Below are 115,343 nucleotides of genomic sequence, written 5' to 3' on the forward strand. Positions count from 1 at the left end.
CGCGACCGTGACCCAGTGCCACACCGGCACCCGTGACCTCTCCGCCCACCTCAAGCGCGCGGACATCATCGTCGCGGCCGCCGGCTCCGCCCATCTGATCCGGCCCGAGGACGTCAAGCCGGGCGCGGCCGTCCTCGACGTCGGCGTCTCGCGCAGCGCCGAGGGCAAGATCGTGGGCGACGTCCACCCGGACGTGGCCGAGGTGGCCGGGTGGATCTCCCCGAACCCGGGCGGCGTGGGTCCGATGACCCGTGCGCAGCTGCTCGTCAACGTGGTCGAGGCGGCGGAGCGCAGTGCCGGCTGAGGACGATCTCCATACCCCCAGGACGCCCCGAGACGCGGAGCCGACGGTCCGTGACGCGATCAGCGCGCCGGACGCCGAGGGCCGCCCGAGGCGGACCACGCGCCGCTTCCCGCTGTTCACCCGGGACACCGCACGCCCCGAGGGCGGCGGCCGGGCCGCTCCCGGCGACGCCCCGGCGCCCGCCCGGCAGTGGCCGATGCTCGTCGTGCTGTCGGCGGTCGGCATCGGCCTGCTGCTGACCGCGCTCGACGTGTTCCGCTACGGGACCCTGCTGATCGGCGCCGCCCTGCTGGCCGGTGCGGTGATGCGCTGGGTCCTGCCGAGTGTCGGCATGCTCGCCGTGCGCTCCCGCTTCACGGACATCGTCACCTACGGCGTCCTGGGCCTGGCGATCGTCCTGCTGGCGATGATGGCCCAGCCCAGGCCCTGGCTGGAGATCCCGTTCCTGAAGGACACCCTGCACTTCACGATGAAGAACTAGGTTCCCCGTTACGACGCGACCGTGGCCCGTACGACGCGACCGTGGCCCGCACCTCCCCCGAGGGGCGCGGGCCACGGTCGTTCTCAGGGCGGGCGGACGCCCGGAAGCGGAGCTCCGCAACGGTGGCCCGTCCCCTCCCCCGAGCAGGGACGGACCACCGCCACGACCCACACTCCTGCACCGGGATCGGCCTGTTCAACGCCTGTCAGTGCGCTGTGGCACGGAGGTGACCGTTCCGCTACGTGACCGGATCCAGGTCACTGCCACGGGAACCGACCGGCCGCCCGGCATCGTCACCCGATCAGAGCGGGCGAACCGAAGAGCCGAAGCATGCCGGGAGGTGCACGATGGGCGGCTGGCAGCCGCTGCCGGACGAGCTCCCGCCGGAAGTACGGCACTTCGTCGAACACCTGCGGCTCCTCAAGGACAGCACCGGCCTCAGCCTGGTCGCGCTGGGCGCGCGCACCGCGTACAGCAAGTCCTCCTGGCAGCGCTACCTCAACGCGGTCCAGCCGCCGCCCCGGCAGGCCGTCGAGGCGCTGTGCCGGGTCGCGGACGTGGCCGGCCCGGACGCCGAACGGCACGCCGTGCGCTGGGAACTCGCGGTCAAGGCCTGGCCCCGCCCGGCGACGGCACCCGAACGCTCCGGGGGACCCGGCGGTGCCGAGGACTACGAGGACGACCCCACGCTTCCCTGGTGGGACCGGCCGGAGGAGGAACGGCCGCCCCGACCGGCCGGAGGCGTGCTGCTGTCCGCGGTCTTACTCCTGCTCGCCCTGCTCCTCGTCGCGGTCGTCGGAGCCCTCGTCTTCGGCTGACCTGAGTGCCCCAAGCCCGCATAATCGGGCTAACGTGTCCAATCGGGACGGTCCGGTGGACCGCGAAGAGGCCGGCGTGCAACGGTGCATGCCCAACGGGCCCTTTGCTCCCGTGCGCCCCCTTCCCGGGAACTGCGATCCTTAGGGGACGCATCCCTGTGGGTAGCCAGAACGGGGACTGGCGGAGGGCGCCACGCGCACGCGGCACAGGGGAAGGCGCGGGGAACAGAACAGCACCAACAGGGGGGAAAGAGGGGGAATCGATGCCTCGTTGGAAAGCCTTGCCGGATGAACTCGATCCGCAGGTCAGGGAGTTCGCAAGCCAACTGCGGCGGCTCGTGGACCGCAGCGGGCTGAGCATCGCGGCGCTGGCCGACCGCACGGGCTACAGCAAGACGTCCTGGGAGCGTTATCTCAACGGCCGACTGCTCGCGCCCAAGGGTGCGATCGTGGCGCTGGCCGAGGTCACCGGCACCAATCCCATTCACCTGACGACCATGTGGGAACTCGCCGAACGTGCCTGGAGCCGTTCGGAGATGCGCCACGACATGACCATGGAGGCGATCAGGATCTCCCAGGCGCGCGCCGCGCTGGGGGAGTTCGGCGGGCCTCCCGCGGGCGCCGGTGGAAGCAAGACGGCCCGCAAGGGCGGCAGTGCGACCGTCAGCCCCGGGATCGCGGGACCGGCGGGTGTGTCCCCGACGATCCCGCCCCAGCCGACGGCACCCGACGCCGACGCCCGGGAGGAGGCCGGGAAGGCTTCCGAGCCGAGTGGCACCAACTCCTGGGGGCTCGCCGGGTACGAGGGCCCGTCGCCGACGAGCCGACGGCCCTCCGGCCAGGCGGCGAAGCCCGAGGCCACGGGGCCGGCTCCGGCGCAGTCCTCCCCGGAGGGCCCCGGCCGGACCACGGCGACTCCGGGCCCGTACGGCGAACCTCCCCGGGCTCCGCGTCCGGGCGGCCCCTCCGGCGCGACGGGCGCGGGCAGGCGGCGGCTGACGATGTTCCTCGCGGGCGTCGTCGGCGCGGCCGTCGTCGTGGCCGCCGTCTTCTTCTTCAACCAGGGCGGTGGCAAGAAGCACGGGAATTCCGCCAAGTCGCCCTCCCCGTCCGCCAGCACCAACGCCAGCCTGCCCGCCGGGGTCAAGTGCAGCGGTGCGGGCTGCACCGGCAAGGACGCCGAGAGCATGGGGTGCAGCGGCGACCTGGTGACCACCGCCAAGTCCGCCGCCGTCGGCGGGGCCGTCCTCGAGGTCCGCTACAGCAAGACCTGTGGCGCGGCCTGGGGGAGGATCACCGGGGCCGCGCAGGGCGACCAGGTCCGCGTCACCGTGGGCAAGGTCAAGGAGAGCGGCGACATCACGACCCCCGGTGACACCATCGCGTACACCCCGATGGTGGCCGTGAAGGACGCGGGTGAGGCGAAGGCGTGCGCCACGCTGGCTTCGGGGCAGACGGGGTGCACCAAGTAGAACGGGGTGCACCGAGTAGAAACGTTCACCTTCGATGGGCGACGGCCGGCACGGCTCCTCGTGCCGGCCGGCGAACCGGCCCGGTGGGACGGTGGGAGAACGATCTTCCGGGACGGCCGGAAAACGATCCCGTGAGACATGCATGGGCGGCCGGATCCTGGGCACGCGAACGGTACCCCCACGGGAGTCCGGAAACCGGTACCCCCAAACGGCGGCCGCCTTCGTCTCACCTCTCCCGGACGGGCGGCCGCCTCCTTTTGTCACTCTGTGGGACGGGCCACACCGACCCGGCCGTGCGGGATGCCGGAGGCGCGATAGCCTGACCGCTGGATCTCTCTTGACGCCAAGAGATCGATCATTCACCCGTGATCGATCATCGCGGCGGGCACCGGCCACAAGCCGGGGCGGGGATCCCGTACCCCAGGGGCAGGGACGCCCCACCGTCAGCTGTCATACGGAGAACGCCATGACCCGCACTCCCGTGAACGTCACCGTCACCGGCGCGGCCGGCCAGATCGGTTACGCCCTGCTCTTCCGCATCGCCTCCGGCCAGCTGCTCGGCGCGGACGTGCCGGTCAAGCTGCGCCTCCTGGAGATCACCCCGGCCCTGAAGGCCGCCGAGGGCACGGCCATGGAGCTGGACGACTGCGCGTTCCCGCTCCTGCAGGGCATCGACATCAGCGACGACCCGAACGTCGCCTTCGACGGCGCCAACGTCGCCCTCCTCGTGGGCGCCCGCCCGCGCACCAAGGGCATGGAGCGCGGTGACCTGCTCTCCGCCAACGGCGGCATCTTCAAGCCGCAGGGCAAGGCCATCAACGACCACGCCGCGGACGACATCAAGGTCCTGGTCGTCGGCAACCCGGCCAACACCAACGCCCTGATCGCCCAGGCCGCCGCCCCGGACGTACCGGCCGAGCGCTTCACCGCGATGACCCGCCTCGACCACAACCGCGCGCTGACCCAGCTCGCGAAGAAGACGGGCTCCACGGTCGCCGACATCAAGCGCCTGACCATCTGGGGCAACCACTCCGCCACCCAGTACCCCGACATCTTCCACGCCTCGGTCGCCGGCAAGAACGCCGCCGAGGTCGTGAACGACGAGAAGTGGCTGGCCGAGGAGTTCATCCCGACCGTCGCCAAGCGCGGTGCCGCGATCATCGAGGCCCGTGGCGCCTCGTCGGCCGCCTCCGCCGCCAACGCCGCCATCGACCACGTGCACACCTGGGTCAACGGCACCGCCGAGGGCGACTGGACCTCCATGGGCATCCCGTCGGACGGCTCCTACGGCGTCCCGGAGGGTCTGATCTCCTCCTTCCCGGTCACCACCAAGGACGGCAAGTACGAGATCGTCCAGGGCCTGGACATCAACGAGTTCTCCCGCGCCCGCATCGACGCCTCCGTCAAGGAGCTCGAGGAGGAGCGCGAGGCGGTCCGCTCCCTCGGCCTCATCTGAGCCGTCCGGCAGTCCGCTTCTGTCACGAGCCCGCACGGGCCCTGTTCCGGTTTTCTTCCGGAACGGGGCCCGCGCCCGTTTTCGCCGCTACCGTCAAGAGCGGTACACAGCAGGGTGATTCGGGGGGTTCGCGATGAGCGAATGGGACGGCAGCGGTCAGGACAGCCACAGCTCGGGTTCGGGGCCGGAGCACGAGCCGAGCGAGGAGAGAGGCCAGGCCGCCTGGTCCGCGCACGGGCCGGACTCTCCGCCCCCGTGGGCGTCGGCCCAGACCCGTACGGACCCGGCACCGCCGCCATGGGCGGGCCCGCGCCCGGACGACGAGGCGGCCCGTGCGGCGGCCGACCCGCCGCCTCCGGCCACCGCACACGGCGCGGGCGAGGGGCCGCCGCCGTGGCCGGCCGGAGGGGTCACCCAGGGGCCCCCGGGGCTCTCGGCCGACCGCCGCCCCGCCGCCACCCCACCCCCGCCGCCACCCCCATGGGCGTCCGCCGAGACCCAGGTCGGCGCGCCGGCACCCCCGTTCCATACGCCGCCCCACATGGCACCGCAGATGCCGCCGCAGGCACAGCCCCACGCACAGCCCTATGTACAGCCCCAGGCACAGCTCCAGCCGCAGCAGCCCCAGGCCTGGGTCCCGGCTGCGTCCTTCCCGGCCCATCCGTACACCCCGCCCGGCGCCCCGCGGCGCGGCCCCGGCCGGGTGCTCCTCGTGGTCACGGTCATCGTCGTCGCCGCAGGCTCCGGTCTCGGCGTCTGGTTCCTCAACCGCGACGACGGCACCGGAACCGGGGCGAGCCCCTCCACGAGCGTCTCCGCCGGAGCCTCGACGCCGGGAACCTCGCTCCCGTCACAGACCCCCGAGAGCCCGCAGGAGACCCCGCAGGAAACCCCGCCGGCCTCGACGCCCGCCTCTTTGCCGGCCGCCGGCTACCGCACCGCTCAGGACCCGGTCGGCTACACGCTCAACGTGCCCGACGGCTGGACCCGTCGGCAGAAGCGGGGCGAGAAGGCCGTGGTGGTCTTCTACGACTCCCCGTCCGACGGCCGCCAGCTGCAGATCTTCGAGCTGTCGGAGTCCACCCCGGCCGAGTCCCTGGACCTGGCCGAGAACGACTCCACCTACGGCTACTCCAACCAGCCCGGCTACCAGGCGGGCAACCGCACCTCGGGCGACACCTGGGTCGAGCTGTCGTACCGCTACGACGACAAGGACAAGGGCGCCCGCCAGGTCATCGACCACCGCTTCCAGGCGGCCGACGGCACGCTCTACGCGATCCGCTCCAGCGGCCCCGGGGAACTGTCCGCCGACCAGGTCCGCGAGCCGCTCGACGCAGCCGTGGCCTCCTTCTGCCCGGCGGACTCCCAGTGCGGACAGTGATCATTCCAGCCCGCGCTTGCCCGGCGCCCAGAACGGCTTGGTGAGCACCGCGCGCCGGTCCCAGCCCGCCTCCCGGACGAGCACCTGCCGTACCGCCTGCACGGTCCGCGCCTCCCCGGCGACGTACGCCACGCCGCCGGGCGCGGGGCCGAGCCGCCGTACCGCCTCCGGCAGTGAACTTCCCCCGCGGACCAGCCAGTCGAGCCGTCCGGCATGGGCGAGAGGCAGCCGGTCCGCCGCCGTCTCCGTCTCGACGCACCCCGAGATCCGCGCCCCGTCCGGCAGCGCAGCAAGCATGGCCCCGAAGGCGACCGAGGCCGTCTCGTCCCCGACGAACACATGGTGCGCGGCCTCGGGACGCAGTACGAACGACCCCTCCGGCCGGCCCAGCCGCACCTCGTCGCCGACCCCGGCGGCCCGTCCCCACCGCGCCCCCGGTCCGTCGCCCGGATGGTCGAGCACGCACAACTCGACGGCGCCGGCGGGATCGTGGCGCCACACAGAGTACGTACGCCGGGTCAGCGCGCCGCCGACCAGGACCCGTACCTGCTGTCCGGGCCGCACGGTCAGCCCGGCGAGCGCGCCGCCCTCGATGCGCAGGCGCCGCATACGGGCGGCGACGGGTTCGGCCTCGGTGACGGTGCCGCGGAGCATCAGCAGGTCGAGGACGGGGTTCAGCAGGGCCGGCACGGACAGTCTCCTTGCGGGGAAATGACGTCAACTCATGGGAATGCGGCGGCGGTTGTGCGTCAGGAGGGCGCCGAGCGCGACAGTACGCGTTCCCCGCCGGACGCGACAGTGCGCGCGTCCGGACGGCCGCCGTACCCCGCGACGACGACGGCCGTCGCGGCCGGCACCACCAGGGCGACCGTGCGCAGGGCCGGGCCCATGCCGTCGATGAGGCCGGTGTGGGAGGCCAGGACCGTTCCGGTGACCGCGACGCCCAGGGCCGCGCCCGTCTCGCGGGCCGTGGTGCCGAGACCGGAACCGAGGCCCGCCTGGTGGGGCGGGAGCGAGGTGATGACGCCGAGGGTCAGGGCGGGCATGGACAGTCCGGTGCCGGCCGAGATGACGAGGAGCCAGCCGGCATAGGCCCGTCGGCACGCGCACCGCCGCTGTTGTCCGTCAGTCTCAGATGGACGGAGTGGGCCGCGAGGAAGGTGCGCGTCGCCTCGTCGGCCGGCTCCCTGGCGCTCGGGCCGCCGTCGTCCGCCGTGGCCGCCGTGACCAGGGCGGGAGACAGGAGCAGGACGGCGCTCAGGGTCGCACAGGCCGGCGTTCTCAGGGCCATCGCGTCGCCTCCGTGATCACACGCCTCTCGGTCAGCCTACTTTTGGACCGTTTTGTCCGCACGTTCCGTGAGGTGGCGCACTTTCCGGCATCGATTGCGCATGCAATCCGGCGGTCGGGGCAGGCGGCCTCCGTCCCCGAGAGTGACACAGATGTGACACAGGGGAACGGAACAGGAACGGAAGGCATCACCGAACATGGCGGACAGAACGGCACGACGGGCGACGGCGACCATCCATGCGGGAGGGGAGTGGCTGGACGCGGTCTCCGGCGCGACGCGCGAGATCATCGACCCCGCGGACGCCCTGCCCTGCGCGGTGGTCGCCGAGGGCGACGAGAAGGACACGGAGTTCGCGGTGGCCGCCGCCCGCCGTGCCTTCGACACCGGGCACTGGCCCCGCACGCCCGTCGCCGAGCGGACCGCGCTGCTGCGCCGGGTGGCCGACCTCCTCGTGCGCGACCGCGAAGAGCTCGGTCTGCTGGAGAGCCGGGACGCGGGCAAGACCCTTGAAGAGGGCCGCGTCGACATCGACTGCGTCGCCGACGCCTTCCGCTACTACGCCGACCTCGTCGCCGCCGAGGCCCCCGGCCGTGTGGTCGACGCGGGCTCGGCCGACGTGCACAGCGTCGTCGTCCACGAACCCGTCGGCGTCTGCGCGCTGATAACGCCCTGGAACTACCCGCTTCTGCAGGCCAGCTGGAAGATCGCCCCGGCGCTCGCCGCCGGGAACACCTTCGTGATCAAGCCGAGCGAGATCACCCCGCTGACGACGATCGCCCTGATCGAACTGCTCGTCGAGGCCGGGCTGCCCGCCGGAGCCGCCAACCTCGTCACCGGGCCCGGCCATTCGGTCGGCGCCCGGCTCGCCGAGCACCCCGACGTCGATCTGGTCTCCTTCACGGGCGGCCTGGTCAGCGGCACCAAGGTCGCCCAGGCCGCCGCCCCGACCGTCAAGAAGGTCGCCCTCGAACTCGGCGGCAAGAACCCCAACGTCGTCTTCGCCGACGCCTGCGCCACCGACGAGGGCTTCGACACCGCCGTCGACCAGGCCCTCAACGCCGCCTTCATCCACAGCGGCCAGGTCTGCTCGGCCGGCGCCCGGCTGATCGTCGAGGAGCCGCTGCGCGAACGCTTCGTCGCCGAACTCGCCCGCAGGGCGGGCCGGATCCGCCTCGGCCGGGGCACCGAGCCGGGCGTGGAGTGCGGCCCGCTGGTCTCCGAGCAGCAGCGCGCCAAGGTGGAGACGTATGTCGCCGCGGCGCTCGCCGAGGGCGCGGTCCTGCGCTCCGGCGGCAAGCGGCCCGAACCCGCCGCGACCAGGCCCGAGGCGGGCTACTTCTACGAGCCGACCGTCCTCGACCGGTGCCACCGCGAGATGAAGGTCGTCCGCGAGGAGGTCTTCGGACCGGTCCTCACCGTCGAGACCTTCCGCACCGAGGACGAGGCCGTGGCCCTCGCCAACGACACCGAGTACGGCCTCGCCGGAGCCGTCTGGACCACCGACGCGGGCCGCGCCCGGCGCGTCGCCGGGCGGCTGCGCCACGGCACCGTCTGGATCAACGACTTCCACCCCTACCTCCCGCAGGCGGAGTGGGGCGGCTTCGGCAAGAGCGGTGTGGGTCGCGAGCTGGGACCCGCCGGTCTCGCCGAGTACCGCGAGACCAAGCACGTCTACCACAACCTCGCGCCGAAGCCCGTGCGCTGGTTCGCCGGCTGAGCCCCCGCCCCCGGCCCCTCTCCCCGATCCCTCCGGAGCAAGAACCCCCATGCCTGAAACGCCCGAAACCCCCCACGTCTACGACTATGTCGTCATCGGCGGCGGCACCGCGGGCTCCGTCATCGCCTCCCGTCTCACCGAGAACCCCGACGTCACCGTCGCCGTCATCGAGGGCGGCCCCAGCGACGTCGGCCGTGACGACGTCCTCACCCTGCGCCGCTGGACGGGTCTGCTCGGCGGCGAGCTCGACTACGACTACCCGACCACCGAGCAGCCGCGCGGCAACTCCCACATCCGGCACAGCCGCGCCCGTGTCCTCGGCGGCTGTTCCTCCCACAACACACTCATCGCCTTCAAGCCGTTGCCGTCCGACTGGGACGAGTGGGAGACGGCCGGCGCCAAGGGCTGGGGCGCGGTGCCGATGGAGGCGTACTACGCCCGTCTGCTCAACAACATCGTCCCGGTCGGCGAGAAGGACCGGAACGCCATCGCCCGCGACTTCGTCGACTCCGCGCAGAAGGCGCTGGGCGTCCCCCGCATCGAGGGCTTCAACCGCAAGCCGTTCACCGAGGGCACCGGCTTCTTCGACCTCGCCTACCACCCCGAGAACAACAAGCGCTCCTCCGCCTCGGTCGCGTATCTGCACCCGGTGATGGACAAGCGCCCCAACCTGACGATCCTGCTGGAGACCTGGGCGTACAAGCTGGAGCTGGACGGCACCCGCGCACGGGGCGTGCATGTGCGCACCGAGGACGGCGCGGAACTCCTGGTCCGGGCCCGCAGCGAGGTCCTGCTGTGCGCCGGCGCGGTCGACTCGCCGCGTCTGCTGCTGCACTCCGGCATCGGCCCGAAGGCGGATCTGGAGAAGCTCGGCATGCCCGTCGCGCTCGATCTGCCCGGCGTCGGCGAGAATCTGCTCGACCACCCCGAGTCGGTGATCGTCTGGGAGACCCACGGCCCCCTTCCGGAGAACTCCGCGATGGACTCCGACGCGGGCCTGTTCGTGCGCCGTGACCCCGAACACGCGGGCCCGGACCTGATGTTCCACTTCTACCAGGTCCCGTTCACCGACAACCCGGAGCGCCTCGGCTACCGGCGGCCGGAGTTCGGCGTCTCGATGACCCCCAACATCCCCAAGCCGAAGAGCCGCGGCCGGCTCTACCTGACCAGCGCGGACCCGGCCGACAAGCCCGCACTGGACTTCCGCTACTTCACCGACGAGGACGACTACGACGGCCGCACCCTCGTCGACGGCATCCGTATCGCCCGCGAGATCGCGAAGACCGAGCCGCTGGCCGGCTGGCTGAAGCGCGAGGTGTGCCCCGGCCCGGAGATCACCGGCGACGAGGAGCTGAGCGAGTACGCCCGCAGGGCCGCGCACACCGTCTACCACCCGGCGGGCACCTGCCGCATGGGCGCGGCCGACGACGAACTGGCCGTGGTGGACCCCGAGTTGCGTATCCGGGGCCTCGACGGCATCCGCATAGCCGACGCGTCCGTCTTCCCGACCATGACCGCCGTGAACCCGATGATCGCGGTGCTCATGGTCGGGGAGAAGGCAGCCGACCTGATCGGAGGTGAGGCCTGATGGCTCTCACGATCCCCACCCGCAAGCCGCCCACCGGCGACTCCACCGAGACCCCCGTCTTCTGCGTCGAGGGCCTGTGGAAGGTCTTCGGCCCCAAGCCGGAGCGCGTCCCCGCCGACGCCGAGCTGGCCGCCCTGCCGCCCGCCGAACTGCGCTCCCGCACCGGCTGCACGGCCGCCGTCCGGGACGTCTCCTTCGACGTGCGCAAGGGCGAGGTCTTCGTCGTCATGGGCCTGTCCGGCTCCGGCAAGTCCACGCTGGTGCGCTGTCTGACCCGGCTCATCGAGCCGACCGCGGGCTCGATCGCCATCGACGGCGAGAGCGTCCGCGCCATGGACCGCGCCCGGCTGCGCGAACTGCGCCGTCACCGCACCGCGATGGTCTTCCAGCACTTCGGTCTGCTCCCGCACCGCACGGTCCTCGACAACGTGGCGTACGGTCTGGAGATCCAGGGCGTCGGCAGGTCCGAGCGCCGGGCGCGGGCCCAGAAGGTCGTCGCCAAGGTCGGCCTGGAAGGCCTGGAGAAGCGCCGGCCCGGCCAGCTGTCGGGCGGTCAGCGCCAGCGCGTCGGGCTGGCCCGCGCACTGGCCGTCGACCCCGAAGTGCTGCTCTTCGACGAGCCGTTCAGCGCCCTCGACCCGCTGATCCGGCGCGACATGCAGGACGAGGTGGTCCGGCTGCACCGGGAGGAGGGCCGCACGATGGTCTTCATCACCCACGACCTGGCCGAGGCCCTCAAACTCGGCGACCGCATCGCCCTCATGCGCGACGGCCGCGTCGTCCAGCTCGGCACCCCGGAGGAGATCGTCGGCTCCCCGGCCGACGACTACGTCCGCGAGTTCGTCCGCGACGTCCCGCGCGAGCAGGTCATGACGGTCCGCACGGCGATGCGGCCCGGCGACTGCGGCGGCCCGGAGCACCCCGGCGCGCTCGCCCCCGACGCCGTCGTCGCCGACGCGATCAAGGCCGTGGCCCGCAGTGGGAAGGCCGCCTGCGTCATGGACGACGGACGGTGCCTGGGGGTGGTGGACCACGAGCGGCTGCTCGATGTGGTCGCCGGAACGGAGCTGCCCAGGGAGGTGGCCTGATGGCCACGGTTACCGCCGCCGCTCCCCGGATCGCGCTGCCCGGATTCCTCCGGCGCCCCGCGGCCCGCAAGCTTGTGCTGCTCGCCCTCGCCGCGGCCGTGCTCGTTCCCCTCGCGGCCGCCCGCTGGGCGAGCGGAACCTGGCCGCACGCCCTCACCGTCGACCTCTCCCGGCCCCTCACCGATGTCGGCGACTGGGTCATCGACCACCGGGACAGCCACCCCCTCTTCCTCTACTTCTTCGGCTACATCAGCAACGCGGTCGTGCTGTCCGTGCGCGCGGTGTACCTAACGCTGCTGGCCGCGGGCTGGGTCGGCGTCACGGCCTTCGGCGCGCTGGTCGCCTGGCGGGTCGCCGGCGTCCGCCTCGCGCTGGGCACGGCCGCCGCGTTCCTGGTCTGCGGTCTGCTCGGCATGTGGGTGCCGACCATGCAGACGCTGGCGCTGATGGTGGTCGCCGTGCTGGCGTCCGTGGCCGTGGGCGTCCTGCTCGGCCTCGCCGCCGGGCTCTCCGACCGCCTCGACCGCGCACTGCGCCCGGTCCTGGACACCATGCAGGTGCTCCCGGCGTTCGCCTACCTGCTCCCCGTCGTCCTGGTCTTCGGCATCGGCGTCCCCGCGGCCGTCCTCGCCACCGTCGTCTACGCCGCCCCGCCGATGGCCCGCCTCACCGCGCTCGGCCTGCGCGGCGCCGACCCCGAGGTCCTGGAGGCCGTGGAGTCGCTGGGCGCCACGGGCCGCCAGCGCCTGCTGACCGCCCGCATCCCGCTGGCCCGCAAGGAACTCCTCCTCGGCCTCAACCAGACGATCATGATGGCGCTGTCGATGGCCGTGATCGCCTCGGTGATCGGCGCCGGCGGCCTCGGCGACCGCGTCTACCAGGCGCTCGCCTCCGTCGACGTGGGCGCGGCACTCGCCGCCGGAATCCCGATCGTGCTGCTCGCCGTCGTCCTGGACCGGGTGACCGGCGCGGCAGGCGAGAAGCTCGGCGAGGGCGTGGGCGAGCGCGACCTGCGCCCCTGGGCCTACGGCGCGCTCGGCATCGTCGCCGCCGCGCCGGCCGCACGTTTCGCGGGCCGCCTCGACTGGCCGTCCGGCTGGGTCTTCAACCTCGCCGAACCGGTCAACCACGTCGTGGACTGGATGACCGCGCACCTCTACTCCGGCGTGCCCTACATCGGTGGCACCGCCGACTGGGCCGGCCACTTCACCACCTGGGTCCTTGACCCGATCCGCGACGGCCTGCAGTGGCTGCCCTGGTGGTCGGTACTGCTGATCGTCGCCGCCCTCGCCTGGGTGATCGGCACCTGGCGCACCGCCCTGACCGCGGTCCTCGCCATGGCCGCGATCGGCGTGCTCGGCGTGTGGAAGCCGTCCCTGGACACCCTGTCCCAGGTGCTCGCGGCCGTCGCCGTCACCCTCGTCCTGGGCTTCGCGGCCGGCATCGCCGGCGCCCGCAGCGACCGCTTCGAGCGGGCCCTGCGCCCCGTCCTGGACGTCTTCCAGACGATGCCGCAGTTCGTGTACCTGATCCCGGTCGTCGCACTGTTCGGCGTCGGCCGCGCCCCGGCCGTCGCCGCGGCCGTGGTCTACGCGCTCCCCGCCGTCGTACGGATCACCGCGCAGGGCCTGCGCCAGGTCGACCCGGCCGCGTTGGAGTCGGCCCGCTCGCTCGGCGCGACCGGCCGCCAGCAGCTCTGGCAGGTCCAGCTCCCGCTGGCCCGCCCGGCGCTGCTCCTCGCCGTCAACCAGGGCGTGGTCCTGGTCCTCGCCGTCGTGGTCATCGGCGGCCTGGTCGGCGGTGGCGCCCTCGGCTACGACGTCACCTTCGGCCTCGCCCAGGGCGACCTGGCCACCGGACTCGTCGCCGGCGCGGCGATCGTCTGCCTCGGCCTGGTGCTCGACCGGGTGACGCAGCCGACGGAACGCCGCGCGAGGAAGGGAGCCTGACATGCGCCGTACGAAGATGACGACGATCGCCGCCGTAGGCGCCCTGACCCTGGCCACCGGCTGCGGCGCGGCCGACATGACCAAGCAGGCGTCGCCCTTCGCCAACGCCCAGGGTGCGAAGACGGTCACCCTGTCCGTGCAGTCCTGGGTGGGCGCGCAGTCCAACGTGGCCGTGGCCCAGTACCTCCTGGAGCACAAGCTCGGCTACCGCGTCGACACCGTGCAGGTGGACGAGATCCCCGCGTGGGACGCGCTCAGCCAGGGCCGGGTGGACGCGATCCTGGAGGACTGGGGCCACCCCGACCAGGAGAAGCGGTACGTCACCGACAAGAAGACGATCGCCAAGGGCGGCGACCTCGGAGTGACCGGCCACATCGGCTGGTTCGTCCCGGCGTACCTGGTGAAACAGCACCCGGACATCACGAACTGGAAGAACCTCAACAGGTATTCGTCCCTCTTCCGCACCCCGGAGAGCGGCGGAAAGGGCCAGCTGCTGGACGGCTCCCCGTCCTACGTCACCAACGACAAGGCGCTGGTGGAGAACCTGAAGCTGGACTACCAGGTGGTCTTCGCCGGCTCCGAGGCGGCCCAGATCACCCAGATCCGCCAGTTCGCCAAGGAGAAGAAGCCCTTCCTGACCTACTGGTACTCACCCCAGTGGCTGTTCAAGAAGGTCCCGATGACCGAGGTGAAGCTGCCCCCGTACAAGGACGGCTGCGACGCGGACCCGAAGAAGATCACCTGCGCCTACCCGCACACCCCGCTTCAGAAGTACCTGAACACGGACTTCGCGAAGTCGGGCGGCAAGGCGGCGTCCTTCCTGAAGAAGTTCAAGTGGACGACGGAGGACCAGAACCAGGTCTCCTTGATGATCGCCGACCAGAAGCTGACTCCGGAGAAGGCGGCGGAGAAGTGGGTGGAGGGCCACGAGTCGGAGTGGAAGGCGTGGATTTCCTGACCTGAGCGGTGAGCCGAAGACGCTCCGCACAAAAGGGGCCCGAAGCCGCCCTGTGCCCCCACGTGGCCAGGCGCGAAGAAACCCCGCCAGGGACTGCCTGGCGGGGTTCGACCTCATCGATCTGTCGAGATCACTCTTCGTTCAAGGCAGCTCGCAGGTAGGCGATCAGATCACCGGTCGGTACCTCGACCCAGTCGGCCCCGGGCACCCCTACGCGCATGACCTCATAGAGTTCCTCGTTCACCTCGTCCACCAGAACCTGACGGCTCCTTGCGTCCATCGCATCCACACGCAGGCGCACGGCACCGTGCGTGATGGTCGGGAACATGTCCCGCAGCACGTCGTCCGCGCGGAGGCGGCGCAGGAGGTTCCATTGGTTCCGGTAGAAGTCGGACGACAGGAGTTCGGTCCACTGCGAGGAGGTGGGCTCTCCGCGTTCGAGCGCCCCGACGAATTCGTCGAGCTCCAAGAACCCGAATCTCTCCGCCAGCTCGTCGAACGGTATGCCCTCCCGCCATGCGGCGAGCGCTTCCACAAGCAGTCCGAGGTCCCCCGTCGAGCCGATCTCCCAGTCGAACCCGGGAATACGGACACTCAACCGGAAAAGACGTTCCTCGGTCGCAGGATCGACCGACAGGAAACCCCTCGCCGTTTGGATGCTGACGACGTCGACGGCCCACGGCGCCAGCCCGGTGTCGCATCCGCGCAGCTGTGCCGCCTCTCGCATGGCCGGCCCAAGGCCACCCGACGCAGTCACGTCCGGGTACAGGGCTTGCCGATTGGTTTCCATGTTCGTCGGATTCCTCAGCAGTGGTGGCAGTAGTTGAATTTGCCCCCGTCTACGGGCTTAAGTTTCCCCAACTTTGACAGATCCGGCATATCTATCGGTTTGAGCTCCACGGCGCCATCGGTACCCTTCGGATAATAGAACTTCACCGAACTCCACGTGCGTTGACCATTGGCGACGGCTCTCGCGATCAAGGACATCTCGTAGTCCGTGGCAGCTGCTCCGGCTTCACCACCCAGCAGGCCGCGCTCGGCAGCGTCCATGAAGCTTCCGTGTAGTTCCAGTCCCGTCATGTTGACGTGCAACTCCACGTTCGGGTCGGCGATGGCCTTCCTCACCAGCGCACCGAAATCTTGCGCGCTCGCGATGGAGAAGGTGGTGAACTTGTTCCCGGGAAGCCGAGCCCACTCGTCGAGCGCCCCCTTTCTCTGCCACCCCAACGCGACCTTGCAGTTGTGGACAAGGATCGGGGTGGCGCCCGCGAGCACGAAGAACGTGTGCAGGTCGTCGACGGTGAGGTCGTAGACCGTTCGGGGAGTCAGGCCCGAGCGGTCGAGGAGGGCGGTCACCGGGTGGACGGAGCCGTCCGGTGTGCGCAGCCGGTCGCCGACGCGCAGGTCGGAAACCAGCGTCCACCCGCGGTCCACCACATAGAACCTGTGGCCGGCGGTGCTGGCCAGCTCCCCTGCGTCGGCAACAGTGATGTCCACCAGCCGCTGGGTGTCGTGCTTGAAGGTGTCGGTCACCTGCCGCGTCTGCAGCCGGCCGGTGGCCGGATCCATGGCCGCGAGACGGTCCCCCACACCCACCTGGCTGATGGGCCGGCGTGAGCCGTCCGCCATGAGCACCTCGGTGGCGGCGGGGAAGCTGTTGGTCTCGCAGGCGACGCGGTACTCCTCGGAGATGCGCGCCGACCGCTCGATACCCGCCAACGCGTCTGCGTCGATGCGCAGCGTGCGCAGCGCCTTCAGCGCGTCGGCGACTCCGATGCCGGTGCGCATGGCGGCATCCACGGCGCGCACCGCGTCCGCGATCGGCCGGACGGCCTTGCCCGCGAACAGGCTGGCGACGTCGAGAGCGGCCCAGCCGCATCCGCCCCAGTTGCCCCCGCCGCCCGAGATCTTGAGCATCGAGCCGATCTTCTTGCCGCAGTCGATCCAGCTGCCGAAGAGGATGTCGATCGGGTCGATGTTCGCGTTGAATTCCGCGATCGTGATGGTGTGTGTGACCTCTTTGGTCATCTCCTCGGACGGCTGCTGGCCGAGGTACACCGCATCAGCGGTGGCGCAGATGTTGTACGCCGGGTTGAGATCTTTCGTGGTGCACAGGTAGAGGTTGAGGATCGCCTTGTAGGTGATCTTCGCGGTGACGGTGCAGTCGCCCGTGTAGACGATCCTGCTCTTCCAGTCGTCGCAGGCCGACGTCTTGGACAGGGTCTTCGGCTCGCCGACGTTCTCGTAGTGGTCGACGACGTAGAACACGTTGCCGATGTGGCCGGCCGAGTCGAGGATGGTGCCCGTCTGGACCTGCTTCCCGTTCTCCTTGTTCTGGGTCTCGGTGGCGGCTTGCTGGGCTTCCTTGGCGTACTTGTCGGCGTCCTTGGCTGCTTGTTCGGCTTCGGTGGCTGCGGCGTCGGCGCGGGTTGCGGCGGCGCGGGCGTCCTTGGCGTCCTGTTCGGCCTGGGAGGCGGCGGCGCGGGCGGCCGATGCGTCGAGTTCGGCCTGGTCGGCGGAGGCGCGGGCGTCCTTGGCGTAGCCTTCGGCGTTTCCGGCTGCCTTGTCGGCTGCTGCGGCGTCTTCGGCGGCCTGTTTGTCGTAGTCGATGGTGCGGGCCAGCGAGGCGGCTGCCTTGGATGCCGCGGCGGCGGCGTCGGCGGCGTAGCCGAGGGCCTCCTTCGAGTAGGTGCGGGCGTCCGCGGCGTACTGGGCGGCGTTGGCCGCGTGCTGGTAGGCCTCCTTGGCGTCGCCCTGTGCCTGGTCGGCGAGGTTCTTGGCGGCCTGGGCCTCGGCGGCGGCGTTCTTGGCGTGGGCGTCGGCGACGGCCTGCTGCTGGTCGGCGATGGACTTGGACGCCTGTCCGGTCAGCACGACCAGGCCGGCGGCGGAGTCGGTGTCGACGTAGGGGGAGCCGAGCTGGATCGCGTCGTTGGCGGGGGCGGCGACCTGTTCGGCTGCCTTGCCGGCGTCGACGGCGGCCTGGGCGGTGACGTGGGCGTAGCCGGCGGCCTTGGCGGCGGCGGCAACGGCCTTGACGGCTTCGGCGTTGGCGGCGTCGGCCTGGGTCTTGGCGTCCTTGGCGTGCTGTTCGGCCTCGTCGGCGAGTTTGACCGCGGTCTTGGCCTCTGCGGCGGCGTCCTGGGACGCCTTGATGGCGTCGGCGACCGCGGCCGTCGCGGTCTTCACCGCGGCATCCGCCTTCAGCTTGTCGGCCTGCGCCGCATCCGATGCGGCGCGGGCACGCTTCGCGGCCGCTTCCGCACGCGTGGCTGCGGCGTCGGCTTCGGCTGCGGCCTGGGTGGCGGCGTCAGCCTCGGCGCGGGCATTGCCCGCCGCGGTCTCCGCGTCATCGGCGGCCTTGTCCGCGTCATTCGCGGCGGCGCGGGCGGCGTCGGCGCCCTCGTGCGAGTCCAGGGAGTCGGCGTAGGCGGTCTTGGCGTCAGCCTTGGCGCGTAGGGCGTCGGACTTCTGCTTGGCGTCCCAGGCGTCGTCGCGCATGTCCCGGGCGTGGTCGCTGGCCTTGACCGCGTCGTCGCGCCGGTCCTCGGCGGTCTTCTCGGCGGTCTCTGCCTTGCCCTTGGCCTCGCTGGCCTTGGTGGCCTCGGACTGCGCGTTGGTCTTGTGCTGAGCGGCCTCGGCCTGCTTGGCCGCCGCGTTCTCCTTCTCGGCCTTGGCCGTCTTCTCCTCGGCCTCCGCGGCGAGTCGCTTGGCGTGCGCGTCGGCGGCGGCCGCCTTCGCGTCACCCTCGGCCGTGAGCGCGACGGTGAGCTTGGCCTCCGCGGTCTCCTTGTCCTTCTTGGCGTTGTCGCGGTGCACCTTGGCCGCGTCCGCCGCCGACTTCGCCTGCCACTCGGCGGTCTTCGCGGCCTCCTTGCGGAACTCGGCCTTGGCCTGCGCGGCCTGTGCGAGAGCGCGCTGCGCGATGGTCGCGCTGTCCCCGGCGGAGGCACGGGTGGCGGCGTCAGCCGTCTCACCGGCCTTCACCAACGCGGTCAGCGCCGCGACCGCACCCTTGGTCACCTGTGCCTTCTGCTGACCCACCAGCAGACCCCGGCCCCTCGGCGCACCGTTGGCGTCCGCGGTGGTGTAGGCGGCCTGCAGCGCGGTGTCGGAGCTGGTCGCGGCCTTCTGCGCGGCGGCCAACTGCGCCTTGATCACGGCCAGCTGGCTCTTCGACCCGGCCTGCGCCGAGCTCACCGCGCTCTTCGCCTTGGTGAACTGCGCCGTGGTCGGGTAGCCGAGCTTGTCATCACCGGTGTGCCCCTTGGGCACGATGCGCAGCTTCTGCGAGGCCGAGCTGTTGCAGCCCAGCAGCGAGGAGTTCTTGCTGTTGTCGAACGAGGGCAGGTTCAGGCACTTGTCCGTCGCGGCGTTACGGAACACGCCTGCCGCCCGTACATCGAAGTCCCACTGCTGCGCCTTGCTGCCGTTGCAGCTCGAGACCTGGATCTTCGTACCGTCGGCGTTCTTGCCGCCGGCCACGTCCAGGCACTTCAGCGACTTGGTGTTCGCCAGGGCGTAGCCGCCGTCGTAGGACCCCCACAACTGCCACTCCTGCGCCGAGCCGCCGTTGCAGGTGTAGACCTGGACCGCGGTGCCGTTGGCCGTGCCGCCGCCCTCCACGTCCAGGCATTTGCCCTTGGCGCCGGGGATCTCGATGGTCAGCGGGGCGTCGCCGATGTAACCGATACCGCCCGCGGACCAGTAGTCCTGCCAGCGGGTGGCGTGGTCGGCGATCCAGGAGTGCCCCAGCATCTCGCCCAGGGCCTTGGTGCCCTTGGTCAGCGCGTCGACCGCGGCCTTGTTGGCGTCGAGGATCTGGTTGCGCTGAGTGGCCTGGGAGGCAATCTCCTGCTGCCACTCGCCGGCCGCGGTGGAGGTGATGTCGCCCAGCACACCGTTCGGATCCAGCGGATCACGCCAACCACAAGCGGCGAAACGGGACTTCACGTCCTCCACCGCGATCCGGTACTCGGGCGTGCCCGGCTGCGGTGCGGTGCGCGGGAAGCCGCCCGAGGCCAGGAAGATCCGCGCGTCGTCCGCACCCGGGTTCGCACTGGGACGGCCGTGCATCCACTCGAACGCGGCATGCTCGGCCAGCGCCCGGTTCCACTCCTGCTGCGTCGTACCCGCCGGGTTCGGGTCCTGCCCGTACAACGGGCCGCCCACCTGGTCGACGGCCTTGAGGGTCTTCTCGTCGGCCGCCGGGGTCTCGTCGTCGTAGAAGTCGGAGTCGGTCTTCCAGTACCGGTCGGAGATCCACGACGTCAGACCGGTCTGCCCGTAGAACGACTGCTGACCGTCGTTACTGGTACCCGGCGGCCAGTGGAACCCGGTCTCCGTGAACCCGCCCGGCGTCGCCAGACCGTCCAGCGGCTTCTTCCAGGAGTCCTGGAGCGCGGACAGCGCCGCGCCCTCCTTGCTCGCCGCGTCCTTGTCCGCCTTGTAGGCGACGGCCAGCGGTGTCTTCTCCCAGTTCTTCCGGTCGGCTGCGACATGCAGCTTCTCCGGAGTCTGGTTCAGGCCGTTCTGCGCGGTCGCGGCCATCGACGTGCCGCCCAGCCGCAGCACGTCGGTCATCAGGCACTGGTCCTGGCGCAACTGCTCGGCAGCCGTGTCCTCGTACCAGGGATAGGAATCACTCGCCGGCTCGGCCCGCAACGGCGACGCACCGGGCTGGACCGCCAGCCCGGCCAGCACCGCCAACGCCACGGCGGAGGTGGTCACAAACCCTGAACTGCGTGATCTGGCCAGGCCGGACCATGGTTTGGAACGCAAAGAAGCATCCTTGTCTTCGTCAAGGGGGATGCGTGCCGGGAGAGCAGCCGAAGAACAGCCGAAGTGCAGCCCAGAAGCCGTACGAACGGGTACGGCGGCATGACGAAGCGAACCATCCCCGTGAGCGACAGTGTTCCCCCGGTCGCTGATAGATGTGCACGGACGCGGGCTGGTCAGGCCCGGTCATACGCGGACACCTTATGCACACGCCATGCACACGTAAAGTCCCACCTGGATGTCAAGTTGGCTCGCCGGGGGCATCCGTGCTGGTCAAGGCTGGGGGCGATGAGCAGAGCCGGTGAGCAGCCGGGTTTTTGTGATTGTCCTGTGCTCTTGCCAAGAGGTACGGGGGAGGCGGATGCAGAGTGCGTTCGTACTGGTCCATGGAGCTTTCGCGAACTCCTTCTGCTTCGCGCCGCTCCAGGCCGAACTGGGCCTGCTGGGGCACCGGTCGGTCGCCGTCGACCTCCCCGGGCACGGCTTCGCGGCCGACTGACCGCGCGCCTACCAGGCGCCGCAGGATCCCGACGGGTTGGCTGCCGCACCCGGTTCGATCAAGGGCGTCACGCCGGCCGGCAACGCGGCGCACCTGATCGGGACCCTGGAACGGGCCAAGGAGAACGGCCCGGTCATCCTCGTCGCGCACAGCCGCGGCGGGATCCCGGCGACCGCCGCGGCCAGCGCGAGGCCGGACCCGATCGACCGCAGCGTGTACGTCTCAGCCCGGTGCCCGGTTGATCTGGACCTCAGCGACTACTGCGCGGAACCGTAGATGGCGACAGTCGACGCGGCCTCTCCGACGGCGGCGCTCACCGGAAATCCCGCCGAACTCGGCCCGCTGCGCGTCGACTTCCGCACCGCGGACCCGGCGGCTCTCGCCGCGTTCAGGCGGCTTTTCTGGCCGACGGCACCGAGGAGCAACTGCTGGTCCTCCTCAAGGGCACCGCCAGCAAGTCCCTCGCCCCCGGCCTGCGGCTGGCCTGGATGGTGCTGCCGCCGTCCCTCGTGGAGGAGTGCGCGGCGGCCAAGGGCCGGGTCGACAGCTGCGGGGTGCTGGACCAGCTGACCCTGGCGGAGTTCATCACCTCAGGGGCGTACGACCGCCATGTGCGCTCCGCCCGCCTGCTCTACCGGCGCCGCCGGGACGCCCTCGTGGCGGCCGTCGGCGCCCGCGCGCCCGACGTCCGGGTCACCGGCATCGCGGCCGGCCTGCACGCCGTCCTGCGGCTGCCGCCCGGCACCGAGCCGTCGGTCGTCCAGGCAGCCGCCTGGCAGCGCCTCGCCCTGCACGGCCTCGCCTTCTACCGCCACCCCCGGGCCACGACCGAGCCGCTGGACGCCCTGGTCGTCGGCTACGGGACACCGCCGGACCATGCGTGGGCTGGGACGCTGGAGGCGTTGTGCCAGGTGCTGCCGTGACGGGCCGGGCGCGGTACGGCAGCCATTGCCGCCGGTCCGCGCCCTGGGCCAGACCCAGGGGCGTCAGGAGCGCGGCCGGGTCGGTTCGGCGACCGGGGCGGGGTTCGCCGTCGGGGCCTCGCCGAAGCGCGCCAGCAGCAGCGCGCCCGCCACCGCCACCACGAAGCCCAGCACCGCCAGCCAGGTCAGCCCCTCCCGCGTGCGGTCCCCGAGCCACACCACGCCCACCGCCGCCGGGCCGATCGTCTCCCCGATCACTATCCCCGCGGTGGCTGTCGTCACCGAACCGCGCTGCAGGGCCGACGTCAGCAGCAGGAACGCGGCGCCGCCGCCGAGGAGCAGGGCGTAGGTGGCGGGGTTGGTGAGCAGATCGGACGGCTTCAGCGAGTCGATCAACCGCACCGCCACCTCCACCACCCCGAATCCGAACCCGGCCCCCAGCCCGAGCAGCAGCGCCCGCCCGCGGCCCGGCAGCCGCCCGCCGACCGTCCCGAGCAGCAGCACGCCCACCGCCGTCCCCAGCATCGCGTACTTCAGCGCCGCCGAACCGCCCCGGTCCCCCTCCGTCCCGGACGCCAGACCGAGCATCGCCAGCCCGGCGCACACCACCGCGACCGCACCCCACTCCACCCCGCTCAGGCGCACCCGCAGCAGCTTCGCCGCGACCACCGCCGTCACGGCGAGACTGGACGCGAGGGCCGCGCCGACCGCATAGATGGGGATCGACCGCAGCGCCGCGATCTGCAGCAGGAAGCCGAGCCCGTCCAGCGCCAGCCCGGCCAGATACCGCCACTGCCGCAGGGCGCGGAGCAGCAGCGCGGCGTCCCCGCCCCCACCCGTGTCAGCGGCCTCCCGCGTGGCCATCGCCTGCAACACCGTCGCCGTACCGAAGCAGACCGCCGCGCCGAGGGCGCACAGCATTCCAAAGAGCACAAAGCGACTGTAGGGGAGCGGGAAAACCCGGGGGGTCCCCGGGGTGCCGCCCGCACCGATCTCTAGGCTGACCGGACAGCAACAAGGAAGCAGCCAACGGGGGACACACGAACATGGCCAGCACGCGCCGGCAACTGCGCTCCGGAACCGTCGTCCTCGGCGGCATGGGCCTCCTCGCGGCGGCCCTCACCGCCTGCTCGTCCGAACCGGACAAGCGCTGTGTGGACCGCGACAGCTACAACCTCGCCAAGGGCTACAAGGTCGTCTCCGACAAGAACTGCAAGTCCACCGGGTCCACCAAGGTCGGCAGGTCCACCAGGGTCACCAAGGTCTCCGTCAACGGCGGCTGGTACTACGGCGGCAAGAAGAAGGACGGCTGGGTGGACGGCGGCTCCTTCACCAGGCCCGGCAAGGGCTCGGGCGGCGGCTCCTCGGACGACGACAGCCACCACAGCGGCGTCCATCGCGGCGGCTTCGGCGGCGGCAAGGGCAGCTCCGGCGGCTGAACGAGGCACGTGACATGGAACGCCGCACGATCGAACCCCGCCCCGGCTGGCAGCGGACCGTCGAGGAACAGGGACTGATCTACCCGCTCACCCGCCAGGCCGACGGCTCGCTGCGCCCGTACTGGGACGAGAGCGCGTACTACGCCTTCACGCTCGACGAGGTCGAGGCGCTGGAGGAGACCGTCGAGGAACTGCACCGCATGTGCCTGGCGGCCGCGGACCACATCGTCACCACCGGCCGCCTCGCCGACCTCGGGATCACCGACCCGCGGGTCGCGCAGGCGGTCGCCGAGGCCTGGCGGCGGCGCGCCGAACTGCCCTCCGTCTACGGCCGCTTCGACCTCCGCTACGACGGCGCGGGCCCGGCGAAGCTCCTGGAGTACAACGCCGACACCCCCACCTCCCTGGTCGAGGCCGCCTCACCCCAGTGGTTCTGGATGGAGGACCGCTTCCCCGGCGCCGACCAGTGGAACTCGCTCCACGAGCGCCTCGTCGCAGCCTGGAAGAAGCAGGCCGCCCTCCTCCCGCCCGGCAGTCCCCTGTACTTCGCGCACTCCTGCGAGGACGAGCTGGGCGAGGACCTGATGACCGTCGCCTATCTGAAGGAGACCGCGGAGCAGGCCGGAGTGGACACCGACTGGATCTCCATGGAGGAGATCGGCTGGGACCCGCTCTCGGGCCGCTTCGTCGACAACCGGCTGCACTTCATCCGCAGTTGCTTCAAGCTCTATCCCTGGGAGTGGCTCACCACCGACGCCTTCGCCGGCCATGTCCTCGACACCCTCGACAACGGCGGCGGCACCGGCAGCACCCTGTGGATCGAGCCCGCCTGGAAGATGCTGCTGAGCAACAAGGCGCTCCTGGCGATCCTCTGGGAGCTGTACCCCGGCCACCCCAACCTCCTGCCCTCCTACCTCGACGGCCCGCGCGAGCTCGCCGCCACCACCGGCTACGTCGCCAAGCCCCTCCTGGGACGGGAGGGCGCCGGCGTGACCGTCCACGAGCCCGGCACGGAGCCCGTCGTACGCGAGGAGGCCTGCTGCTACCAGCAGCTGGCCCCGCTCCCCGCCTTCGACGGCAACCACGTCGTCCTCGGCGCCTGGGTCGTCGAGGACGAGTCCGCCGGACTGGGCATCCGCGAGTCCTCGGGCCTGATCACGGACGAGTACGCCCGCTTCCTGCCCCATGTGATCCTTCAGACGCCCGGCACGTGATCCTCCACACGCCCGGCACGTGATCCCTCAAGCACCCAGCACGCCACGCAACTGGTCGAGGCCCCAGTCCAGGTCCTCCTTGCCGATCACCAGCGGCGGGGCGATCCGGATCGTGGCGCCGTGGGTGTCCTTCACCAGGACACCCCGGTCCATGAGCTGCTCCGACACCTGCCGCCCCGTCCCGGCCCGCCGGGCGATGTCGACCCCGGCCCACAGCCCGCGCCCCCGCACCTGAGTGACCTTTCCGGTGCCGAGCAGCGCGCCGAGCTCGCGGTGCAGATGCGCGCCGAGCTCCGCGGACCGCGCCTGGTACTCGCCCGTCCGCAGCATCGCGATCACCTCCAGCGCCACCGCACAGGCCAGCGGATTCCCGCCGAACGTCGACCCGTGCTCGCCCGGCTGGAACACCCCCAGCACCTCCGCGCTCGACACCACCGCCGACACCGGCAGGATCCCGCCGCCCAGCGCCTTCCCGAGCACATACATGTCCGGTACGACGCCCTCGTGCTCGCAGGCGAAGGTCCGCCCGGTCCGGCCCAGCCCCGACTGGATCTCGTCCGCGATGAACAGGACGTTCCGTTCCCGCGTCAGTTCCCGCACCGCCGGCAGATAGCCCTCCGGCGGCACGATCACCCCCGTCTCGCCCTGGATCGGTTCCAGCAGCACGGCGGCCGTGTTCTCGGTGAGCGCGTCCCGCATCGCGGTCAGGTCCCCGTAGGGCACGATCTCGAAGCCCGGGGTGTACGGCCCGAAGTCCGCCCGTGCCTCCGGGTCCGTGGAGAAGCTGATCACGGTCGTCGTACGGCCGTGGAAGTTGCCGCCGGCGACCACGATCTTCGCCATCTCCGCGGGCACCCCCTTGACCCGGTAGCCCCACTTCCGGGCCGTCTTCACCGCGGTCTCCACGGCCTCCACGCCCGTGTTCATCGGGAGCACCATGTCCATGCCGCACAGCTGCGCCAGCTCGGTGCAGAACGCGGCGAACCGGTCGTGATGGAAGGCCCGGGACGTCAGCGTCACCCGCTCCAGCTGCGCCTTGGCCGCCGCCACCAGCCGCGGGTGCCCGTGCCCGAAGTTCAGCGCCGAATACCCGGCCAGCAGATCGAGATACCGCCTCCCCTCGACATCCGTCATCCAGGCGCCGTCCGCGGTGGCCACGACCACCGGCAGCGGGTGGTAGTTGTGCGCACTGTGGGCGTCGGCGGCGGCGATGAGCGTCTCCGTAGCGTTCACGGGATCTCCAGAGGGCCAGAGAGTCGGTTTCGCCCCCTTCTTATCCTCGCTCGCATGGTGGACGTGGGACCTGCCGAATCCGACGCGCCCGGTAGGCTGACCAGCGGGCCGTAACTGGCGCGCTGGGATGGGACCGACCATCGGGGAGCGGCCCGAGCGGGAAACAGTGCCGTGCGCCTGGGCCGAGCCGAGTACGCCGAATGTCACGTCCGGAGGTCCCCGATGCCCGAGAATTCTGTCAATCCTGCGCCTCTCTCCACCGAGTCGACGGCCTTCCGAGCCGCCCTCGACGTGATCCGCGCCGTCGAGCCGCGCGTCGCCGACGCCATCGGGCAGGAGGTCGCCGACCAGCGCGAGATGCTCAAGCTGATCGCCTCCGAGAACTACGCCTCCCCGGCCACCCTGCTGGCCATGGGCAACTGGTTCAGCGACAAGTACGCCGAGGGCACCGTCGGCCGCCGCTTCTACGCCGGCTGCCGCAATGTCGACACCGTCGAGTCCCTCGCCGCCGAGCACGCCAAGGAGCTCTTCGGCGCCCGCCACGCCTACGTCCAGCCGCACTCCGGCATCGACGCCAACCTCGTCGCCTTCTGGGCCGTCCTCGCCCAGCGTGTCGAGGCCCCCGCCCTGGAGAAGGCCGGCGTCCGCCAGGTCAACGACCTCTCCGAGGCCGACTGGGCCGAGCTCCGCCAGGCCTTCGGCAACCAGCGCATGCTCGGCATGTCCCTGGACGCCGGCGGCCACCTCACCCACGGCTTCCGCCCGAACATCTCCGGCAAGATGTTCGACCAGCGTTCCTACGGCACCGACCCGGCCACGGGCCTGATCGACTACGAGGCGCTGCGCGCGTCGGCCCGCGAGTTCAAGCCCCTGATCATCGTGGCGGGCTATTCGGCCTACCCCCGCCTGGTGAACTTCCGGATCATGCGTGAGATCGCCGACGAGGTCGGCGCGACGCTCATGGTCGACATGGCCCACTTCGCGGGCCTGGTCGCGGGCAAGGTCCTGACCGGCGACTTCGACCCGGTCCCGCACGCCCAGATCGTGACCACGACCACCCACAAGTCGCTGCGCGGCCCGCGCGGCGGCATGGTCCTGTGCGACGACTCCCTCAAGGACCAGGTCGACCGCGGCTGCCCGATGGTCCTCGGCGGCCCGCTCCCGCACGTCATGGCCGCCAAGGCCGTCGCCTTCGCCGAGGCCCGTCAGCCCTCCTTCCAGGACTACGCCCAGCGGATCGTGGACAACTCCCGGGCGCTGGCCGAGGGCCTGATGCGCCGCGGCGCCACCCTGGTCACCGGCGGCACGGACAACCACCTCAACCTGATCGACGTGGCCACGTCCTACGGCCTCACCGGCCGCCAGGCCGAGGCCGCCCTCCTCGAGTCCGGCATCGTCACCAACCGCAACGCGATCCCGGCCGACCCCAACGGTGCCTGGTACACCTCGGGCATCCGCATCGGCACCCCGGCGCTGACCACGCGCGGCCTCGGCACGGCCGAGATGGACGAGGTCGCGGGCCTGATCGACCGCGTCCTGACCACGGCGGAGGCGGGCACCACCAAGTCGGGCGCTCCGTCCAAGGCGGCCCACGTCCTGGACCCGAAGATCGCGGAGGAGATCGCCCAGCGGGCGACGGACCTGGTGGCGGGCTTCCCGCTGTACCCGGAGATCGACCTCGGCTGACACCGGTACCCCGGGCAGCCCCCGCGGCTGCCCGGGACCCGTTCCGGGTGGCGGCCGCGCTCTGAGAGAATGATGAGCATGGCCTCTGATCGTCCCCGCGTGCTCTCCGGAATCCAGCCCACCGCAGGCTCGTTCCACCTCGGCAACTACCTCGGCGCCGTCCGTCAGTGGGTGGCCCTGCAGGAGTCCCACGACGCGTTCTACATGGTCGTCGACCTGCACGCGATCACGATCCCGCAGGACCCCGCGGAGCTGCGCGCGAACACCCGGCTGGCCGCCGCCCAGCTCCTGGCCGCCGGCCTCGACCCGGATCGCTGCACGCTCTTCGTCCAGAGCCACGTGCCCGAGCACGCCCAGCTCGCCTGGATCATGAACTGCCTCACCGGCTTCGGCGAGGCCTCCCGCATGACCCAGTTCAAGGACAAGGCCGCCAGGCAGGGTGCCGACCGCGCCTCCGTCGGCCTGTTCACGTACCCGATCCTGCAGGTCGCGGACATCCTGCTGTACCAGGCCAACGAGGTTCCGGTCGGCGAGGACCAGCGCCAGCACGTCGAGCTCACCCGTGACCTCGCCGAGCGCTTCAACGGCCGCTTCGGCCAGACCTTCACCGTCCCGAAGCCGTACATCCTCAAGGAGACGGCGAAGATCTTCGACCTCCAGGACCCGTCGATCAAGATGAGCAAGTCGGCGTCCACGCCGAAGGGCCTCATCAATCTCCTCGACGAGCCGAAGACCACCGCGAAGAAGGTCAAGAGCGCCGTCACCGACACGGACACCGTGGTCCGCTTCGACGCCGAGAACAAGCCGGGCGTGAGCAATCTGCTCACGATCTATTCGACGCTCACCGGTGCGGGTATCACCGATCTGGAAGAGAAGTACGAGGGCAAGGGCTACGGTGCGCTCAAGACCGACCTCGCCGAGGTGATGGTCGAGTTCGTGACCCCGTTCCGGGAGCGCACCCAGCAGTATCTGGACGACCCCGAGACGCTCGACTCGATCCTGGCCAAGGGCGCGGAGAAGGCGCGGGCCGTCGCCGCGGAGACCCTCTCCCAGGCGTACGACCGCGTGGGCTTCCTGCCGGCCAAGCACTGAGGCGTACGACCGCACATACGTACCACTGGGCAGAGCGCTGCACATCACTCCGGCTGCGCCTGCCCACAGCACAGCCGTGGCCTTACAGTCGATAGCCGGACGGCTGAGTACGAACCAGACACCTCACTCGACAGCGCATCCGGCAGCGCACCGGACACGACGACAGGAGACGACGTGGGGACCGTAACGATCGGCGTGTCGATCGCGGTCCCGGAGCCTCACGGCAGCCTGCTCCAGGAGCGGCGCGCGGGCTTCGGCGACCCCGCGGCTCACGGCATCCCCACTCACGTCACGCTGCTGCCGCCGACGGAGGTCGACGCCACCGAGCTGCCGGTCATCGAGGCGTATCTGACCGAGGTCGCCGCGGCAGGCCGCCCCTTCCCGATGCGGCTGTCCGGCACCGGCACCTTCCGGCCCCTGTCGCCGGTGGTGTACATGAAGGTCGTCCAGGGCGCCGAGGCCTGCGCGCTGCTGCAGAAGCGGGTCCGGGACGCCTCCGGTCCCGTGGCGCGCGAGCTGCAGTTCCCGTACCACCCGCACGTCACGGTGGCGCACGGCATCGACGACGCCGCGATGGACCGCGCCTTCGAGGAACTCGCCGACTACGACGCCGAGTGGCCCTGCACGGGCTTCGCGCTCTACGAACAGGGCCCCGACGGTGTGTGGCGCAAGCTCCGCGAGTTCACCTTCGGCGGCTCCGTGGTGCCGCCGCAGGCCGGACACGCGGACGTGGAACGCGGGACGATCGCCAGCCGCTGAGCGCTCCGCTCGGCGCTCCGCTGTAAGTGCCGACATGTGCCGTCGGTTGTCTGCGGCGCTGTCCTGGCTGGTCGCGCAGTTCCCCGCGCCCCTTTGGGGCGCGTGTCGCAGGGCCGGGATGACAGGGCATGGCGTTGGCGGTGCCCGTATTTGGCCGCTGAGTGGTTTGTTGGGGGTGCCGCGATGGTCGTCGGTTGTCTGCGGCGCTGTGCCGGCTGGTCGCGCAGTTCCCCGCGCTCCTTTGGGGCGCTGCCGGGCTAGATCGGCAGCCGGCGGAACACCGCCCGGGGCGCGTGCCGCAGGGCCGACATGACCAGGCGCAGCATCCCCGGCACCCACACCGTCTCCGTGCGCCGCCGCAGCCCGAGCTCGATGGCCGTGGCGACCTCCTCCGGCGTGGTGGACATCGGCGCCTCCTCGAGACCGGCCGTCATCCTGGAGCGTACGAAGCCGGGGCGTACGACCATGACGTGGACCCCGGTGCCGTGCAGCGCGTCGCCGAGGCCCTGGGTGAAGGCGTCGAGGCCGGCCTTGCTGGAGCCGTAGATGAAGTTCGAGCGGCGGGCGCGCTCACCGGCGACCGAGGACAGCACCACCAGGGAGCCGTGCCCTTGGGACTGGAGGGCCCGCGCGCACACCAGACCCGCCGACACCGCGCCCGTGTAGTTGGTCTGGGCGACGCGCACGGCGCTCATCGGTTCCCGCTCGTCGCGCGCCTGGTCGCCGAGGATCCCGAAGGCGAGCAGCACCATGTCGATGTCGCCCTCGGCGAAGACCTTGCCGAGCACGGTCTCGTGGGACTCGGGGTCGAGCGCGTCGAAGGCGACGGCGCGGACGTTCGCCCCCTGGGAGCGCAGGCCCTCGGCGGCCTCCTCCAGGGCGGTCGAGGGGCGGCCCGCGAGCCACACCGTGCGGGTGCGGCGGGCGACGAGCCGGCGCACGGTGGCCAGGGCGATCTCGGACGTGCCGCCGAGGACGAGCACGGACTGGGGGATGCCGAAGGCGTCCTTCACGACAGCTCCTTGGGGGATCGGAACGGCTGGAGTGGGGCTCAGAGGCCGAGACGCCGGGCGAGGTCCGAGACGAAGAGACCGCCCGGGTCCAGTTCCGCGCGCAGGGCCCGGAAGTCGGCGAGCCGGGGATACATCGCGGCGAGCAGGTCCGGGCGCAGCCGGGAGTCCTTGGCGAGGTAGACGCGTCCGCCGGCCGCGGCGACCTCCTCGTCGAGCTCGTCGAGGAACGCGCCGAGGCCGGGCAGGGCGGCCGGGATGTCCAGGGCGAGAGTCCAACCGGGCACCGGAAAGGAGAGCCAGCCGGGGTCGGCGTCCCCGAAGCGCTTGAGGACGGCCAGGAAGGAGGGGCAGCGGCGCCCGGAGATACGGCGGACGATCCGGCGCAGGGCCTCCTCCTGGCCGTGTCCGACGACGAACTGGTACTGGACGAGGCCGCCGCGGCCGTAGATCCGGTTCCAGTGCGGCACTCCGTCCAGGGGGTGGAAGAAGGCGGAGATCCGCTGGAGTTCACCGCTGCGCGCGCGGGGCGCCTTCCGGTACCAGAGCTCGTTGAACAGTCCCACGGAGGTACGGCCGAGCAGCCCGTCCGGGACGAGGGCGGGGGCGGCCGGGAGCTGCCGGGGGCGGAAGGACAGCGGGCGGCGCCACGCGCGTGTGCCCTTGCGCAGGGCCTGCCGGGGCGCGTGGTCGCCGCGGGTGAGCACCGCGCGCCCGGTCGCCGCGCCGCGGGCCAGCAGGTCGATCCAGGCGACCGAGTAGCGGTAGCGGTGGTCGGTGGCCGTCAGACGGGTCATCAGGTCGTCGAGGTCGGTGGTGCGTTCGGTGTCGACCGCCATGTACGACGTCTCGACCGGCAGCAGCCGCATGGTGGCCGTGAGGATCACCCCGGTCAGGCCCATGCCGCCCGCGGTCGCGTCGAACAGAGGTGTGCCGCGGCCGACCGCGTGGATCTCGCCGTCGGCCGTGAGGAGTTCGAACGACAGCACGTGGCGGGAGAAGGAGCCGGAGACATGGTGGTTCTTGCCGTGGATGTCGGCGCCGATCGCCCCGCCGACCGTGACCTGACGGGTGCCCGGCGTCACCGGCACGAACCAGCCGAGCGGCAGCAGCACCTCCATCAGCCGGTGCAGGGAGACGCCCGCGTCGCACAGCACGGTGCCGCCGTCGGCGTCGATGGCGTGGATGCGGTCGAGACCCGTCATGTCGATGACGGACCCGCCGGCGTTCTGCGCGGCGTCCCCGTACGCCCGCCCCAGTCCCCGCGCGATGCCTCCCCGGGCCCCGCACTCCCGGACGGCGGCCACGGCCTCCTCGTAGCTCCGCGGGCGGATCAGCCGGGCGGCGGTGGGGGCGGTACGGCCCCAACCGGTGACGGACACCGTGTCTTCGGACATGGCGGTGACCGTATCGCCCTTATATGGGCGATTGGTTATGGAACATTACCCCCATCCCCGAAATGGGTGATTAATGGTATGTCGCACAATATGATCGTAGTGATGACGACGGTCGACGTGAACAGTGAGTCCACATGGACGACTTCGACGACCTGGACCACAGAATCCTTTCCGCACTGCATGCCTGCGGCACCCATCCGCGCGTCGCGTCCGCCGCACGCGGCCTGTCCCTCGCCGGCGAGCACGGCGCGCTGTGGCTCGGGACGGGACTCGTCGGAGCCGCCGTGGACGGCAACCGGCGCGGCTCCTGGTTGCGCGGCACGGCGCTCGTCGCGGGCGCGCACCTTGCCAGCATGGGCCTGAAGCGGCTCGTGCGCCGTGCGCGCCCCTCGCACGTCGAGCCCCTGGTGCGCACCGCGGGCCGGCACTCCTTCCCGAGCTCCCACGCCTCCTCCTCCGCTGCCGCCGCCGTCGCCTTCGGGGCGCTGGGGACCTACGGGATCGCGCCGCTCGCCGCCGCCATGTGTCTCTCCCGTCTGGTCGTCGGCGTCCACTACCCGACGGACGTGGCCGCCGGCGCGGCGCTGGGCACGCTCACGGCCCGGCTCGGAGCGCGCTGGATGAGGGGGCGCGCCCATGACTGAGACGGCGCCCCTCACGAACGGTGTGCCCGCCTCCCAGCCCGGGCCCGCCCCGGGTCCCGCGCACACCGGGCAATCCGCGCTCCTGGAGGAGCGCGCCCACCACGAGCCACCCGCACGCGTGCGCACGGTCACCCTCCTCACCGGCCTGCTGAAGACCACCCGCCCCAAGCAGTGGGTGAAGAACACCCTCGTGGTCGCCGCCCCGGCCGCCGCCGGGCAGCTCTTCTCCCGGCATGCCCTCGTCCAGGTCGGCCTGGTCTTCGTCCTGTTCACCGGCTGCGCCGCCGCCGTCTATCTGATCAACGACGCCCGCGACGCCGCGGCCGACCGCGCCCACCCCTCCAAGTGCCGCCGCCCGGTCGCCGCCGGACAGGTCCCGGTGCCCGTCGCGTACGCCGCCGGAGGCGCCCTGGCCGTCCTCGCGCCGGCCGCCGCGGCCTGGCTGACCTCACCCGTCGTCGCGGCCCTCCTGACGGCCTACATCGGCGTACAACTGGCGTACTGCGTCAGCCTCAAGCACGTCCTGGTGGTCGACCTCGTCGTCGTCACCACCGGCTTCCTGATGCGGGCGATGATCGGCGGGGTCGCGCTCGGCATCCCGCTGTCCCGCTGGTTCCTGATCACCACGGGCTTCGGGGCGCTGTTCATGGTGTCGGCCAAGCGCTACTCCGAAGCCCTGCAGATGGCCGGAAAAGCGGGCGCCACGCGTGCGTTGCTCACCGAGTACACCACCGGCTACCTCCGCTTCGTCTGGCAGCTCGCGGCCGGTGTCGCGGTCCTCGCCTACTGCATGTGGGCCCTGGAAGAGGGCGGTGTGCCGCACGCGAGCGTGCTGCCCTGGCGGCAGCTGTCGATGGTCGCCTTCATCCTCGCGATCCTCAGGTACGCCGTCTTCGCCGACCGCGGCACCGCGGGCGAGCCCGAGGACGTGGTCCTGCACGACCGGGCCCTGGCTCTGATCGGGTTGGCCTGGCTGGCGATGTACGGCCTGGCGGTGGCGAATTGGTGACCCGGGCGCAGCGGGCCGAGATGCTGGGTTTCGCCACCGTGGGGCTCCTCGCCTACGTCACCGACCTCGCCCTCTTCACCGGTCTGCGCGGCCCGGTCGCCCTGGACCCGCTCACCGCCAAGTCCCTGTCCTTCGTCGCGGGCTGCACGGTCGCGTACACCGGCAACGCGCTCGGCACGTACCGGCACACACAGCCGCAGGGCGTGCGCCCGTACGCCGTCTTCGTCGCCGTGAACATCGCGGGCGCCCTGGTCCAGCTCCTGTGCCTCGCCATCAGCCACTACGGCCTCGGCCTCACCTCGCAGCGCGCCGACACCGTCTCCGGGGCGGGAATCGGCATGGCGCTCGCCACTGTCCTGCGGTTCTGGGGTACTCGGACATTGGTGTTCCGCAACGAGGGCAGAGTCGGATCATGGACTGGCTGAAGAAACTTCCCGTAATCGGGCCGCTCGTCACGCGCCTGACGGCCACGCACGCGTGGCGGTCGTACGAGCGCCTGGACCGGGTGAAGTGGACCCGGCTGGCCGCCGCGATGACCTTCATCAGCTTCATCGCGCTGTTCCCGCTGCTGACCGTGGCCGCCACGATCGCCGCCGCCACCCTGAGCGAGTCGCAGCAGCGGGATCTCCAGAACAAGATCGCCGATCAGGTGCCGGGCATCTCCGACCAGCTCGACATCCACGCCCTGGTCCAGAACGCCGGCACGGTCGGACTCATCGCCGGCGCCTTTCTGCTGCTGACCGGCATCGGCTGGGTCGGCCAGATGCGCGACTGCCTGCGCGCGGTGTGGGAACTGCCGGACAGCGAGGAGAACCCCTTGCTGCGCAAGGCCAAGGACGCGGGGGTCCTGGTCGGCTTCGGCGGCGCGGTGCTGACCACCCTCGCCGTCTCCACCGTCGCCTCCGCCATGGTGGGCTGGATCAGCGACCAGCTCGGCATCGACCGCGCGAGCTGGGGCAGCGTCCTGCTGCGGACCGCCGCGTTCGCCGTCGCCGTCCTCGCCGACTTCCTGCTGCTGCTCTACGTCCTGACCCTGCTGCCCGGCGTCGAGCCGCCGCGCCGCCGCCTGCTCGTCGCGGCGCTGATCGGCGCGGTCGGCTTCGAGCTCCTGAAACTGCTGCTCAGCGGCTATATCCAGGGCGTCGCCACGAAGAGCATGTACGGCGCTTTCGGTGTCCCCGTGGCCCTGCTGCTGTGGATCAACTTCACCTCGAAGCTGGTCCTGTTCTCCGCCGCCTGGACGGCGACGGAGAGCGAGGAGACGGAGCTCACGGACGAGACGACCGGCGGCGCACCAGATCCGGCAGCGGCCACCGGCGGTTGACCAGGAACACCCCGCCCGCCAGCAGCGCCAGCAGGCCGGCGGTGATCGCCAGCGCGACGCCGACGCCGCTCCCGGAGGAGGCGCTCGCCACCGACTTCGAGGACGAACCGCCGCTCCCGGCACCGCCCGTCTCACCGGAGGAGGCCGTGGCGCCCGGCTTGGCGCTGGACTGCACGGCGCTCTTCGGGGCCACCAGCGCGCCCACCGGCGTGACCTTGCCGGCCGCTTTGAAGCCCCAGTCGAAGAGCTTGGCGGTCTCCTTGTAGACCTCGTTGTGCTCGTTCTTCTCCGGCTTCATGACGGTGACCAGCAGCACCCGGCCGTTGCGCTCGGCGACTCCGGTGAAGGTCGCGCCCGCGTTGGTGGTGTTGCCGTTCTTCACACCGGCGATGCCCTGGTAGACCGGGATGTCACTGTCTCCGCTGAGCAGCCGGTTGGTGTTCTGGATCTCGAAGGACTCGCGGACGGACTTGCCCTTCTTCTTGGTCGTCCCGCCCGGGAACGCCGCCCGCACGGTCGAGCAGTACTCGCGGAAGTCCTTCTTCTGCAGCCCCGAACGGGCGAACAGCGTCAGGTCGTACGCCGACGAGACCTGTCCCTTCGCGTCGTAGCCGTCGGGGCTGATCACGTGCGTGTCGAGCGCCTGCAGTTCCTCGGCGTGCGCCTGCATGTCCTGCACGGTCTGCTCGACGCCGCCGTTCATCGCGGACAGCACGTGCACGGCGTCGTTGCCGGAGCGCAGGAAGACGCCGAGCCACAGGTCGTGGACCGTGTAGGTCTCGTTCTCCTTTATCCCGACCATGCTGGAACCGGCGCCGATGCCCGCCATGTCGGACGGCACCACCTTGTGCTTCGTCGACTTGGGGAACCTCGGCAGGACCGTGTCGGCGAACAGCATCTTCAGGGTGCTCGCCGGGGGCAGTTGCCAGTGCGCGTTGTGCGCGGCGAGCACCTCGCCGGACTCGGCGTCGGCGACGATCCAGGAGCGCGCGGTGAGGTCCTTGGGCAGCACGGGGACGCCGTCGGCCAGGTTGACCTGGGTACCGGCCCGGCCGAGGCGGGCACCGCCGACCGACGACATGTGCGCCGGGGGAGTGGCGGACGGGCTCGTCGACGGGCTCGGGGCCGCGAGGGCGGCGGGCACGGTGAGCGAAAGGGACAGCAAGGTGGCGGAAGCGACCAGCAAGGATCGCTTGCCGGTCTTCTTGGGTGCGGGCACGGTCGAGAACGTACCTGCAGCGAGTCGCGAAGTCCCGCGCGCCCTCCCACCCCGGGCGCGGATCCGGACGGCCGGCGGCGATACTGGTGGCATGAAGCTCAGCCGCCCGGTCTCCTGGTTCCTGCTCGCCTTCGGGGTGTGGAGCTGGGTCATCTGGGTCACTTTCGTCAAGAATCTGATCAAGGACAGCAGCGGACTCGCGTTCGACGACGGCCACCCGACGGCCTACTTCTGGGTGCACCTGCTGCTGGCTGTCGTTTCCTTTGTATTGGGGACGGTCATCGGGGTCATCGGGTTGCGCGGACTGCGCGCACTGCGCCGGACGTCATAGCGGGGGATACGGCAGCTTGGTCATCGTCTTCGTCCTGGTCGCCCTGGCCGTCCTGGCCGTCGTGGCCGGGCTGCACCGGTACCTCTGGCGCCGTCTGGTCCGCGACACGACCCGCGGCGCGGGGCCGGCCCGCCGCGTGGGCACGGGTGTCTTCGTCGCCGGTCCGACGCTGATGATCACAGCGCTGGTGGCCGAGCGCTCCGGCGCCCCCTTCTGGCTCCAGCGCACCCTGGCCTGGCCCGGCTTCCTGTGGATGGCGCTGTGGCTCTACCTGATGCTGGCGGTGGTGGCCGGAGAGGCCGTACGGCCACTGCTGCGACGGCTCATGGAGAAGCGAGCACCCGCACGGGCACCCGCGGCCGAAGCACCGGAGCCCGAGACCGCGAGCGTCGCCGCGTCGGCCGAGGGCACGGCCCTCGGCGAGACGAACGCCCCTTCGGCGACCCCGCCCCAGGCCGCCGGGCCCGCCGCCGGGACCACTCCCGGGAGCTCCGCCCCCGAACCCTCCGACTTCACCCGCCGCCTCTTCGTCTCGCGCGTCGTGGGCGGAGCCGCCGCGACCGCCGCCGTCGCGACCGTCGGATACGGGACGTACGGCGTGCTGCGCGGCCCGAGCGTGAAGCACGTCACGGTCCCGCTGGCCAAACTCCCGCGGTCCGCGCACGGATTCAGGATCGCCGTCGTCAGCGACATCCACCTGGGCCCCGTCCTCGGCCGGGGCTTCGCGCAGAAGGTCGTCGACACGATCAACGCGACCCAGCCCGACCTGATCGCGGTCGTCGGCGATCTCGTCGACGGAAGCGTGAAGGACCTCGGCCCGGCGGCCGCCGAGCTGGCCCGGCTGAGCGCGCGGCACGGGGCGTACTTCGTCACCGGGAACCACGAGTACTTCTCCGGCGCCGAGCAGTGGGTCGAGGAGGTGCGGCGGCTCGGGCTGCACCCGCTGGAGAACGCCCGCACCGAACTGCCCGCCTTCGACCTGGCCGGCGTCAACGACCTGGCGGGGGAGAGCGAGGGCCGGGGCCCCGACTTCGCCAGGGCGCTCGGAGACCGCGACACCTCACGCGCCGTCGTCCTGCTGGCCCATCAGCCGGTCCAGATCCACGAGGCCGTGAAGCACCACGTGGACCTCCAGCTCTCCGGCCACACCCACGGCGGGCAGCTCTGGCCCGGCAACTTCGTCGCGGCCGCCGCCAACCCGACCGTCGCGGGCCTGGACCGCTACGGCGACACGCAGTTGTACGTGTCCCGGGGAGCGGGCGCCTGGGGGCCACCGACCCGGGTCGGCGCGCCGTCGGACATCACTGTGATCGAACTGGCGTCGAGGCAGGCATGACCCGCATGCGCGCGACGTGACTGTGAAGACGCTGTGAAATTCGCAGGAAACAAGCGCCCGGTAAGTTCTTTCTCATCTCGTCAGATTGTTCTTCCCCCGGTTGAAACACGTGTGATTAGGTGAGCCGCGCCACTAAGGGGAGTGGCATTTTGTGCTGGCCTTGGGTAGGGCCGGGCTGGGTCCTGGGGAGGGCACCACCATGCGATCTGTTCGCATGCGGATTCTCGCGACGCTTCTCGTGCTTGCGGCCGTGGGACTGGGCGGCTGGCAGCTGTTGCCGTCGCAGGGGAACGCCGGCAGAACCATCACGGTAGGCACCACGGACGCCGTCACATCGCTCGACCCGGCCGGTGCCTACGACGCCGGTTCCTGGGCCTTGTTCAGCAACGTCTTCCAGTCGTTGCTGACCTTCGAACCGGGCGGCGTCGAGCCGGTGCCCGACGCGGCGCAGAGCTGCGCATTCGTGGGGACCGGACTCCAGACGTATCAGTGCAGGCTGCGCGAGGGGCTCACGTTCCCGAGCGGGCGCGCGGTGACCGGCGAGGACGTGAAGTACTCCTTCGACCGGGTGAAGAAGATCAATTCCGATGTCGGCCCGGCGTCCCTGCTGTCCACGCTCGACTCGGTGAGCGCCGAAGGCAACACGGTCACCTTCCATCTGTCGTCGGCGGACGCCACCTTCCCGTTCAAGGTGGCCACCGGCGCCGGCTCGATCGTCGACCGGACCAGATACCCGGCCGACGCCCTGCGCAGGGGCGCCGAGGCGGACGGCACCGGCCCCTACACGCTGACCGGGTACACCAAGGACCGGCAGGCCGACCTCACGCCGAACACCCACTACAAGGGCGACATCGGCGGCACCGGCCGCCCCGTCCGGCTGCGCTACTACGCCGACTCGGCCAAGCTGAACAGCGCCTGGAAGGCCAAGGAGGTCAATGTCGCCACGCGGACGCTGCCGCCGGAGGTCCTGTCCCGGCTCTCGGCGAGCGACCCCGACCAGCGTGTCACGGAGTCCGACAGCTCCGAGACCCGCAACCTCTACCTCAACACCCGCGCGGGCTCCCCGCTGCACGAGGTGGCCGTCCGCCGGGCCATGGCCTGGCTGATCGACCGCGAGCAGCTGGCCGCCAAGGTGTACGACGGCACGGTAGACCCCCTGTACTCGCTGATCCCGACCGGCATCACCGGCCACACCACCTCGTTCTTCGACGACTACCCGAAGCAGAGCACCGCGAAGGCCAAGGCCCTGCTCATCGAGGCCGGCGTCAAGCTCCCGGTCCGTTTCACCTTCGGCTACGGCAAGGGACGCGGCGCGGGCGCGGAGGAGGCCGCGGAGCTGAAGCAGCAGCTGGAGGCCGGCGGCCTGTTCAAAGTGGACGTCCAGGGTTACGAGTGGACCGGCTTCCAGAAGCGCTGGGCGGCCGGCAAGCTCGACGCGTACGCGGTCGGCTGGGTCGCCGACTACCCGGACCCGGACACCTTCGCAGCCCCGCTGGTCGGCACCGGCTCCACCATGCACACCGGCTACAGCAACAAGCTGGTCGACAACCTCATCGTGAACAGCCAGACGTACGCCGATCGCAGCCTCGTCTCGCAGGACTTCCGCAACCTGCAGGCGGACGTGGCCGCCGACGTGCCGCTGATACCGCTGTGGCAGCGCAAGGAGTACGTCGTCAGCAGCGAGGACGTCGGCGGCGGCCAGTACCTCTCCGACGGCACCGGTGTGTTCCGGCTGTGGCGGCTGACCTGGATCTGACGCGATCCGGTCGCGTGCGCAGCAACATACGGCCGAACGGCGCGGAGCAGACACCTGAGGCGGCACCCTGTGACGGAGGTGCGCATGGGGTGAGGAGCAGATGTGCTGAGACGCAACTCCTTCCGGCTGCCCCGGCATCCGGCTTCCGTCGGACTCGCCCGGCACCGGGTCCGGGACCATCTGGCCGACTGGGGTCACGGTCCCGGTGACCCGGCGGTGCAGGACGCGGTGCTGCTGGTGTCCGAGCTGGCCACCAACGTCGTACGCCACGGCCCTCCCCCAAGCTCTTCGAGCCGGGGGGACCCCCACCTCGAGCGGGAGTTCGAGGTCGCGGTGACGGCGCTCGCGGACGGCTCCTGCCTGATAGAGGTCTCCGACGAGGGCCGCCTCGAGCCCCGGCTGCGGGTGGTGGGCGACCGGGCCGAGACGGGCCGCGGACTGCACCTCGTGGAGAGCATCGCGGCAGCCTGGGGGGTGTGGAGCCGGGGCAGACACGGCAAGACGGTGTGGGCGCTGGTGGTGGCCGACACCTGAAGCCGTGGACCCGGGCCGGGACCTACGGCCTCACGGTTCCCCGGTCACCCGGGTCGGCAGGGTCACCGTCACCGCCAGACCCTGCCCGGGAGCCGTCAGCACCGCGACCTCGCCACCGTGCGCCTGTACGACGCCCTGCACGATCGCCAGGCCCAGCCCGCTGCCCGCGCCGCCGCCCGCACGGAAGAAGCGGTCGAAGACCCGCGCCGCGTCCTCCTCGGCCAGCCCCGGACCCTCGTCCGCGACGCACACCCGGACGACCCCGTCCTCCCGCTCCACGCCCAGCCGCACCGGCACGTCGGCGGGCGTGTGGATGCGCACGTTGGCCACCAGATTGCCCAGCACCTGCCGCAGCCCCGACTCGTCCGCCCGCACCAGCAGGGAACCGTCGGCGGCCACGGTGACCGGACGGTCCGGCTGCTGCACCCGCAGGTCCTCGGCCGCGTCCCGCACCAGGCGGCTCAGGTCCACGTTCCGCAGGCGCAGTTCGGGCCGCTGGTCGAGGCGGGCGAGGGTGAGCAGCTCGTCGACCAGCCGCCCCATGCGGTCCGCCTCGGCGTTCACCCGGTCCCAGGCACGTCTGCGCTCGTCCGGCTCGGTCAGCATGCCCTTGTCGTAGAGCTGGAGGTAGCCGCGTATCGCCGACAGCGGGGTGCGCAGCTCGTGCGAGGCGTCGGCGACGAACCGGCGCAGCTGGGCCGCACTGCGCTCGCGCGTCCGGTACGCCGACTCCACCTGGTGCAGCATGGAGTTGAGCGCGACCCGCAGCTGCTCGACCTCCTGGGTCGGATGGTGGCTGGAGGGCACCCGCCGGGTGAGGTCGCCCTCGGCTATGGCCGACGAAGTTTCCACCATGTCCTCCAGGGGCCGCAGCCGCCGCCGGACGCTGAACATCGTCAGACAGCCCAGCAGCGCGAGCAGCAGGGTGCCGACGGCGAAGTCGAGCTTCAGGGCCTTGGCTATGCCCTTGTGCAGGGCGTCGGTGGAGGTGGCGAGCAGGATGTAGTGACCGTCCGCGAGCCGGATCGCCGTCACACGGTACGCGGCGCCGTGCACCGTGACATCGTGCGGGTCGGGGTCCGCTGCGAGGGCCCGCGGATCGTCCACCGCCTCCGCGAGGCCGCGCTGGGCGAGGGTGGGTTTGATGTCGAAGAGCGTCATGGCCTCGCCCCGGCCGTCGACCGCGGTGAAGATCGAGTCCGGGGCCGGCTGCTCGTCCGACCCGGTGGGCGCGATCCGGTCGCGGACCACGCCGAGCACGCTCAGCGAGTCGATCTGGCGCAGGGTGAGCCGCGAACCGCCCAGCGAGTCACGCATCTTGACCATCTCGGAGTCCACCTGGCCGACCAGATAGTGGCGCATCCCCATCAGGCTGACCGCGGTCGCCGCGATGATGCCGACGGCGAGCAGCGCGACGTTCGCCAGGGTCATCTTGCCGCGCAGGGAGTGGACCCCGTGGGGCCGTTGGAACCGGGGGAGCCTCATGCCAGCCCGTATCCGACACCCCGCCGGGTGGTGATCACCGGGGGCCCCAGGGTGTCCAGCTTGCGCCGCAGATAGCTGATGTAGGTCTCGACGACGGTCGACTCGGCCGGGGTGTGCTCGTACTGCCAGACGTGGCGCAGGAGTTGCTCCTTGGGCACGATCCGGCCGCCGTTGCGCACCAGGAACCGCAGCAGCGCGTACTCGGTGGGGGTCAGCTCGACCGTGCGGCCCGCGCGGTGCACCGAGTACGTCGTCTCGTCCAGCTCCAGGTCGCCGTAGCGCAGCGGCGGCTGCTGCGGGATGACGTCGGCCATGGGGGTGCCCCCTGCCCGGGCGGGGTCGAGAGCTCGGGGGAGGGTGCGGCGCAGCACGGCGGCGATCCGGGCGACGACCACGTCGATGTCGAACGGCTTGGTGATGTAGTCGTCGCCGAAGGCGAGGGCGCCGACTATCTCGGCGGGCGAGTCGCGCGCGGTGAGGAAGACGAGAGCCAGCTCGGGCTGCCGGGCGCGCAGCTCGCGCCCCAGGGCGCGGCCGTCCCCGTCCGGCAGCATGACGTCGAGCAGCGCGGCGTCGGGCCGGGTGCGCTCGGCGAGCGCGAGGGCCTCGCGGACGGTGCCCGCCGTCATCACCTCGAAGCGGTGGTAGCGCAGGGCGATGGCGAGGACGTCCGAGATGCTCGGCTCGTCCTCCACGACCAGCACGGTTCCTGGAGCCGTCATGCCCCAAGTATCCGTACGCCCACCGACAACGGGGGCCGGTCACAGCTTTGGAGTTCCTTGAGAGTCGAGCCGGTCCCATGTCCACACGCGAGTGGCGCCCCCGATCCTGTTGCCCAGGACCTGGGGGACCGACCGAACGAACCGGACGATCAAGGAGCTTTGAACGTGGAGGCATGGGCACGGTGGTGCTATCGGCACCGGCTGGCGGTCCTGTTGGTGTGGGTGGGGGCGCTGTTCGGCCTGGGATACTCGGCGTCGACGGCGGGGACGGACTACGCGAACGTCTTCTCTCTTCCCGACACGGACTCCAAGCGCGCGTACGACCTGATGGAGAAGGCGTTCCCGGACAGCTCGGGCGACACCGACACGGTGGTGTGGAAGGTCGACTCGGGCTCGGTGAAGGACCAGGACGTACGGTCCCGGATCCAGCCGGCGCTGGAGAAGATCGCGGGGATGAAGGGCGTCGGCGACGTCACCGGCCCCTACTCCGGCCCCCGCGGCGCGGCGCAGGTCAGCCGTGACGGACGGATCGCGTACGCACAGATCACGTTCACGGACCGGGCGAACGCCGTACCCAAGGACCTGGTCCAGGACGTCGTCGACACCGCACAGGCCGCCGAACGCGGCGGTCTCCAGGTGGAGCTCGGCGGCCAGGCGATCCAGCGGGTGCAGGAGCCGCCGACGGGCCTGGCGGAGATGGTCGGCATCGTGGCCGCCGCCGTAGTGCTGTTCCTGGCCTTCGGCTCGCTCTTCGCGATGCTGCTGCCGATCGGCGTGGCCGTCTTCGGCGTGGGCACGGGCCTTTTCTCCACCCAACTGCTCAGCCACGCCACCGACATCCCCGATCTGGCCCCGCTGCTCGCCACCCTGATCGGCCTCGGCGTCGGCATCGACTACGCGCTGTTCATCGTCACCCGGCACCGGCGCGGCATCCTGCGCGGCGTGGACCCCGAGCAGTCGGCGGTCACCGCCCTCAACACCTCCGGCCGCGCGGTGCTGTTCGCGGGCGGCACGGTGTGCATAGCGCTCGCCGGAATGCTGGTGACGAATCTGCGCTTCCTGGACGGCGTGGTGATAGGCACCTCCCTCACGGTGGTGCTGAGCGTCCTGGCGGCGACCACGCTCCTGCCGGCCCTGCTCGGCTTCCTCGGGCCCCGGGTGCTCAGCCGCCGTCAGCGCCGCCGGCTCGCCGCACAGGGCCCCGAGCAGGAGCGGGCGAGCGGACTCGCGGCGCGCTGGTCGGCGGGCGTCCAGAAGCGCCCGCGTACGATCGCCGCGCTCGCCGTGGTCCTCATGGCCGCGCTCGCCCTCCCGGTGCTGGCGCTGCGGCTCGGCGCGACGGACCAGGGCAACGACGACGCGTCGACGACCACGAGGAAGGCGTACGACCTGCTCGCGGAGGGCTTCGGCCCCGGCTTCAACGGCCCGCTGCAGGTGGTGACGTCCGGCGGCGACACGACGACCCTGGTGAAGGACCTCGAGGCGACGTCCGGGGTGGCCCGGGTGGCGCCGCTGCCGCCCGCGAAGGGCGTCACGGTCATCCAGGTGGTCCCGACGACCTCGCCCCAGTCGAAGCAGACGGACGAGCTGATCGACGTCCTGCGCGACCAGGTGATCCCGAAGGCGGGCGTGCAGGCGCACGTGGGCGGTGTGACGGCGGTGTCGAAGGACTTCGCGACGGTCACCGGCGACCGCCTCCCGCTCTTCATCGCGACCATCGTCGGCCTGGGCTTCCTGCTCCTCCTGATCGCCTTCCGCTCCCTGGTGGTGCCGCTGACCGCCGCGGTGATGAACCTGATCGCGGCGGCGGCCTCCTTCGGCGTCCTCGTCGCGATCTTCCAGTGGGGCTGGGGCCTGGATCTGCTCGGCCTCGGCAAGGAGGGCCCGATCAACGCCTTCCTGCCGGTCATCATGCTGTCCCTGCTCTTCGGCCTGTCGATGGACTACCAGGTGTTCCTGGTGAGCCGGATGCACGAGGAGTGGGTCCACACGAAGGACAACGCGCGCGCGGTGCGTGTCGGTCTGGCCGAGACCAGCCGCGTCATCAACTCCGCGGCACTGATCATGGTCTGCGTCTTCCTGGCGTTCGTCCTCAGCGGAGACTCGGGCGCGGCGACGGCGGGCGTGGGCCTTGCGGTCGCGGTGGCCCTGGACGCGTTCATCCTGCGTACGGCGCTGGTGCCGGCGGCGATGCATCTGCTGGGCGGCGCGAACTGGTGGCTGCCCGGGTGGCTGGAGAAGCGGCTGCCGCATCTGGCGGTGGAGCCGAAGGAGGAGGTCGGGGAACCGGCTGAACAGGAGAGCGGCCCCGCCTCGGTGGTCCACGGCTTCGTCCGCACGGCGGACGGCGGCCCCGTCGAGAACGCCGTGGTGACCCTGCTCTCGAAGGGCGGCCGCCAACTGGACCGGGTGACGTCCCTGGCCGACGGCTCGTACATCGTGTCGGTACCGGCGCCGGGATCCTATGTGCTGGCGGTGACGGCGGGCTCGCACGGCTCCCGGGCCAGGCATGTGGCGGTGGCGGACGGGCCGGTGGTGTTCGACGTGGAATTGGCGGAGGGGGAGGTGGACGCGGTCAATTAGCCTTCAGCTGACCGGCCTTGAGGATCCGGTCCACGTCGAGGGTGACCTTGGCGCCGACGGAGTCCGGAAGGGTGACGAGCTCGCCGGGGGCGTGTACGCGATGATGGGCGTACTCGTCCCCGGAAGGGCCGGTGCGGACGTGGAAGCACTGATGCTCGCGGTCGACGATGACGTAGGCGGGGATCTTTGCCTCCGCGTATACAGAGTCCTTGATGTGGAGGTCGGTCATCCAGTAGGCGGATGTGACTTCGAGGACGAGTGGCAGTAAGCGGCGTGGCATCGGCGGGCACGAGAAGAACCTTGCAGGTTGGGCCAGTGCCAGGGGTTCCAAACGAGCCGCTTCACCCGAAAGCGATCACTCCGCCCCGCCCCGCCGCCCCTTGCCCGCAGGGTCCGGCAGCGCCCGCGTCATCCCCGGCAGGAAGTCCGTGAACAGCTCGTGCACCTCGTGCACCAGCGGCCGCAGCACCCGGAACCGGGCCAGTGACACCCCTCGCGCGGTGAGCCGTGCCCCCCGCGCCGCCAGGCGGTAGCTGCGCTCGCGGCCCTCCGTGCGGTCGAAGATCCAGTACAGGACGAGCCCCATCTGGGAGAGCCACATCAGCTCGGGCAGGACCTCCCGCAGTTCCTCCGGCACCTTGGTCTTCGCCCCGCGCAGCACCTCCTTGTGGACGCTGATCGCCTCCACGCGCGCGTGCTCGCTCTCCGTGGAGAAGGGGCTGAGCGGGCTGTCCGGATCGGCGGCGTTCTTGAAGAACTGCACCGCGAACTCGTGGTACGGCCGCGCGACGTCCAGCCACGCCTTCAGCACGCCCGCGAGCCGCGCCTCCAGGTCGGTCTCCCGGGCCAGGACCTCCCGGACCGCCACCCGGTGCTCGGCGGCGATCCGGTCGTAGAAGCCCTGGATCAGGTGCTCCTTGCCCTCGAAGTAGTAGTACGCGTTGCCGACGGAGACCCCGGCCTCCTTGGCGATGGCCCGCATCGTCGTCTTGTCGTAGCCGCGCTCCTGGAACAGCCGCATCGCGGTCTCCAGGATCAGCGCGCGGGTCTGCTCGGACTTGCTGGGGGCGTCGGCCTCACCGGGCCGGCCGGACTCGTTCATCGCGGGCACACTCAGAGCCTAACGACTGGCGCAGGCACCGCCGTCGCACCCGGGAGGAGCGTACGTCCACCCCTGGCGGGGGTCGTACGACCAGCCGTCCTCCCGCCGGTAGACCTTCCCGCCCCACTGCGCGCTCCGCCACTTGGCCGCGGCCAGCACCGCGCCCTTGGCGAGACCGGTGCCGACCGTGGTGCTGAGCCGGTGGGCGAGCGGGCGGTACTCGCGCAGGGCCCACAGGACGACGATCCAGGCGGCGGCGCCCCGGTAGACCTGCCCGGCGTCCCCGACGACGGTGACCTCGTCGAGGGTGGCGCGGTGGTCGAGCCCGGGAAAGCGGCGCCGGGCCTCCTGCGACCCCGCGGGGACCAGCTCCAGCGGCACCAACTGCCGCTGCTTCACGAGCCAGTCGCGCACATGGGCGCACAGGGAGCAGTCGGCGTCGTACAGCACGGTGAGCCCGTGGACCGGGACGCGCGCGGCGCCCCGGTCTGCGGTGGCCGTCACGGCGCTCACACCCCGGTGCCCGGGGCGGCCCAGCCCTGCGGCGCGACGGGCGGCACCTGCTCCCGGTCCAGTACTCCGCGCCGCCGGATCCGGCTCAGCACGTACACATTGCCCAGGTGCATCACACCGAGCACGAGCAGCACCACGCCGAGCTTGGTCGACAGGGCCTCGAAGATGCCGCGGGTGTCCTCGATCGTCTCGTCACCGCTCAGGTACAGCGCCACGAACCCGAGGTTGACCAGGTAGAAGCCGACCACCAGGAGGTGGTTGACCGCGTCGGCGAGCTGCTCGTTCCCGTGCAGTACATCGGAGAGGAAGATCCGTCCGTTGCGGCTGAGCGTGCGGGCCACCCAGACGGTCAGCGCGATGCTGACGGCCAGGTAGATGACGTAGGCGATGACGGTGCGGTCCATGCCCCACCCCTTCTTGAACGCGTTCAAAACGCTGACAGGGATGACTGTAGACCTGTTTTTGAACGTGTTCAACTCAATGGCGGCGAGCCCCGCTTCAGGGGCGTCTGCCGAGCTCCGGGCGCTTGGAGTAGTCCGCGAACCCGAGGACGTTGCCCCAGGGGTCGGCGATCTCGACCGTCCATCCGGTCGCCACGGGGAAGGGTTCGTCGAGCAGGGCGACGCCGCGCTCGGTGAGCTTGCGTGCCGCGACACGCGCGTCCGGCACCTCCAGCCAGACACGCGGCGAGGGCCATGTGGGCTGCCGGTACCCCAGCTCCTCCTCGGCCCGCAGCAGAATCCCGGGTGTCTCGCCCCCGACCTTCAGCAGTGCGATCCCGCCCTCGTCGAACCGGAACGCGACACCGAACCCGGCGCGCTCGTAGAAGCCGACGGCCTCCCCGAGGTCCCCGACGGGGAGCAGTACGTTGTCGAACCCGAGCAGCTCGTACGACTCGTCATCTGACATGCCATCAGATTAGGTACGGCGCACCGGGCCCCCACGCGGACAGACCGCGGAGGTCACCCGCCCGGCGGTGTCGGAGAGGGGCGAGCTCGGTCCGGCCGGTGAAGCGACCGCCCACCTGCGCGGCGAGCCGACGCACCCGGTCCAGGGTGCGTTCTCCGCGCAGATGCGCGAGGACGCTGTGGTCGGGGGAGCGCTCGCACTGGTACCGGTCCCGGGAGCTCACCGACAGCGTGAGATACGCGTGCTTCTGGTAGATCTCCCCGAGACCCGCTTCCGGGCCCTCGGGCCAGGCGTTCAGGTCCCACCCACGGCCGCCGCGTCCTCGGCGCGCAGGGCTCGGACGTGTACGCCGTCCAACTGAGGCATCCGTCCCCTTGAAGTCCGAACCCGGGCTCGGCCCGGGAACGCGAGCGGGCCCCGTCCCGGTGTGAAACCGGAGACGGGGCCCACCTCGCCGTAGGGGAGCGGAGCTCAGAAGCGGCGCGTGATGAGCGCCTTCTTCACCTCGGCGATCGCCTTCGTGACCTCGATGCCGCGCGGGCAGGCGTCCGTGCAGTTGAAGGTCGTGCGGCAGCGCCACACGCCGTCACGGTCGTTGAGGATCTCCAGGCGCTGCTCGCCGGCCTCGTCACGCGAGTCGAAGATGAAGCGGTGCGCGTTGACGATGGCCGCCGGGCCGAAGTACTGGCCGTCGTTCCAGAAGACCGGGCAGGAGGACGTGCAGGCGGCGCAGAGGATGCACTTCGTCGTGTCGTCGAAGCGCTCGCGGTCCTCCGCCGACTGCAGCCGCTCGCGCGTCGGCTCGTTCGTGTCCTTCGTGATGAGGAAGGGCATCACGTCCCGGTACGCCTGGAAGAACGGCTCCATGTCCACGACCAGGTCCTTGAGGACCGTGAGGCCCTTGATGGGCTCGATCGTGATCGGCTTCTCGGGGTTGATGTCCTTGATCAGCGTCTTGCAGGCAAGACGGTTCTTGCCATTGATCCGCATCGCGTCCGAGCCGCAGATGCCGTGGGCGCAGGAACGACGGAAGGTCAGGGTGCCGTCGACGTCCCACTTGATCTTGTGCAGACCGTCGAGGACACGCTCCTTCGGGTCGATTTCCAGCTGGAAGTCTTCCCAGGCCGCCTCGGCCGAGACCTCCGGGTTGAACCGGCGGACCCGGAACGTGACCGTGATGTAGGGAGAGACCGGGGCCTCCGCCTCCACCTTGTCCAGAACAGGAGTTGCCATCAGTACTTACGCTCCATCGGCTGGTAGCGGGTCTGGACGACCGGCTTGTAGTCGAGACGGACGGACTCGGTGCCGTCGTCGCCCACCTCGCGGTACGCCATGGTGTGGCGCATGAAGTTGACGTCGTCGCGGTTCGGGTAGTCCTCGCGGTAGTGACCGCCGCGGGACTCCTTGCGGGCCAGGGCCGACACCGCCATGACCTCGGCCAGCTCGAGCAGGTTGCCCAGCTCGATCGCCTCCAGGAGGTCCGTGTTGAACCGCTTGCCCTTGTCCTGGATCGCCACGTTCTTGTAGCGCTCACGCAGCTCGGCGATCTTCTCGACCGCGGTCTTGATCGTCTGCTCGGTGCGGAACACCATGACGTTGGCGTCCATGGTCTCCTGCAGCTCGCGACGGATCTGGGCGACCCGCTCGTTGCCGGTGGAGTTGCGCAGCTGCTCGATCTGCTCGACGACGAAGGCCTCCGGGTTCTCCGGCAGCTCGACGTAGTCCGCCTTCTGGGAGTACTCGGCGGCGGCGATGCCCGCGCGGCGGCCGAACACGTTGATGTCCAGCAGGGAGTTCGTGCCGAGACGGTTGGCGCCGTGCACCGACACACAGGCGACCTCGCCGGCCGCGTACAGGCCCGGGACGACCGTGGTGTTGTCCGACAGGACCTCACCCTCGACGTTCGTCGGGATGCCGCCCATCGCGTAGTGCGCGGTCGGCTGGATCGGGATCGGGTCCGTGTACGGCTCGATGCCGAGGTAGGTGCGCGCGAACTCGGTGATGTCCGGGAGCTTGGCGTCCAGCTGCTCCGGCGGGAGGTGGGTGAGGTCGAGGTAGACGTGGTCGCCCTCGGGACCGCAGCCGCGGCCCTCGCGGATCTCCGTGTAGATGGAGCGGGACACGACGTCACGCGACGCCAGGTCCTTCATCACCGGCGCGTACTTCTCCATGAAGCGCTCACCGTCCTTGTTGCGGAGGATGCCGCCCTCACCACGGGCGCCCTCCGTCAGCAGGATGCCCATGCGCCAGATGCCGGTCGGGTGGAACTGGAAGAACTCCATGTCCTCCAGCGGCAGACCGCGGCGGTAGACGGCGGCCTGGCCGTCACCGGTCAGCGTGTGGGCGTTCGACGTCACCTTGAAGAACTTGCCCGTGCCGCCGGAGGCGTAGATGACCGCCTTCGCCTGGAAGACGTGGATCTCACCGGTGGCGAGCTCGTAGGCCACCACGCCGGCCGACTTCTTGACGCCGTCGACCTCGGTGATCAGCTGGTCCAGGACGTAGAACTCGTTGAAGAACTCCACGCCCTCCTTGACGCAGTTCTGGTACAGCGTCTGGAGGATCATGTGGCCGGTGCGGTCCGCGGCGTAGCAGGACCGGCGGACCGGCGCCTCGCCGTGGTTGCGGGAGTGTCCGCCGAAGCGGCGCTGGTCGATGGTGCCGTTCGGGGTGCGGTTGAACGGCAGGCCCATCTTCTCCAGGTCGAGGACGGCGTCGATGGCCTCCTTCGCCAGGATCTCGGCGGCGTCCTGGTCGACCAGGTAGTCACCGCCCTTGACCGTGTCGAAGGTGTGCCACTCCCAGTTGTCCTCCTCCACGTTGGCCAGCGCGGCGGCCATACCGCCCTGCGCGGCGCCCGTGTGGGAGCGGGTGGGGTAGAGCTTGGTCAGGACCGCGGTGCGGCTGCGCTTCGTCGACTCGATGGCCGCGCGCATGCCGGCGCCGCCGGCGCCGACGATGACGGTGTCGTACTTGTGGATCTTCATGATTCTCGCAGCCCCGTGCCTAGCGGATGTTCGGGTCGAAGGTGAAGATCACCAGCGTGCCCAGCAGGATGGTGAACACCGTGGCGGTGTAGAGCAGGCCCTTGAGCCACAGCCGGGTGTTCGCGCGCTCCGCGTAGTCGTTGATGACCGTGCGCAGGCCGTTGGCACCGTGCAGCATCGCGAGCCAGAGCATCAGGAGGTCCCAGACCTGCCAGAACGGGGACGCCCAGCGGCCGGCCACGAAGGCGAAGCCGATCTTGGAGACACCGCCGTCCAGTACGAGCTGGATCAGCAGGTGGCCGAGGACGAGGACGACCAGCACGATGCCGGACAGACGCATGAACAGCCAGGCGGCCATCTCGAAGTTGCCGCGGGTGGACCGCGGGGTCTTCTTGGTGCGCTTGCGCGGAGCCTCGATGAGCGGGGCCGGGTTGTCGACGTCGTACAGGGCGTCGCCCTCGACGGGGCCGATCCCGGACGCGGTGGTTTCAGTGGTGGACATCGGCGTCAGCTCCCGAACAGAACACGAGCGGCGTGGCCGAGGACCGGGTAGATCGCGCCGGCCATCAGGACGACCCAGACGACGACCACGGACCACAGCATCTGCTTCTGGTAGCGCGGACCCTTCGACCAGAAGTCGACGGCGATGACGCGCAGGCCGTTGAGCGCGTGGAAGAGAATGGCGGCCACCAGGCCGTACTCCAGCAGCGCGACGATCGGCGTCTTGTACGTGGCTACGACCTTGTCGTAGTCCTCGGGGGAGACACGGACGAGAGCGGTGTCCAGCACATGAACGAACAGGAAGAAGAAGATGAGGACGCCGGTGACTCGGTGAGCCACCCAGGACCACATTCCTTCCCGGCCGCGGTACAGCGTTCCAGCCGGCACGGAAGAACCCTCCGGGAGCGGGGACTAGGGCCGCGCCGGCTTCGGTTGTCGGTCGGGCCCGGCCGGGTACGGTCCACCGGCCCCCAGCATCGTAGCCACGTGCCGCCGCTCGTCTGACAGGGGGCCTACCTCGTGTGATCAAACTGGCACCGGACGGGCTATTGGCGGGGCGGCATCTGGGGTGGGGTGTCCTGTTATCTGCCGTGTGCCGAGCCGTCGTGGCTGGTCGTTCCCCCACGTTCTCGGCTTCGCTCGAACAAGGGGGACCCCCATCGTGGCGGAGCCGCAGGTCGATTCGGCGCCGCGCCCCTGAGGTGATGGACCAGACGTCCCCTTCCCAGGCGCCGGAGTTCGTCCGCCGCCACGACCCGCTCCTCCTCCCGATCGTTTGTCAATCGTGATCGGATTCCTTCGAGGATGCGGTCGAGGGTTTCCTCGGGCGGAGTGTCACCCAGATAGATGACGAACGCATGTCCGAATCGCGCCTCGTATGCGGCATGTGCGGCACTCAGTGCCGTATGTGCGGCGGAGTACGTGTCCTCGGGAAGGTCCGGCAACGACTCCCCGGCCAGCGCTTCCGAGAGGTCCGCGGGAGCGAGGTCGTACGCCGCCTCGTCCGCCGCGGCCAGGAGGGAGTCCAGGTCGGGGTAGGGGCGGTGGTCGGCGACCCGCCGTGCCCAGCGCAGGCTGTGCAGGCAGGCGAGGAGGACGGCGTGGGCCTCTTCGACGGGCGCGGTGTTGAAGCCCTCCAGGAGGTCGGCGCAGGTGGGGGTGCGGGTCTGCTCCGGGAGGTACGGGAGACGGTGCGCAGGCAGCGTGGGTCCTCGCGTCACATGTGTTTTGGCAGGGGATGCTGGGAAAGATGTGTCGCCACGTTACCGAGAGCGGTCAGGGTGTGTCCGAAGGATGCCCGAATTTCACTCGGACGGGAGAGTTTCGGAACATGCGGTGGACGCATCGCCATCCGGGGAGTCGTAGGTTGGCAAGGTGAGCCAGCACAGGCGCCGGGCGTCGGCGCAGCAGGTGAGACGGAGGCGGGCGTTGGCCGCCGCCGCCTTCGTCGGCACGGTGGCCCTCGGTACGGGGCTCGGGGTCTGGGCCTCCACGGGCGGGGGCGACGGCGGCGAACCCGCGGGGGCGGCGCGGAAGTCCTCGGGCACCACGGCGACGACCTCGGGCAAGGCCCCGGCCCCGGCCAGCCCGACGCCCACCCGCTCCTATCCCCTGTCCCAGCCGCCCCGCACGATCCCCGCCGTCCGCTCCCACACCCCCGCACACGGCCCCGGCTGGCGACCGGCGCGCGGTGAGCGTGTGGTGGTGGGTGATCCGGCGCTCGCCGACGAGGGGCGGCTCATAGCGGGCGAGCTGGGCCTCTCGTACGCGGGCGAGAAGAACGACGTACGCCCGGGGGACGTACGGCTGGCGCTCGGCGGCGACAAGGGCGGGAACCCGGAGTCGTACACCATGACCGTGCGCGGCGGGGGCGTGAACATAACCGGCCCCGCCGACGCGGGCGTCTTTTACGGCACCCGCACCCTCAAGCAGGAGGTCCACGGCGGCGGTACGGCCCCGGAGGGCGTCGTGCGCGACCAGCCGGCCAAGCCGCAGCGCGGGTTCATGCTGGACATCGCCCGCAAGCCGTACAGCGCGTCCTGGATCGAGGACCGGGTGCGTGAGCTCGGTGACCTGAAGTACAACCAGCTGGGACTGCACTTCTCCGACGACCAGGGGTTCCGGATCGAGTCCACGACCCACCCCGAGATCGTCTCCGCGGACCATCTGACCAAGGCCCAGGTCAAGCGGATAGTCGACCTCGCCGCCGGCCGGCACATCACCGTCGTGCCCGAGATCGACTCGCCGGGGCACCTCGGCGCCGTTCTCGCCGCCCATCCCGATCTGCAACTGCGCAACGCGCAGGGCGTCCCGACGCGCGGGGCGATCGACATATCCAAGGACGCGTCCGCGGCGATCGTCGACGACCTCCTCAAGGAGTACGCCGACGTGTTCCCCGGCGCCTACTGGCACCTCGGCGGCGACGAGTACCAGGCGCTCGTGGTCGCCGACCCGCAGGCCTCCTACCCGCAACTGGCCGCGGCCGCGCGCAAGGCGTACGGCTCCGGCGGGACCGTCGCCGACCTCACCACCGGCTGGCTGGGCGACCGCGCCGACACGGTCCGCGCCCACCGGCGGACGATCCGGGTCTGGAACGACGGCTTCTTCCGGGGCACGTCCGTCCAGCCCGCCAAGGACCTCCAGGTCGCCTACTGGACCGGCAAGGAGATCGGCGCCCGGCAGCCGGTCGAGTACCTGAGCGCGGGACGGCAGGTCCTCAACTACAACGACGAGTTCCTGTACTACGTCCTCGGGGAGCCGCAGACCTTCGTCTATCCCACGGGACAGCGGATCTACGAGCAGTGGAACCCGCGCGTGCTGCGCGGCACCACCGCCGTGCCCGCCCGGTACGACGGGCAGATACTCGGCGGGTCCTTCGCCGTGTGGAGCGACCGCGCGTACGCCCAGACGCAGGACCAGGTGGCCGCCGGCATCCGGATGCCGCTGCGGGCCACCGCCCAGAAGCTGTGGGACCCGGGCACACCCGCCCTGTCCTGGCCGGAGTTCAAGAAGCTGGCGGACCGGCTGGGCTGACGCCCAATCGAGTGGACGTACGAGTCTTTCGAACCGTATCTTCCGCATACCGCGCATGTGCCTCACGGGGAGAGCCGTGCCCGGATTCGCGACCACACCTCGGGGGACCAATGATCTGTTCGCGCTGCCGTCATTTCGCCGCCGTGCCCGGCGGAACCCTCTGCGCCCGGTGCGCGGGCGAGCCGCCCGCGCCGATGCCGCCGTACGCCGGAGCGCCCGGTGCCTGGCTGCGCTCGCCGGTGGTGCTCGGCCGGGCCGCCGCCGTGGCGCTGGGGCTCGTCATCGCCGCCGATCTGTTCGCGATCTGGGCGGACTTCCTGCAGCTCGACGTCGCGAGTGACCTCGTGGGCGGCGCGAGCGGCTCCGACGTGGTCCGGCGGGCCGACCGCGCCGACTCCCTCTACGGCGCGTCGGGCATCGTCCAGGGGGCCGCGCTGATCGGCAGCATCGTCGTCTTCCTGTGCTGGTTCTACCGGGTGCGGGTCAACGCCGAGGTGTTCGACGCGTCCGGGCACACCAAGTCGCGCGGCTGGGCCATCGGCGGCTGGTTCACCCCCGTGGTGAACCTGTGGTACCCGCGCCGGATCACCCTCGACATCTGGGATGCCAGCAGCCCGTGGGGCAAGCCCGCCTCGCATGCGCTGGTCAATGCCTGGTGGACGCTGTGGATCATCTCGCTCTTCGCCGACCGGGCCGCGTTGACCGGGTACCGCAGGGCCGAGGGCGCGGCGGAGCTGCGCGACGCCACCCGCACGATGCTGTTCTCCGACGCGATCGACATGACGGCGGCCGTGCTCGCCATCCTGGTCGTGCTGCGGCTGACCCGGATGCAGCACCACAAGGGGCTCGCGGGACCGGTGCCCGCCGCGGTCTGACATCCCCCGGCGCGCATTACCGCATACGGCTGCGAACCCTTGTACGGCTGTGGTGTATTCGGCGCGAGCCGAACCGTGCAGCGGTGGGGGGACGAGCAATGGGTCACTGGGGTTACTTCGTCGTCGGCCGCGCCGAGCGGCCGCTCGGCGAACTGGACGCGCTGTCCGGAGCCGAGGGCATGACCCGGCGGGCGTCCGCGCCCGGCGGCTGGCAGGTGTGGGAGTACGCGGGGGACGGCGGCGACATCGGGAACATGAACGCGCTGGCCGAAGAGACCTGCGCGCCCGCGCTCTTCGGGTACGTCATGGACAGCGCCTGTGCGGTCGTCGAGGCGGCCGCGCCGGAGAGCGGCGGCTGGACGACCTGTCTGGCACGGGCGGCGATGGCCGGGTACCTGGGCGCCGAGCGCGAGGGCCTCACCCTGGACGACTACTTCCTCGAACCCGCCGACGCCGCCGGACGCGCGGTCGCCTGGGCCGCCGAGGCCGGGCACACGGTCACCCCCGAGGCGCTGATCGAGGTGCTGACGGCCGACCCCGACCCCTTGGCCGAAAACCTTTTCTTCCGCCTTCTAGACCTGCTCGGCGTGGTGCCCCTGTGACACTACCGGCCCGTCGCACGCAGTAAGGGGAAGTGCGGGCTCCGTAAAGGTCGGCGCCCTGGCGAGGGAGGCGTGGATGAGCCTGGTGGAACTGATCGCACAGGCCGACGAACGCGGACTGGCTGCCAGCGGGTTGGCTTGTTTGGATCGGTGCGTCCCCCTGCTGGGCGGCGACGACGAGGTCCTTCGGCCGGTGTGGGCAAGCCTGACGGACGGCGGCGGCGACTGGGGCGAGTGCCTGGACAAGGCACGCGCCGCACTCGACTCGGCCGGCCCGGACGAGCCCGGCGAGGACGAGGCCGCGCTCCTCGCCCGCCGGATGCTGGCCGCCGCCCCGGCCGTGCGCGACGCCGCAGAGATACGGGTCTGGGCCGACGCCTGCTCGGTCGCCTCGCTCCAGATCCACCGCCTCCTCGACCCTGCCGAGGACGGTGCAGGCTCCGTCGACCAGCGCCGCGAGGGCCGTACGGACGGCATGTCGCCGCTGGTCGCCGCCGAACTGCGGCGCCAGGTCACCGTCCTGGAGCTGCTCGCCGAGCACGGCGCGGGCGGGCTGCGCCGGGCGCTGGAGGTGTCGGTCGAGGGACGGCGGGTGCTGCGCGCGGTCGTGTCACGGCGGGCGCGCGGCCGGGCCTGAGGCTCACCGCACCGCCCGCCTCACCGCACCACTCGCCTCACCGGACGAGCCACTTCACCACCGCTTCGCCGTAGTGCGCCGTCTGGGCGTAGAACGCCGTCAGATCCCGGTGCGCCGACTCGAAGGCGGCCCGGATCTGTGACTCCGTGTCGGCATCGGCATCGCGCGGCACGAGATCGTGCCGGGCCAGACGCCACAGCGACTCGAAGTCGATCGAGTCGAGGAATGCGGCGACCCGGTCCGCCTCCGCCGCGGTGAGCAGCAGGAACGGCGGCTGGGCGGGGTCGGGGTGACAGACGCGGTGGCCGCCGAGCACCACGTCGGTCTCCGGACCCTCCATGTCATGGCGCAGTGACGCGCCGACGTAGAGGAGGTCGTGGTCGAGATAGCGCTTGTCCAGCATCTCTTCACGGTGCCGGTCGAGCCGCACCCGCACCGTGTTCCAGTCGTCCTCGAACAGCCTGCGCAGCCAGTTGGCGCTGTTGCGCAGCGCCGGGGCCGGTATCGCGCGGAGATGGAAGTACGTGCTCATCACTGAATGGAGCGCACGGGAGGCCGCAAGCATCACTCCCAGGCAAACCCGAATTCTGAGCGAATCCTGTAGGCGTTGTGCGGGCGTGCTGCGCCGGTCCTGCACCGGTTGCGGAAACGGCCCGGATCCGGGTGACGAAAACACCGCTGACCTCGCTCTACCGAATGTGACTGTCGAGGATGTGAGAACACAGCAGGAGACCAGGCCGCATGCGGCGGCGAAGCCGGCGCGGTGGGCGGCCGACGCGGTGGCGACCATGCGTGAGGGCGCGCGGGTGCGGCTCGACTACTCGGCGCAGAGCCTGTGGCGCGTCGACCGGCTGATCGAGGACATCCGGCGCGAGGACGTGCCCTACGCCGCCGTGGAGAACGTGCTGCGCGGTCTGGGCGCGTACGCCGGTGAGGTGATCGTCCGGCAGACCGGCGCCGAGTGGTGGGCGACCGGCGGCGACCACTGGGTCCGTACGCCCGACGGCCGGCTCTGGGACCCCATCGCCGAGGCCCGCCGCTGCTTCGACGGGCACGGGTCGCTGCGACTGCTGTGCCGGGACGCGACGGCCGCGTCCGCACGGCTTTGAAGAACCGCATCCGCACGGCTCTCGTAAACAGACGGCCGGGGCCCCGCTGAGCGCGGGACCCCGGCCGATCGGTGAACAGCCTTACGGCGTCAGCGTCTGGCCCAGCCGGGCCCCCGCCGGGGTGCCCAGCACCGACCTGCTGAGGACGAGCGTCTGGGTGTAGCCGAGGCCCGTGCTGTTGCTCGGCAGGTACATCAGGATGCCGTCACCGGCGTCCTCGCCCTCCACACCGAACGTCAGATCGGCGCGGCCGTACCCGGACAGGTCCGTCAGGGACACCGACGAGCCGAACCGGTCGTCGGTCTCGGTGCTGCCGGGGACCCCCGAAGTGTCCTGCGAGACGAGGACCGCGCCGGAGCCGGTGAGACCGGAGGCGCTGCCCTTGACCAGGAACGCGGCTCCCGCGTTGGAGCGCTGCACGCCCGCGCGGGTGAGGTCCTCGCCGGGGGCGCCCGCGAGGACGTCCTGGTAGCCGTCGCCGTCGATGTCGCCGACCGAGACGGCGGTACCGAAGGCGTCACCGGACTCGTCCGTCTCCGGGACGCCCGTCGTGTCCTGGTGGACCACGGTCATGCCGGTGGTCGTGAAGCCCGTCGACGTGCCCGGGACCATCGTGACCTGGCCGCCCGCCTTGCCGCCGGACTCGCCCGCGACCGGCTGGCCGATGACGATGTCGTCGTAGCCGTTGCCGTTGACGTCTCCGGCCGCGATCGACCGGCCGCCCTTGACGGAGATGACCCCCGCCTTGGTCAGACCCGTCGCCGAGCCGGCGAACCGGACCACGCGCCCGATGCCGCCCGCGTCACGGTAGTTGAGGGCCACGTCGGCATAGCCGTCCCGGTTGAAGTCACCGGTCGCGGCGTCCAGGTAGGCCACCGAACCCGTGGCGGTGGTCACGGAGCCGGAGGTGGTGGCGCCACCGGTCAGCCGGACGTTCCAGTTGCCGCCCTTGCCGGTGCCGGCCGAGAACACGTCCGCCTTGCCGTCGCCGTTGAAGTCGCCGACCGTGACCGTGGAGCCGAGCTTGGCGCCCGCCGCCGTGACACCCGACGTGGTGTATGTGAAACCGGAGTTGAGACCGGGCCCGTACAGCACCGTCACCGCGCCCCGGTCCGCGTTGCCGCTGGTGTCGTCCTCGCCGGGCGCGCCGATCGCGAGGTCGGCGTAGCCGTCGCCGTTGACGTCGCCCCAGGAGGTCGAGGTGCCGAAGGCGTCGCCGGTCTCGGAGGAGCCGGGGACACCCGGGCTGTTCTGGGTGAGCGTCACCTTCGACGCCTTGACCGGCCCGTCCACGCCGCCCGGTACTACGGTCACCGAGTTCGCCTTGGGAGTGCCGGCGACCAGGTCGGTGATGCCGTCCCGGTTGTAGTCCGAGGTGCGCAGGGCGTGCGAGACACCCGGCGTCTTGGCCAGTGCGGCGATCAGGGGGAGCTTCTTGTAGAGGTTGTCGCCGGGGCAGGCCGTGGAGTTGGTGTCCCGGTGGCCGAAGACGCGGGGCAGGGTGATGGACGTGCCCTTCGCGACCTTGTTGCCGTCGACGCCCGCGGCGCTGCCGGAGGTCAGCGTCACCTTGCCGGTCGGGTCGACCCCGTACATCCCGAACTTCCAGGCCACGATGCGTGCGATCGAGTCGAGCGCGGCTCGGGACGGCTGCGCGCTCATGTAGTTGCCGATGTACGAGATGCCGACCGTGTTCGTGTTGAACCCGATGTCGTGCGCGCCGATCACCGGCAGATCGGCGCCGCCGCTGCGGCCCTCGAAGATCTGGCCGCAGCGGTCCACGACGAAGTTGTAGCCGACGTCGAAGTAGCCGCGGGCGAAGTGCTCCTGCTGGATGGTCCGCATACGGGCGCGGGACTCGGCGCAGGACAGCTTGTTGTCGCTGTCGACGCCCGTGTGGTGGATCACGGCGGCCTTGATCTCGGTGCCGTACTCGGGTGTGCCGTTGTAGTCGGTGGAGGCGCCCCACTCCTCCTGCGTGATGATCGGCGGCTTCGCGACCGTGGAGGGGCGCGGGGCCGGGACCGTGCTGGACGGGGACGGCGAGGCGGACGAAGAGCCGGACGCGGAGGCGGAGTCGGACACGGAGGCCGACGGCGAGTCGGAAGGCGAGCCGGACGGAGAGTCCGTCGGGACCGGCGGGTCGCTCGGCGTGACCGTCTCGGCCGGGGAGTCCGTCGGCAGCGGAGAGTCCGTCGGCGCCGGGGTGTCAGTCGGTGCCGCGGAGTCCGTCGCCGGTGCGGTGGTCTCCTCCGCGAACGCCGCGGGCTCCGTGGCGCCCTTCGGGTCGGTGCCCGGGTCGAGCAGCCTGACGTCCATGCCGGCCGGCTGGCCGCCCGCCTCGGTGCCGTCGGCGTTCACCAGGCGCACCTGGACGCCGTCGGAGTCACCGGTCCACAGCGAGGCCGTACCGCCGCGCACTGCACCGGCGGCCCGCTGTGCCTCCACTCCGTCGGCCTGGAACGGATCGTCCGCCAGCCGCTGCCAGCTGGACCACTTGCCGGTCTCCACGTCCCGGGTGCGCACCTCGGGCCTGCCCTTGGCGTTCGCGTGGGCGTCGTCCCAGGTCAGCAGCAGCGCGCTGAACCGGTCGGTGCCCTGTCGGCCCAGGCCCTTGCGGCCCGCGCCGCGGCTCTCCAGCTTGACCGTGTGCACGGACGCCCTGCGGCCCGCGCCCTTGCCGTCGCTCTGCGCGCCGGGATCCGCGATCGCATAGGTCACGGCTCCCGCGCCGCCCAGGGCCACGGCTCCGAGTGTCAGCCACGCCCTCCGCTTGAGACTGAGCGGTCTGTACGCACGCGTCCTGCGAGGACTCAACTACCCCACCCCTAGAAATGACCACGATGACACCACCTGTCACACAGGCGGTACTTGTAAAGCGCAAAGAAAGGTCCGGACGTCACCCGAGGGGCCGGCCCACGGCGGCGGCCGCCTGTTGCGGCCTCGGTGAGCCGACCTCGGCCTGGCAGGTGGCGCGCCCGAACTTCCCGTAGGCGGAGGCGGTCTGGACGTGCTTGCCGCGTACGGCGAGCGAGCAGCTGGCCCGCCCGCCCTTCTCGCCGAGCGTGATCGAGACCAGCGGCGACCGCCCGAGCGGCACCTCCACGGTCTTCTTCCACGGCAGCGCGACGGCACGGTCGACGGTGGCCGACCCGGCCTCGCTGCGGCCCTGGTAGGCGATGTCGGCAGTGCCGTCGCCGGTCACCTCGTACGTCACGGCGGCGGTCGGGACATGCGGCTCGGCCGGCTTGTCCGCCGTGTCGAGCACGCCGTACAGCACGAGCCCGCCGCAGGCGGCGATCAGGATCCCGGCGACGGTGAGAGAGCGCCAGTCCCTGGTCGATTCCGTATCGGTTGATGCCATGGGCGCGGTTTATAGCTCATGCGGCGAACCGCTTTCCAGTGGGCGGAAGAATCGGGCGAATCGCCGGAGGGAAATCCCGGGATCCGCCCCAACGTGGGGTCAAGTATCCGTTTTGCCTTGGCAATTGACAGCTCGTCATCCGAGTGATTAAAACTCCGCTCGCCACACAGGAAGAGCACAGAGAGGAGTGGTCGAGGGCGCCTGACCGGCGCACTTCCGCGTGGCACGGCTCGACACAGTCTCCGGCCGGAATTCTCCGGACCGGAAGTTCGGCGTGCCCGCATTCGCCCCGCGCATGCGCGCACAAGGGCGTCGGTGAAAACGCGGGTGCGCCACCAAAGAAAGGGCACTGGACGTGAAAGTCCGATATGGGAGATTGCTCTCCTGCCTTGTCGTGTCGGCGGTGGCGACTACCGCGCTGCCGCAGATCGCCTATGCCGTAACCGAGTCCGATTCCGGATCGGGCGGCCACGACAAGGGCATCGTCGACACCGTCAAGGGCTGGTTCGCAGACGACGACCACCACCTCGACAAGCCGCCGTCACACGACGAGCTGGGCATAGCCGACCGGCAGAAGCTGCCGAAGGGCAAGAGGGCCCCGAAGGCCAGGCGGGTCAAGGAGCTGAAGGGCAAGCGGACTTCGACGGCGCGGTTCTGGCAGCTCTCCGACGGCCGCGTCCAGGCGGAACTGTCGGCCGTGCCGACGTCGTACCGCTCCGGCGACGGCAAGAAGGCGGCCTGGAAGCCGATCGACACGGCGGTCCACGCGACGGACGCCAAGGGTTTCGCGTTCGCCAACACGACCAACGAGGGCCGCAGCTGGTTCGGTTCGGACACGGACAAGCTGGTGCGCTTCCGGTCGCCGGACGGCCGTACGGTCACCCTGGGCCTCGAGGGCGCGGGCGGCAGGCTGAAGCCCGTGGCCAAGGGCTCGACGGTCACGTACAAGGACACCGCGCACGGCGCGGACCTGGAGTACGGCGTCGGTCCCGGCCGGGTGAAGGAAAACATCACCCTGGCCGAACGCCCCGCCGGTCCGGTGAAGTTCACGTTCACGCTGAACACCGACGGGCTTGTCCCGCGCGCCCGCAAGGACGGCTCGATCGCGCTGTACGGCGCACTGCCGAACACCCCGGCGATGGTCATCCCGGCGCCGTACATGACGGACGCCAGGAAGGCGGACAAGTCCGTCTTCGGCAAGACGTACAGCACGAGGGTCACGCAGAAGCTCACGAAGGACGGCAAGTCCTGGAAGCTGACCGTGACACCGGACGCGAAGTGGCTGGCGGCGAAGGACCGCCAGTACCCGGTGGTGATCGACCCGACGATCACGATCGCGCCGTCGCCGACCGACTCGCAGGACACGATGGTCCTGCAGGAGGCGCCGACGACGAACTACAACACCTCGTGGAAGCTGTCCGTCGGCCGCACGGCCACCGGCACGGCCCGCTCCCTGATCAAGTTCCCGTTGAGCGAGATCCCCTCGGGCACGAAGCTCGACTCGGCGCGTCTGGAGATGTACTTCGACAACGCGCACGACGGCGGCGGCACGAAGGTGCCGGTCGAGGTGCACCGGGCGACCGGAGCCTGGGACGAGACGACGGCGAACTGGAACAACACCAGTTCGTACGTCGGTGAGCTGTCCGGCACCAGCTACACGGTGGACGACGGCGACCCGGGCACCACGGCGGCCACCGGCTCCTGGCCCACGTCCGGGTCGACGCTGACGCAGTACGCGATCGGCAACGACTACCGGTACAACAAGGACACGGTGGCCGGGGACACCTACACCTGGCAGCCGAACATCAAGGACGCGGGCACCTACCAGGTCGACGTGCACTACGTCGCGGCCGCCGACCGGGCCACCAACGCCCCGTATTCGGTGACGTCCAAGACCGGTACCACCACCTACACGGTGAACCAGCAGTCCGGCACCAACGGTGTCTGGGCCCCGCTGGCGGGTGGCGCGCAGATCGACTTCGCGTCCGGTACGGCGGGCAAGGTCGTCCTGGGCGACGGCCCGGCCTCCGCGACCACGGCCGTGCTCGCGGACGCGGTCCGCTTCACCAACCCGGCGGTGATCAACAAGGACATCGGCGAGTACAGCCAGTGGCACAAGTTCCCGGTGACCGACACGGTCCAGCAGTGGCTGGACGGCACCTCGGTCAACAACGGGTTCATCCTCAAGGCCGCCGACGAGTCGGCGACCGGCCCGATGGGCGGCCCGCGCTACGAGGCCGGCGACGGCGACTACGGCGGCGAGACCTCCACGATCCCGCGGCTGACGGTGACCTACGGAAAGGTCGGCACCACCCTCAACTCGCCGACGGTCGTCCACTCCACGGGCCCCGAGCTGAGCTGGAAGGCCTACTCGAACACCACCGGCGACCCGAACCTGGACATCGCCGAGTACCAGCTGCACCGCTCCACGCAGCAGGCGTTCACCCCGTCCGCGGCCACGCTCGTCGCCCCGATCGACAAGTCGGCGACGGCATACACGGACACCACCGCGACTCCGACCCCGGACTCCTCCTCGGTGGAGATCGGAAGGTCGTACTACTACCAGCTCGCGGTGAAGACGAAGGACGGCCAGCTCCTCGGCTCACCCACGCGCATCGTCGGTGTCCCCAAGGCGGGCCGCACGATGCGGCTGGTCCAGGGCACCGCGGGTGGCGTCACGGACACCACCCTGTCCTCCGCGACGCCGACCACCAACCTGGACACCATCAGCCGGGACGGCGTGGGCCAGAAGTGGCTGAGCGTGGGCAACAACACGCCCACGAACACCACCGAGAAGACCCGCGCGGTCATGAAGTTCCCGACCAGCGCGATCCCCACCACCGCCACGGTGCTGGAGTCCCGCATGTTCCTGTGGGGCGCGGAGACCACCACCAAGACCAACGGTGCGATCTACGAACTCCACGGCCTGAACAAGGACTTCACCGAAACGCAGGCCACCTGGAACAACGCGAACTCGACCACGGCGTGGACGACGGCGGGCGGCGACTACTCGGGGACCGTCTCCGACACGGTCGGCACCGTCTCGGACGTCGGCCGCCACTGGTGGGACGCGACCTCCCTCACCCAGGGCTGGACCCGCACCCCGTCCTCCAACCACGGTGCCCTGATCAAGCTGAAGGACGAGACCTCCACGGGCCCGCAGGAACAGACGATGTTCCTGGCCTCGGAGGCCGCCGACCCGCAGATCGGCCCGCTGCTGCGCGTCATCTACGTCGACTCCACCACGGACGACACGTACTACGCGCCGCAGACCCCGGCCCGCATGACCCCCAACTCCACCTACACGGTGGCCTTCACGGTCACCAACACCACGTCGAGCGCGTGGGCGAGCGGCGAGCGGGTGCTGTCGTACACCTGGCAGCTCCCCGACGGCACGGACGCGACGACGGGCGGCAACCAGCTGTCCACCGCGATCCCGCCGCTGTCCCCGGGTCAGTCGACGACGATCCAGGCGCAGGTCAAGACGCCGATCAACTCGGACTCGGGCAGCAAGCGGACCAAGTACGTACTCGGCTGGGACGTCAAGAAGGTCTCCGACGGCAGCTGGCTGTCGGCCGGCACGGGCGGCATTCCGCCGCTGAAGCAGAACGTGGCGGTGGAGGACCCCACCTCCGACGCGCTGGGCCTGGAGAAGTTCTACAGCTACACCGGCAAGAACACGGGCGCCGGTTCCACGGTGATGAACAACCTCGCCTCCGGCAACACCGTGTGGTCGTACAACGCGTTCAGCAACCCGGGCCGTGGCCTGACCACGTTCGCGCGGTTCGCGTACAACTCGCTGGACACCGACAACACGACAGGTGGCGCGGGCGCGGGCTGGTCGGCCCAGGTCGGCGGGCCCATCCGGCTCGGCGCGGCACTGGACTTCCACCCGAACCCGGTGCAGAACGCGACGGAGATCCGCCTCCCCGACGGTGACGGCACCACACACGTCTTCACCAAGCAGGCCGACGGCAGCTGGAAGGCCCCCGCGGGCGTCCACTACCGCATCACGGCCAAGGCGGGCCTGGACTGCACCCCGGACAAGGACCCGGTGCCGGACGCCTGGACGCTGCTGCGCCCGGACGGCACGCGGTTCTACTTCGGCTGCGACGGCTATCTGACGTCTGTCGTCGACAAGAACGGCAACACCCAGACGTACACCTACGAGCAGCACAAGACCCAGGGCAAGGCGGCGAAGTTCCTCGCCTACATCACCGACCCGGCGGGCCGGCAGTCCCTGACGCTCGACTACTACAAGAGGGGCGACGCGTCGTACGACTACATCGACGGCACGGGCGCCAAGGTCACCGGCACCAGCCTGACCGACCCGGACATCTACGACCACGTGAAGTCCATCACGGACATCTCGGGCCGCAAGGTCTCCTTCTACTACACGGTCGAGGGCCTGCTCGGCCGGTTCACCGACGGCGACGGCTCGTCCCAGCCCAAGGTGTTCAAGTTCACCTACGACGCCCTCCAGGGCAACAAGAACGTCAAGCTGGTGACGGCCACGGACCCGCGCGGCCACGACACCAAGCTGGCGTACTACGAGCCGAAGGCGGGTGACGACCCGAAATACCACTGGTGGACGAAGACGATCACCGACCGCCTGAACGGTGACACCGGATTCGCCTACGCGGCCGACACCGTGAACACCAACTTCACGGACACCACGGTCACGGACGCCGAGACGCACGCCACGAAGTACGTGACGGACGACTTCGGCCGGCCGGTCCAGACGACCAACGCCAAGTCCCAGACATCGAAGATGAGCTGGGACGCCGACAACAACGTCACGTACGTGGAGGAGGACAACGGCGCCAAGACCGCGTACTGCTACGACCAGAAGACGGGCTACCCGCTCTGGCAGCGCGACGCGGAGAACAACAAGGCGGGTGTGCCCGACCAGACGGCCACCTGTGTCGCGGACACCACCAAGTGGCCTGCGAACGCCTCGAAGTACGAGTACCAGACCCGTGCCGACGGCTTCTCGGCGGACCTGTTCCGCAAGACGTCACCTGAAGGCCGCGCCTGGCAGTTCGGGTACGACAGCTTCGGAAACGTAAAGACGGTCACGGACCCCAAGGGTGTCGCGACCACGACGGTTCCGGACGACTACACCACCAAGTACGACTACGACGCCTACGGTGAGCTGACCAAGGCGACGGACGCCAACGGCAACCCGACGACGTACAGCGGCTTCGGGCCGACCGGTTACCCGAACACGATCACGGACGCGAAGTCCTTCGCGACGACGTTCGTCTACGACGAGCGGGGCCAGGTAACCCAGGTCACCGACGCCAACAGCAAGGTGACCACGCAGACGTACGACACGTTCGGGCGTCCGCTGGTCAAGACCGTGCCCAAGGACACGGGCGTGGTGATCACGACGCCGGCCCCGGTGTACGACGAGAACGACAACGTCACCAAGTCAACGGCGCCGAGCGGCGCAGTGTCGACGGCGGTGTACGACAACGCGGACCAGGTCTCCTCGGCCACGGTGCCGGCGAACAACCTGATTGACCCGCGCACCACGACGTACACCTACGACAAGGTCGGCAACCTGAAGACGACGACCGAGCCCAAGGGCACGGCGACGACGACGGATTCGACCGACTACGTCACGACGAACAACTACGACGAGATCTACCAGCTCACGTCCGTGGTCAACGCGAACAGTGACAAGGTCTCGTACGAGTACGACAACGTCGGCAACGTCACCAAGGTCATCGATCCCAAAAAGAACGCGACGGCCGACCCGACCGACTACACCACCAGGTCCGAGTACGACCTGGACCACCGGGTAACGGTCGTCACGGACACGGCCGGCAAGACCAAGAAGAAGGGCTACGACAAGGACGGCCTGGTCACCTCGGCCACGGACGCCGAGAACAACACGACCACGATCACCTACGACGAGCGCGGCAAGCAGACCGAGGTCAAGGTCCCGCACGACGGCACGTCGACCATCACGTACCGCACGACGAAGTACGAGTACGACCAGGTCGGCAACACCACCAAGGTGCTCACGCCGCGGGCGACGGCGGCCGGTTCCACCGACGCCCTCACTGTCCGCACGTCGTACGACGAGCTGAACCGCCCGGTCAAGCAGTACCAGCCGTACGACCCGGCGGACTCCCGCTACAACGACCCGAACGTCTACACGGAGACGACGTACGACAAGGTGGGCCAGGTCGCCAAGACCTCCCTGCCGCCGTCGGACGGCGAGACGGTCCGCAACGACACCACCTACAGCTACTTCGACAACGGCTGGGTGAGGTCGTCCACGGACCCGTGGGACATCACGACGGCCTACGAGTACAACGACCTGGGTCAGCAGACCAAGCGGACCCTGACGTCGGCGGGCGGTTCCTCGAACCGCACGATGACGTGGTCGTTCTACCCCGACGGCTCGTTGAAGTCCCGCTCGGACGACGGTGTCCCGGCGGGCAAGTCGGTCGTCCTGGCGGACAACTCCGACACCCAGAACACCTCAAAGACCGGCACCTGGACCAAGGGAGACATCACCGGTCAGCAGGGCTACAACCACGAGACCCACGCAGCCGGCACCGGCACGGACGCCTACACGTGGACGCTCAACATCCCCAAGGACGGCACGTACGCCGCGTACGTGAAGTTCCCGAAGGTGACGGGCGCCGCGACGACGGCGAAGTACACGGTGACCTACGACGGCGGGACGGCCGACAAGACGATCGACCAGAACGCCACCGCCAACCAGGGCACCTGGGTCTCACTGGGCTCCTTCGCCTTCAAGCAGGGCAACGCGGCAAAGCTGCAGCTGTTCCAGAACAGCGGCGGTACGGTCGTGGCGGACGCCGTCAAGCTCGTCCGTGACACCACCGGCGACCCGGCCGACACGGAGAAGGACAACTTCGCCTACTCCTACGACCTCAACGGCAACCTCACCCAGATCGACGACAGCTCGTCGACGGCGAAGATCGACTCGTACGCGATCACCTACACGGGCCTCAACCAGCTCCAGAGGGTGAGCGAGTCGCTGGCCGGCGTGGAGAAGAAGGCCACGTCGTACACATACGACGCGAACGGCCTGACGGACACGATCACGCACCCGGACCAGTTCTCCAAGTACACGTACGACCTGCGTGACTTGGTGAAGACGGTCTCGGTCGGCAAGTCCGCCACGGACGCCTCGCCGAAGGTGACGTCGTACACGTACACCGACCGTGGCCAGAAGCTCCAGGAGACCAAGGCCAACGGCAACACGGTCGACTACACGTACTACCTGGACGCCGCGCTGAAGACGTCGACGGAGAAGAAGCCCAACGGCACCCTCGTCGACTCGCACACCTACGCCTACGACCCCAACGGCAACAAGTCGCAGGACGTGGCGAAGAAGATGAACGCCGACAACCACTCGGCGTACCTCGACTCCACCACGGACTACACCTACGACCCCGCCGACCGGCTGAAGCAGGCGGTGAAGACCGGCAACGGCGCAGGTACGGACACGTACGTCCACGACAACAACGCCAATGTCATCAGCCAGACGGTCAAGGGCACGACGACCACGTACGACTACGACCGGAACCGCTTGCTGAGCGCCACGGTCGGTAGTGCCACCGCCAAGTACAACTACGACCCGTTCGGCCGCCAGGATTCGGTGACGTCAGCGGCGGACGGAAAGATCATCTCCCGCAGCGTGTACGACGGCTTCGACCACGTCGTGGAGTCCCAGAAGATGGACGACACGGGTGCGATGAAGTCGACCACATACACCTTCGACCCGATGGACCGCACCACCTCGGAGACCGCCAACGGCAAGACAACGGACTTCGAGTACCTGGGTCTGTCGAACGAGGTCCTGGACGAGAAGGTCGCCGGCACGCTGACAAAGTCGTACCAGTACAGCCCATGGGGCCAACGCCTGTCGCAGGTCAAGCACAACAGCGACGGCACGACCGAGGACGGCTACTACGGCTACAACGGTCACAGCGATGTCGAGACGCTGACTGACGACAACGGCGACACGAAGGCGACGTACGGCTACACGGCTTACGGCTCCGACGACACGTCCGAGTTCACCGGCATCGACAAGCCCGATGCCGCGGACCCGACCAAGGAGGCGTACAACCCCTACCGGTTCAATGCCAAGCGCTGGGACGCCCAGTCCGGCACGTACGACATGGGCTTCCGTAACTACAGCCCAGGCCTGAACAGGTTCACCTCCCGGGACATGTACAACGGGGCGCTGGCCGACATGCATCTCGGCACCGACCCCTACACCAGCAATCGGTACGCGTTCGGCGGCGGCAATCCGACGAGCTTCATCGAACTCGACGGGCACATGCCCGCCCCAGACCCCGGTGGGACCTGTGCCTCCTGCGGTCAGGACGCTTCGAAGCTCTTCAACCCGAACGACTTCTGTGGGTCGTGCCACTTCGATCAATACGATGGTGGACACGACACCGCGATCATGTTCGTTGCGATGTACCTGGCCGAGTTCCAGCCGATGGGTGGAGGCGAGGTAAGCATGGACCTGAGCGCCTCCGGTGGTCCCCGGGACGACCTGAACACGATCGCCGGAGGTTCGGCCAAAAAGCCGGGCAAGGGAGTCGGTTATGCCGATCTCCTGTACTGGACCGACGACGCGGTCTACGTCTGGGATGCCAAGCATGCCGGCGGAGACGCGGAGCGGCGGGGTAAGAAGGATGTCGAAAACAAGGTCAAGTATCTGCAGGAACAGCTCAAGGCATCCGGTGACAAGCGTGTAGCGAAGGTCGGATTCGACTTCCCGCCGGGAGTAGTTCCGAACTATGCGAAGCCGAATGAAATGGTCAAGGTCTGGCCGTCGCAGATCTCTCCGGGCGTAATTGCCTACGAGACTGATGAAGACGAGCGCAAGCGTACTGGGGACGAGAGCGCAGGGCATTCCTTCGTCGACATCCTGTCAGGCGTGGGCCTTGGCCTCACGGCCACCGCGCTTTCGGTCGGGACCGTGGCGGAGGACGTGGGCACCGGCGGTCTAGGCGTTGCGGACGACGTGCCGAGCTTCGCAGCCGCGGGAGCGATGTTCAAAGAGGCGTATGCCTTGATTGCCTGATCACGGCCGGTCGGCCGGACGTGCCGGGTCCGTCCGTCCGACCGGCCTCCGCAAGGAGTGCGCGGAGGGCCGCACGGTGAAAGGAATTCCATGCTGTGCATGGCTGCCGTGCGGCCCTGCCGTACCCTGGTTTCCTAAGTCGTCAATTCGTGGGCATATGCGGCCAGGCCGTCGAGGATCTCGTCAGCGGTCTTGGTGCACACGAAGGATCTGTTGCGAAATTTCCGTACGGATGGCTACCTGTCCGCATCGGTCGATCTCGACGACACACGGCACGCCGGTGTCGGAGGGGGTCCTGGCAGCGCCGGGCATCCCGCGTTAAGAGACGGGCCGTCTCGTCGTCAGTGCCATCCAGTAAATTCTGTCCGTTCGGCCCGACAGGCGGGCCGTCGAAATGGAGGTCTCGTCGCGGTGAGCATCCACCTACACCTTCGCGCTGTTGCGGAGTCCGAGATCCGGGACGATCACACCTGGCTTGCGGCGTTCATGTCCGAGGCTTGGGACAACCACCCCGACGAGTACGCGGCAGGTATCGCCGACTCGATCGAGAAGGTCTTCAACTCCGTCAATGACCTCTATGCCGCAGCCGATGTCCTCCATGCAGACGTCGACAAGCCCTGGGCGCTGCCGATTTACGGCGGCCGCCCCGTGGCACACAGCGCTGACGCCGACCCCTCCAACCCGCCCCTGATGATTCTGGAGCCGCCTGGGGTGTCGCAGGCCGCAGATTTTCTCGCGACTGTTTCTTTCGACGAGCTTTGGGGCATTGCCGGTGCCAAGTTCGGCGGCTGGATCGGGGAAGAGGCTCAGGTCAGGCAGGAGTTCCTGGACATTCACCGGGACCTCCAAGGGTTCTATGGGCGGGCGGCTTCAGCAGGCCACGCCGTAGTCAAAGCGGTGTGGGCTTGAGACGTGGTCACGTGTCGGTTACAGCCATTCGCTGGTTCGCTGTACATGTGCAGCGAACCAGCGGACGAACTGGATCGCGGGATGGCCGTTCTTGAGGACGGATTTACTGCGAAACTATGGTGAGGTATTCGACCGCAAGATCGAGTCCGGGACGCTCCTCAGCCGCGCCGAGGAATGGCGTCCGTTGAATGTGCTGCAGGAGTGCGCGGCGATGGTCGCCGCCGACTCCGACCTGGAGATGGTTCAGGTGGCCCGGGTTTCTCCGCGAAGCCCGGACGCGGTGCTGGAGTACCGGCATGCCTGGTCAGTTGCGCAGGGCCGGGGTGACGGCGACCGACAGCCAGATCACGCTCAAGAGCTTCACCGAGAAGTGGGAGTTGGACCGAGCGCACGGGTATCGGTTCACGTCACACCGGTACGCATTCACGTTTCGTGTGCCCTTTCGGGGTAGGGACATCACGGTGAGTCAGGAGGTGCGGGCCGACAACCGTGGGGTGTTCGGCGGGAGTGTGGCTTTGCCGTCCGGCGTGAAGTGAAGTGCCTCTCCGCGGCGGCACTGACAGTGGGACCGACTGTCGTACCGGGTGAGCGGTTCGCGTGGAGAGTCCGGTTCGTCTTCTCGGTCGCCTCCGCGATCACCGCTGCTGTATAACCAGCCCTCGTTCCGGCCGGCCGCCGTTTCTCGGCCCGTGCCTTTCCTGCCCGCTGCCCATCGAAGGGTTTCTTCGTGCTGCCCTCTTCGCGTTCCCGTGCCCGTACCTGCTTCGTCGCCGCGCCGGCCGTCGCCGGTGTTCTGCTGATGGCGTCGGCCTGTGGAGGCTCGGGTGGGGAGGGGGGAGACGCGAAGGGCGGCGCCGGGTCCGACAGCGTCGCGGTCGGGGCGTCGGACGGGACGGGGGCGCCGGGCCCCTCCTCGTCGGCATCGGCATCGGCATCGGCATCGGCATCGTCCTCGCCGTCGACGTCCGCGTCGGCTTCCGCGAAGGCCAAGGACAGGGGAAAGGGCAAGGACGACGCCTCGGCCTCGCCGAGTGCAGCCCCGGGTACGGCCTCCACCCCCGGGGCCACCACCCCCCGGGCCACCACCGCGCCGCCCGCCGCCCACGCCGCCCCGAACTTCCCCGTCCCCGCCTCCCCGGGCGACGCCACCCAGCTCATCACGGTGAAGGCGAGCGGCTCCTACGCCACCGTCACCGCCTGGGCCAAGGGGGCCTCGGGCTGGAAGGAGCAGTTCAGCACGAGTGCCGGCCGGGTCGGCTCCAACGGCGTCACCGACGGAGCGACGCGGCGGCAGGGGACGTACACCACGCCCTCCGGGACGTACGCCATCACCGAGGGCTTCGGTGTCGAGGCGGGCGGGACGAGCATGCCGTACCACGTCGTCAACAGCTCCGACTGGTGGGTGGAGGACCCCCAGTCCAAGTTCTACAACTCGATGCACAGTGCGGCGGGCGCCGACTTTCCGCTCACCGAGTCCGGTGACAGGGGCAGCGAGCATCTGATCAACTACCCCACCCAGTACGCCAAGGCGCTCGTCATCAACTACAACCGGTGGCCCGCCACGCCCGGCCGCGGCGCCGGGATCTTCCTGCACGTCAACGGGAGGGGCGCGACGGCCGGCTGTGTGTCCGTGCCGCGCACCACGATGGACCGGATCATGGCCTGGATCCGGCCCGGCGCCCACCCGCGCATCGCCATCGGCTGACCACGGCGCGGCACACCGCGTTCGCGGCCGCGTCACGGCGCCGGGATCCGGCGGCCCGCCCGCGGGTTCGAGCAGCGGCGTGTCTCATTCGACACCCTCCGGGAGCCGAGCCCCGACGGTGGCGAATGCGTTCCGTTCACGGCTTGCGGCGGTGAACGATGAAGCGAAAGGTTGTACTCCCGCTGCGACTTCCTTGTGTGGTGATCGACACGTCCACTGCGCGTGATGTTCCTGACGCTGCTTCCGCTATGTGAAGCGGGGGAATCGGTTCCGTGTTCTCCCTCATCGAGCGAACGGGGAACGGTCTCATGGGCGAAGTGGACATGCGCGTGCCGTGCGCGGACGAATTGCGGGCGTACACGGCGGCCTTCGTCTCGCGCGTGACCGCCCGCAACCGGCTGCCGCTGGACTACTCCGAGCGCAGCCTGCGGGTCGTCGACTTCCTGATCGACGGGCTGCGGAAGGGCGGGGCCGACCGGGAGCAGGCGCAGGAGACGCTCTTCGGGCTCGGGGCGTACGTCGGTGAGGTGCTCGTTCGCCGGGCGGGGGCGGTGTGGGTGGACTTCGACGAGGGCCAGCACGCCTACTTCGGGCAGCCCGTCGGCGTGCGCATGCCGGACGGGCGGGTCTGGAACCCCCTCGGAAAGGTCCTCAACCGCTTCGAGGCGGGCGCTCCCGAGGAGTCCCTCCAGCTCTTCTATCTGAAGCTGCATGGGAGGGCACGGAGAGCGGCGACGGCCTGACAACCTTGTCCCTACGGTTGTGAACGTGCTCGTGGACGCCGTGGTGGTCGTGTCGGTCGCGCTGGGCCTCGTACTCGCTCCGTGTGTCGTGGCCCGGCACGACCGAGCCGACGGCGCGAGGGCCGGCCGATCCGTGTCGCCGTTCGTCGCGTGGACGGTGGTGACCGGAGTCGTCTACGTCAACCAGGTGCTGTTCACCGTGTACGTGCTGCGCGTCCACGGCGGCGACCCGTCCTTCATCTCCCGGTACCTGCCGGCCGGGTGGTTCGACCTGGCCTCCGCGAATCCGGTGCTTCGGCGGCTGGCGTTCGGCTTCCCCGCCCCGTCGCTGCTCGCGCCGTCCGTCCTGCGCGTCCAGGCCTTCCTCGAACTTCCCTTTGTTCTACTGGCGTTCGCGACGGTCGTGCGGTGGCTCGACGCCGATCTGTGGCGGCGGATCGCCCGGTCCGCGCTGCTGCCGCTGGCGTCGGTGTCGTACACCGTCGTGTTCTGCCTGGTGGAGTGGGATCTGCGGAATCCGTACACGGTGGACGACATCGTGGTGCGGGGTGTCTCGGCGATCGTCACGCCGTACGTCCTCGCCCGTCTCGCGGCACGCGACACGGGTGCCTCACGCACCCCGGCCTCCGTGCCCGGACTGCTGGTGTTCATCGGCTCGTTGGGGACACTCGGGGTGCTCGTCCTCGTCGTGTACGACACCGCGCTGCTCTACAACCTGGGGCGGCTGGGCGATCGCTTGACGGTGACGGTGGCGGCGGTCGGCGTGCTGATCGTGCTCCGCCGGGTCGCAGCCCGGCTCGCCGAGCCGTCGGCACCCGGGCCCACGCTGACCTTCGTACGTCATACCCTCGGCCACTGGCTCGCGCTGTTCTTCCTCCCCGCGCTGACGGTGCGTTACGGCGTCATGTTCGGGACACCGCAACTGGCCGCGGCAACTGCTCTGTTGCCGGTCGTGACCGCCGTCGTCCTCGCCCGGCGGGACGCGGCGGTCGAGGCGTGGCGGCTCGGAGCCGCCGTCCTCGGAGCCGCCGCCGGGGCCTGCGCGGCCGCGTGGGCGACCCCCGAGTCGTACTACGAAGCCACCCTCCTGTCGGCGACAGCCGCGTTCCTGGTGACGGGCGTCGTGGTCGGCGGCTTGGTCGACGACAGGACCTAGTCCGCCGTAACTCCCCAGTAGCCGATCTGTGCCGGCTGTCCGTCGACGTAGAGCACCGTGCATCTGCCGTGCACCCGGTCGGGGAAGTCGAGCCGGTCGGAGTCCAGGGCATCCGTCCAATCCTCGTGGGTGGGGCGGCCGTCGGGGGCCCAGGCCCGGACCTCCTCATCCGTCAGCGGGCGCATGAAGGGGCCGTCCTCGGGGTCCTCGGGGTCTATGAGCAGGGGGAAGTCCAGGACCGAGTACGTGCCACCGGTGAAGATGTACTCGTGCCAGGCCGGGTCCCGCCACAGCTCCTCGATCGTCCGGCCGGGGAAGCCGTGGTCGTCCTGCGCCAGTTCCGCGTCCTGGGCCTGCCGGAACGCCGCCGCCAGGTCACGCTGATACGGGCCCGTGTCCCGCCAGCAGTCGCCGCCCATGCCGATGCCTCCCGCTCCAAGATCTTCCGTCAGTGGGGCAGCAGCGTAGGAGACACCACTGACACCGGCCGGGACCAGGGAGACGGCCGGTACCTGTGACAGATCTGTGAGCGTCGGCGCTGAGAAACGTGGGACGTGGGACACGCCTGTCGTGTCCCACGGCACGGATTCGCTGCTGGCGCGAACACGAGCGCGAGCTCGGTACGGACGAGGACGGTTCTTGGGCCAGGGAGGGGAACCCCGCCGCGGTCAGGCGTACGACGGGGAGCTGGGCGCGGCCGTCGCGCGGGCCCAGGAGGGCGACGAGACAGCCTTCACGGTCGTGTACCGGCGGGTGCAGCCCGGTCTGCTCGGCTATCTGCGCGGTCTGGTCGGCGACGACGCCGAGGACGTGGCATCGGACGCCTGGCTGGAGATCGCCCGGGACCTGGGCAGGTTCAAGGGCGACGGGGCCGGCTTCCGCGGCTGGAGCGCGACGATCGCCCGGCACCGGGCGCTCGACCATCTGCGCCGCCAGCGGGTACGGCCCCGGGCGACGGCGCTGGAACAGGACGTACTGGAGCTGCCCGGCCGGCACAGCACTCATGAGCAGGCGCTGGAGGCCATCTCGACCGAGGGCGCGCTGAGCCTGCTGCGCGAACTGCCGCGCGACCAGGCCGAGGCCGTCCTGCTGCGTGTGGTCGTCGGCCTCGACGGCCCGGCGGCGGCACGGGTCCTGGGCAAGCGCCCGGGTGCCGTGCGCACCGCCGCGTACCGGGGGCTGAAGCGGCTGGCCCGGCGGCTCGGCGCCGGGGACGAGGTGGAAGGTGTGACGGAAGACGGCTCTCGAACGCTGGGGGAGTCGACATGAACGGAAGCGGCGGCGGACCGCCGGACAGGGATGGATGCGGACATGGGTGAACGGCAGAACGGCGGCGGGCTCTCCGGCCGTCGGCGCGTGCACCCGGACGGCGCCGCCCCTCGTGGGACGTTCGATTCCGAGAGCCTGGAGGTGCTCCTCGGTGCCGCCCTGCGGGCGGGCGCCGTCGACCCCGAGGCCGAGCAGCGTGCCACGGCCGCCTTCCGGGCCGCCCGCGACGCCGGGGCGCACCGGGCGGAGGCCCGGCGCCGGGACGACTGGCGGCCCCGTGAGCGCGGGCGCGGACGGCGCTCGGTGAAGACCACGGTGGCGATGGCGCTGGCGAGCCTCACCCTGGGCGGTGTCGCGGTCGCGGCCATCGGCACGGTCACCTCCTCCCACCGGGGGAACGTCGACGGGCACCACCCCGCACCGGCGACCGGCACCACGGACGGGCCCGCCGTCCGGCCGTCCCGCACCTCGCCCGCGCCCTCCGGCCCGGCGACGCACGACCGTCCGGACACCGCCAAGGACACCCTTGCCCACTGCCGTGCCTATGAGCAGGTCACGGGGCATGGCAAGGCGCTGGATTCGACGGCCTGGCAGCGGCTCGTGCAGGCCGCGGGCGGCGAGAAGAACGTCGCGGCGTACTGCGCCGGGCAGTTGGCGCGGGCGGACGACAAGAAGGCGAACCAGCCCGACAAGTCCGGCAAGGCCGACAAGAGCGACAAGGGTGACGAGTCGGGCGGTGCCGCGAAAAGCAGCCCGAACCCGAACTCCACCAAGAAGAAGTGATTCCCGTCAGGGAGAAGTGATTCGGCTCACCCCGGATTTGACCGTGAGTGGCCGGATTTGTGCTGCCGAGGCAACGACCGGGGCCGCCACCCCCCACAGGAGAGGCCCCGGCCGTCGCGCGGCACGAGCCGCGCGGCGGCCCGTACTTCCTACAGCGCCATGAGTGCGTTTTCTGTCACACCTCGGTGCGTCACGAGTTAGTTGCATCTTGTACGGACGTGGACGAGGAGCGGTTTCAGGTCGTAACGTGCCTTTCGCGTCGAGCGCAGATGCATGACCAATGCAACGATCGGCGGACTCGAAGCCGCGACCATCTACTGAGGAACCACGGGTGCTGGGGGACGACGCGGAGCTGACCGCCGCGGTGCGTGCGGCACAGGACGGGGACGAGACCGCTTTCCGGACTGTGTACCGCGCGGTGCATCCGCGGCTGCTCGGTTACGTACGGACGCTGGTCGGCGATCCGGACGCCGAGGACGTGACGTCCGAGGCCTGGCTGCAGATAGCCCGTGACCTGGAGCGGTTCAGCGGGGACGCGGACCGGTTCCGCGGCTGGGCGGCCCGTATCGCCCGCAACCGCGCGCTGGACCACATACGGATGCGCGGCCGCCGCCCCGCGATCGGCGGCGACGAGACCGAACTCACCGGCCGGGCAGCGGAGTCCGACACCGCGGGCGAGGCCATCGAGGCCCTGGCCACCGGCAGCACCCTCTCCCTCATCGCGCGGCTCCCGCAGGACCAGGCCGAAGCGGTCGTCCTGCGTGTGGTCGTGGGGCTTGACGCCAAGACCGCGGCCGAGACGCTCGGCAAGCGCGCGGGCGCCGTACGCACGGCCGCACACCGCGGGTTGAAGCGGCTCGCGGAGCTCCTCGGGGAGGATCCGGAATCGGCCGGAGTGCTCGACGCACTGCCCGCCCAGCGAGAACCGCGCCGCCGTGCGGTGACGTCCGCCACTGTGACGCATACGCGAGCGCGGACGCAGAAGGACATGTGATGGCCGACGAGCAGTACAAGTGGCTGAACCGGGAAACGGCGGAACATCTGCTGCGCGGTGAGTCGCTCGAAGCCGTCGACGCCGCCGCCCGCGAGCAGGCCGAAAGACTCGCCAAGGCCCTCGGCGCACTCTCCCCCGACACCACCCCGGCCGACGCCGAACTCCCAGGTGAGGAAGCCGCGTTGGCCGCCTTCCGCAAGGCGCGCGAGGCCACGGCCGCCGAGGAGCTCGCCGTCGGCCACGGCGATGAGTCCGCCGTGCGGCGCACCGGCCGCTCCTCGGACGTCGGACTGGTCCGCATCGGCAGCCCGTCCCGCGCCGCCCGCCGCCCGCGCTGGGCCCGCCCCGCACGCCTGGGGCTCGCCGCCGTGCTGGCCGTGGGCATGGTCGGCGGGGTCGCCGTGGCCGCCGGAACCGGAGCCCTGCCGACGCCCTTCGGTGACGAGAAGCCCGGGCCCGGAGCCTCGGTCTCGGCCGCCGTGACCCCCGACCGCCCGGCCGGCTCCCCCTCGCGGGACAACGTGCAGGGCGGTACGTCGGGTACGCCGACGCCCAGCGACACGGCGGGCGGGTACCCGAGCGCCGGCTCCTCGCGCGACGCGGCGGGCAAGGACGGCGGGGACGGCAGGAGCACGGACGAGCGCGGCACCCCCGGCACCGCCGACGGGACCGGCACCTGGGGGCGCAGTGTGGCCGAGGCCTGCCGCGACATCCGGGACGGCAAGACCCTGGGCTCGGACCGCAGGCGCGCCCTGGAGGGGGCGGCGGGCGGCTCCGCGCGCGTGTGGAAGTACTGCAGGGCCGTCCTGGAGGCCGCCGCCGACGCCGCCGGCCAGGACGACGAGGGCAAGGGCGACGACGGCGACGGCCGTGGCGACCGCGGGGACCAGGGCGACCGGGACGGACGCGACGGGCGCGGCCGCCATCACCACGGCGGCGGCAACGACCACCACCAGGACGGCGGAGTCGGCCTGCCCGCCCCGACGGCCTTCGCCCCGCAGCGGCCCACCGGGCCCGACCGGACACCCCTCCCGTCGCCGAGCCCTACCTACAGCGCCCTCTGACCTTTCCCTGCGTACAGCGCTCCTGACCTCTCCCTGCATCTATGACCTGCGCTTTTATAACTCGCAGAAGTTTTTCCGCGCGGGGTGTGACGTTTTCGGCAACTCGCACGCAGTACTGAGTGAGCCGACTGGTCATCGGCCGTCGCACAGAGCCGGGGTTCCCCCCGTACTCACGGCTCGTGCACCTGGCGCGGGCGGGACACGTTCCCCCGGTCCCGCCCGCGCCCCAAAGCCCCTGGTCTCACCAGTAGACGACGACCTTGTCGCCGGTCCGCACCTGCCCGAAGAGACTTGCGATCGCCGCCTCGTCCCGCACATTGACGCAGCCGTGCGAGCCGCCCGCGTAACCGCGCGCCGCGAAGTCGTACGAGAAGTGCACCGCCTGGCCGCCGCTGAAGAACATCGCGTAGGGCATGGGGGAGTGATAGAGCGTCGACACATGGTGGCGCGACTTCCAGTAGATGTGGAACACGCCCTCGCGGGTCGGGGTGTACTGCGCGCCGAAGCGCACCGACATGGTCGACACCGTCCGGCCGTCCACCATCCAGCGCAATGTGCGGCTCGTCTTGCTGATGCAGAGCACCCGTCCGGTCAGGCAGCGCGGGTCGGGCGCGGCGGCCGGCTGACCGCCCATCAGATACAGCTCCCAGGTGCCCGGCTCGTGCGTCATCCCCATCAGCCGCTGCCAGGTGACGATGTCCGTCCTCCCGGTCTGCGGCAGCCCGCGCTTGCCCTGGAAGCCCCTGACCGCCTTCTCCGTCAGATCGTCGTAGGTCCCCGTCGGCCCGTCGAAGAGCCAGGCGACCTGGCGGAGGCGGGCCTGCAGCTCGCGCACGGCCGTGCCGCTGTCGCCGCGGGACCACAGCACACGGGCGGGCTGCGGGGCGGGCCGGTTCCCGGCCGGAGTGGTGGTCGGACTGGGACTGGAGCGGGGGGTGGGGTCGGCCGGCAGCCGGATGTGCACCGGCGACCGCTGCTTGCCGTCCGCGTCCGGGACCTGCACGGTGCAGCCGCACAGTGCGGCGAGCGCGGCGGCCGAGGTGAGTGCGGCGGTTGTTCTTCCGAGGCTCCCCATGCCGGAAATGCTTCCCAGCGTGACCGCCGACGAACTACGGGGCATCGTAAGGAGTGACGAACGTAATGCGGAGGCACACACCATGGCGCGTGAGTCGGAGTCCGGACTGCCCATCGAACCCGTCTACGGTCCGCGGGACCTCGCGGGCCGGGACCCCGCGGAGACCCTGGGCGAGCCGGGTGCTTACCCCTTCACCCGCGGCGTGTACCCGACGATGTACACGGGCCGCCCCTGGACGATGCGCCAGTACGCCGGTTTCGGCACGGCGACAGAGTCCAACGCCCGCTACAAGCAGCTGATCGCGCACGGCACGACCGGCCTGTCCGTCGCCTTCGACCTGCCCACCCAGATGGGCCACGACTCGGACGCGCCGCTCGCCCACGGCGAGGTCGGCAAGGTCGGTGTGGCCATCGACTCCGTCGACGACATGCGGGTGCTGTTCGGCGGAATCCCGCTGGACAAGGTGTCGACGTCGATGACGATCAACGCCCCGGCCGCTCTGCTGCTGCTCCTGTACCAGCTGGTGGCGGAGGAGCAGGGCGTGCCGGCTGACCGGCTCACGGGCACGATCCAGAACGACGTCCTGAAGGAGTACATCGCGCGCGGGACGTACATCTTCCCGCCCAAGCCGTCCCTGCGGCTGATCGCGGACATCTTCAAGTACTGCCGGGCCGAGATCCCGAAGTGGAACACCATCTCGATCTCCGGCTACCACATGGCGGAGGCGGGCGCGTCCCCCGCGCAGGAGATCGCCTTCACGCTCGCCGACGGCATCGAATACGTCCGTACGGCGGTATCGGCGGGCATGGACGTCGACGACTTCGCCCCCCGGCTGTCGTTCTTCTTCGTCGCCCGGACCACGATCCTGGAGGAGGTCGCCAAGTTCCGCGCGGCCCGCCGGATCTGGGCGCGGGTGATGCGGGAGGAGTTCGGCGCGAAGGACCCGAAGTCCTGGATGCTGCGCTTCCACACCCAGACGGCGGGCGTCCAGCTCACGGCGCAGCAGCCCGAGGTGAACCTGGTGCGGGTGGCGGTCCAGGCCCTGGCCGCGGTGCTCGGCGGCACCCAGTCCCTGCACACCAACTCCTTCGACGAGGCGATCGCGCTGCCCACGGACAAGAGCGCGCGTCTCGCCCTGCGCACCCAGCAGGTCCTGGCCCACGAGACCGACGTGACCGCGACGGTGGACCCGTTCGCCGGTTCGTACGCCGTCGAGCGGATGACGGACGACGTGGAGGCGGCGGCGCTGGACCTGATGCGCAGGGTCGAGGACCTCGGCGGCGCGGTCGCGGCGATCGAGCACGGCTTCCAGAAGGAGGAGATCGAGCGCAACGCGTACCGCATCGCCCAGGAGACCGACGCGGGCGAACGGGTCGTGGTCGGCGTCAACCGCTTCCAGCTGGACGAGGAGGAGCCCTACGAACCCCTCCGCGTGGACCCGGCCATCGAGGCCCAGCAGGCGGAGCGGCTGGCGAGGCTGCGCGCCGAACGGGACCAGGGGGCGGTGGACTCGGCGCTGGTGGCGCTGAAGAAGGCGGCCGAGGGGGAGGACAACGTCCTGTACCCGATGAGGGCGGCGCTGCGGGCGCGGGCCACGGTGGGCGAGGTGTGCAACGCGCTGCGGGAGGTCTGGGGGACTTACGTGCCGTCGGATGCGTTCTGAGCTGGGCGATTACTCCGTATGAGTGATCATGGGCGGAGGTGGCACGTCCCCGGTTACGCTCGTGAAGAGTGGGCCCCGAAAAGGAGGACGCCATGGCCGTACTGCAGCAGGAGCTGACCCTGGGCGAGGCTGCCGACCAGCTTGCCCGTGCACTGCCTGGCCACCGCGTGGAGATTCTCCAGGGGAGGCTCACCGTGACACCGCCGCCGGATGGTTCGCACGCCCTGTCGCTGACGAAACTGGGCAGGGCTTTCGACCGGGCGGGGCTCGTTGAGGCGGGGTACGAGTACGTCCAGGGCGTCGGCCTCTGGTTGCCTACGTTGCCCGAAGACTTCGCGGTCCCTGACTTCTCCGTCGTCGACCCGGACTTCCGCGACGCCCATGTCACGAGGAACTACTACGCACCGAACGTCTTCCGCATGGTCGTGGAAGTGACGTCCTCGAACTGGTCCGACGACCTCGGTCCCAAGGTCGAGTGCTATGCGCAGGCCGGCCTTCCGGTCTACCTCATCGCCGACCGCAAACACGACGAGGTCCTGCTGTACACGGACCCGGCCGACGGCAAGTACCCCGACCCCACCCGCTACAAGCGAGGCCAGACCGTCCCCGTCCCGGAGCCCGTCGGCATCACCCTCGACCTCTCCGTGGACACCCTCCTCGACGGCGACGACTGACGTCCCGCCCCCCGAACCCCGGAATCGGAGTGTCGTACCCCCGTGCGACACTCCTTGCCATGTTCGGCGTCATCCACCTCCCCACCTACCTGGCAGGACTCGTCCTCATCGTGCTCCTCCCCGGGCCCAACTCCCTGTACGTCCTCTCCGTCGCCGCCCGGCGCGGCATCCGGGCGGGCTACACCGCGGCGGCCGGGGTCTGGTGCGGGGACACCGTGCTGATGACGCTGTCGGCCGCCGGGGTCGCCTCGTTGCTCCAGGCGAACGCCGTGCTGTTCGGGATCGTGAAGTACGCGGGGGCCGGCTATCTGACCTGGCTGGCGATCGGCATGCTGCGGGCCGCCCGGCGGATGTGGCGGACCCGGTGGGAGAAGGCCGTGCAGGACAAGGCGCCCTCCGCGGTCACCGATGAGCGGCCCTTCCGGCGTGCGTTCGTCGTCAGCCTCTTCAACCCCAAGGCGATCCTGTTCTTCGTCGCCTTCTTCGTGCAGTTCGTCGATCCGGGCTACGCCTATCCGGCCCTGTCCTTCGTCGTCCTCGGCGCCTTCGCCCAGCTGGCCAGCTTCCTCTATCTCAGCGCGCTGATATTCAGCGGCACGAAGCTGGCGGACGCCTTCCGGCGCCGCAAGCGGCTGTCCGCGACGGCCACGTCGGCGGCGGGGGCGCTGTTCCTCGGGTTCGCGGTGAAGCTGTCGCTGGCGAGCTCATAGGCCGCGGCCTAGAGGGTCGTGCCGTACCGCGCCAGGTATTCCTCCAGCCCCGTCGCCGAGTTGCCCGCCCAGCCGACGTAACCGTCCGGGCGGATGAGGAACAGGCCGGTTCCGTACGGTTCGGGGGCCGGGCCCCGAACCGTACGCACACCGTGGCCCAGCTCGGGTGCGTCCGGGCCGAGCAGTGTCCAGTGGGGTCCGCGGAAGGCGTCGAAAAGCCGTACGGCACCCACCGTTCCGTCCGGGGCGCGGTCACCGGCCCGTACGCCGGTCGCGGCCGCCCGCGTCTCCACCGTCAGTGAAGACGCGCGGTAGCCCAGCCCCAGCTGCCGTGTCGCCTTCCCACGCCGGGCCTCGTCGTGGTGGATGGCGGTCGAAAGGCCGAGTACGTGCGCGGCGATCGGACGGCGCTCCTCCTCGTAGGCGTCGAGGAGGGACTCCGGGGCGCCGCTCCCCAGCACCGCGCCCAGCTTCCAGCCCAGGTTGTAGGCGTCCTGGACGCTGGTGTTCAGGCCCTGGCCGCCGGCCGGGGAGTGGACGTGTGCCGCGTCCCCGGCCAGGAACACCCGGCCCGCGCGGAAGCGGTCCGCGAGTGCCGCCCGGGGGCGGAAGTCCGAGGACCAGCGCACTTCCGTCACGTCCTCGGGGGCGAGGTGGGTGCGCTCGGCGACCACCTTCCGGATGCCCTCCAGGGAGAGGTCCAGATCGGTGCCGTCGGGGAACTGGGCGACCAGCTGGAAGTCCTCCGTACCGGCGAGCGGACAGATCGCCACGAAGCCCGAGCCTTCCGAGCGGGGCGGGAAGACGTGCCAGTGGTCCCTGCTCAGGCCGGTGATCCGTACGTCCGCCACCAGGATCGGATCCGGGTCCACCGTCTCGCCCGTCATGCCGATGCCGAGCGCCCGGCGCACGTCCGAGCGGCCGCCGTCGGCGGCGACGGCGTACCGGGCGCGGACGGCGGGACCGGTCGCGAAGTGCGCGGTCACCCCGGTCCCGTCCTGCTCCAGTGCGACGACCTCCCGGCCGAAGGCCACCGCCCCGCCGAGCTCCGTCAGCCGTGCGAACAGGATCTCCTGGGTGCGCCACTGCGGCACCATCCACGGCGCGGTGAACCGCGAGCCCTCCTCGCCGTCCTCCGCCGGGTCGAACATCCGGTGCTCGCCCCTCTGCGTCCCGTCCTGCCAGATCATCCCGACCGGGTACGCGCCACCCACCGCCAGGAACTCGTCCAGGACGCCGAGGTCCTCGAAGATCTCCAGCGTGCGGGGCTGCAGCCCCTTGCCGCGCGAGCCGGGGGCGAGCCCCTCGCCCCGCTCCACCACCAGGGCGTCCACCCCGCGCCGGGCGAGGTCGATGCCGAGCGCGAGGCCGGTCGGGCCGGCGCCGACGATCAGCACATCCGTCCTGTGCACAGCCGTGCCCATGCGCATGCCCATGTCCACCCATCTCCTTAACGATGTTAAGTGCCGGGACGAGAGTGCCCTTAACACTGTTAAGCTGTCAACCGTGAACACCGAACGCCGGGCCCCCCTCGACCGCAAGCGGGTCGCCGACACCGCCCTGAGGCTGCTGAACGAGGTCGGTCTGGAGGGGCTGACCCTGCGCGCCATCGCCAAGGAGCTGGACGTCAAGGCGCCCGCCCTGTACTGGCACTTCAAGGACAAACAGGCGCTGCTCGACGAGATGGCGACCGAGATGTACCGGCGCATGGTCGAGGACGCGCCGCCCATCGAGGGCAGCACCTGGCAGGAGCGCCTGCGGACGTCCGGCCACGGCCTGCGCACCGCGCTGCTGGGCTACCGGGACGGCGCCAAGGTCTTCAGCGGGTCACGCTTCACCGGCACGCTGCACGCCGTTGAGATGGAGGCGACCCTGCGCCTGTTCACCGAGGCCGGGTTCACCCTCGCCCAGGCGGTCCGCGCGACCGCCACCACGTACATGTACACGCTGGGCTTCGTCACCGAGGAGCAGGGCGTCAAGCCGCTCCCGGACGAGCGGCGCGAGGGCTACGACGTGAACGACCGCGCCCGCCTGCTGGCCGACTTCCCCCTGTCGGCCGCGGCGGGCGCGGAGATCTTCGAGGACCATGACCGGCACTTCGAAGAGGGGCTGGAACTGGTGATCGCGGGCATCGGGTCCCGCTATGGAATCCGGTGAGTCACGGCCGCCCGGCCGGGATCAGAAGACCTCCATCCCGTACCAGGCCAGCGCCTCGTTGACCGGCTGGTAGTAGCTGTAGCAGGCGCTGTCGTTGGACCCGGACAGCAGACCCAGGGCGGCGTCGCCGTCGAACAGCGGTCCGCCGCTGTCACCGTGGTTGCGGCAGATCCCCGCCACGTCCATACCGGTGACCGTCATGCCGTCGCTGTAGTTGATCGTCTGGTTCTTCATGCCCACCAGGTTGCAGTCGAACTTGCTCCGGTATCCGGAGGCGCAGACGCTCTCGTAGAGCCTGCTGTCGCGCGAGTAGGAGATGTCCTGGGCCGCGCCGTCCTTGGCCTCGACGTTCCCGTAGTACGTCACGCTGCCGTTGTACGCCCGAATCAGGCCGAAGTCGTTTCCGTCTGCGACGTTGTGCCCCGTGGTGTACCCGATGTAGGTGCCGTCCGCCTTCCTCCAGTCGGTCCCCGAGGTGTTGGTGCAGTGTCCGGCGGTGAGGATCGCCTTGTAGTTCGGGTCCGACTTCTTCCGCACGGTGAAGCCGTACGAGCACGAGACGACACCGTTCTCGATGTAGTCGCCGCCGTTGATCGCGCCCGCGGTGCGCTCGGTCCTGCCGCTGATGCGGATCACCTCCGCGGCCTTGCCGAAGGGTGCGAGGTACCGCTTCAGCGCCGCGACGTCCCGTCGGCTGACCGTGCTGTCGGCGCGGACCACCACCCGGTTGGAGGGGACGTCGACGCCCCACATCGTTCCCGGCGTTCTGAAGTGGGTGTCGAGGCGGTTCTTGATCGACTCCAGGTGGGCGGTGCCGTAGGTCACCCGTCTCGGTATGGCGCCGGCGTCCTTGACCGCGGCCGCGGACTTCGCGTCGGTCACGGTGACGACGAACCGTCGCTGGACGCGGTCCAGATAGACACCGGCGGTGTGGGACCGGCCCAGGCGGTCGGCGAGCTGCTGCGCCGCCCCGCCGCTCGGACCGCCGGCCACGGCCACGTCGTGCACCGGACGGGCGCTCTGCGCCGGGGAGGGCTCCGGCTGGGCGGCCGCGTTCGGTGCCACGGCCAGTGCGCTGCCGACGAGTGAGACGGTGATCAAGGTCTTCGTGCTGAGCGGGAATTTCCTGAACACGGCTTTCAGGTCCTCCGGTCAGATGTGCGTCGATTTTTTGTTCGACACAGCGGAGGACCGAGTGCATCAGCCGGATACGGCTTTCAGGTGGCGGAACGCTTAATTCACTTTCCGTCTGCAATGTCATGCCGTGTTCACCTGGAAGTCGTCGTGCTGTCGTGTCCGGGCGAAGGAGCCGTCCCAGGATCGCGGAGATATTTCCGAAGCGAGCACGGGTGTGCACACGTGGCCAACGAACCGACCCTGTCCGTCATCGTCCCCTGCTACAACATCGAGACCTATGTCGCCGACACGGTGACCAGCCTCGTCAACAACGCAAGGGACGACTTCGAGTTCCTCTTCGTCGAGGACCGGTCCACCAAGGACCGGACCTATGAGGCACTGCTGGCACTGACGAAGAAACTGAAGAACAGCAGGGTGATACGGCACGAACAAAACGGTGGACTGGCCACCGCGCGCAACACCGGAATCGACGCGGCCGAGGGCCGCTACCTCACCTTCCTCGACGGCGACGACTGGCTCGCCCCGGGCTATCTGGCCGACCTGGTCGACTGCATCGAACGCTTCGACGTCGACTTCGTCCGCACCGACCACGTCCAGGTCACCGGCGTCGAGCGAGCCGTCCACCGGGCCCCGGAGGGGCGCCGGCACACCCGGCTCGACCCGCGGTCCTCGATCCTGCCCGTCGACGACACGACGATGGTCGACTACCCGTACGCCTGGGCCGGCATCTACCACCGTCGGCTGCTCGACCGCGGCATGCTGCGCTTCCACGACGGGCTGCGCACCGCCGAGGACCGCCCCTGGATCTGGGAGCTGCACCGCAGGGCGGACTCCTATGTCGCCGCCAGCCTGCGCGGCGTCTTCTACCGCCGGGGCGTGTCGAGCTCGCTGACCCAGATCGGCGACGTCCGCCAGCTGGACTTCTTCCGCTCCTTCGACCTCGTGCTCAGCGAGCTCGCCGACGACCCCGAGGCGGACCGGCTGCGCAAGAAGGCGCTGCGCAACTACTGCGTGGTCATCGCCCACCAGCTCCTCGACCGGGGCAGGTTCGAGCGCAGTGTCGCCGCCAAGCTGCGGCAGCTGGCCGCAGAGGCCCTGGGCCGGATGACCGAGGAGGAGCTCAACGAGGCCCTCGTCGGCATGGGCGAGGAACGAGTGCACATACTGCGGCGCATCCGCGGCGGCATGAAGGGAGTCGCGGCATGAGCGGCACGCAACTGAGCACGAGCACGACGAAGACCACCGGCGGCACGACCCAGATCTTCTTCTCGGCCACGCAGTACGCGGCCGCCACCGTCACCGCCGCCATCCGCGCCGGGCTCTTCGGCCCCCGCGCCGCCCACCGGCGCATCCTCGTCGTCAGCAACACCGCCGCCGTACCCGAGGTCGGCACGCCGCTGGACCGGATGGCCGGCTTCGAGAAGCTGCGCCCCGAGTTCGACGAGGTGCGCTCGTGGAACGAGTTCATCTCCCCGCACCACCCGGCCGGCTGGTCCCCGCGCGCCCAGGACGCCCTCCTGTGGGAGAAGGCCGTACGCCTCGCCTGGGACCTAGGCGACGAGCCCGTCGAGATCGCCTGCGAGTCCATCCAGGCCAACCCCTCCCGCGCGGTCGCCGAGATCTTCGCCGACAGCCCGATCCACGTCTACGCGGACGGCCTGATGAGCTACGGCCCCACCCGCAACCGGATCCCGCACGGCATGAGCAGCCGCATCGCCCGCGTCCTCCACCTGGACCTGATACCCGGGCTGCGTCCCATGCTCCTGGCCGAGTACGGCGTCGAACCCCAGCCCGTGCCGGGCGAGGCCATCGTCGACGTCCTCGCCCAGATCGGCGAGGAGGGCGCCCAGATCCTCGCCGACCGCATCCCGGACGAGGGGCGCCCCACCGCCGTGCTCCTCGGCCAGTACCTCTCCGCCATCGACCTCATCACGCAGGACGAGGAGGAGGAGCTCCACGTCCGCATGCTGCGTGCCGCCGCGCGGGCGGGGCACCAGAGCGTGCTGTTCAAGCCCCACCCCAGCGCGCCCGCCGTGTACGGCAGGTCGCTGGAGGAGGCGGCCGAGCAGCTCGGGGTACGGCTCAGCGTCCTGAGCGAACCCGTGCTCGCCGAGACCGTCTTCGCGCATCTGAAGCCGGAGCTGGTCATCGGCTGCTTCTCCACCGCGCTGATGACCGCCGCCGCCTTCTACGGCATCCCCGTCGCCCGCGTCGGCACGGAGCTGCTCCTCGAACGCATCACGCCGTACGAGAACAGCAACCGCGTCCCCCTCACCATCATCGACGCGGCCCTCCCCGACGCCGAGCGCGCCACCCTCGGCGCCCCGCTCGAACTCGCGTCCCTGAGCGCCGAGCTGGGCCCGCTGGTGCGCACCGTGGGCTACTGCATGCAGTCCCGCAAGCACCCGGGCCTGCACGAGGAGGCGGCCGCCTGGCTGACCGCCCACCTCGCCGAGCACCCGCAGTACTTCAAGAAGCGCCGCCTGACCCGCCTCCGCCTGCCCGGTGGCAGCCCCATCAGGGCCGAGTCCCTGCGCCGCCACCCGGCGGTGCGGCGGGCCGTACGGCAGATACGGGCACGCCAGAGCTGACGCATGCGGGACCCGGAGGCCGGTGGACATCAACTTCCCACCGGCCTTCGGCCGTTCACCGCACCGCGAGGACCCGCGGCCCGTGCGTCGCCAGCGCCCGCTTCAGCCGGGGCCCGAACGGCCGCTCCACCCAGCGGTGGATCAGCCAGGCCAGGCCCAGCAGTACGGCCAGCGTGACCGCGAGCGTGGGCCACGGACCCAGCCCCAGACCCCGGTGCAGGACGCGGATGACGAACCAGCCCAGGTGCTCGTGGATCAGGTAGAAGGGGTACGTCAGGGCCCCGGCCACCGTCAGCCAGCGCCAGTTCGCCCAGTGCGTCCAGCCCAGTGCCACCGCGGCCACGGCGGCGAAGGCGAGCGTGACGACGAGCAGGATGACGTACGGATCGCGGTGGAAGGCGCCGCCCTGCGCGCCGGGGTGCCACAGCCCGGTCGTCGAGTAGCGCTGGCCCAGCAGCCAGGAGGCGGTGACTATGCCCCACAGGAGCAGATCGCTGCCGTAGCGGTGGATGAGATACAGGGCGAGGCCGCCGATGAAGAAGGGGGCGTGGTCGCGCATCACCAGCTCGTCGGTGAGCGGGTTGTGGGCGACCCGCGCGAACACTCCGGCCAGGGTCCACAGGCAGCAGAAGAGCACCACCCGGCGATAGGTGACCCCGCGCCAGATCACGAACAGGGCGAACAGCGCGTAGAAGCGCACCTCGACCCAGAGCGTCCAGCACACGCCCAGGACCCGCGGCACGCCCATCGGCTGCTGGAGCATGGTCAGATTGACCAGGAACTCGTCGAGCCGCAGGGGGTGGACGACCACCGGCAGCAGCAGGGACGCGCCGGTGATCAGGAACAGCGCGGCCCAGTAGGCCGGGTACAGCCGTGCGACCCGGGAGCGGAAGAACTGCCCCAGGGTGCGGCCCCAGCTGCTCATGCAGATCACGAATCCGCTGATGACGAAGAAGAACTGGACGCCGAGACAGCCGTAGGTGGCCGCCTGGGAGAGCGCGGGGAACAGGCGCGCGGGGGACTCGTGCCAGGAACCGGCGACCGGACCGCCCTTCCCGGCGAAGTGGTAGAGGCAGACCATCAGCGCGGCCATCAGCCGCAGGCCGTCGAGGGAGCGCAGCCGGTTGCCGGGTCTGCGCGGGGTGCGAGGGACAGGGGTCGGGCGGGTCGGGGCCAGGGTGGGGTTGGGCGCGTTCATCCGGGGCTTTCTTACGGGGAGGTGGGGATGTGTCGCGATGTGGGGTCGCGAGGCGTCGGACGTCTACCCGGAGGTGCGCACTTCACGCAGACGCCCCCGGCCCGATGAGAGGCACGGGGGCGGGGCGGCGGTGGGCCGGTTCAGCGCTTGGCACTCTGCCGCAGCGCCCTGGCCCGGCGGGCCAGACGGCGCACGGTCGCGTTGCGCGGGATGAAGGACAGCTGGGCGGGTACGGCGCCCGGCAGGGCCAGCGAGGTGAGCCGGCGGCGCTTGAAGTACCGCCAGGTATGCGGGTTGAGGTGCCGGGACAGATAGCGCTCGGCGTCCTCGCGCAGCCGCGGGTAGATCTTGGGCTGCATGGCGAACCCGACCGCCTTGAGCAGCGCGGCCAGCTCGTCCACCCGCTCCGGCGACGGCATCGACCAGTCGGTCACCGCCTTGCGGTCGCCCAGCTCGGGCAGCAGCGCGTCGACGATGGTGACCGGCACGCGGTTGCTGTTCTGGTACGGCGCCAGACGGGTCAGGACGGCCTCGGTGCCGATGCGGGCGACGGGCAGGCCGTACAGCCCGGCCGCGGTGAACAGGGCGGTGGAGAAGCAGCCGACGACCAGGGCGGGACGCATCAGCTGGAACGCCACCTCGGCGAGCACCGGCCGGTCCAGCACGGTGAGCTCGGCGCCGAGCCGGGCCGCCTCGTCCTCCAGGAGCCGGGTCCAGCGGGCGGGTGCGACGGGATGCGGCTTGAAGACCAGCCTGCGATGACCGAGCGCCACGGCGCCGCGCACCATCTTCAGATGCAGTTCCTCCTCCTCGGCGTCGCCGAGGATCTCCAGCGCCGAGAGGTACTGGCCGAGCAGCAGGGCGGGCCGCGGGTCGCCGGTGCCGGGCAGGGCCGCCTCCCCGTCGGCGAGCTCCTCGAGCACCTTGAGGAACGCCTCCGCCGGCACCAGCTCCGGCCGCACGTCGAACTCGGTGAGCAGCAGCGGGGTCAGCCCGGGGACGAGGTCGAGGTGCAGCAGGCGGCCGATACGGGTGCCGACCAGCGGATCGATCTTGTCGCGGGTGGGGCCATAGCTTATGAGGCCGTCCGCGTAGACATCGACGGGAGCGCCGGTGAACAGCTGGCACAGCGCGAGCGACGGGTTGACCTGCACGGACTCCACGGTCAGCCGGATCTCGTCGTCGCCGAGACCCCACAGCAGCCGTACGTACCGCTCCCACATGGGGATGTCGTCGGCGCGCGGGCTCCAGCCGCTCGGGTGGAACGGGGCGATGGTGTCGTTCCAGGACAGCACCGCGTCGAAGCGCTCACGCACCCGGGCGAAGCCCGGCATCGCGTCGACCGGGGGCGTGGTCTCCGGGTTGGAAGCGTTGTTGGTGACGAGCAGCAGCCGCCGGTCGGCCGGCTCGAACAGTCCGGCGTCCAGGGCCGCGGCCAGGGTCGCGGCTCCGTACAGCGTCGACGCGCAGAAAATGTGGGTGGTACGGCGCATCAGGCGGCCACCGTCCGGGCGGTCGACGGCCGTCGGCGCAGCCGCCGCAGCCTGCTCGCCCGCTGCGGGTCCATCGAGTCCATTACCTCCGCCAGCACGTCCTGCGGCAGTCGTTTCAGGGCTGCTGAGCTGAGAGAACGCAATTTTCGAGCCACGGCGGGTTCGAACCTCTCGATCGATCCGAGATGATGGGCCATGATTGCGCAATAGGTGCGCACTGCTTTCGGCAGCAGCTTATCGGCCTCGGGATCGAGCGAGGTTTCCTCGATTACCTGGTCGAACGCGCGAATGAAATCGAGCTGTCGCACGTCACCGATTTGAGTGAGCGAGGAGGCGACACCGCGACGGTAGTACACGCCGAGCAGGCCCACCGCGGCGAAGGATTCCGCCTCCCGGTGCAGCTTCCAGATCCAGGGCCGGTCCTCCGCCGTGCGCAGCCCGTGGGTGAAGTGCAGCAGTCCGCGGTCGATCAGCCGGCGGTGGTAGATGCCCGCCCAGGCGTACGCGTAGTCGACGGAGGTGGACCGGTCGGCGGGCAGGATCGCCCTGCGCGGGTCCATCACGACACCCCGGCGGCCGTGCGGCACACGGTGGATCGCGCGGGCCCTGGCCGTGCACTGCACATGGTCGGTGCGCACGAAATCGCAGCCCAGCCCCTCGATGGCGGCGACCAGCTGCGGATAGTAGCCCGGGGCGAGCCAGTCGTCGCCGTCCAGGAACGTCAGGTACTCGCCGCGCGCCCGGTCGATCCCGGTGTTGCGCGCGGTGGCCAGCCCTCCGTTCTGCTCATGTCTGACCAGCACGGCGCCGGGCAGCTCCCGCTCCGCGCGTTCGAGGATGTCCGGCGTCCCGTCGCGCGAGCAGTCGTCGACGAGAATGAATTCGAAGTCCTCACGCACGTTCGCACGCAGGCTCTTCAGCGTGTCCGGCGCGTATTGCTGGACGTTGTAGAACGGCACGATGACCGAGAGCTTCACCACCCGGTTGACGTTAGAGGGCGGCCCGTCATTCGTTCTGGCCGTCTCCTTGATGTCAGGTGAACTGCTGGTGGCGAAGCTGTGAACCGGGCTGTTTTGCTGTGCCTTCCTGGCCCGATTCGCCATTCGTCGATGTGCTGTTAACCGTTTGTTGCATTCGGGTTGGGCGGGACCTAGGAATGGCTTCCTAGCGTCTTCGGCGTGCCAGCAAGTGCAACGAACTCCCTGAGGGTCGCCGTTCTCGCGGATTCCGACACCCGGTGGAAATGGGGCGCGCTCACCGCGCAACGCTCCATTCCCGGTGAATCGGACATCCGGCTCGACGGCTATCTCCTGCGGGGCCGTGCCACCCCGACCGCACGCCAGCTGAAGGAAGTAGGCGTCCATGCGGACTCGCTCAGCGAGGTGACCGCCGTGGAATTCCTGCGCGCGATGCGTGAGGAGTCGTACGACGTCCTCGTCCTCGCCCTCGTCGGCGGCGCCGTACAGGCGATGCTGCACGGTCTGCGGCGGGTCTGGGACGGTGCCGCGAAGCGTCCCCTCGTCGTCACCGGCTATGTCGGTGTCGTCTACGAGAAGCTCGCGGACGGGCTGCTCCTGCGCCACGGCGCGGACCTCGTCCTCGCCAACTCCCGCCAGGACGCGGACCGGTTCCGGGCCGTGTACGAGGGAGTGGGCGCCGACGCCTCCTCGGTGACCGAGGTCGCCCTGCCGTTCCTCGGCGGGGAGCCCTACACCGGTGAACACGACCCGTACACCGTCGTGTTCGCGGCCCAGCCCTCGGTCCCCGAGAACCGCAAGGACCGTACGTACCTGCTGAACCGGCTGATCGAGCACGCCCGCAAGCACCCCGAGCGCGAGGTGCTGCTGAAGCTGCGCTCCAAGCCGGGCGAGCACACCACGCACATCGAGGAGCTTCCCTACCAGAAGCTGGCGCAGGGCCAGGACCTGCCCGCCAACTTCCGCCTGGTGTACGGGCACATGGGCGAGGTCCTCGACCGCACCGACCTGCTCGTCACGGTCAGCTCGACGGCCGCGCTGGAGGCCCTGCACCGCCGCATCCCCACCGTGGTCCTCACCGACCTCGGCGTCCGCGAGGTGCTCGGCAACCACCACTTCGTCGGCTCCGGCTGCCTCGCCTCCTGGGACCAGCTCGACGCCGGCCACCGGCCGGCGCCCGACGAGGAGTGGGTCGCCCGGCAGGGCGTCGCCGCAGACGGCTCGTACGGCACCGCCTTCGACCCGGCGCGCGAGCGCATCGCCGGGCTGCTCGGCCGGCCCGGCGGCCTGCCGCCCCTGAACCCCTACTACACGACCGAGACCGCGCCCGGCTATCTGCCGGGGATTCTCGCCCGCCACCACCTCGGCCCCGACGGCTCCCCGCTGCCCGGGGCGCCCGCCGCCGACAAGGCGCCGGGACCGGTCCGCCAGATCGTGCGCCGTGCGGCGCGCGGTGCCTACCGCCACGGCGTCCAGCGGGTGGCACCCGTGATCCGACGAATGGGAGAGCTGTGAGCGACCGGATCCCGCGTCAAGGAGAAGAGCACATGTCCAACCCCGAAGCGGGGCACGGCGCAGACGTATGCCGGGTCCTCGCGGTGATCCCCGCGCGTGGCGGCTCCAAGGGCGTGCCCGCGAAGAACCTCGCCCCCGTCGGCGGCGTCCCGCTGGTCGCCCGCGCCGTGCGCGAGTGCCGGGCCTCCCGCCTGGTGACGGATGTCGTCGTCTCCACCGACGACCAGGCCATCGCCGCCGCGGCCCGCCAGGCCGGTGCCGAGGTCGTGCTGCGCCCCGCCGCCATCGCCGGCGACACCGCCACCTCCGAGGCCGCCGTGCTGCACGCCATGGACGCCCACGAGGCGCTGCACGGCTCGCCGGTGGACGTGGTCCTCCTCGTCCAGTGCACCAGCCCCTTCCTGATCCGCGAGGACGTGGACGGGGTCGCGGCGGCCGTCGTCGAGAACGGTGCGGACACCGCGGTCACCGTGGCGCCCTTCCACGGCTTCATCTGGCGGGACGCGGGCGACGACCCCAAGGTCGTCGAGCCCGACCGCGCCGACGAGCTGGGCGGCGCCACCAAGGTCGCCAACTCCACGGCCACCGACGGCGGCTACGGGGTCAACCACGACAAGTCCTTCCGCCCGCGCCGCCAGGACCGCCCCCAGGACCTGCTGGAGACCGGCGCCGCCTACGCCATGGAGGCCCAGGGCTTCCGTGAGCACAATCACCGCTTCTTCGGCCGCACGGAGCTGGTCCGCACGGACCCGGCCCGGGTGCTGGAGATCGACGACCCGCACGACCTCGCGCGGGCCCGGGCCCTGGCCCCCCTCTTCGACGCGGACCTCCCCGGTTCGCTGCCGACCGCCGACGACATCGACGCGGTCGTACTCGACTTCGACGGCACCCAGACCGACGACAGGGTGCTGATCGACTCCGACGGACGGGAGTTCGTCTCCGTGCACCGCGGGGACGGACTCGGCATCGCGGCGCTGCGCAAGAGCGGCCTGAAGATGCTGATCCTGTCCACGGAACAGAACCCGGTCGTCGCCGCCCGGGCCCGGAAGCTGCAGATCCCGGTGCTCCACGGCATCGACCGGAAGGACCTCGCACTCAAGCAGTGGTGCGAGGAGCAGGGCATCGCGCCCGAGCGCGTGCTCTACGTCGGCAACGACGTCAATGACCTCCCGTGCTTCGCCCTCGTGGGCTGGCCCGTGGCGGTCGCGAGCGCCCACGACGTCGTGCGCGGCGCCGCACGCGCGGTCACCACCGTCCCCGGTGGCGACGGCGCCATCCGAGAGATCGCCAGCTGGATCCTCGGCCCCTCTCTCGATTCCCTCACCAAGTAAGGACACCCCCTGTCATGAGCAACTCCCGCATCCGCCAGTTCGGTTCCCGCACCGCCGGCCCCGGCCACCCCGTCTACGTCTGCGGTGAGATCGGCATCAACCACAACGGTGAGCTGGAGAACGCCTTCAAGCTGATCGACGTGGCCGCCGAGGCCGGCTGCGACGCCGTCAAGTTCCAGAAGCGCACCCCGGAGATCTGCACCCCGCGCGACCAGTGGGACATCGAGCGCGACACCCCCTGGGGCCGGATGACCTACATCGACTACCGCCACCGCGTGGAGTTCGGTGAGGACGAGTACCGTCAGATCGACGAGTACTGCAAGGAGAAGGGCATCGACTGGTTCGCGTCCCCGTGGGACACCGAGGCGGTCGCCTTCCTGGAGAAGTTCGACGTCCCGGCGCACAAGGTGGCCTCCGCCTCCCTGACCGACGACGAGCTGCTGCGCGCCCTGCGCGCCACCGGCCGCACGGTCATCCTCTCCACCGGCATGTCGACCCCGAAGCAGATCCGCCACGCGGTCGAGGTCCTGGGCAGCGAAAACATCCTGCTCTGCCACGCCACCTCCACCTACCCGGCGAAGGCCGAGGAGCTCAACCTCCGCGTGATCAACACGCTGGAGAAGGAGTACCCGAACGTGCCGATCGGCTACTCCGGCCACGAGACCGGCCTGCAGACCACGCTGGCCGCCGTCGCCCTCGGCGCCACCTTCGTCGAGCGCCACATCACCCTTGACCGCGCCATGTGGGGCTCCGACCAGGCCGCCTCCGTGGAGCCGCAGGGCCTCACGCGCCTCGTCCGCGACATCCGCACCATCGAGGCCTCCCTCGGTGACGGCGTCAAGAAGGTCTACGACTCCGAGCTCGGCCCGATGAAGAAGCTGCGCCGTGTCGCCGGCGTCGTCGCCGAGGCGGAGATCGCGGCCGCGGCGGGCGAGCCGGTCGCGGTCTGAGCAACCCGAACACCGACAACGCCATACAACGCCTTACGACGGGACGGTCGTACGTCGATGAGCCCCCGCGCCGGGAACACCGGCACCCCCCATACTCTCGCTTTCGTGGAGAGCCCCGTTCAGCTGCTGAACGTGCTGGAGTGGGCGCACGTCCACGCCCTGCGAGGGGAGGGAGAGTCCGGCGCGGGGTCGCTGCCGTCCGTGCCGTCCCAGGTGAGGCGGTCCGCCGACGGCAGGCCGACGTCGGCGGGCGCGGAGCTCACCGTCGTCGTCCTGTCCCCGACCGACCCCATGACCCGGGGCCAGCTGCGCCGCATGGCCGATCTGGCCCGGGACGAGGGTTACCAGGTCCGCTGGGAGGAGGCGCGGGGCGGTACGACCGCGCCCTTCCACACGATCGGCGGGCTCGCCGGGGCACTGCGCCGGGCGGACCGCATCGTGATGGGAGACCCGTTCTCCCGCTATGTACAGCTGCTGCTGACGATCACCCGGGCCAAGGACCTGGTGGTGGTCGACGACGGCACGGCGACGATGGAGTTCGTCGCCCAGCTCGCCCGTGGCGAGCGTCTGGTCCGCTGGCACCGCAAGGGCGGCCGCCCCGGCCCGCGGGACCTCCTCTTCGCCCCCGTGTCGTCCTCGGCCCGGCGCCGGCTGACCCCCAGCGGCAAGCGCCGGGTGGAGGTCTTCTCCTCCATGCCGATGGAGGAGACCCCCGAGGGGGTCACGGTCACCGCGAACGACTTCGGCTGGACCCGGGCCCGCTTCGGCCCGCCGCGCATCACCAAGGGCGCGGACATGGTCGGCACGTCCCTGGTCGAGACCGGGGTCGTGGACGGGGACCGTTATCTGGAGGCGGTGCGGAGCCTGGCCAAGGCCCACGGGGCCCTGCGGTACTTCGCCCACCGCCGCGAGAGCGCGGAGAAGCTGCACCGGCTCGCCGCCGTTACGGGGCTGGAGATCGTCCGCCCCGACCTCCCGCTGGAGCTGATCGCCCGGCGCGGGCCGATCGGGCGGACGATCCTCAGCTTCCCGTCCACGGTCGTCCACACCCTGCCCCTCGCGCTCGTCGGTACGGGCGTGCGGGTCGCCGTGTGCGACATCGACCCGGCGTGGCTGACGGAGAACGCCTCGCCCCGGGCCCAGGGGTTCCTGTCGGGCGTGACGGGGACGGCCCGGGACGTACATCGACTGGCCGCGGTGAGCGCGGTCTAGCCCCGGTCCAGCTCCTGTCAGGCCCCGGTCCGGCTCCCGTCAGGCCCCAGTCCGGCCCCGGTCAGGCCCGGGGCGGGCCCTGGCGTCCGAGCCGGTCGGCCGGGGCCTTGCGGGCCAGGACGAAGCCGCGGGGGAGTTTCTCCTCGTCCAGCGGTTCGCGCACGGTCCGGGCGATCGGGTGGAGGCCGGCCTCGGCCAGCAGGTCGGCGACCGTGTCCGGAGTGCGCCAGTGGTAGTCGAGGCTGATCTCGTGGCCGAAGCGCTCCGTGAGGCGCAGGCCGTCGCCGTCGCCGTACTGGAAGGCCAGCAGGACGTGGCCGCCGGGGACGAGGGTGCGGTGGAACTCCGCGAAGGTCGCCGGCAGGTGCTCGTCGGGTACATGGATGATCGAGTAGAGGGCGGCGATTCCGCCGAGCGTCCCGTCCGGGAGGTCCAGGGACGTCAGCGAGCCCACGTGGAAACGCAGATGCGGGTGCGCCTCGCGGGCCAGGGCGGTCATCCGGGGGGAGATGTCGACCCCGAAGGTCTGCACCCCGAGGTCGTGCAGACGGGCGGTGACGTGGCCCGGGCCGCTGCCGAGGTCGGCGACGGGCGCGGGGGCGGCGGTCGTGGCCAGCTCGGCGAAGGCGGTGAGCACGGCCCGGTCCACGGGTCGGTCCGCGAGGTGGTCCGGGTAGCGGTCCGAGTACTCCTTGGCGATGGCGTCGTAGGAGGAGCGGGTGGCCTGGATGAAGTCCGGTTCCGTCACGTCGGCGCACGTTACCGGGGCGGCCGCGGGGCCGTCCTGCGCTTCTCCCGGTCCGGTGGGTGGACAGCTCCAGCCGTGCTCGGGCGGGGCGTGGTATCCGTGGAGGAAAGGGACGGGAAGGGTGCCGGGGTGCGGCCGGGGTCGCGCGCCGCGGATTTTCGTGATCGACTTGGCTTGAAGTCGGACGAGTTTACCCATCTCCGTCGATAGCTATGCGTCCGGTGGTCAGATTTTCTTCCCCTAACGGGTTGAACTTTTGTTGATCGAGGGTCAGTTGACCGTCCGGGCGTCCTACCCTTCAGAGGGTGAACCAATTGATGTCCCGAGAGTCCGAGGCCGATCTGCCCGGTGATGTGCTGCCCGGCGTGCTGAGCGAAGCGCTGTACGCCGAACTCGTGGCGTTCCGGCGCGACTTGCACATGCACCCCGAGCTGGGCAACCAGGAGTTCCGCACCACCGCCGCGATCAAGGAGCGGCTGGAGAAGGCCGGGCTCGCGCCCCGCGTCTTCGCCGTCGGAACCGGGCTCGTCTGTGACATCGGCGTGGCGGAGGCGGACGGCGACGACGGAGGCATCTTCGCCCTGCGGGCCGACATCGACGGTCTGCCCATCCCGGACACGAAGAGCGACTGCCCGTACCGCTCCACCGTGCCCGACCGGGCCCACGCCTGCGGACACGACGTGCACACGACCGTGGTGCTGGGGGCCGGGCTCGTCCTCGCCGAACTGCACCGGCAGGGCCGGCTGCCCCGGCCAGTGCGGCTGATCTTCCAGCCCGCCGAGGAGGTGCTGCCCGGCGGTGCCGCCGACATCATCGAGTGCGGGGTGCTGGACGGGGTGCGGCGCATCGTCGCCGTGCACTGCGATCCCCGGGTGGACGTGGGGAAGGTCGGCTTGCGGCACGGCGCCATCACCAGTGCCTGCGACCGGCTGGAGGTCGCGCTGGACGGGCCCGGCGGGCACACCGCCCGGCCGCATCTGAGCACCGACCTGGTCACCGCCGCCGCCCGTGTCGCCATCGACGTGCCCGCGCTCGTGGCCCGGCGCGTGGACAGCAGGAGCGGGCTCGCCGTGACCTGGGGCCGGATCGAGTCGGGGCACGCTCCGAACGTGATCCCGCAGCACGCGGAGCTCTCGGGCACCGTGCGCTGTCTGGACCTCGAGGCCTGGCGGCAGGCGCCCGACATCGTGCACGCGGCGATCGACGAGGTCGCGACCATGCACCGGGCGAAGTCGGAGATCAACTATGTGCGGGGTGTCCCGCCGGTGGTCAATGACCCCGTCGTGACCGAACTGCTGCGGGACGCGATGGTCGCGCGGCGCGGCCCGCAGTCGGTCGAGGGGACCGAGCAGAGCCTCGGCGGGGAGGACTTCTCCTGGTATCTGGAGCATGTGCCCGGAGCCCTGGCGCGGCTCGGTGTGCGCACCCCCGGCGAGCGCGCGGTGCGTGACCTGCACCAGGGCGACTTCGACGCCGACGAGTACGCCATCGTGGTCGGCGTGGAGCTGTTCACGGCCGCCGCCCTGCTCGACGCCGCACAGTAGGGGCCGGAGAGAGAAGGGGTGCCCTATTGGTACCTCTTCGCCCTCTTGTGTCACCCTGTTGTAACTGCCGGATCCCAGCTGTAACCCGGAGTCGGCACGAATCGATAACGGCCCGGAGAAACCCCGTTCCCCTCGCCTTCTACGCGCGTTACTGTGCGCCGAAATCGCCACCAGAGGCGGCACATGGGGAAGCGGGCCGGTGACGGTGCCGTGGGGATGAAGGGTGCTTGCTGTGCGTCTGAACTCTCGGAGGACCAGGTTCTCCCAAGCTGCGGTGACCGTCGCGGTCGTCGCCCTCGCGGCCGCCGGGTGCGGCAAGTCCAGCAGTGATTCCTCGAGCACGGCCGAGAACGGCAAGTACTCGGGCAAGGGCATAGGTCTCGCCTACGACATCGGCGGCAAGGGCGACCAGTCCTTCAACGACGCCGCCTACTCGGGCTTCCAGAAGGCCGAGACCGAGTTCAAGGTCGGCGGCCGGGACGTCGAGCCCAGCGACAACGAGACCGACGCGGACAAGGTGCAGCGCCTGGAGCAGCTGGCCAAGTCGGGCTACAACCCGATCATCGGTGTCGGCTTCGTCTACGCGCCGGCCGTCAAGGAGGTCGCGGCCAAGTACCCGAAGATCACCTTCGGCATCATCGACGACAACAGCAACACGTCGAAGAACGTCGCCGACATGGTGTTCCACGAGGAGCAGTCCTCCTACCTCGCGGGCGTCGCGGCCGCCAAGGCCACCAAGAAGAACCACATCGGCTTCATCGGTGGCGTGGACATCCCGCTGATCCACAAGTTCGAGGCGGGCTTCATCCAGGGTGCGCAGTCGGTCAACCCGAAGATCAAGATCGAGAAGCAGTACCTGACCCAGACGCCGCAGGAGGGTGGCTTCTCCAGCCCCGACAAGGGCGAGAACGCCGCGAACGGCCAGATCGACTCGGGCGCCGACGTGATCTACGCCGCCGCCGGTCTGTCCGGCCAGGGTGTCATCAAGGCCGCCGCCGAGCACAAGATCTGGGCCATCGGCGTGGACTCCGACCAGTACAAGCAGGACGCGCTGGCCAAGTACAAGGACTACATCCTCGGCTCCGCCCTCAAGAACGTCGGCGGTGCGGTGTACGACCTGGTCAAGTCCGTCGTCAACGGCAAGCCCCTGTCGGGCGAGGTCCGTGGCGACCTCAAGTCGGGCGGCGTGGGCTTCGCCGACTCCAACCCGAAGTACCAGGCGATGAAGGACGTCGTCGCCGCCGTGGACAAGGCGAAGCAGGACATCGTCGACGGCAAGGTCACCGTCAAGACGCAGTGAGCGTGACGCCGGTCTCCGACCGCTGATGAGGAAGCCCCGGGCCGTACGGCCCGGGGCTTCCTCATGACGTCCGTGAGCGCGCCGGACAGCGGGTGCTGCCCCACTTGCCGTAGACGCTGAACGTGCTGCCCGGACCGCGCGGTTAGCGGAGGCCCCTACGGGCGTCGCCACGCCCGCCACGGTGGCCGACGGGACGCCGCCGATGCCCGCCGTGGCCGCCGCAGGCTTGTTGAGTCTCATGACCCCCGGACGGCGTCCTCGATGCGGGCGGTCTCGGTTTCGTGGCCGAGGCGGCGCAGCAGGTGGCCGACGGAGGGGACCGTGGCGGAGGGTCGGCGTTGCCCTGGCCGGCGTTGTCCGGGGCCGAGCCGTGAACCGGCTCGAACATGGACGGGAACTCGCCGCCCGGGCCGATGTTGCCGGAGCCTGCGACGCCGCCGGAGACGGCCGCGGCGAGGTCGGCGCCCGCGGCACCTGCGAGAGCGGCGATGTCCTCTCCGGGCGATGCCCTCTCCGTACGAGGAGCACCATGGGAGAGATGCCTCGATGCCGTCGAAAAGATCATGCCTGGAAGGGATCTTGACCGCCGGACAGCGCGGGTACGTGACACCGGCGAAGTTGGCCGGAAAGTTCAAAACGGTCGGATAACACTCTGGCAAGGTGGGGTTCTCTCGCTGGTCTACGCGCGTTACGCTGCGGCGGAACCAGCGCCTGGTATGGGCGCTTGCACAAAGGAGTCACGTTCCATGCGCCGGGTGTCCCGTATCGCGATCGCAGGCGCCGCAACCGCGGCCCTCGCCGTCACCATGTCCGCTTGTGGCAGCAGCTCGACCAGCTCCTCTTCCGCCGAAGGCGCCAAGAGCAAGGGCATCGGTCTGGCCTACGACATCGGCGGCAAGGGCGACCAGTCCTTCAACGACGCCGCCTACGCCGGTTTCGAGAAGGCGCAGACGGAGTTCAAGATCGGCGGCCGGGACGTCGAGCCCAGCGACAACGAGACCGACGCGGACAAGGTGCAGCGCCTGGAGCAGCTGGCCAAGTCGGGCTACAACCCGATCGTCGGTGTCGGCTACGTGTACGCGCCGGCCGTCAAGGAGGTCGCGGCCAAGTATCCGAAGATCACCTTCGGCATCATCGACGACAACAGCATCACGTCGAAGAACGTCGCCGACATGGTGTTCCACGAGGAGCAGTCCTCCTACCTGGCCGGTGTCGCGGCCGCCAAGGCCACCAAGAAGAACCACATCGGCTTCATCGGTGGCGTGGACATCCCGCTGATCCACAAGTTCGAGGCGGGCTTCATCCAGGGTGCGCAGTCGGTCAACCCGAAGATCAAGATCGAGAAGCAGTACCTGACCCAGACGCCGCAGGAGGGTGGCTTCTCCAGCCCCGACAAGGGTGAGAACGCCGCCAAGGGCCAGATCGACTCGGGCGCCGACGTGATCTACGCCGCCGCGGGCCTGTCCGGCCAGGGTGTCATCAAGGCCGCCGCCGAGCACAAGATCTGGGCCATCGGCGTGGACTCCGACCAGTACAAGCAGGACGCGCTGGCGAAGTACAAGAACTACATCCTGACCTCGGCCCTCAAGAACGTCGAGGGTGCGGTGTACGACCTCACCAAGTCCGTCGTCGACAAGAAGCCCCTGTCGGGCGAGGTCCGTGGCGACCTCAAGTCGGGCGGCGTGGGCATCGCCGAGTCCAACCCGGCCTTCAAGAACAACGCGGGCATCCAGGCCGCGATCAAGAAGGCCGAAGCGGGCATCAAGAACGGCACCATCGTGGTGAAGACCTCCTGACGGGAGTGTCGTAGGCCTGTCGTAGGCATGGCCAAAAGAGCGCTGTAATGGCAGCGTTACGGCCACGGAACGGGGCACGGGAAGGATCGGTTCTGGCGTCACCCGCCAAGGCCGCCCGCGCCCCGTTCGCGCGGCAGAATGCTCGGAACGGATCGAGTCGGGTACGAAACGAGATCGGTCAGGTCCGGGCACTATTTAAAGCAGGGGCGCTACGCGCGTAGAGCGGCCCCTTTCCCGAGGAGAGTGCGCCATCGACGCGTCCAGCAGCCCTCCGCTCACCGCAGAGTCGACAGTCGCGGTCGAGCTGGCGGGGATCACCAAGCGATTCCCGGGTGTCGTTGCCAACCACGACATCCACCTGACTGTCCGAAAGGGCACCGTCCACGCCCTCGTCGGCGAGAACGGCGCCGGCAAGTCGACCCTGATGAAGATCCTCTACGGCATGCAGAAGCCGGACGAGGGCACCATCGCGGTCGCCGGCGAGCAGGTCACCTTCTCGTCGCCCGCCGACGCCATCGTCCGTGGCATCGGCATGGTCCACCAGCACTTCATGCTGGCCGACAACCTGACCGTCCTGGAGAACGTCGTGCTGGGCAGCGAGAAGCTGTACGGCATCGGCGGCGGCGCCCGCAAGAAGATCAAGGAGATCTCCGACCGCTACGGCCTCGGTGTCCGCCCCGACGTCCTCGTCGAGGACCTCGGCGTCGCCGACCGCCAGCGCGTCGAGATCCTCAAGGTCCTCTACCGCGGTGCCACGACCCTGATCCTCGACGAGCCGACCGCCGTGCTCGTCCCGCAGGAGGTCGACGCGCTCTTCGACAACCTGCGCGAGCTCAAGGCCGAGGGCCTCTCCGTCATCTTCATCTCGCACAAGCTGGGCGAGGTGCTCTCCGTGGCCGACGACATCACCGTCATCCGCCGCGGTACGACGGTCGGCACGGCGATCCCCTCCGAGACCACCTCGCGCCAGCTCGCCGAGATGATGGTCGGCAGCGAGCTGCCCACGCCGGAGACCGCCGAGTCGACGGTGACCGACCGGGCCGTCATCGAGGTCAGGGGACTCACCGTGTACGCCCGCGGCGGCGCCTCCCTCGGGGAGGCCGGCGCGCAGCCCGAGACCGCTACGGCCGGCTCGGCCGGCGCATCGGCGGGCGCCGACGTCCTCACCGAGGCCACCACCCCCGGCCAGGCCAAGCGCGTCCTCGACGACGTCACCTTCACCATCCACGCCGGTGAGGTCATGGGCATCGCCGGTGTCGAGGGCAACGGCCAGACCGAGCTCATCGACGCGCTGATCGGCCTGAAGCACGCCGACTCCGGCTCCATCCACTTCCTCGGCGAGGACATCACCCCCTGGCCCACCCGCAAGCGCCGTGAGTCGGGCGTCGGCTACATCCCCGAGGACCGCCACCGCCAGGGCCTGCTCCTCGAGGCCCCGCTGTGGGAGAACCGCATCCTCGGCCACGTCACCGAGCGGCCCAACGCCAAGGGCTTCTGGCTGGACCCCAAGGGCGCCCAGGCCGACACCCGCCGGATCGTCGAGGAGTTCGACGTCCGTACCCCCGGCATCGACGTCACCGCGGCCTCCCTCTCCGGCGGCAACCAGCAGAAGCTGATCGTCGGCCGCGAGATGAGCCACGACCCCAAGTTCCTGATCGCCGCCCACCCCACCCGCGGTGTGGACGTCGGCGCCCAGGCGCAGATCTGGGACCGCATCCGGGAGGCCCGCCGCGAGGGCCTGGCCGTGCTGCTGATCTCCGCCGACCTGGACGAGCTGATCGGCCTGTCGGACACCCTGCGCGTGATCTACGACGGCAGGCTGGTCGCGGATGCCGACCCCGCCACCATCACGCCGGAGGAGCTGGGCTCGGCCATGACGGGTGCCGCGTCCGGTCACCTGGAACACGTAGACACCGCCACAGAAGACGAGGCAGACGCCGGTCCGGAGGACGAGGCCCGATGAAGAAGTTCGACAAGGAGCGGATGCTCCTCGCGGTGGCCGGCCCGGTCATCGCGCTCGTCCTGGCGATCGTGCTGACCTCGGTCGTCCTGATCGCCTCGGGCAAGAACCCGGTCGAGCCGTACACGCTGATGCTGGAGCAGCTGCCGTACTCGGACGTCCAGGTTCTGATCATCAACCAGGCGTCGCTGTACTACATCGCAGCCATCGGTGTCGCCCTCGGCTTCCGGATGAACCTGTTCAACATCGGCGTCGACGGCCAGTACCGCCTCGCCGCGGTGATGACCGCCATCGTCGGCGCGCACCTCGCCCTGCCGGGCTTCCTGCAGGTCCCGGTGCTTCTGCTGGTCGCCATGTGCACCGGCGCCTTCTGGGCCGGCATCGCGGGCGTCCTGAAGGTCACCCGGGGTGTCAGCGAGGTCGTCGCGACGATCATGCTGAACGCGATCGCCACCAGTGTGATCGGCTACGTCACCCTCACCAGCGTGTGGGGCGTGCAGGTCGGCAACAACGCGACGACCGGCATCATGCACAAGTCCGGCTGGGTCCCCGGCATCAATCTGGGCTCCGACGTCGGTGAGATCTACGGCCTGGTCTTCCTCGCGGTCCTGCTGGGCGTCCTGTACTGGCTGGTCCTCAACCGCACCCGCTTCGGCTTCGACCTGCGCGCCACCGGCGCCTCCGAGACCGCCGCCGCGGCCTCCGGCGTCAGCGCCAAGCGCATGGTGCTGGTCTCCATGCTGATCTCCGGCGCGGTCGCGGGCCTGGCCGGTCTGCCGCTGCTGCTCGGCGAGAGCCACACCTACAGCCTGAGCTTCCCGACGGGCCTCGGCTTCACCGCCATCGGCATCGCCCTGCTAGGCCGCAACAACCCGGGCGGCATCGCGTTCGCCGCCCTCCTGTGGGCCTTCCTCGACAAGGCCTCGCCCGCCCTCGACTACGCGACTCCGGAGGCGTACCCGAAGGAGATCGCCACGATCATGCAGGGCCTGATCGTCTTCGCGGTCGTCATCTCGTACGAGTTCGTCCGCCAGTGGGGTCTGCGCCGTCAGCAGAGCCGGGTCGGCGCCGAGCTGGCCGCCGCCGCCCAGAACACCAAGAAGGAGGTGGCGGCCTGATGAGCACCGCGACCATCGCCAAGCCGCAGGCGAAGCAGCCCGCCCCGGGAAGCCGCCGTATCTCGCTCCCGGTACTCCTGCTGATCATCGCGGGTGTGCTGGTCCTGACCTCCGCCGTCCGTCTCATCACCGGCGCCGACGGCATCACCTCGACCGGCCAGATGTCCACCGCGCTGCGCCTCGCCGTGCCGATCGGCCTCGCCGGTCTCGGCGGCCTGTGGTCGGAGCGCTCGGGCGTCGTCAACATCGGCCTCGAGGGCATGATGATCCTCGGCACCTGGTTCGGCGCCTGGGCCGGCTACCAGTGGGGCCCGTGGGCCGGTGTCGTCCTCGGTATCGTCGGCGGTGCCCTCGGTGCCGTCCTGCACGCCATCGCCACGGTGACCTTCAACGTCAACCACATCGTCTCCGGTGTGGCCCTGAACATCCTGGCCCTCGGCACCACCCGCTATCTGTCGAAGTTCACCTTCGAGAACGCCCCGCAGGGCTCCTCCAAGCAGTCCCCGCCGATCGACTCGCTGGGCTCCTTCGACATCCCGGGCCTGTCCGACTGGCTGAACACGCTCAACGAGAAGCACTGGTTCGTGATCTCGGACATCGCCGGCCTGGTCGGCGGTCTGGTCACCGACCTGTCGCCGCTCACCGTCATCGCGGTCGCCCTCGTCCCGGTCACCTGGTGGGTGCTCTGGCGCACCGCCTTCGGTCTGCGGCTGCGCTCCTGCGGCGAGAACCCGGTGGCGGCCGAGTCCCTCGGCGTCAACGTCTACAAGTACAAGTACATCGCCGTGATCATCTCGGGCGCCTTCGCCGGCCTCGGCGGTGCGTTCCTGTCCATCGTGGCCTCGAACGTGTACCTGGACGGCCAGACGGCCGGCCGCGGCTACATCGGTCTCGCCGCGATGATCTTCGGTAACTGGATGCCGGGCGGCCTCGCCCTGGGCGCGGGGCTGTTCGGCTACACCGACAGCCTCAACCTGCGCGGCGGTACGGTGAACGTGCACGCACTGATCCTGCTGCTCGCGATCCTGCTGGTGTTCGGCGCGGCGTACCTGGCCTGGAAGAAGAGGTTCGTCCCAGCCGTCATCACCGTCGTGATCTCGGCGCTGATGTTCGTCTGGTACGCCACCACGAACGAGGTGCCGCGTCAGCTCGTCACGGCGACCCCGTACATCGTCACCCTGCTCGTGCTCTCGCTTTCCGCGCAGAGCCTGCGGATGCCGAAGGCGGACGGCCTGCCGTACCGGAAGGGGCAGGGCAAGTGACCACGGCCGCCGACTTCGACTGGGAGGCGCTGCGTGGGGAGGCCCGCGAGGCCATGTCCCACGCGTACGCCCCGTACTCCGGCTTCCCGGTCGGCGTCGCGGCCCTGGTCGACGACGGGCGCATCGTCACCGGCTGCAACGTCGAGAACGCCTCGTACGGCATCGGCCTGTGCGCCGAGTGCGGGCTGGTGTCCCAGCTCATGCGCACGGGCGGCGGCCGCCTGACGCACTTCACCTGCGTGGACGGTACGGGTGTGCTGCTCGTCCCGTGCGGCCGCTGCCGCCAGCTGCTCTACGAGTTCGGCGGGGCCGACCTGCTGGTGGACACCCCGGAGGGCGTCCTGCCGCTCTCCGCGATGCTCCCGCAGGCCTTCGGCCCGGACCATCTCAGCAAGTAACTCCACCGCGGCCCCTCCGAGCAGATCCGATCGGAGGGGCCGCGTGTTTCGCACCTCCCGGAAGGAACGCACGCCATGGCCATGGACGCCATCTCCGTCATCCGCACCAAGCGGGACCGCGGTGAGCTCAGCGACGAGCAGATCGACTGGGTCATCGACGCGTACACGCGCGGCGAGGTCGCCGACGAGCAGATGTCGTCGCTCGCGATGGCCATCCTGCTCAACGGCATGAACCGCCGTGAGATCGCCCGCTGGACGGCGGCCATGATCGCCTCCGGCGAGCGCATGGACTTCTCGTCCCTGTCCCGTCCGACCGCGGACAAGCACTCCACGGGCGGCGTCGGCGACAAGATCACGCTCCCGCTGGCCCCCCTCGTGGCCGCCTGTGGCGCGGCGGTCCCGCAGCTGTCGGGCCGGGGCCTCGGCCACACCGGCGGCACGCTGGACAAGCTGGAGTCGATCCCGGGCTGGCGGGCCCTGCTCTCCAACGAGGAGATGCTGCACGTCCTCGACACCACGGGCGCGGTCATCTGCGCGGCCGGCGATGGCCTCGCGCCCGCCGACAAGAAGCTGTACGCCCTGCGGGACGTCACCGGCACGGTCGAGGCGATCCCGCTGATCGCCTCCTCGATCATGTCGAAGAAGATCGCCGAGGGCACCGGCTCGCTGGTCCTGGACGTGAAGGTCGGCACGGGCGCCTTCATGCGGACGCTCGATGATGCCCGCGAACTGGCGTCCACGATGGTCGGCCTGGGCACCGACCACGGCGTGAAGACGGTCGCGCTCCTCACGGACATGTCCACCCCGCTCGGCCTCACGGCGGGCAACGCCCTGGAGGTCCGCGAGTCGGTCGAGGTCCTGGCGGGCGGCGGCCCGGCGGACGTGGTCGAGCTGACGATCGCGCTCGCCCGCGAGATGCTCGACGCCGCCGGCGTGAAGGACGCGGACCCGGCGAAGGCCCTGGCCGACGGCTCGGCGATGGACGTCTGGCGCCGCATGATCGCGGCCCAGGGCGGCGACCCCGACGCCACGCTGCCCACGTCGAAGGAACAGCACGTGGTCAAGGCCCCGTCCTCGGGCGTTCTCACCCGCCTCGACGCCTACGACATCGGCATCGCCGCCTGGCGCCTGGGCGCGGGCCGCGCCCGCAAGGAGGACCCGGTGCAGGCGGGCGCGGGCGTCGAGATGCACGCCAAGCCCGGCGACACGGTGACGGAGGGCCAGTCCCTCCTGACCCTGCACACCGACACCCCCGAGCGCTTCGACTACGCCCTGCAGGCGGTGGCGGGCTCGTACGACATCGCGGCGCCCGGCACGGAGTTCTCGGCGACCCCGGTGGTGCTGGAACGAATCGCCTGAACAGGGGATTTCCGTTTCGGGTGAACGGGACCGGCGGACCCTCGCCGGTCCCGTTCCACGCGTCCGGGTTCGGCGCCGCCGTCGACCTGCCCGAGCCCTTCGGTCTCACCTTGGACACCGGCGAGTTCCCAGCCAAGTAACCACGGCGGCCGATGAGTCAGCCCCGCCCGCCCGGTCTACAGCACGTGGACGCCAAGACACCCGCCGTACTCGAGCTGCCCGGACCCGTCGCACAGGACGAGGTGAGCGGGCTCTGTGACGACGTGCGGGCACTGCTGGAGGTCACCGGAGGCGGTGTCGTCGTATGTGATGTGGGCGGGCTCGGGCCACCCGGGCTCGGGGCCGTCGATCTGCTCGCCCGGCTGGAGCTGGCCGCGCGGCGGGCCGGGGGGCGGATACGGCTTCGGGATCCCGACCCGGCGCTACACGCCCTCCTCGATCTCGTCGGTCTCCGCTTCGAGGTGGAGGGGCAGGCCGAACAGCGGGAACCACCGCTTCGTGTCGAGGAAGAAGTGGAACCCGGTCAGTCGGCCGTCTGATATTTCCAGGACCTGGATGGACCAGGGGGTGAATCCCCCTGCCTCCGGGTCCGGCTTGTACTGGGCGAAGCCGGGCAGGCCGTTGACCTCGACCGGCAGCAGGCGGGAGCCGACGCAGGCGGAGCCCAGGGTCGTCATGAAGCCCGTGATGTCGTCGTGGCCGGTCAGCCACAGGTCGAACGGCGGCATCGTCATGACGGCGTCCTCGTGCAGCAGCGCCGTCAGCGCCGTCATGTCGTACCCCTCGAACGCCTTCACATAGCGCTCCAGGAGCTTCTGCTGCTCCTCGTCCAGCGGGTCGGACACCGCCGCCCCGGCACCCTTGTCCTCCCGCTCCGCGAGCGTCGCCCGCGCCCGCTGCAGCGCGCTGTTGACCGAGGCCACCGTGGTGCCCAGCAGCTCGGCGACCTCGCTCGCCCTCCAGGCCAGCACCTCGCGCAGGATCAGCACCGCCCGCTGCTTGGGCGGAAGGTGCTGCAGGGCCGCCATGAAGGCGAGCCGGATCGACTCCTTGGCGACGGCGGCCTCCGCCGGGTCGCCGACCGTGGGCAGCACACGCGCGTCCGGCACCGGCTCCAGCCAGGTGTTGTCCGGACGGGGGGAGAGGGCGGCCTGGGCCAGGGGCGTCGAGTCCGACAGATCCACCGGCCGCGCGCGCTTGTTGCCCGCCGTCAGCATGTCCAGGCAGACGTTCGTCGCGATCCGGTACAGCCAGGAGCGGAGGCTGGAGCGGCCCTCGAACTTGTCGTAGCTCCGCCAGGCCCGGACCAGGGTGTCCTGCACCGCGTCCTCGGCCTCGAAGGCGGAGCCGAGCATGCGGTAGCAGTAGCCGGTCAGCTCGGTGCGGTGCTTCTCCAGTGCGACGTCGAGGTCCGTCGTCGCCGTGCCGTTGCCCATCGTCCACCCACCCCTGTGGCCGTTCCTGTGACGCGCCTTTGCGCTCCCAGCACTTCGGAAGCTACCGCAGCCCACTGACAATGGCCCCCGGAGCGAAGGAAGCAGGTGCCCGAGGGCGCGTCGTCCGATCGCCACCGGCCGCAGCGTCGTGGTGAGTGATCCAGTGGGGCGGGGTGGTGAGGGGCTGACCAGTGCTGGGCGCGCCCCACTTCGGGGTGCAGGCCGGTTCGGCCACGACGACGGTGATGTCCTGTTGCGCGGCCATCACCGTCAGCCGGAACGCGGAGCGGACGGTTCAGTGCGCGGCGACGACTTCCCTGCGCGCCGCAACCCGCGCCGCCCGTGAGCCGAGCACCGTGATCGTCACGACGCCGAGCACCGCAAGGACACCGACGCCGACCGTCCCCGCCCAGCCGCTCGCGTGGAAGGCGATCGCGCCCACCGTGCTGCCGGTGCTGGAGCCGATGTAGTACGCGGACTGGTAGAGGGCGGCGGCCTGGGCGCGGCCGCGGGTGGCCGTCCTGCTGACCGCCGAGGACGCCACCGCGTGGCCCGCGAAGAAGCCCGCCGTGATCAGGACCAGGCCCAGCAGGACCAGCGGGAGCGAGTCGGCCAGGGACAGCAGCAGTCCCGTGGCCGTCGTGCCGGCGGCCAGATAGAGCGCGCCCCGGCGGCCCAGGCGGCCGACCAGTCGCCCCGCCGTCGACGCCGAGACCGTGCCGACCAGATACACCAGGAAGACAGAGCCGACGATGCCCTGCGGCAGCCCGAACGGCTCCTCCGTCAGGCGGTAGCCGATCACCGTGTACACACCGCCGAACACCGTCATGAACAGCGCGCCGATCGCATACAGCCGACGCAGCAGCGGGTCGGACAGATGGTCGCGGACCGTGCGGGCGAGGACGCGCGGGCGCAGCGAGCCCGCCTTGAAGTGCCGCGGAGCCGGCAGCAGCAGACGGAAGGCCACCGCGCAGCCGACCGCGATCGCGCCGATCACCGAGACGGCCACCCGCCAGCCCCACTCCTGCGCCACCCAGCCGGTGATGACCCGGCCGCTCATCCCGCCGACGCTGTTGCCCGCGACGAACAGCCCGATCGCCGTGATCAGGGCATTCGGCCGGACCTCCTCGGCCAGGTACGCCGTCGCCGACGCCGGCAGCCCGGCCAGCGCCGCGCCCTGGACCGCCCGCAGCACCACCAGCGCGCCGATCGAGGGCGCGAAGGGGACCAGCAGGCCGACGGACACCGCGACCGCCAGCGAGGCCGTCATGACCGTACGGCGGCCGAAGCGCTCCGACAGCGCGCTCATCGGCAGGACGAACAGCGCCAGACCGCCCGTCGCGGCGGCCACCGTCCAGCTCGCCTCGCTCGCCGCCACCCCGAACTCGCCGGAGATCAGCGGCAGCAGCGCCTGCGTGGAGTAGAGGAGCGCGAAGGTCGCGACACCGGCGAGGAAGAGGGCGAGGCTCATCCGGCGGTAGCCGGGGCCGCCCGGGGCCATACGGGAGTCGGGAGCGGAGACGGACGGGACGGCGCCCACGGCGGTGGACGCCCCGGTACTGGCGGGAGACATGCCTCGAAGCTACGTACGCCCCGACTCATCCGTCCAATGCATGGACTCGTCATAATCGTTCCCATGGTGCATCAGCAGAGGTCACAGCCCCGCCTGTCACCGTCCAGTGACACAGAAGACACGGCCGACATGGCGCGGCTGCTCGCCCCGCGCCTCGCCTACTTCGCCGCGGTCGCCCGCACCGAGCACGTCACCCGGGCCGCGCAGGAGACCCAGGTCCCGCAGTCGACCCTGTCCCGGGCCATGGTCCGCCTGGAGCGCGACCTCGGCGTCGACCTGTTCGCCCGCCGCGGCCGCACGGTCTCCCTCACCCCGGCCGGCCGCACCTTCCTCACCTCCGTCGAACGCGCCCTCGCGGAGATCGAGCGCGCGGCCGACGAGGTGCGCGCCGACGCGGACCCGGCCACCGGCAAGGTCGCCTTCGGCTTTCTGCACACCATGGGCGCCGAGACGGTCCCCGGCCTTCTCCACGCCTTCCGCGCCGACCATCCGCGCGTCCGTTTCAGCCTCGTCCAGAACTACGGCGAGGCGATGCTCGAAGGCCTGCGGGCGGGCGAACTCGACCTCTGTCTGACCTCCCCGGTCCCGGACGCCCCCGACCTGGTGGCCCGCCGCCTCGACGAGCAGAAGCTCCGTCTGGTCGTCCCCGCCGACCACCCCCTGTCCGGCCGCAGACGCATCCGCCTCGCCGAGGCCGCCGACGAAACCTTCGTCACCCTGGAGCCCGGCTACGGTCTGCGCCGCATCACCGACGACCTGTGCCGGGAGGCCGGCTTCAAGCCGAAGGTCGCCTTCGAGGGCGAGGAGGCGGAGACCCTGCGCGGTCTGGTCGCGGCAGGGCTCGGCGTCGCCCTGCTGCCCCCGCCGCCCTTCCCCCGCCCGGGGGTCGTGGAGCTCACGGTCACGGCGCCGCGGGCGGTACGGGAGATCGGCGTGGCATGGCTCGACGGCCATCCGGATACACCGCCGGTCGCCGCGTTCAAGAAGTTCCTGCTATCGAAGCGGGGGAATCTGCTCGCCTGAACGTCACGCCCGGTGCAGCGAACGCCCGAACCCCACCGCCAGCGGCATCCGCAGCCCCAGGGGCGGCGGAGCGGCCAGCGCGTCCTCCACCGGGCGGGAGAGCGGATGCCCGAACAGCGCACCCATCACGAAGTCCGAGGCGAGCGCGTGGACCTCGTCGCGGTACTGGTGCAACGCGTGTCCGTCCGCATGCACCTCGAACCGGCACACCTCCCGGTTCGCCTTCTTCGCCCGCGCCGCCAGCCGGAAGGACAGCTCGGGATCGGTCCGCTCGTCATTGGTGCCGTGCACGATCAGCACCCGGCGTCCCACGAGCTGCTTCACCGGCTCCGGCGCGGCCGCGACATCGTCCTCCGGCAGCCAGGGGGCGATCGCCACCACGGAGTTCACCGCCTCGTGCCCGCTCGCGCGCAGCGCCGCCCGGCCGCCCATCCCCACGCCCACCAGGCACACGGGGACGTCGCCGTAACGCCGCAGGACCTCGTCCACGGCCCAGGCCGCGTCCGCCGCCAGGTGCGCCTCGCTGCCGTTCCAGCCGCGATAGCGGTAGTGGACGACATGGGTGGCCAGCCCCTCGCCGCGCCCCGCGCGCGCGAGTGTCCTGCCCAGGGAGCGGACGGAGGCCGTCGCCCATACGGAGGACGGCCTTCTGGCCGAGACCTCCTCACCGCCGGGGAGCAGCAGCACCACCCCGCTGACCGCCGTCGGCTCCTGGCCGACTGCCTTTCCCAGCCTGGCCGTTCGCACCGGCGCCGATTGCTGTGCCATGACAGAACAGTGTCAGAAGCACGGGTGTACGCGACCCGTCCGTGGGGTCACCGTTACGTATCGACGAATTCGTACACCGAGCCGTCTACGCGCGTAGGCGTTAGAGTGCGGAAATGACGAGCCAGACTGCCCAGACTGGGACCATCCCGACGCCGGACCAGATCCGCCGGGCGCCCAAGGTTGTGCTGCACGATCATCTCGACGGCGGTCTCCGTCCCGGGACCATCGTCGAACTGGCCCGGGAAACGGGCTACTCCCAGCTCCCCGAGACCGATCCCGACAAGCTCGGCGTCTGGTTCCGAGACGCGGCCGACTCCGGCTCCCTGGAGCGGTACCTGGAGACCTTCTCGCACACCGTCGGTGTGATGCAGACCCGCGACGCGCTGATCCGGGTCGCCCGCGAGTGCGCCGAGGACCTCGCCGAGGACGGGGTCGTCTACGCCGAGGTGCGCTACGCGCCCGAACAGCACCTGGAGGGCGGGCTCGGCCTCGAAGAGGTCGTCGAGGCCGTCAACGAGGGCTTCCGGCAGGGCGAGCGGCTCGCCCGGGAGAGCGGCCACCGCATCCGGGTCGGCGCCCTGCTCACCGCCATGCGGCACGCGGCCCGCGCCCTGGAGATCGCGGAACTCGCCAACCGCTACCGCGACCTGGGCGTCGTCGGCTTCGACATCGCGGGAGCCGAGGCCGGCTACCCGCCCACCCGGCACCTCGACGCGTTCGAGTACCTCAAGCGCGAGAACAACCACTTCACCATCCACGCCGGTGAGGCCTTCGGACTGCCGTCCATCTGGCAGGCCCTCCAGTGGTGCGGCGCCGACCGGCTGGGGCACGGGGTGCGCATCATCGACGACATCCAGGTCCACGAGGACGGCTCGGTGAAGCTCGGGCGGCTCGCCTCGTACGTACGGGACAAGCGCATCCCGCTGGAGATGTGCCCGAGCTCCAACCTGCAGACCGGGGCCGCGGCCTCGTACGCCGAACACCCGATCGGGCTGCTGCGCCGGCTGCACTTCCGGGCCACCGTGAACACGGACAACCGTCTGATGTCCCACACCAGCATGAGCCGGGAATTCGAGCACCTCGTCGAAGCATTCGGTTACACGCTCGACGACATGCAGTGGTTCTCCGTCAATGCGATGAAATCAGCGTTCATTCCTTTCGATGAACGGCTGGCCATGATCAATGACGTCATCAAGCCCGGATATGCCGAGCTGAAATCCGAATGGCTGTTCCGGCAGACCGCTTCCACCAGCGGTTCTGTCGATTCCGAGGGCTGATCGAAGGCGGACGGGGTGCACGGAATGCGGACGGGCTTCACAATCCGTCCGCATTTCGGTGTTTGCGGCGGGCGGCCCGGCCTGTTTACGGTCGTGGACCGCTCAGAACGTTATTGATTCCCCGTCATCGCATTCAAGGACGCATTCACCATGAAGCAGTCTGCTGCCAAGACCCTCGGTGTCGCCGCCCTCGGTGCCGCCTTCGCTGCCGTAGGCGCCGGCGCGGCCAACGCGGCCCCGGCCGTCCCGGACGCCACCCAGGCCCTGGACGGCGTCACCAAGACGCTGCCGGCCGAGAACGTCGGCAAGGCACTGCCCGGTGCCGGTGAGGCGCTCACCCAGGGGCAGGCCGTGGTCGGCACGGGCCTGGCCGCCGCCCAGCCGGCCGCCGAGAAGGTGCTCGCCCAGGGCCCCACCGCGCCGGTCAAGGGTCTCCTCGGCGGTCTGCCGCTGCAGGGACTGCCCACGCACGGCCTGCCGGTGAACGGGATCCCGCTCGGCTGACCCGAATCCCCACACGCCGTTGGGGCGCCCCGGAGCTCCGGGGCGCCCCAACGGCGTGTGCGGGGCAGAAGGGGGCTCACCAGGCCGTCCGTGCCTTCTCCTCCGACGGGAACAGGATCCACAGCGCTATGTAGAGCAGGAACTGCGGGCCCGGCAGCAGGCAGGACACCAGGAAGATCACCCGCATCGTCGTCGCGGAGGTACCGAAGCGCCGTGCCAGCGCGGCGCAGACTCCGCCGATCATGCGGCCTTGGGTGGGGCGGGCGAGTGCAGACATGTCGCGCTCCTTTGATGGCTCGGTCGCCTGCGGGCGCCTTGTGCCGGTGTCGAGAGCCCGGTCGTGCTCGGCCCTTCGGGCCTCCGCGCTCCCCCAAGCTCTCAACTTCGTTCGAGCAGGGGGGACGCCCACGCCCTCTCGACACCGGCGCACCCCTTCGGTTCCCTCGCGGCCGGCGCGTTGGGAAAGGGGGCGTTGGTGGGCCCTGGCTGTTGGTCGGTGTGGGCCGGTTGGCTGCCCATCTGTCTGCAACGTTACGGAGCCCGAGCGGAATCGGCGTCGCTCTAGGGTGCGATGCCGACCCTGGGAATCGTCGGGGTGCGACCCTGAGGTGCCTCCTCCTGGGGGGCTGCCGTGTGGCTCGTCCGCTTGTCCCTGCGGCGGAGCCAGGAGCGGCCCGCCGGGACGACGGCGAGGTGGGCCAGTGCCACGCCCGCCGTGTTCAGCAGGAGCGAGTCGACGTCCACGACCCGGCCCGGCACGCCGGTCTGCAGCAGGGCG

General features: G+C 70.4%; 97 protein-coding genes, 5 pseudogenes and 1 riboswitch (2 of these 103 cut by a window edge). Of the genes and pseudogenes, 63 read left to right on the forward strand and 39 right to left on the reverse strand.

Annotated elements, in window-relative coordinates; all coding sequences use genetic code 11:
* The 6 genes from Q8A52_RS00495 to Q8A52_RS00520 all read left to right on the forward strand — a co-directional run.
* Positions 1-304 carry the 3' end of a bifunctional methylenetetrahydrofolate dehydrogenase/methenyltetrahydrofolate cyclohydrolase gene (locus Q8A52_RS00495; protein WP_316747539.1) on the forward strand. Its footprint begins 551 nt before the window's first position, so 304 of the gene's 855 nt are visible here — the last part of the coding sequence; its start codon lies off the left edge, out of view; the stop codon is at positions 302-304.
* Positions 294-785: a DUF3017 domain-containing protein gene (locus Q8A52_RS00500; RefSeq protein WP_316747540.1), complete on the forward strand. Its 492-nt coding sequence runs from the start codon at positions 294-296 to the stop codon at positions 783-785. Before Q8A52_RS00495 ends, Q8A52_RS00500 begins: the two co-directional genes overlap by 11 nt.
* A 347-nt stretch (positions 786-1,132) precedes the next feature.
* Positions 1,133-1,603 carry a helix-turn-helix domain-containing protein gene (locus Q8A52_RS00505; protein WP_316747541.1) on the forward strand — a complete coding sequence of 157 codons (471 nt, stop codon included), beginning with the start codon at positions 1,133-1,135 and terminating at the stop codon, positions 1,601-1,603.
* Positions 1,604-1,866: 263 nt separating this feature from the next.
* Positions 1,867-3,075 (forward strand): helix-turn-helix domain-containing protein, encoded by a 1,209-nt coding sequence (locus Q8A52_RS00510; RefSeq protein ID WP_316747542.1) that lies wholly within the window; start codon positions 1,867-1,869, stop codon positions 3,073-3,075.
* A 466-nt stretch (positions 3,076-3,541) separates the two neighbouring features.
* On the forward strand, positions 3,542-4,531 hold the full coding sequence (locus Q8A52_RS00515; RefSeq protein WP_316747543.1) for a malate dehydrogenase: 990 nt from the start codon (positions 3,542-3,544) through the stop codon (positions 4,529-4,531).
* A 133-nt stretch (positions 4,532-4,664) separates the two neighbouring features.
* Positions 4,665-5,912 carry a hypothetical protein gene (locus Q8A52_RS00520; RefSeq protein WP_316747544.1) on the forward strand — a complete coding sequence of 416 codons (1,248 nt, stop codon included), beginning with the start codon at positions 4,665-4,667 and terminating at the stop codon, positions 5,910-5,912.
* Here the strand turns inward: Q8A52_RS00520 and Q8A52_RS00525 are convergent, their stop codons facing one another.
* Both Q8A52_RS00525 and Q8A52_RS00530 read right to left on the reverse strand, forming a co-directional pair.
* On the reverse strand, positions 5,913-6,602 hold the full coding sequence (locus Q8A52_RS00525) for a siderophore-interacting protein (protein ID WP_316747546.1): 690 nt from the start codon (positions 6,600-6,602) through the stop codon (positions 5,913-5,915).
* A gap of 59 nt (positions 6,603-6,661) precedes the next feature.
* Positions 6,662-7,003: pseudogene (locus tag Q8A52_RS00530) on the reverse strand (MFS transporter); the annotation flags it as partial.
* Positions 7,004-7,399: 396 nt separating this feature from the next.
* Here Q8A52_RS00530 and Q8A52_RS00535 point away from each other — a divergent pair.
* The 5 genes from Q8A52_RS00535 to Q8A52_RS00555 are packed head-to-tail and all read left to right on the forward strand — an operon-like array spanning position 7,400 to position 14,503.
* On the forward strand, positions 7,400-8,920 hold the full coding sequence (locus Q8A52_RS00535) for an aldehyde dehydrogenase family protein (RefSeq protein WP_316747548.1): 1,521 nt from the start codon (positions 7,400-7,402) through the stop codon (positions 8,918-8,920).
* A 49-nt stretch (positions 8,921-8,969) separates the two neighbouring features.
* Positions 8,970-10,508 carry a GMC family oxidoreductase gene (locus Q8A52_RS00540; protein ID WP_316747550.1) on the forward strand — a complete coding sequence of 513 codons (1,539 nt, stop codon included), beginning with the start codon at positions 8,970-8,972 and terminating at the stop codon, positions 10,506-10,508.
* On the forward strand, positions 10,508-11,596 hold the full coding sequence (locus tag Q8A52_RS00545; protein WP_316747552.1) for a quaternary amine ABC transporter ATP-binding protein: 1,089 nt from the start codon (positions 10,508-10,510) through the stop codon (positions 11,594-11,596). The genes Q8A52_RS00540 and Q8A52_RS00545 overlap by 1 nt, the downstream gene beginning before the upstream one ends.
* Complete coding sequence (locus Q8A52_RS00550) at positions 11,596-13,545, forward strand: ABC transporter permease (RefSeq protein ID WP_316747554.1); 1,950 nt, start codon at positions 11,596-11,598, stop codon at positions 13,543-13,545. The genes Q8A52_RS00545 and Q8A52_RS00550 overlap by 1 nt, the downstream gene beginning before the upstream one ends.
* Position 13,546: 1 nt before the next feature.
* Positions 13,547-14,503: an ABC transporter substrate-binding protein gene (locus tag Q8A52_RS00555; RefSeq protein ID WP_316747555.1), complete on the forward strand. Its 957-nt coding sequence runs from the start codon at positions 13,547-13,549 to the stop codon at positions 14,501-14,503.
* Between the two features lie 130 nt (positions 14,504-14,633).
* On the opposite strand, the gene Q8A52_RS00560 is transcribed toward Q8A52_RS00555, so the two are convergent.
* Positions 14,634-15,293, reverse strand: a complete 660-nt coding sequence (locus Q8A52_RS00560; protein ID WP_316747557.1) for a hypothetical protein — start codon at positions 15,291-15,293, stop codon at positions 14,634-14,636.
* 14 nt (positions 15,294-15,307) lie between these two features.
* Positions 15,308-20,086, reverse strand: a complete 4,779-nt coding sequence (locus Q8A52_RS00565; RefSeq protein ID WP_316748711.1) for an RICIN domain-containing protein — start codon at positions 20,084-20,086, stop codon at positions 15,308-15,310.
* A gap of 556 nt (positions 20,087-20,642) precedes the next feature.
* Between Q8A52_RS00565 and Q8A52_RS00570 the strand changes: the two are divergent.
* Positions 20,643-21,220, forward strand: a pseudogene (locus tag Q8A52_RS00570) (alpha/beta fold hydrolase); the annotation flags it as partial.
* A pseudogene (locus Q8A52_RS00575) lies at positions 21,212-21,703 on the forward strand (PLP-dependent aminotransferase family protein); the annotation flags it as partial. The pseudogenes Q8A52_RS00570 and Q8A52_RS00575, both read left to right, overlap by 9 nt.
* 63 nt (positions 21,704-21,766) lie before the next feature.
* On the opposite strand, the gene Q8A52_RS00580 reads toward Q8A52_RS00575, so the two are convergent.
* Positions 21,767-22,624: a DMT family protein gene (locus tag Q8A52_RS00580; protein ID WP_316748713.1), complete on the reverse strand. Its 858-nt coding sequence runs from the start codon at positions 22,622-22,624 to the stop codon at positions 21,767-21,769.
* Between the two features lie 125 nt (positions 22,625-22,749).
* Here Q8A52_RS00580 and Q8A52_RS00585 point away from each other — a divergent pair, with 125 nt between their 5' ends.
* Positions 22,750-23,142, forward strand: a complete 393-nt coding sequence (locus Q8A52_RS00585; RefSeq protein ID WP_316747559.1) for a hypothetical protein — start codon at positions 22,750-22,752, stop codon at positions 23,140-23,142.
* A 14-nt stretch (positions 23,143-23,156) separates the two neighbouring features.
* Positions 23,157-24,356, forward strand: a complete 1,200-nt coding sequence (locus Q8A52_RS00590; RefSeq protein WP_316747561.1) for a glutathionylspermidine synthase family protein — start codon at positions 23,157-23,159, stop codon at positions 24,354-24,356.
* Positions 24,357-24,383: 27 nt separating this feature from the next.
* Here Q8A52_RS00590 and rocD read toward each other — a convergent pair whose 3' ends face one another.
* Positions 24,384-25,589, reverse strand: a complete 1,206-nt coding sequence (gene rocD / locus Q8A52_RS00595) for an ornithine--oxo-acid transaminase (RefSeq protein WP_316747563.1) — start codon at positions 25,587-25,589, stop codon at positions 24,384-24,386.
* A gap of 100 nt (positions 25,590-25,689) precedes the next feature.
* Positions 25,690-25,779, forward strand: a riboswitch (ZMP/ZTP riboswitch).
* 32 nt (positions 25,780-25,811) lie between these two features.
* Between rocD and Q8A52_RS00600 the strand changes: the two genes are divergently transcribed.
* From Q8A52_RS00600 to Q8A52_RS00610, 3 genes are all read left to right on the forward strand, one after another.
* Positions 25,812-27,275, forward strand: coding sequence for a glycine hydroxymethyltransferase (locus Q8A52_RS00600; RefSeq protein WP_316747565.1), 1,464 nt, complete (start codon positions 25,812-25,814; stop codon positions 27,273-27,275).
* A gap of 78 nt (positions 27,276-27,353) precedes the next feature.
* A complete protein-coding gene (gene trpS, locus Q8A52_RS00605; protein WP_316747566.1) occupies positions 27,354-28,367 on the forward strand; it encodes a tryptophan--tRNA ligase in 1,014 nt (337 codons plus the stop codon).
* Positions 28,368-28,541: 174 nt separating this feature from the next.
* Complete coding sequence (locus tag Q8A52_RS00610; RefSeq protein WP_316747568.1) at positions 28,542-29,126, forward strand: 2'-5' RNA ligase family protein; 585 nt, start codon at positions 28,542-28,544, stop codon at positions 29,124-29,126.
* A gap of 257 nt (positions 29,127-29,383) precedes the next feature.
* On the opposite strand, the gene Q8A52_RS00615 is transcribed toward Q8A52_RS00610, so the two are convergent.
* Positions 29,384-30,139: a decaprenylphospho-beta-D-erythro-pentofuranosid-2-ulose 2-reductase gene (locus Q8A52_RS00615; RefSeq protein ID WP_316747571.1), complete on the reverse strand. Its 756-nt coding sequence runs from the start codon at positions 30,137-30,139 to the stop codon at positions 29,384-29,386.
* Between the two features lie 38 nt (positions 30,140-30,177).
* Entirely contained in the window at positions 30,178-31,533 is a 1,356-nt protein-coding gene (locus Q8A52_RS00620; RefSeq protein WP_316747573.1) for an FAD-binding oxidoreductase, read from the reverse strand.
* Positions 31,534-31,667: 134 nt separating this feature from the next.
* Here Q8A52_RS00620 and Q8A52_RS00625 point away from each other — a divergent pair, with 134 nt between their 5' ends.
* The 4 genes from Q8A52_RS00625 to Q8A52_RS00640 are packed head-to-tail and all read left to right on the forward strand — an operon-like array spanning position 31,668 to position 34,510.
* Positions 31,668-32,177 (forward strand): phosphatase PAP2 family protein, encoded by a 510-nt coding sequence (locus Q8A52_RS00625; protein ID WP_316747575.1) that lies wholly within the window; start codon positions 31,668-31,670, stop codon positions 32,175-32,177.
* Positions 32,170-33,186, forward strand: a complete 1,017-nt coding sequence (locus Q8A52_RS00630; protein WP_316747577.1) for a decaprenyl-phosphate phosphoribosyltransferase — start codon at positions 32,170-32,172, stop codon at positions 33,184-33,186. Before Q8A52_RS00625 ends, Q8A52_RS00630 begins: the two co-directional genes overlap by 8 nt.
* A 20-nt stretch (positions 33,187-33,206) precedes the next feature.
* Positions 33,207-33,611 (forward strand): GtrA family protein, encoded by a 405-nt coding sequence (locus tag Q8A52_RS00635; RefSeq protein WP_316748715.1) that lies wholly within the window; start codon positions 33,207-33,209, stop codon positions 33,609-33,611.
* Complete coding sequence (locus tag Q8A52_RS00640; protein ID WP_316747579.1) at positions 33,599-34,510, forward strand: YihY/virulence factor BrkB family protein; 912 nt, start codon at positions 33,599-33,601, stop codon at positions 34,508-34,510. The genes Q8A52_RS00635 and Q8A52_RS00640 overlap by 13 nt, the downstream gene beginning before the upstream one ends.
* Here Q8A52_RS00640 and Q8A52_RS00645 read toward each other — a convergent pair.
* Positions 34,455-35,729 carry a D-alanyl-D-alanine carboxypeptidase family protein gene (locus Q8A52_RS00645; protein WP_316747582.1) on the reverse strand — a complete coding sequence of 425 codons (1,275 nt, stop codon included), beginning with the start codon at positions 35,727-35,729 and terminating at the stop codon, positions 34,455-34,457. The two genes, Q8A52_RS00640 and Q8A52_RS00645, sit on opposite strands and share 56 nt — an antisense overlap.
* A 91-nt stretch (positions 35,730-35,820) precedes the next feature.
* On the opposite strand from Q8A52_RS00645, the gene Q8A52_RS00650 reads away from it, so the two are divergent.
* From Q8A52_RS00650 to Q8A52_RS00665, 4 genes are all read left to right on the forward strand, one after another.
* A complete protein-coding gene (locus tag Q8A52_RS00650) occupies positions 35,821-36,060 on the forward strand; it encodes an SCO4848 family membrane protein (protein WP_316747584.1) in 240 nt (79 codons plus the stop codon).
* 16 nt (positions 36,061-36,076) lie between these two features.
* The gene (locus tag Q8A52_RS00655; RefSeq protein WP_316747585.1) at positions 36,077-37,396 is read left to right on the forward strand and encodes a metallophosphoesterase; all 1,320 of its coding nucleotides are present in this window, start codon (positions 36,077-36,079) and stop codon (positions 37,394-37,396) included.
* Between the two features lie 199 nt (positions 37,397-37,595).
* A complete protein-coding gene (locus Q8A52_RS00660; protein WP_316747587.1) occupies positions 37,596-39,152 on the forward strand; it encodes an ABC transporter substrate-binding protein in 1,557 nt (518 codons plus the stop codon).
* A 102-nt stretch (positions 39,153-39,254) separates the two neighbouring features.
* Complete coding sequence (locus Q8A52_RS00665; RefSeq protein WP_316747589.1) at positions 39,255-39,686, forward strand: ATP-binding protein; 432 nt, start codon at positions 39,255-39,257, stop codon at positions 39,684-39,686.
* A gap of 30 nt (positions 39,687-39,716) precedes the next feature.
* On the opposite strand, the gene Q8A52_RS00670 is transcribed toward Q8A52_RS00665, so the two are convergent.
* Together Q8A52_RS00670 and Q8A52_RS00675 are read right to left on the reverse strand one after the other, a co-directional pair.
* Entirely contained in the window at positions 39,717-41,171 is a 1,455-nt protein-coding gene (locus Q8A52_RS00670; protein WP_316747591.1) for a sensor histidine kinase, read from the reverse strand.
* Positions 41,168-41,893, reverse strand: a complete 726-nt coding sequence (locus tag Q8A52_RS00675) for a response regulator transcription factor (RefSeq protein ID WP_316747593.1) — start codon at positions 41,891-41,893, stop codon at positions 41,168-41,170. Before Q8A52_RS00675 ends, Q8A52_RS00670 begins: the two co-directional genes overlap by 4 nt.
* 165 nt (positions 41,894-42,058) lie before the next feature.
* On the opposite strand from Q8A52_RS00675, the gene Q8A52_RS00680 reads away from it, so the two are divergent.
* Positions 42,059-44,476, forward strand: coding sequence for an MMPL family transporter (locus Q8A52_RS00680; protein ID WP_316747595.1), 2,418 nt, complete (start codon positions 42,059-42,061; stop codon positions 44,474-44,476).
* Here Q8A52_RS00680 and Q8A52_RS00685 read toward each other — a convergent pair.
* From Q8A52_RS00685 to Q8A52_RS00735, 11 genes and pseudogenes are all read right to left on the reverse strand, one after another.
* A pseudogene (locus Q8A52_RS00685) lies at positions 44,469-44,735 on the reverse strand (Uma2 family endonuclease); the annotation flags it as partial. The gene Q8A52_RS00680 and the pseudogene Q8A52_RS00685 sit on opposite strands and share 8 nt — an antisense overlap.
* A gap of 96 nt (positions 44,736-44,831) precedes the next feature.
* A complete protein-coding gene (locus Q8A52_RS00690) occupies positions 44,832-45,578 on the reverse strand; it encodes a TetR/AcrR family transcriptional regulator (protein WP_316748717.1) in 747 nt (248 codons plus the stop codon).
* Positions 45,579-45,596: 18 nt separating this feature from the next.
* On the reverse strand, positions 45,597-46,091 hold the full coding sequence (locus tag Q8A52_RS00695) for a thiol-disulfide oxidoreductase DCC family protein (RefSeq protein WP_316747597.1): 495 nt from the start codon (positions 46,089-46,091) through the stop codon (positions 45,597-45,599).
* The gene (locus tag Q8A52_RS00700; protein ID WP_316747599.1) at positions 46,088-46,495 is read right to left on the reverse strand and encodes a hypothetical protein; all 408 of its coding nucleotides are present in this window, start codon (positions 46,493-46,495) and stop codon (positions 46,088-46,090) included. The genes Q8A52_RS00695 and Q8A52_RS00700 overlap by 4 nt, the downstream gene beginning before the upstream one ends.
* Positions 46,496-46,589: 94 nt before the next feature.
* On the reverse strand, positions 46,590-47,000 hold the full coding sequence (locus tag Q8A52_RS00705; RefSeq protein ID WP_316747602.1) for a VOC family protein: 411 nt from the start codon (positions 46,998-47,000) through the stop codon (positions 46,590-46,592).
* 4 nt (positions 47,001-47,004) lie between these two features.
* Positions 47,005-47,223, reverse strand: coding sequence for a hypothetical protein (locus Q8A52_RS00710; protein ID WP_316747604.1), 219 nt, complete (start codon positions 47,221-47,223; stop codon positions 47,005-47,007).
* 248 nt (positions 47,224-47,471) lie between these two features.
* Complete coding sequence (locus Q8A52_RS00715) at positions 47,472-48,233, reverse strand: succinate dehydrogenase iron-sulfur subunit (RefSeq protein WP_316747606.1); 762 nt, start codon at positions 48,231-48,233, stop codon at positions 47,472-47,474.
* On the reverse strand, positions 48,233-49,987 hold the full coding sequence (gene sdhA, locus Q8A52_RS00720) for a succinate dehydrogenase flavoprotein subunit (RefSeq protein WP_316747608.1): 1,755 nt from the start codon (positions 49,985-49,987) through the stop codon (positions 48,233-48,235). The genes Q8A52_RS00715 and sdhA overlap by 1 nt, the downstream gene beginning before the upstream one ends.
* A 19-nt stretch (positions 49,988-50,006) precedes the next feature.
* On the reverse strand, positions 50,007-50,489 hold the full coding sequence (locus Q8A52_RS00725) for a succinate dehydrogenase hydrophobic membrane anchor subunit (protein ID WP_316747610.1): 483 nt from the start codon (positions 50,487-50,489) through the stop codon (positions 50,007-50,009).
* Positions 50,490-50,494: 5 nt separating this feature from the next.
* Positions 50,495-50,875: a succinate dehydrogenase, cytochrome b556 subunit gene (gene sdhC, locus Q8A52_RS00730; protein WP_316747612.1), complete on the reverse strand. Its 381-nt coding sequence runs from the start codon at positions 50,873-50,875 to the stop codon at positions 50,495-50,497.
* A gap of 194 nt (positions 50,876-51,069) precedes the next feature.
* Positions 51,070-51,708 (reverse strand): 2-oxo-4-hydroxy-4-carboxy-5-ureidoimidazoline decarboxylase, encoded by a 639-nt coding sequence (locus Q8A52_RS00735; protein WP_316747614.1) that lies wholly within the window; start codon positions 51,706-51,708, stop codon positions 51,070-51,072.
* 208 nt (positions 51,709-51,916) lie between these two features.
* Between Q8A52_RS00735 and Q8A52_RS00740 the strand changes: the two genes are divergently transcribed.
* The 4 genes from Q8A52_RS00740 (at position 51,917) to Q8A52_RS00755 (ending at position 55,635) form a co-directional block, all read left to right on the forward strand.
* Complete coding sequence (locus tag Q8A52_RS00740) at positions 51,917-53,521, forward strand: beta-N-acetylhexosaminidase (protein ID WP_408649165.1); 1,605 nt, start codon at positions 51,917-51,919, stop codon at positions 53,519-53,521.
* 143 nt (positions 53,522-53,664) lie between these two features.
* Positions 53,665-54,396 carry a DUF4328 domain-containing protein gene (locus Q8A52_RS00745; RefSeq protein WP_408649156.1) on the forward strand — a complete coding sequence of 244 codons (732 nt, stop codon included), beginning with the start codon at positions 53,665-53,667 and terminating at the stop codon, positions 54,394-54,396.
* A gap of 98 nt (positions 54,397-54,494) precedes the next feature.
* Entirely contained in the window at positions 54,495-54,998 is a 504-nt protein-coding gene (locus Q8A52_RS00750) for a hypothetical protein (protein WP_316747616.1), read from the forward strand.
* A gap of 76 nt (positions 54,999-55,074) precedes the next feature.
* On the forward strand, positions 55,075-55,635 hold the full coding sequence (locus Q8A52_RS00755) for a hypothetical protein (RefSeq protein WP_316747618.1): 561 nt from the start codon (positions 55,075-55,077) through the stop codon (positions 55,633-55,635).
* A gap of 37 nt (positions 55,636-55,672) precedes the next feature.
* Here the strand turns inward: Q8A52_RS00755 and Q8A52_RS00760 are convergent, their stop codons facing one another.
* Positions 55,673-56,167 (reverse strand): DUF1877 family protein, encoded by a 495-nt coding sequence (locus Q8A52_RS00760; RefSeq protein WP_316747620.1) that lies wholly within the window; start codon positions 56,165-56,167, stop codon positions 55,673-55,675.
* Positions 56,168-56,348: 181 nt separating this feature from the next.
* On the opposite strand from Q8A52_RS00760, the gene Q8A52_RS00765 reads away from it, so the two are divergent.
* Positions 56,349-56,744, forward strand: a complete 396-nt coding sequence (locus Q8A52_RS00765) for a hypothetical protein (protein ID WP_316747621.1) — start codon at positions 56,349-56,351, stop codon at positions 56,742-56,744.
* Positions 56,745-56,825: 81 nt separating this feature from the next.
* On the opposite strand, the gene Q8A52_RS00770 is transcribed toward Q8A52_RS00765, so the two are convergent.
* The gene (locus tag Q8A52_RS00770) at positions 56,826-59,489 is read right to left on the reverse strand and encodes an FG-GAP-like repeat-containing protein (protein WP_316747624.1); all 2,664 of its coding nucleotides are present in this window, start codon (positions 59,487-59,489) and stop codon (positions 56,826-56,828) included.
* A 154-nt stretch (positions 59,490-59,643) separates the two neighbouring features.
* Positions 59,644-60,108, reverse strand: a complete 465-nt coding sequence (locus Q8A52_RS00775; protein WP_316747625.1) for a hypothetical protein — start codon at positions 60,106-60,108, stop codon at positions 59,644-59,646.
* Between the two features lie 1,366 nt (positions 60,109-61,474).
* Here Q8A52_RS00775 and Q8A52_RS00780 point away from each other — a divergent pair.
* From Q8A52_RS00780 to Q8A52_RS00800, 5 genes are all read left to right on the forward strand, one after another.
* Positions 61,475-69,193 carry a golvesin C-terminal-like domain-containing protein gene (locus tag Q8A52_RS00780; protein WP_316748721.1) on the forward strand — a complete coding sequence of 2,573 codons (7,719 nt, stop codon included), beginning with the start codon at positions 61,475-61,477 and terminating at the stop codon, positions 69,191-69,193.
* A 411-nt stretch (positions 69,194-69,604) separates the two neighbouring features.
* Positions 69,605-70,102, forward strand: coding sequence for a DUF1877 family protein (locus Q8A52_RS00785; protein WP_316747627.1), 498 nt, complete (start codon positions 69,605-69,607; stop codon positions 70,100-70,102).
* A gap of 727 nt (positions 70,103-70,829) precedes the next feature.
* Entirely contained in the window at positions 70,830-71,807 is a 978-nt protein-coding gene (locus Q8A52_RS00790) for a L,D-transpeptidase family protein (protein WP_408649157.1), read from the forward strand.
* Between the two features lie 308 nt (positions 71,808-72,115).
* Positions 72,116-72,550, forward strand: a complete 435-nt coding sequence (locus Q8A52_RS00795; protein ID WP_316747629.1) for a hypothetical protein — start codon at positions 72,116-72,118, stop codon at positions 72,548-72,550.
* 25 nt (positions 72,551-72,575) lie between these two features.
* Positions 72,576-73,706, forward strand: a complete 1,131-nt coding sequence (locus Q8A52_RS00800; protein ID WP_316747631.1) for a hypothetical protein — start codon at positions 72,576-72,578, stop codon at positions 73,704-73,706.
* On the opposite strand, the gene Q8A52_RS00805 is transcribed toward Q8A52_RS00800, so the two are convergent.
* The gene (locus Q8A52_RS00805) at positions 73,703-74,125 is read right to left on the reverse strand and encodes a hypothetical protein (RefSeq protein ID WP_316747633.1); all 423 of its coding nucleotides are present in this window, start codon (positions 74,123-74,125) and stop codon (positions 73,703-73,705) included. The genes Q8A52_RS00800 and Q8A52_RS00805 overlap by 4 nt on opposite strands.
* 220 nt (positions 74,126-74,345) lie before the next feature.
* On the opposite strand from Q8A52_RS00805, the gene Q8A52_RS00810 reads away from it, so the two are divergent.
* The 4 genes from Q8A52_RS00810 to Q8A52_RS00825 all read left to right on the forward strand — a co-directional run bounded on the left by Q8A52_RS00810 (position 74,346) and on the right by Q8A52_RS00825 (position 77,816).
* A complete protein-coding gene (locus Q8A52_RS00810; RefSeq protein WP_316747634.1) occupies positions 74,346-74,975 on the forward strand; it encodes an RNA polymerase sigma factor in 630 nt (209 codons plus the stop codon).
* A gap of 42 nt (positions 74,976-75,017) precedes the next feature.
* Complete coding sequence (locus tag Q8A52_RS00815; RefSeq protein ID WP_316747636.1) at positions 75,018-75,758, forward strand: hypothetical protein; 741 nt, start codon at positions 75,018-75,020, stop codon at positions 75,756-75,758.
* 331 nt (positions 75,759-76,089) lie between these two features.
* A complete protein-coding gene (locus tag Q8A52_RS00820) occupies positions 76,090-76,752 on the forward strand; it encodes an RNA polymerase sigma factor (protein ID WP_316747638.1) in 663 nt (220 codons plus the stop codon).
* Positions 76,752-77,816: a hypothetical protein gene (locus tag Q8A52_RS00825; RefSeq protein ID WP_316747640.1), complete on the forward strand. Its 1,065-nt coding sequence runs from the start codon at positions 76,752-76,754 to the stop codon at positions 77,814-77,816. Before Q8A52_RS00820 ends, Q8A52_RS00825 begins: the two co-directional genes overlap by 1 nt.
* A 241-nt stretch (positions 77,817-78,057) precedes the next feature.
* Here the strand turns inward: Q8A52_RS00825 and Q8A52_RS00830 are convergent, their stop codons facing one another.
* On the reverse strand, positions 78,058-78,891 hold the full coding sequence (locus Q8A52_RS00830) for a L,D-transpeptidase family protein (protein WP_316747642.1): 834 nt from the start codon (positions 78,889-78,891) through the stop codon (positions 78,058-78,060).
* 82 nt (positions 78,892-78,973) lie between these two features.
* Here Q8A52_RS00830 and Q8A52_RS00835 point away from each other — a divergent pair, with 82 nt between their 5' ends.
* The 3 genes from Q8A52_RS00835 (at position 78,974) to leuE (ending at position 81,938) form a co-directional block, all read left to right on the forward strand.
* Positions 78,974-80,554, forward strand: a complete 1,581-nt coding sequence (locus Q8A52_RS00835) for an acyl-CoA mutase large subunit family protein (protein ID WP_316747644.1) — start codon at positions 78,974-78,976, stop codon at positions 80,552-80,554.
* Between the two features lie 92 nt (positions 80,555-80,646).
* Positions 80,647-81,228, forward strand: coding sequence for a Uma2 family endonuclease (locus Q8A52_RS00840; RefSeq protein WP_316747646.1), 582 nt, complete (start codon positions 80,647-80,649; stop codon positions 81,226-81,228).
* Positions 81,229-81,287: 59 nt separating this feature from the next.
* A complete protein-coding gene (leuE, locus tag Q8A52_RS00845; RefSeq protein ID WP_316747648.1) occupies positions 81,288-81,938 on the forward strand; it encodes a leucine efflux protein LeuE in 651 nt (216 codons plus the stop codon).
* An 8-nt stretch (positions 81,939-81,946) separates the two neighbouring features.
* On the opposite strand, the gene Q8A52_RS00850 is transcribed toward leuE, so the two are convergent.
* Positions 81,947-83,374: an FAD-dependent monooxygenase gene (locus Q8A52_RS00850; protein WP_316747650.1), complete on the reverse strand. Its 1,428-nt coding sequence runs from the start codon at positions 83,372-83,374 to the stop codon at positions 81,947-81,949.
* 70 nt (positions 83,375-83,444) lie between these two features.
* Between Q8A52_RS00850 and Q8A52_RS00855 the strand changes: the two genes are divergently transcribed.
* Positions 83,445-84,095, forward strand: coding sequence for a TetR/AcrR family transcriptional regulator C-terminal domain-containing protein (locus Q8A52_RS00855; protein ID WP_316747652.1), 651 nt, complete (start codon positions 83,445-83,447; stop codon positions 84,093-84,095).
* A 21-nt stretch (positions 84,096-84,116) separates the two neighbouring features.
* On the opposite strand, the gene Q8A52_RS00860 is transcribed toward Q8A52_RS00855, so the two are convergent.
* The gene (locus tag Q8A52_RS00860; RefSeq protein ID WP_316747654.1) at positions 84,117-85,229 is read right to left on the reverse strand and encodes a S1 family peptidase; all 1,113 of its coding nucleotides are present in this window, start codon (positions 85,227-85,229) and stop codon (positions 84,117-84,119) included.
* A 225-nt stretch (positions 85,230-85,454) separates the two neighbouring features.
* On the opposite strand from Q8A52_RS00860, the gene Q8A52_RS00865 reads away from it, so the two are divergent.
* Together Q8A52_RS00865 and Q8A52_RS00870 are read left to right on the forward strand one after the other, a co-directional pair.
* Complete coding sequence (locus Q8A52_RS00865) at positions 85,455-86,438, forward strand: glycosyltransferase family 2 protein (protein ID WP_316747656.1); 984 nt, start codon at positions 85,455-85,457, stop codon at positions 86,436-86,438.
* A complete protein-coding gene (locus Q8A52_RS00870) occupies positions 86,435-87,823 on the forward strand; it encodes a polysialyltransferase family glycosyltransferase (protein ID WP_316747658.1) in 1,389 nt (462 codons plus the stop codon). Before Q8A52_RS00865 ends, Q8A52_RS00870 begins: the two co-directional genes overlap by 4 nt.
* 55 nt (positions 87,824-87,878) lie before the next feature.
* Here the strand turns inward: Q8A52_RS00870 and Q8A52_RS00875 are convergent, their stop codons facing one another.
* The 3 genes from Q8A52_RS00875 to Q8A52_RS00885 form a co-directional block, all read right to left on the reverse strand.
* On the reverse strand, positions 87,879-89,021 hold the full coding sequence (locus tag Q8A52_RS00875) for an acyltransferase family protein (protein ID WP_316747660.1): 1,143 nt from the start codon (positions 89,019-89,021) through the stop codon (positions 87,879-87,881).
* A 140-nt stretch (positions 89,022-89,161) separates the two neighbouring features.
* Positions 89,162-90,514, reverse strand: coding sequence for a polysialyltransferase family glycosyltransferase (locus tag Q8A52_RS00880; RefSeq protein WP_316747662.1), 1,353 nt, complete (start codon positions 90,512-90,514; stop codon positions 89,162-89,164).
* Entirely contained in the window at positions 90,514-91,494 is a 981-nt protein-coding gene (locus Q8A52_RS00885) for a glycosyltransferase family 2 protein (protein WP_316747664.1), read from the reverse strand. The genes Q8A52_RS00880 and Q8A52_RS00885 overlap by 1 nt, the downstream gene beginning before the upstream one ends.
* Positions 91,495-91,692: 198 nt before the next feature.
* Here Q8A52_RS00885 and Q8A52_RS00890 point away from each other — a divergent pair, with 198 nt between their 5' ends.
* Genes Q8A52_RS00890 through Q8A52_RS00905 form a run of 4 tightly spaced genes read left to right on the forward strand, consistent with a single transcriptional unit; the run spans position 91,693 to position 96,499 of the window.
* The gene (locus Q8A52_RS00890; protein ID WP_316747666.1) at positions 91,693-93,006 is read left to right on the forward strand and encodes a DUF6716 putative glycosyltransferase; all 1,314 of its coding nucleotides are present in this window, start codon (positions 91,693-91,695) and stop codon (positions 93,004-93,006) included.
* Positions 93,007-93,038: 32 nt separating this feature from the next.
* Positions 93,039-94,337 carry an N-acylneuraminate cytidylyltransferase gene (locus tag Q8A52_RS00895; protein ID WP_316747668.1) on the forward strand — a complete coding sequence of 433 codons (1,299 nt, stop codon included), beginning with the start codon at positions 93,039-93,041 and terminating at the stop codon, positions 94,335-94,337.
* A gap of 14 nt (positions 94,338-94,351) precedes the next feature.
* Positions 94,352-95,287: an N-acetylneuraminate synthase family protein gene (locus Q8A52_RS00900; protein WP_316747669.1), complete on the forward strand. Its 936-nt coding sequence runs from the start codon at positions 94,352-94,354 to the stop codon at positions 95,285-95,287.
* Positions 95,288-95,344: 57 nt separating this feature from the next.
* Positions 95,345-96,499, forward strand: coding sequence for a hypothetical protein (locus tag Q8A52_RS00905; RefSeq protein WP_316747670.1), 1,155 nt, complete (start codon positions 95,345-95,347; stop codon positions 96,497-96,499).
* Between the two features lie 61 nt (positions 96,500-96,560).
* Here the strand turns inward: Q8A52_RS00905 and Q8A52_RS00910 are convergent, their stop codons facing one another.
* Positions 96,561-97,247 carry a class I SAM-dependent DNA methyltransferase gene (locus Q8A52_RS00910; protein WP_316747671.1) on the reverse strand — a complete coding sequence of 229 codons (687 nt, stop codon included), beginning with the start codon at positions 97,245-97,247 and terminating at the stop codon, positions 96,561-96,563.
* Positions 97,248-97,564: 317 nt separating this feature from the next.
* On the opposite strand from Q8A52_RS00910, the gene Q8A52_RS00915 reads away from it, so the two are divergent.
* Both Q8A52_RS00915 and Q8A52_RS00920 read left to right on the forward strand, forming a co-directional pair.
* On the forward strand, positions 97,565-98,791 hold the full coding sequence (locus tag Q8A52_RS00915) for an amidohydrolase (protein WP_316747672.1): 1,227 nt from the start codon (positions 97,565-97,567) through the stop codon (positions 98,789-98,791).
* Between the two features lie 274 nt (positions 98,792-99,065).
* The gene (locus tag Q8A52_RS00920; protein ID WP_316747674.1) at positions 99,066-100,091 is read left to right on the forward strand and encodes a BMP family lipoprotein; all 1,026 of its coding nucleotides are present in this window, start codon (positions 99,066-99,068) and stop codon (positions 100,089-100,091) included.
* 171 nt (positions 100,092-100,262) lie between these two features.
* On the opposite strand, the pseudogene Q8A52_RS00925 reads toward Q8A52_RS00920, so the two are convergent.
* Positions 100,263-100,572: pseudogene (locus Q8A52_RS00925) on the reverse strand (isocitrate/isopropylmalate family dehydrogenase); the annotation flags it as partial.
* A 265-nt stretch (positions 100,573-100,837) separates the two neighbouring features.
* On the opposite strand from Q8A52_RS00925, the gene Q8A52_RS00930 reads away from it, so the two are divergent.
* From Q8A52_RS00930 to Q8A52_RS00960, 7 genes are all read left to right on the forward strand, one after another.
* A complete protein-coding gene (locus tag Q8A52_RS00930) occupies positions 100,838-101,887 on the forward strand; it encodes a BMP family lipoprotein (RefSeq protein WP_316747676.1) in 1,050 nt (349 codons plus the stop codon).
* A 250-nt stretch (positions 101,888-102,137) separates the two neighbouring features.
* Positions 102,138-103,850, forward strand: a complete 1,713-nt coding sequence (locus tag Q8A52_RS00935) for an ABC transporter ATP-binding protein (RefSeq protein ID WP_316748725.1) — start codon at positions 102,138-102,140, stop codon at positions 103,848-103,850.
* Positions 103,847-104,965: an ABC transporter permease gene (locus Q8A52_RS00940; RefSeq protein WP_316747678.1), complete on the forward strand. Its 1,119-nt coding sequence runs from the start codon at positions 103,847-103,849 to the stop codon at positions 104,963-104,965. The genes Q8A52_RS00935 and Q8A52_RS00940 overlap by 4 nt, the downstream gene beginning before the upstream one ends.
* Complete coding sequence (locus Q8A52_RS00945; RefSeq protein ID WP_316747680.1) at positions 104,965-106,227, forward strand: ABC transporter permease; 1,263 nt, start codon at positions 104,965-104,967, stop codon at positions 106,225-106,227. Before Q8A52_RS00940 ends, Q8A52_RS00945 begins: the two co-directional genes overlap by 1 nt.
* The gene (locus Q8A52_RS00950; protein ID WP_316747683.1) at positions 106,224-106,625 is read left to right on the forward strand and encodes a cytidine deaminase; all 402 of its coding nucleotides are present in this window, start codon (positions 106,224-106,226) and stop codon (positions 106,623-106,625) included. Before Q8A52_RS00945 ends, Q8A52_RS00950 begins: the two co-directional genes overlap by 4 nt.
* Before the next feature lie 75 nt (positions 106,626-106,700).
* The gene (locus Q8A52_RS00955; protein ID WP_316747685.1) at positions 106,701-107,984 is read left to right on the forward strand and encodes a thymidine phosphorylase; all 1,284 of its coding nucleotides are present in this window, start codon (positions 106,701-106,703) and stop codon (positions 107,982-107,984) included.
* Between the two features lie 152 nt (positions 107,985-108,136).
* Entirely contained in the window at positions 108,137-108,523 is a 387-nt protein-coding gene (locus Q8A52_RS00960) for an STAS domain-containing protein (protein WP_316747687.1), read from the forward strand.
* Here Q8A52_RS00960 and Q8A52_RS00965 read toward each other — a convergent pair.
* Positions 108,407-109,420: a sigma-70 family RNA polymerase sigma factor gene (locus tag Q8A52_RS00965; RefSeq protein ID WP_316747690.1), complete on the reverse strand. Its 1,014-nt coding sequence runs from the start codon at positions 109,418-109,420 to the stop codon at positions 108,407-108,409. The two genes, Q8A52_RS00960 and Q8A52_RS00965, sit on opposite strands and share 117 nt — an antisense overlap.
* 295 nt (positions 109,421-109,715) lie before the next feature.
* Entirely contained in the window at positions 109,716-110,993 is a 1,278-nt protein-coding gene (locus Q8A52_RS00970; protein ID WP_316747691.1) for an MFS transporter, read from the reverse strand.
* Between the two features lie 63 nt (positions 110,994-111,056).
* Between Q8A52_RS00970 and Q8A52_RS00975 the strand changes: the two genes are divergently transcribed.
* Positions 111,057-112,016, forward strand: a complete 960-nt coding sequence (locus Q8A52_RS00975; protein WP_316747693.1) for a LysR family transcriptional regulator — start codon at positions 111,057-111,059, stop codon at positions 112,014-112,016.
* Between the two features lie 3 nt (positions 112,017-112,019).
* Here the strand turns inward: Q8A52_RS00975 and Q8A52_RS00980 are convergent, their stop codons facing one another.
* A complete protein-coding gene (locus tag Q8A52_RS00980; protein ID WP_316747695.1) occupies positions 112,020-112,784 on the reverse strand; it encodes an alpha/beta hydrolase in 765 nt (254 codons plus the stop codon).
* A gap of 113 nt (positions 112,785-112,897) precedes the next feature.
* Between Q8A52_RS00980 and Q8A52_RS00985 the strand changes: the two genes are divergently transcribed.
* Both Q8A52_RS00985 and Q8A52_RS00990 read left to right on the forward strand, forming a co-directional pair.
* The gene (locus Q8A52_RS00985; protein WP_316747696.1) at positions 112,898-114,061 is read left to right on the forward strand and encodes an adenosine deaminase; all 1,164 of its coding nucleotides are present in this window, start codon (positions 112,898-112,900) and stop codon (positions 114,059-114,061) included.
* 150 nt (positions 114,062-114,211) lie between these two features.
* On the forward strand, positions 114,212-114,565 hold the full coding sequence (locus tag Q8A52_RS00990) for an ATP-binding protein (protein ID WP_316747698.1): 354 nt from the start codon (positions 114,212-114,214) through the stop codon (positions 114,563-114,565).
* A 76-nt stretch (positions 114,566-114,641) separates the two neighbouring features.
* Here the strand turns inward: Q8A52_RS00990 and Q8A52_RS00995 are convergent, their stop codons facing one another.
* Together Q8A52_RS00995 and Q8A52_RS01000 are read right to left on the reverse strand one after the other, a co-directional pair.
* Positions 114,642-114,842 carry a PspC domain-containing protein gene (locus tag Q8A52_RS00995; RefSeq protein WP_316747700.1) on the reverse strand — a complete coding sequence of 67 codons (201 nt, stop codon included), beginning with the start codon at positions 114,840-114,842 and terminating at the stop codon, positions 114,642-114,644.
* 284 nt (positions 114,843-115,126) lie between these two features.
* On the reverse strand, positions 115,127-115,343 hold the 3' end of the coding sequence (locus Q8A52_RS01000) for a VanZ family protein (RefSeq protein WP_316747702.1). The gene runs 335 nt beyond the window's last position; 217 of the gene's 552 nt are visible here — the last part of the coding sequence; the start codon falls outside the window, past its right edge; it ends in the stop codon at positions 115,127-115,129.

Origin of the sequence: Streptomyces herbicida, assembly GCF_032656585.1 — a bacterium.
GTDB lineage: Bacteria > Actinomycetota > Actinomycetes > Streptomycetales > Streptomycetaceae > Streptomyces > Streptomyces herbicida.

Bases quoted from the DNA above. Each gene is read 5' to 3' on its own strand.
- Q8A52_RS00880 (WP_316747662.1), bottom strand. From the start codon at position 90,514: ATGCGCCGTACCACCCACATTTTCTGCGCGTCGACGCTGTACGGAGCC.
- Q8A52_RS00545 (WP_316747552.1), top strand. From the start codon at position 10,508: ATGGCTCTCACGATCCCCACCCGCAAGCCGCCCACCGGCGACTCCACC.
- Q8A52_RS00905 (WP_316747670.1), top strand. From the start codon at position 95,345: ATGAGCCCCCGCGCCGGGAACACCGGCACCCCCCATACTCTCGCTTTC.
- Q8A52_RS00995 (WP_316747700.1), bottom strand. From the start codon at position 114,842: ATGTCTGCACTCGCCCGCCCCACCCAAGGCCGCATGATCGGCGGAGTC.
- Q8A52_RS00870 (WP_316747658.1), top strand. From the start codon at position 86,435: ATGAGCGGCACGCAACTGAGCACGAGCACGACGAAGACCACCGGCGGC.
- Q8A52_RS00560 (WP_316747557.1), bottom strand. From the start codon at position 15,293: ATGGAAACCAATCGGCAAGCCCTGTACCCGGACGTGACTGCGTCGGGT.
- Q8A52_RS00955 (WP_316747685.1), top strand. From the start codon at position 106,701: ATGGCCATGGACGCCATCTCCGTCATCCGCACCAAGCGGGACCGCGGT.
- Q8A52_RS00750 (WP_316747616.1), top strand. From the start codon at position 54,495: ATGGGTCACTGGGGTTACTTCGTCGTCGGCCGCGCCGAGCGGCCGCTC.
- Q8A52_RS00625 (WP_316747575.1), top strand. From the start codon at position 31,668: ATGGACGACTTCGACGACCTGGACCACAGAATCCTTTCCGCACTGCAT.
- Q8A52_RS00635 (WP_316748715.1), top strand. From the start codon at position 33,207: ATGCTGGGTTTCGCCACCGTGGGGCTCCTCGCCTACGTCACCGACCTC.
- Q8A52_RS00620 (WP_316747573.1), bottom strand. From the start codon at position 31,533: ATGTCCGAAGACACGGTGTCCGTCACCGGTTGGGGCCGTACCGCCCCC.
- Q8A52_RS00760 (WP_316747620.1), bottom strand. From the start codon at position 56,167: ATGAGCACGTACTTCCATCTCCGCGCGATACCGGCCCCGGCGCTGCGC.
- Q8A52_RS00540 (WP_316747550.1), top strand. From the start codon at position 8,970: ATGCCTGAAACGCCCGAAACCCCCCACGTCTACGACTATGTCGTCATC.
- Q8A52_RS00900 (WP_316747669.1), top strand. From the start codon at position 94,352: ATGAGCAACTCCCGCATCCGCCAGTTCGGTTCCCGCACCGCCGGCCCC.
- trpS (WP_316747566.1), top strand. From the start codon at position 27,354: ATGGCCTCTGATCGTCCCCGCGTGCTCTCCGGAATCCAGCCCACCGCA.
- Q8A52_RS00700 (WP_316747599.1), bottom strand. From the start codon at position 46,495: ATGGACCGCACCGTCATCGCCTACGTCATCTACCTGGCCGTCAGCATC.
- Q8A52_RS00775 (WP_316747625.1), bottom strand. From the start codon at position 60,108: ATGGCATCAACCGATACGGAATCGACCAGGGACTGGCGCTCTCTCACC.
- Q8A52_RS00725 (WP_316747610.1), bottom strand. From the start codon at position 50,489: ATGTCCACCACTGAAACCACCGCGTCCGGGATCGGCCCCGTCGAGGGC.
- Q8A52_RS00550 (WP_316747554.1), top strand. From the start codon at position 11,596: ATGGCCACGGTTACCGCCGCCGCTCCCCGGATCGCGCTGCCCGGATTC.
- Q8A52_RS00985 (WP_316747696.1), top strand. From the start codon at position 112,898: ATGACGAGCCAGACTGCCCAGACTGGGACCATCCCGACGCCGGACCAG.
- Q8A52_RS00580 (WP_316748713.1), bottom strand. From the start codon at position 22,624: ATGCTGTGCGCCCTCGGCGCGGCGGTCTGCTTCGGTACGGCGACGGTG.
- Q8A52_RS00970 (WP_316747691.1), bottom strand. From the start codon at position 110,993: ATGTCTCCCGCCAGTACCGGGGCGTCCACCGCCGTGGGCGCCGTCCCG.
- Q8A52_RS00940 (WP_316747678.1), top strand. From the start codon at position 103,847: ATGAAGAAGTTCGACAAGGAGCGGATGCTCCTCGCGGTGGCCGGCCCG.
- Q8A52_RS00980 (WP_316747695.1), bottom strand. From the start codon at position 112,784: ATGGCACAGCAATCGGCGCCGGTGCGAACGGCCAGGCTGGGAAAGGCA.
- Q8A52_RS00715 (WP_316747606.1), bottom strand. From the start codon at position 48,233: ATGGCAACTCCTGTTCTGGACAAGGTGGAGGCGGAGGCCCCGGTCTCT.
- Q8A52_RS00705 (WP_316747602.1), bottom strand. From the start codon at position 47,000: ATGTCAGATGACGAGTCGTACGAGCTGCTCGGGTTCGACAACGTACTG.
- Q8A52_RS00555 (WP_316747555.1), top strand. From the start codon at position 13,547: ATGCGCCGTACGAAGATGACGACGATCGCCGCCGTAGGCGCCCTGACC.
- Q8A52_RS00515 (WP_316747543.1), top strand. From the start codon at position 3,542: ATGACCCGCACTCCCGTGAACGTCACCGTCACCGGCGCGGCCGGCCAG.
- Q8A52_RS00815 (WP_316747636.1), top strand. From the start codon at position 75,018: ATGGGTGAACGGCAGAACGGCGGCGGGCTCTCCGGCCGTCGGCGCGTG.
- Q8A52_RS00510 (WP_316747542.1), top strand. From the start codon at position 1,867: ATGCCTCGTTGGAAAGCCTTGCCGGATGAACTCGATCCGCAGGTCAGG.
- Q8A52_RS00755 (WP_316747618.1), top strand. From the start codon at position 55,075: ATGAGCCTGGTGGAACTGATCGCACAGGCCGACGAACGCGGACTGGCT.
- Q8A52_RS00825 (WP_316747640.1), top strand. From the start codon at position 76,752: ATGGCCGACGAGCAGTACAAGTGGCTGAACCGGGAAACGGCGGAACAT.
- Q8A52_RS00565 (WP_316748711.1), bottom strand. From the start codon at position 20,086: ATGACCGACGTGCTGCGGCTGGGCGGCACGTCGATGGCCGCGACCGCG.
- Q8A52_RS00795 (WP_316747629.1), top strand. From the start codon at position 72,116: ATGGGCGAAGTGGACATGCGCGTGCCGTGCGCGGACGAATTGCGGGCG.
- Q8A52_RS00990 (WP_316747698.1), top strand. From the start codon at position 114,212: ATGAAGCAGTCTGCTGCCAAGACCCTCGGTGTCGCCGCCCTCGGTGCC.
- Q8A52_RS00630 (WP_316747577.1), top strand. From the start codon at position 32,170: ATGACTGAGACGGCGCCCCTCACGAACGGTGTGCCCGCCTCCCAGCCC.
- Q8A52_RS00520 (WP_316747544.1), top strand. From the start codon at position 4,665: ATGAGCGAATGGGACGGCAGCGGTCAGGACAGCCACAGCTCGGGTTCG.
- Q8A52_RS00590 (WP_316747561.1), top strand. From the start codon at position 23,157: ATGGAACGCCGCACGATCGAACCCCGCCCCGGCTGGCAGCGGACCGTC.
- Q8A52_RS00690 (WP_316748717.1), bottom strand. From the start codon at position 45,578: ATGAACGAGTCCGGCCGGCCCGGTGAGGCCGACGCCCCCAGCAAGTCC.
- Q8A52_RS00850 (WP_316747650.1), bottom strand. From the start codon at position 83,374: ATGGGCATGCGCATGGGCACGGCTGTGCACAGGACGGATGTGCTGATC.
- Q8A52_RS00945 (WP_316747680.1), top strand. From the start codon at position 104,965: ATGAGCACCGCGACCATCGCCAAGCCGCAGGCGAAGCAGCCCGCCCCG.
- Q8A52_RS00505 (WP_316747541.1), top strand. From the start codon at position 1,133: ATGGGCGGCTGGCAGCCGCTGCCGGACGAGCTCCCGCCGGAAGTACGG.
- sdhA (WP_316747608.1), bottom strand. From the start codon at position 49,987: ATGAAGATCCACAAGTACGACACCGTCATCGTCGGCGCCGGCGGCGCC.
- Q8A52_RS00895 (WP_316747668.1), top strand. From the start codon at position 93,039: ATGTCCAACCCCGAAGCGGGGCACGGCGCAGACGTATGCCGGGTCCTC.
- Q8A52_RS00805 (WP_316747633.1), bottom strand. From the start codon at position 74,125: ATGGGCGGCGACTGCTGGCGGGACACGGGCCCGTATCAGCGTGACCTG.
- Q8A52_RS00670 (WP_316747591.1), bottom strand. From the start codon at position 41,171: ATGAGGCTCCCCCGGTTCCAACGGCCCCACGGGGTCCACTCCCTGCGC.
- Q8A52_RS00875 (WP_316747660.1), bottom strand. From the start codon at position 89,021: ATGAACGCGCCCAACCCCACCCTGGCCCCGACCCGCCCGACCCCTGTC.
- Q8A52_RS00650 (WP_316747584.1), top strand. From the start codon at position 35,821: ATGAAGCTCAGCCGCCCGGTCTCCTGGTTCCTGCTCGCCTTCGGGGTG.
- Q8A52_RS00840 (WP_316747646.1), top strand. From the start codon at position 80,647: ATGGCCGTACTGCAGCAGGAGCTGACCCTGGGCGAGGCTGCCGACCAG.
- Q8A52_RS00965 (WP_316747690.1), bottom strand. From the start codon at position 109,420: ATGGGCAACGGCACGGCGACGACGGACCTCGACGTCGCACTGGAGAAG.
- Q8A52_RS00660 (WP_316747587.1), top strand. From the start codon at position 37,596: ATGCGATCTGTTCGCATGCGGATTCTCGCGACGCTTCTCGTGCTTGCG.
- Q8A52_RS00960 (WP_316747687.1), top strand. From the start codon at position 108,137: ATGAGTCAGCCCCGCCCGCCCGGTCTACAGCACGTGGACGCCAAGACA.
- Q8A52_RS00835 (WP_316747644.1), top strand. From the start codon at position 78,974: ATGGCGCGTGAGTCGGAGTCCGGACTGCCCATCGAACCCGTCTACGGT.
- Q8A52_RS00930 (WP_316747676.1), top strand. From the start codon at position 100,838: ATGCGCCGGGTGTCCCGTATCGCGATCGCAGGCGCCGCAACCGCGGCC.
- Q8A52_RS00600 (WP_316747565.1), top strand. From the start codon at position 25,812: ATGCCCGAGAATTCTGTCAATCCTGCGCCTCTCTCCACCGAGTCGACG.
- leuE (WP_316747648.1), top strand. From the start codon at position 81,288: ATGTTCGGCGTCATCCACCTCCCCACCTACCTGGCAGGACTCGTCCTC.
- Q8A52_RS00780 (WP_316748721.1), top strand. From the start codon at position 61,475: ATGGTCCTGCAGGAGGCGCCGACGACGAACTACAACACCTCGTGGAAG.
- Q8A52_RS00915 (WP_316747672.1), top strand. From the start codon at position 97,565: ATGTCCCGAGAGTCCGAGGCCGATCTGCCCGGTGATGTGCTGCCCGGC.
- Q8A52_RS00830 (WP_316747642.1), bottom strand. From the start codon at position 78,891: ATGGGGAGCCTCGGAAGAACAACCGCCGCACTCACCTCGGCCGCCGCG.
- Q8A52_RS00585 (WP_316747559.1), top strand. From the start codon at position 22,750: ATGGCCAGCACGCGCCGGCAACTGCGCTCCGGAACCGTCGTCCTCGGC.
- Q8A52_RS00535 (WP_316747548.1), top strand. From the start codon at position 7,400: ATGGCGGACAGAACGGCACGACGGGCGACGGCGACCATCCATGCGGGA.
- Q8A52_RS00675 (WP_316747593.1), bottom strand. From the start codon at position 41,893: ATGACGGCTCCAGGAACCGTGCTGGTCGTGGAGGACGAGCCGAGCATC.
- Q8A52_RS00975 (WP_316747693.1), top strand. From the start codon at position 111,057: ATGGTGCATCAGCAGAGGTCACAGCCCCGCCTGTCACCGTCCAGTGAC.
- Q8A52_RS00640 (WP_316747579.1), top strand. From the start codon at position 33,599: ATGGACTGGCTGAAGAAACTTCCCGTAATCGGGCCGCTCGTCACGCGC.